Source organism: Thalassotalea montiporae, from assembly GCF_053485855.1.
The window spans coordinates 1-115343 of record NZ_JBQRUO010000006.1 but is presented as its reverse complement, the minus strand read 5'-3'; the positions used below and the strand labels follow the sequence as shown (position 1 = coordinate 115343).

Here is a 115343-nt window from a genome sequence, read left to right as displayed (position 1 = left end):
TGAGTTTTCTTGTTTCTAGATTAGGTGTTCAATCGCGCCTAACGTGTGCAACAAGAATACCGGCAAAGAACAAATAACTGGAACTACCATGAGTTTTATCAAAAAGCTATTTGGCAACGAAGAAAAGCAACGTGCCGTTACCCATGTTAAAGACTTACAATTAAATGACATGATTGCCATGTCAGACAGCTTTGGTTTGCCAAGCTTATTGCGTGACCAACAATTTCAAGTGACCGCCATTAACTGTTACGAGTTTGAGCATCGCACACAAACAGAGTGGGTACTCACTGGCCAAAGCGATGTCGAACTATACCTGTCTCTCGAGGCAGATGATAAAACCTACCTAAAATTCTCACTTAAAATTGCCGACAACGACGTTGAAACCTTGTTTGATTTAGACCAGTTTTCAACAGTATTTGATGAACCTGGCCAAGCGCGACTTGAACGACAACAAGACTCAACACTCAGCCTAGATTGGAGTGATAGCCAATACCAACAACAAGCGTTCGCGCAAGTGGGCTATTTCCACCGTAAAGACAATCGCGTGGGCAATCTAAGCCAATATGAAGGTAGTGATAGCGGCGAGCAATTTGAACTTTATACCTTGTACAATCAAGATGAAGATAAAGGTATTGATATTGAAGTATGGCAAGATGGTGATACCGATGTTTTCCTGACGCTATTTCGTCCTGTCACGGATATTGTCGATATGTACCCTGGGAGTTAACCATGTCACGTAAAATACCAGATAAATGGCAATCATCCGTTAAAGCCATGAAGGCCGTTCAGGTGGCCTTTGATATGGATGAACAATTTCAACTAGCCATACGCCGTGAAGCACTTGATGCTGGCCTTAGCCCGTCAGATCAAATTCGTACTATTCTTGGCCTACCAACAAGCAAGCGCCCTAAACGCCCAAGATTAACTGTAAGCTTATCGCCCGCTGACTACGAATTACTCGCTGAAAAATACGACTTAAATGCTGATCAGCAGCTAGAAATCAAACGCAAATTGATGGATGATTTAGTGATGTACGTTAAAAACCAACAAGATTAACCCACTAACATCATGATTGTGTTCAAATCTATTATCGAAAAATCTGGCTTTTACAATATCGACGAATATGGCGTTAAAAATTATAACCTGGGTGTTATCAGCCTATTTGCCATAGCACTATTTATCTCCTTAACCTTAAGCTTTGGCTACATCACCTATCAGGCGGAATTCGGCCAAGATGGTGCAACTATCGCTGATTATGCCGATGCTGTCTGGTTAATGTTAATGGCCTCTTCAACGATTGGTTTTGGCGGTGAATTACCAGTTACTGTGCTCGGCAGAGCCATGGTCTTTTCCATGTTTGTCTTAGGCGTCGGTATTCTGGGTTTGCTTGGTGGTGTTTTTGTCCAAAAAGCCTTTGGGTTTTCAGACACGAACATTAAAAATCGCGAGCTGAGAAAACAAAACCAAGAAATTCTCGCTAAGGTTAATGACCTTGAACAAAAAATTGATCAATTGTTGACAGCTCAGCGCCAGCAATAAGCTTTTACTTAATCGCGTTGTCTCCCAAAGCAGCGCGCTCTGCATCCTATTCACCACCTTAAAACATAGCTTTAATGAATAGCTTCGAAGTACAAGCAAAGTCTAAGCTTACCTGACTAAGCTACTCACTTGGCGAGTATTTCAAGCTATGCCATACTCACTAAAGTTGCTAGTAAAATACCTAGCAACACAATAAGAAAGTGTAATAAGAATAAAAGGGAAGCTTATGAATAAATTCACATTAATTGCTGGCGTAACCGCTGTCTTAGGCTTATCAGGCTGCGCTAACAATAGTCAGCTCGATCAAATGTCTAACCAAATCGACCGATTGTCTAATCAAGTTAGCAAGCTATCGCGTGAAGTCGACAACTTAAAGACGCGCCAGCAACAACAAAACCGTAAAATTACTGAAGCTAACGAACTCGCTAGCCAAGCGAATGAGCGCGTTAACAATATGGTTGCCACGTTCAAGAAGTAACTGTTCGAAAAATAAATTTTCGCCGCTCTAGCAATTAGTCGGCAGCTTGCTGTACTGCCGATTTAGCTTTTTCAACGCGAATGACTAATCCTGATGGCTTCTCGAAATCTGCCCGATAACGTTCTATTTCGCTTTCCCCAATAAACTTTACTAACCTTTGCCAACCATCTGCATTTTGCTGTGCAGTTTGCTCCGAGGTAAGCGCTTGGTGTACTTCAAAAAGTTTCAGTCCAGGCTTTTCGTAAGACATTTTTATCGGCTGATCGATTATCTTAACTTGTGTGTTAAGCGGTACATTTTCAAATAGCCATTTAATATCATCGTCATACATGCGAATACAGCCTGAGCTTGCACGAGTACCTATGCCAAAGCGTTGGTTTGTGCCGTGAATTAAAAATTCACTTGTAGCTAGGCGTAACGCATATTTACCAAAAGGGTTGTTTGGTCCTGGTGGTATTTCGTCCGCTAAAATAACACCTTTTTCGGCAAGGTAACGGGCCTTCATTTCTTGTGTTGGACGCCAAATTGGATCTTTTCGCTTCTCACCGATATAACTCGTTAAATTTGGTGTAGCCAAGCCTTTACGGCCAATTCCGACAGGAAACACATGAACACGATTTAATTCCGGTTGGAAATAATACAACCTTAATTCCGGCAAGTTGATAACAATCCCCTTGCGCTCAACAAATGGGAGCAATAACTGTGTCGGAATATGGATACTGGCTTGGCTTTGTGCTTTTTTTTCTGATTGGCTTACGGCCTGTTCTGCTGATTGCTGAGCGCTAACCAATGTATCGGAAGGTTTTTGATAAGTAAGAAATGGGTCAACACCTGGATTTGCTGCAATCAAGGCAAGAAAGCCAACATTATATTGCTCTGCTAATCGCTGAAAATAGTCACCGCGTTCAACGGTATGTTTAGTTGGCTCGCCGATAAGGCGCTGATGGGGTGGTGGTAAAGGGTAAGCTTTAGCGAAAGCTAACTTAGCTGTTATCAGGAAACAAAGTAAAGCGGTAAGAGGGCTATATATCCATGGTTTAATCATAGTGTTTTGAATACCCTCTCCTTGCTGATTCAGTTCAATAACCGCTTTTTCACTAGTTCGCCATTTGCCGCTGTGTTAGTCGTTATGTTTGTTGTTATCAAGTCACGGTTATTAAAACTATTAGGCCAGTTGATCCGAATATAACAACCTATAGCTTCAATAACTTGTGCTGATTTTACAGCCAGTATGGCTCAACTTTAACGGCCGCTTGGTATGACTGATTAATCACTTGCAGCAGGTTATCAACTTTTGTGTTGAGCCAACGATTGAGCTTTTGCGAGCTTTGCTCGATACCGTTAAGCTGCTGTTGCAACAGATTCAATGTCGCCAACTCTTCAATGCCATTAAACACATCCAGCCAAGTGCGGCGGTATTCGGTTCGGCTTGCTTGTTCATACAGTGCACCGAACCAACTACCTGTGTGCAAACTAGAAAATAGGTGTTTTTGAATCACTAAATATTCTTGTGCCGTTAACTGTAATTTATTGCCACACACATCTTTAATGGCCGTTAAATTAGTACTCAGTTTGGTTTTAGCATGCTCTGATAAAGAGCGTGTTTTATCTACTGGCTTAACCACGGGCTCCAAAACGTATTTCAACAAATGCAACTGAAGCAAATTAAATGTCGCCGACATTAGTTCTTGTTGAATCGCTTCTTCACTTGGGAACTGGCTGCGCTCTATTTTTAAGGTAGACACCAACTGATTGCTGTACTCGAGTTTTTTGCGGTAATTGCCTGACTTCAGTGTTAAATCGTTGATATGAATAGCCGTTTCAAGCCAACTTAAACTGTCTATTGCGTGTTTCAACAGCGTATCGAATTGTTCAAATTTAGCGGATTCAATTAAGTTCTGATGTAAATGCAATCCTTGCTGAATAAAACTCAATGCTTCAAATACTTGTTTCACATGAGCCAATTCTGTTACCGCCAACGATTGCGCAATCGCCTTTTGCAAGCAATTTAAGCCATGCTCTAAGCCAATAACCATGGCTTTTTCAACAGATAGCTCCGGATTTAGCGGCACTTGAAAACTTATCGTTTCCTCACTTTTTAGCGCAGCCTTTTCTTGCCACAACATATAACCACGCGCCGCTTTACTTAGACGGCCAGAGGTCAGTTGAAATGACTGACAAAGCAGTTCGGCAAGCACAAAAATCGCATCTCGCTCGCCACTAACCAGCTCTAATTCCATTTCATTAATCGGAAGCATTTGCTCTTTTGCACTAATTTCGCCGCGGTCATAAGCCACTTCAATGACTGAACCACTAACTTCAACCTGCCAACTCGTGCGATGAAAATTCGTGGTAAATATTGCCACTAGTTGATTTTGAAGCTCCGTAACATTGGCAGTTGCAGGCCAAATATCACTTGGAAATAAGGCTAACTCAGGAATATTTTGCTCAATGGCGACGTTATATTCGGGGCGCTGATGTAATCCACCAACCACGATTCCGGCAGTTTTTATTGTCTGCTCAGTATAATCATCGGCTTTGCGCACGCGCAGGCCAAAGTCAAACTCGCGTAATGTTCGTTCATTAGTATCAAAGTAAGTATTACTTAACTGGCGTGACGCTTGGGTGAAAGTAAGTTGGTGTTGATTAAGTAGTTGAGTAAATTGGCTAACGACATTGTCGTCGCTAACTAAATATTTAAGCTCGATTTCTGTGGACATGTATTTGTTGTTGGGACACCTAGCTATTCGCAAGCTGATATGGATGTCCTTGTGAAAAACCAGAAAATTAGATTACAAAAGCGCCATTTAACAAGCAAGTTATTTCTCAGCTACGCATGGCTAATTGGTGTCGAAATAAACGAAAAATCCACGGAAGTTGTGCAATTGGTGCTTATTCCTCAAATTACAGCACTCTGGCTTGCGCTCTTGTTCACAAAGCCCTAATATCGTGAGCATCTTTGGGAAAGTCTTTCAATCGGTATCGCATGGGGAAATTCATTAAGCTGGCTAGTGCAGCTTTAATTGCAGTGTCTTTAACTAGTTTTGCTCAACAAGCTACTCCTGAGCTTGAAGACGGCTTTATTTCTGACGAACTTTTCATTTACATGCACTCAGGTGCTGGTAACAACTATCGCATAGTTGGCAGTATCAATGCGGGTTCACAAGTTAAACTAACGGGTGAAAAACTTAATGGTTATACCCAGATTGTTGACGATAAAGACCGCACCGCTTGGGTTGAAGACAGATATGTTTCAAATAAGCCCGGCCTGCGCCATGTCGTAGCAGAGCTTAATGGCCAACTCGCTTCAACCGGTGAGCAAGAAGCCCAATTTCGAACACAAATTGCTGAAAGCAAAAAATTGCTCACTGCCGCCCAATCACAGAACACTGAGCTCACCAACAAGATCACGTCGTTAGAAAGCGAGCTAGCAAGCGCTCAAGCTAAACTAGAAACGCAAGATATGGACGTAATGAAGGAATGGTTTTTCAATGGTGGCATTGTGGCAGGGCTTGGCCTACTAGCAGGGTTATTTCTCCCTCAATTATTTGGTCGTCGCAAATCATCAATGGACAGCTGGAAGTAATATCAAGACTAGTTAAGTGTTGACTGCACCATATTAAAGCCTCAAGAAAGAGGCTTGTTGGTTTACGAAAATGCTGACGTTTCCTAGTTCGAAGAGCCAAATAAATTTGGTGCTAAATTAATTTAAGGCTTAGTTAATTTCAGACTTAGTTAATGTCAGGCTTAGCTGATTTCAGACTTGGTTAACTTCAAGCACAGTTAACTAAAGGTTTAGATAATAAGCATAAAATTACATTTAAGTTCAATAACTTAACCACCACAATCTGCTAGCAAAATACATTTATCTGAAACCGAAGCGAACTTACACGTTAATGGCTGGTCTATTGCAAGTGAATTTAACAATGATAGCAGTAACACTAGCAGCTAGAAGCAATTGAGTTATCCAAACTTTAGGTTGCTAGCTAAAGCCTAGTTGTAGCATTGACCGGAAACTGTAGTAATGCACATAATTTTTGATGTACTTCATCTCTATTACCTTCCTCAGTATTTACCTGTAGCCAAAGAACTTACTCAACGGGGTTGTTCCATTGAGTTTGTCTTCTACCACAGTACTCACGATACTGTGATCAAAGAAGTCATTGCCACCGAAGCGCTAAACGCACATTGGGTGAATGGGCAGCAAGAAGCAACCAATTTATATCTCGAAAAACAGGCTGACTGGGTCGTATTTGCGAACTCTTACCCGCATCTAGATCAAGTCCATCAGGTCAGTAAAACGGTTCAATTAGGTCACGGCATAGGTCCTAAGTCGAGCTACTACAAAAAATCTGATACCCCAACTACGGTAAGGTTTGTTGAGGGAGCTTATCGCACCCAACGATTCCAAGAGATGTATCCTGACGATACTTTTATTGATGTCGGTTTTGCCAAGCTAGATCCAATAATCAATGGCGAAAACGTAGGGTTTGACTTAGGTTCTCTTGGTTTAGACCCCAATAAACCGACCATAGCTTATGCACCAACATTCTACCCAAGCAGCCTTGAACTCTTTCCTAAACATTGGCCTACGTCATTTACTGATTACAACATCTTGATCAAGCCGCATTATTTTTCAGTTAGCAAGCCCAAATATAGCAAACATAAAAAGTTACTCGAGCACTGGGCGACATACGACAATGTATATCTCGCTAAGGTGTCTGATTATTGTTTGACTAGATTCCTAAGTACAGCCGACATTCTGATCAGCGATGCATCTTCCGCCTTGTTTGAATTTGCGGCACTCAATAAGCCGGTAATTTGGTGTGATTTCTTAAAGTTGCGTTGGGGCTACCGCGGCGTATTTAGCTACCGCTTCAAACGACGAATGGATGAAGATTACGGTGAATATGCAAGTATTGCTGCACACGCCGCAAAATACCGAGATGTAAAAAGCTTGGTAGACAGCCATGTTGCCAACCCAGAGCAACTCGCCCACGTTAGACTCTCATTGAGTGAAAAACTAGCCGGTAAGCTCGACGGCAAAGCTAGTTTGCGAATAGCCGACTACCTACTAAGCCACTAATTGCTGTGATAAACTGCCACACAATTTCGTAACGCCAACCAACAAAGAGGTCTCATGAAGAAGATTGGTTACACTACTGGTGTGTTTGATATGTTCCATATCGGTCATTTAAATGTACTAAAGCGCGCTCGATTGGAATGTGATTATCTTATCGTCGGTGTAACTAGCGATGAGCTCTCTTTGAAAGCTAAAAACAAACAGCCGATTATTCCGTTTAGCGAACGTATGGAAATTGTTGAGGCGATAAAATTCGTAGACGAAGTTGTTCCACAAACAAGCTATGACAAAATGGCAGCATGGAACAATCTAAAATTTGACATGATGTTTGTTGGCGATGATTGGCAAGGCACTGATAAGTGGCTCAAAATTGAAAAAGAGTTCAACGAAGTTGGCGTGGAAATCATGTATTTCCCCTATACAACGCATACCTCAAGCACGATCCTACGCGAAGCATTAGGCGACTTAGTAAAGTAAAATAAAGTAAACATATCTTATGCAATTATTCTCATCTCTAAAACATCAGGCTTTTTTGCTGTTTGCAGCAACCAGTTTTCAAGCGTTCGCCGGCCCTTGGGTAGATACCAATGATGCTTTTTTAAGAGAGAGTATTGAGCACCTAGCAGACGTCAACATTGTCACGACACCAACAACAACGTTTCCGTTGATGTGGCGCGACATTGCCAAAGATCTTGAACAAGCACCTCTTAATTTGATGGATGAACAAACACTTACAGCGTATAGCTACGTCAATCACCAGTTAAGGCTTGCCAAGAAAAATACGAAACGCATAGAGCTAAACCTTGCAACCAAAGACGCTCGTTTCACCAGTTTTGGTGATAAATACCGCGACAAGAATACCATTCAGATCCACAACTCCTTCATGACGGATCGATTTGCATTTAACTTTTCGCCGAAATACACATCATCACCGAGCGATGATGACAAAGTAACTTATGACGGTAGTTATGCGGCCGCCTTTATTGGCAATTGGGTAGTGGCCGCAGGCATGCAAGACAGATGGTGGGGGCCTGGCTGGGACACTAGTTTAAGCCTTTCCAACAATGCTCGCCCAATGCCAGCGCTATCACTTTCAAGGTTATCTGCCGAGCCAGTAACCGTGCCATTTACTGAGCATAACATTCCATGGACAGTAACCACATTTATGGGATTAATGAATGATGACCGTATCGTTGACGACACCTTGTTGTGGGGCTTTAGACTTAATTTTCGCCCAGCTCAAAACTGGGAAGTGGGTATTTCACGCCTCGCGCAATGGGCAGGCGACGGTCGACCTAGTGGTTTAGATACTTTTGTTGACGTTCTCGCAGGGCGCGATAACTGTGGTGGTGTAGGCCCTTCTGTTGAAGAGTGTGCTGCCGGTGAAGAACCCGGCAACCAGCTAGCGGGTTATGATATTCGATACTCAACTAAACTCTTGGATCACCCTGTGGCGCTTTACTTTACCGCCTTTGCAGAAGATGGTGATAGCAAAGGTGGCTTGAGTATCTTAGGTGAAGAGCGCTATCAAGCGGGCATAGATACGCGCACGACGGTATTCGGTAGAAACTGGCGTTTATTTGCAGAATGGACTGACACTTATGCAAAGTGTCGAGATGGTGTTAACGGTGATGGTACTTCGGCAATTGGCGATTGTTATTATGAACACCATATTTACCAAACAGGTGTTCGCTACAAAGGTCGAGTACTAGGTAACTTATATGAGAATGATGCAACTAGCATTGTTTTTGGCGCAATTTCGCAAGTCAATAACGACCTTGGCTACCAGTTCAAACTTCGCTGGCTAGAGCTCAACCAAGATAATAACGATAAAGCACCAAACAATCCGTTAATCGGTAACACCCTGACGCCGATAGCTGAAGATGTCGTGATGCTATCAGGCAAGGTGCAATATAGTTATCAAAACTGGCGCTTTACGCTAGACGCAGACGTCAGCCAATCAAGCTTTGAAAACGACATTGATGATGACACTAACGCTAACCTGTCAGTCAATATCGAGTTTATGCTATAGCGCATGCGCTAGCGACTATCTAAATATTTCCTAGCTATGACAACCTAGCGATTTAAAACTGCCGGTTAAAAAACCGGCAACACCTCTCTTTAGCAATGAATACCCATTGCGCTATAGCTTCCAATAGTTAAATTGCTTACGTATTTTGAACCGACGCAATAAATTTAACGGCTTTCGCTTAGCTGGCTTATGCAAACCAGCCAAACGCTCATCAACTGCTGCTAATACGCGTTCTGCCGACTTCCCATCCTCGTAGGGGTGAGTTTGTTGCTTATATTCGGCTATTTTGGTCACTAAGGGCTCAGGGTGAGTTAACGCCGTTTCAATATGCTGTTCAAGTTCAGTTGGGTTATCAAAATCAAGTAAATAATCTTTTGGACGAGCCGTTTTAAAAGTGACGACAGGCTTACCTAATAACAAAAACATAATCAGCACCGATGAGGTGTCACAGACCATAACATCTGCTTTTTGCAGTAATGGCAGCACATTATCGGTTTCAACAAATGTTAGGTGCTCGTTTTGAATGCCCTTGTATTGGTCAACGATCGCCTTGTCCATTTTCGGGTGAAATTGTACCAGCCAGTTCCAACGCCCTGTTTCGCTAAGTCTCTTTACTTGCTCAAATAAATGCGGCGCACAGGTGAAGTTTCGAGAAAACGTCGAGCACAATAAAACCGTTGGTTTAGCATTGACAACTGGCGTGTAATTATAGAGCGGATCAATCGCTGGCCAGCCTGTTTCAGCCACACTAAAGTGTTGATGTTTCTGTGCTAATTGAAGAAACGGTAAGGTAGTGTTTTCACCTTGCGTACAATACAAGTCAAAAAAACCTCTGATGTTAAAATGGCCTCGTTTATCCGACACTTTACCAGCGTTAAAACCATGAAAAACTTGCACTTTCAACCCAGGAATAAAGTCAGGAACAATATTCCCAGGCACGAATACCGCATCGGGCTGATACGCAATCACCTCCTCAACAGAACCTAAACGTTGCTCACCTTCTTCAAAGTAACTTTGGTTGACTTCATCGCCATGAACAAACCATTTTACGTCATCACCGCGTGCAAGAATTGCCGCTTGCAATGGTCTCAAAATCGCATACGAATAATTTTGAGCAATGTACAACAAATATTTTTTACGACGATTTGGGTTAGCACTCGAAGACTGAGTAGGCATATTTTCTTCAGAAGGTTTTGTTGGCATAAAAAGGCAGTAAGCGCTCCAGTTAACGCAAAACAGCGGATTTATCGCATTGTAATATATTTGTCATTAAAATCACTGTTCAAAAAACTTAAATTTAAAGCAAATTAGCTATTGACCTAGAGCACCATTGTACGTTACTAATAGCTGCACTGAATTTTGATGCAAGTTTTCAAGCTGAAATACGCATCAATATGCAAAAAAAGTAAATATTTAACAATTTGAGTTTACATTAGAAAACACCATGTTTAGCAACAACACAAACATCACCATTATTAAACTCCTCCTCGCCTTCACTGCGCGCGGATAGATTGTTATTACTTAACAGATAAAGCATAAAGTAAAGAACACATAAAACCCGCGCTACAATCCGCGGGTTTTTTTATGCCCGCCTGTTTAGCTTGATGGGGTTGCACAGCAACTAGAAACACAAACAAGGCAAAGGCCGATTAAGGATATAGAGGAAAGAATGATGGATAACAGAGTAATCATTTTTGACACCACATTACGCGATGGCGAACAAGCATTAACCGCCAGTTTATCCGTGCATGAAAAACTTCAAATAGCTCAAGCGATTGAGCGTTTGGGAGTAGATATTATCGAAGCTGGCTTCCCTGTTTCCTCACCCGGTGATTTCAACTCAGTGCAGCAAATTGCCAAAACGGTAAAAAATTCCATTGTTTGTGGCTTATCTCGTGCGGTCGAAGCCGACATTCAAGCTTGTGCCGATGCGCTAAGCGTTGCTGATCAATTTCGCATTCATACCTTTATTTCCACATCAGACGTGCATGTTCAACAAAAGTTACGTAAAGACTTTTCTGACGTCGAAGCCATGGCCATCCATGCGGTGAAATTTGCCCGTCGTTTTACTGATGACGTTGAATTTTCTTGTGAAGATGCTGGCCGCACGCCAATCGATAATTTATGTCGTATGGTTGAGCAAGCAATTAAAGCAGGCGCCAACACCATCAATATTCCTGATACCGTTGGCTACACCCTGCCCCATGAATTTGGCGGCATCATCGAAACGCTATTCAACCGCGTGCCCAATATCGACCAAGCGCGCATTTCTGTGCATTGTCACAATGATTTAGGTTTAGCCGTTGCCAACTCGATGGCGGCGGTGCAAGCGGGTGCACGTCAAATCGAATGTACTATTAACGGTATTGGTGAGCGTGCTGGTAACTGTTCGTTAGAAGAAGTGGCGATGATCATGAAAACCCGCGCCGATTTACTAGGCGTGCACTCAAACATCAACCACCAAGAGATCGCAAAAACTTCAAAGTTAGTTAGCCACTTGTGCAATATGCCAGTACAGCCGAACAAAGCGATTGTCGGTAGTAATGCCTTTAGCCATTCTTCAGGTATTCACCAAGATGGCATGTTAAAAGCATCTAACACTTACGAGATCATGACACCTGAAAGTGTCGGTATCGCGAAAACGAAATTAAACTTAACCTCACGCAGTGGTCGCCATGTAATTAAACACCGCATGGAGAGTTTAGGCTATCAAGCCGATGACTTTGATTTAGATACCTTGTACCAAGACTTCTTAAAATTAGCCGACAAAAAAGGCCAAGTCTTTGATGATGATTTAGAAGCCTTGTTATTCAATATTCAACAGCAAGATGAAAAAGAGCACTACCGCATCGAAAGCTTAAATGTGCAAGCGGGCAGCGGTCAATTTGCCACTGCTGGCGTGCAGTTAGCGATTGGTGATGAAGTATTTACCGAATCAGCAACCGGTAACGGCCCGGTTGACGCGTTGTACCAAGCAATCAAAAAGTGTATCGATGTTGATATTGAAGTGGCCGATTACAAAATCTCTAACAAAGGTGCTGGTGAAGACGGCTTAGGTGTCGCCAATCTAGTAGTCAATTGGCAAGCCCGTAATTTCCACGGCTATGGTATCGATACTGACGTCATTGAAGCGTCAGGCCAAGCACTGGTTTCAGCATTAAATGCGATTTATCGCGCTCAACAAATTCAAACGATTCGCGCGCAAAAAGCCAATCAAGAAGCTGCCGCAAGCGAAAGTAAATAAATTTATAAAGTTAATAGAATTAATATAGTTAGGAAGAAAGATGTCAAGCATTGCAATTTTAGCCGGCGACGGTATCGGCCCAGAAGTAATGCAGGAAGCCAAAAAAGTGCTTGCTGCTGTTGCGGATAAATTTAATTTCCCATTATCAACACAAGACTATGATGTTGGCGGCTGTGCTATCGACAATCACGGCGAAGCCCTACCAGCAGCAACGGTTAAAGGTTGTGAACAAGCAGACGCTATTTTGTTTGGCTCAGTAGGTGGCCCTAAGTGGGAAAACTTACCACCAACAGAGCAACCAGAGCGCTGTGCATTATTGGGCTTACGTGGTCATTTTGAATTGTTTTGTAATATGCGCCCAGCAACACTGCAACCGGCACTAGCAAGCCTTTCGACATTGCGTAGCGATATTGCTTCATCAGGTTTTGATGTTTTAGTGATGCGCGAGCTGACCGGTGATATTTACTTTGGTCAACCGAAAGGCCGTAAAGGTGAAGGCGAAGAAGAATCTGGCTTTGATACCATGATTTATTCCCGTAAAGAAATTCGCCGCATTGCTCATCTAGCTTTCCAAGCTGCACAGAAACGTAACAACAAAGTTACCTCAGTTGATAAAGCCAACGTGTTAGCGACCAGTATTTTATGGCGTGAAGTGGTCAACGAAGTGGCACAAGATTACCCAGACGTGGCGTTAGAGCATTTGTATGTTGATAACGCTGCAATGCAGTTAGTACGCGATCCAAACCAATTCGATGTCATGCTGTGCCCTAACCTGTTTGGCGATATTTTGTCTGATATTTGTGCCATGATCACAGGTTCAATGGGCATGTTACCTTCGGCAAGCCTAAACTCTTCTGGTTTTGGTATGTATGAGCCAGCTGGCGGCAGTGCGCCTGATATTGCTGGCCAGGGTATCGCTAACCCGATTGCCCAAATTTTATCAGCAGCGCTAATGCTGCGTTACAGCTTAAACCAAGGGGCAGCAGCAGATGCAATTGAAGCTGCGGTAGCAAAAGCCCTAGATGAAGGGGTGTTAACAGCAGATCTGTTACCAGCCGAGCAAAAACATTTAGCGAAACGCACCGCAGAAGTTGGCGACTTTATTTGCCAAGCAATTCAAGCAGCACCAGCACAATAGGACACTCACCATGGCTACTACTTTATACGAGAAATTATGGCAACGTCACGTGGTTGACGATACTCCCGGTGAAACACCTTTGTTGTATGTCGACCGTCACCTAATTCACGAAGTGACCTCACCACAGGCATTTGCTAACTTAAAATTCCATGATCGCCCAGTGCGTCGCCCTGACAAAACGATTGCGACCATGGACCACAATATTTCGACGCGTTCAGTAGCGATTGACGCAGCCGGTGAAGGCGCAGCCAATCAGCTGCGTACGTTAGAAAAGAATTGTGAAGACTTTGGCATTAAACTTTTCGGCATGGGCCATAAAAACCAAGGTATCGTTCATGTTATGGGGCCTGAATTAGGCATTACCCAACCTGGCCAAGTAATTGTTTGTGGCGACTCACACACAGCCACCCATGGCGCATTTGGTGCATTAGCTTTTGGTATTGGTACGTCCGAAGTAGAACACGTGTTAGCGACACAAACGCTACGCCAAACCAAAGCGAAAACCATGAAGATTGAAGTACGCGGCCAAGTAGCACCGGGGATTAGCGCGAAAGATATTATCCTTGCCATTATTGGTAAAACTGGCAGCGCGGGCGCAACGGGTTATGTGGTTGAGTACTGTGGTGATGCGATTAGCGCATTATCGATGGAAGAACGCATGACCATTTGTAATATGAGCATCGAGTTTGGCGCTAAAGCTGGCTTAATTGCCCCGGATCAAACTACCTTCGACTACTTACAGCACAAAGAATATGCGCCAAAGCTAGACGAATGGGACGCAGCGGTAGCCAGCTGGCAAACGCTAAAAACGGATAACGATGCGACCTTTGACGCCGAACTGGTACTAGAAGGCAGCGAAATTAAAGCGCAAGTGACTTGGGGCACGACACCGGGCCATGTAACCTCGGTTGATAGTACAGTGCCTGCGCCACAAGACTTTAGCGATCCAGTGGAGCAAGACTCTTGTGCCAAAGCATTAGCCTACATGGGCTTAGAGGCTGGCACTAAAATTACTGACATTGAAGTTAACAAGGTCTTTATTGGCTCTTGTACCAATTCACGTATTGAAGATTTACGCGCTGCTGCCAGCATTGTTCGCGAATATAGCGCGAAAGGGCAAAAAGTCGCGAAAACGGTTGATGCCATTGTCGTACCTGGCTCATACCGTGTACGTGAACAAGCAGAGCAAGAAGGTTTGGCAAAAGTCTTTACCGAAGCAGGTTTTGAATGGCGCTTACCGGGCTGCTCTATGTGTTTAGGCATGAATGATGACAAGCTAGCTGAAGGTGACCGCTGTGCCTCTACCTCGAACCGTAACTTTGAAGGCCGCCAAGGCCGTGGTAGCCGCACTCATTTAGTGAGTCCAGAAATGGCAGCAGCGGCGGCAATTGAAGGTCACTTTGTCGACCTAAGTGCAAATTTAGCTACTCAGTCAGACCAGCAACACTAGGAGTCTTATCATGGAAAAATTTTCAACCCATACTGGTTTAGTCGTCCCCTTAGATGTTGCTAACGTTGACACCGACCAAATTATCCCTAAACAGTTTTTGCAAAAAACCGAGCGCGTTGGCTTTGGCCAACACGCCTTTCACGACTGGCGTTACCTAGATGCTGAGGGTACTCAACCTAACCCTGAGTTTATTTTAAACGCGCCACAATATCAGGGGGCAAGTATTTTACTTGCTCGTGAAAACTTTGGTTGTGGTTCAAGTCGTGAACATGCGCCTTGGGCATTGCAGGAATATGGTTTCAAGGTGATTATCGCACCAAGTTTTGCCGACATTTTCTACGCCAACTGTATAAATATTGGTATCGTGCCGGTAAAACTGAGCAGTGAAGAAATTAACGAATTATTTCAACAATGTAACGGCGACACAAAATCGTTGACGGTAGATTTAGTTAATAATAAAGTTTCGCTCAACGAGACCTGCTACACTTTCAGCCTAGATAAATTCCATCAATACTGTTTGGAAAACGGCGTGGACAGTGTTGGTTGGACATTAAAGAAAATCGATGCCATTGAAGCCTATGAAGGTAAGCTAGCAAGCTGGCAATAACCTTTACCACACTTGGCATCTCCTGCATTAAAGAGTGCCAGATGCCAAGTGATCCGTTAGCTAACGACAACTCAAGTAAATTCACCGAAATCGACATCGACCAGCTTCGACCTGGTATGTATGTTAAATCTATCTCCTTTCAAGATAAGGGCTTTATTCTAAAGTCTGAAGGTTACGTACTTAGCGCCAGCAAAGTAATGCAGTTAAAAGCGGCCGGCATCAAAAAGCTGATTATCGACCCCGCTAAACAAAAAGCGGCCGAGCAAATTGATAAGGTCATGCCCAACATTACCTCTAGCCCACTAACCAAGCTTAATAAAGTAGGTAAACACAAAGTGGTATCGCTGGAAGACGAGCTTAAAAATGCTAAGTCACTCTACGGTAATGCCAAAGACTTACAGAAGAAGATTCTTGGCACGGTTCAAGCCGATCGCTCGCTGGACGCAGAAGAAGTGCGTGAAACCACCGACGCCATGGTCGATTCAATATTTCGCAATCAAGATGCGCTGGCTTGCCTTTCACGCCTGCATTCTAAAAGTGACTACCTTTCTGAGCATGCGTTAAATTGCTCTATTTTAATGGCGATTTTTGCCAAGCACTTAAAGTTTGATCGCGAGATAATTGAGCAACTTACCTTGGGCGCTTTCCTGCATGATGTTGGCAAGGTGTTTATTCCAAACGATATTTTAGATAAGCCTGGTGCGCTTAACGATAAAGAGCAAAAGTTAGTGCAAACTCACGTTGCTTTGGGCGCTAAAATACTCGAAGACACACCGCATATTTCTCACATTGCAATGACCTGTATTCGCGAACACCATGAACGCCTTGACGGTAGTGGCTACCCTCGACAGCTAAAAGACGAAGACATTAGCAAGTACGGCAAAATGATGGCGATTGTCGACAGCTACGGTGCAATGATTTCAGATCGTTGTTATCAAAAGGCGATACACCCAACAGCAGCGTTTAAAACCTTAACCCAAGAATCATCAACCGCCTATGATGAAGAGTTGGTTGAGAAGTTTATCCAGTGCTTAGGGGTTTACCCAGTTGGTACGCTCGTTCAGCTTAACAGTGGTAAAATTGGCTTAATTTCAGAAATTAACCAAGACAAGCCAACCCACCCTATTGTTAAAGTGTTTTATAACGCTCGCTTAAATCAAACTATCCCAATTGAAGATATTGACTTAAGCAAGTCGAAATATCGCGACCAAATCGACAAATGCATTCGCCCAGAAGAATTTAATCTAAATCTAATGAGCTTCTTCAAAACGGCGTTTGAAGCATAGTAATGTAAGACGCTTACCAAGAGCTTAAGGCTGGCAGTGAAAACTGTTGGCCATCAAGCTCTAGCACAACGTCTTCTTGATTGATTTGCGCCAATACCACACGGCCAGCGACTACATCACCTTCATATCTTTCTCGACCATTGACCCTGACCCAACCATTGCCATCAGTGGCAAAAATATGAACCTCAAAGGTCATAGCTGGTACTTTATTTTGAATATGCGTTGGCATATCTAATAGCGAAGGCACCGGCGATTCAGTTACGGCTTGCGCTAACAGCTGTTGTTGCTGTTCGGTATCATCTACCGCCTGCTGAACTTTGGCGAGTAACTCTGGCGACACTCCTTCTAGCTGGCTTAAATCAAAATCCAAATTTTGCTTAGCCACTTGCATTGGCTCAGGTGCGGATTGAGGTTGTAAATTATGTTCAGCCGTTTGCTCGCGATTACTCGTACTATTCAACGATCCGTTTTGTGCATTAACTGTCAATACTTGAGCTGGTGCTACTTGAGCCGGTAATACTTCCGGTTGTGTTGACTGAGGCGAACTCAGTTGCGATACATCTTGCACTTTTACAGACACGGTATCGATCTGATTTTGTTGCGCTAGCTCGCTCGATTCAACCAGTGTAGCTTGCTCGCTACTATTTTCATCGGCTGTTTTATCTCTGGATAACTTAGCGTTGCTGCTACTTAGATCCTTATTAGCCACTTCATTAGCTGCTTCATTTACAGTACTTGTTTCCGTTTGAGTTTGTGTCTGATAGTAGCCACCAAACCAGTAGGCACCAGCAACCACAATCGCTAGGTTTGCCGCAATGCTCGCTGCGATTAATGATTTTTTCTGCCACCATGGCGTTAAGTGAAATTCGCTACCTAACGCTTGCTCAGAGGCAGTGAGTACAGTTTTGCGGTTAACCACTGAGTCATTATTACCATACGCCGTGGCCAAGGCGCGATCACAGAGTAAGTTAATTAGCCGTGGAATACCTTTTGAGATTTTATGAATTAAGGCAATCGCGCTTGGTTTAAACAATTGACGATGGCAATCTGCAACCGTCAAACGGTGTTTAATATAAAGCGCGACTTCTTTGCGCGTTAATGGCAGCAAATGATAACGGGCGGTAATGCGCTGCGCTAATTGGCGTAAATCACGACGTTGCAACAATTGCTGTAGCTCTGGCTGGCCAATTAACACCACCTGTAGCAACTTTTTGGTATTCGTTTCTAAGTTAGTTAACAGCCTTAACTGTTCTAGCACTTCCGGTTGCAAATGCTGCGCTTCATCAATAATCAGTAAAGTATTAATGCCTTCTGCTTGATTACTCAGCAGCTTTTGCTGAATTTTGTCGGTTAAGTACTTAAGCGTGGTACCTGTTTTTTTATAGCGAACTTTAAGCTCATCACAAATGGTGGCCAATAGCTCTAAACAAGACAGCGTCGGGTTTAAAATAAAGGCAACTTGGGTGTTTTCTGGTAACTGCTCCAGTAAACGGCGACTAATGGTGGTTTTCCCTGTTCCTACTTCACCGGTTAGTAAAACAAAACCGCCCGTATCACCCAAGCCATAGCTCAAGTGCGACAAGGCTTCCTTATGGCGATCACCTAAGAATAGATAATCAGGATTAGGTGCTATCGAAAACGGGATATCATTAAGACCAAAAAAACTTGTGTACATGAAGCCAATACGTTGGTTAATTACACGCTCAAACTACCTGCTCAATCAGCATAAGTCAAAGGCCATACAAGCATCCGCCTGATTCATGGTAAGATGCCACCGTAATTTAGGTAAAATCATTGAAATTCAATTAGCTTATGGTAACTAAACTAGCTGACTTAGAAGTCTACTTGGTCGGCGGCGCAGTGCGCGATCAATTACTCGGCCGTAAAGTGGTCGAACACGACTATATGGTAGTGGGCGCCAGCCAACAGCAAATGCTTGATTTAGGCTTTCAACAAGTCGGTAAAGACTTTCCTGTATTTTTGCATCCTGAAACAAAAGATGAATATGCCCTAGCGCGCACTGAGCGTAAGCAAGGGCAAGGTTATACTGGCTTTATCTGCTACGCCGAGCCTGATGTTACCTTAGAGCAAGATCTAATCCGTCGTGATTTAACCGTCAATGCCATGGCACAAGCACCAAATGGTGACATAATCGATCCTTATCACGGCCAGCAAGACCTCAACAATCGCATTCTTCGCCATGTCTCACCTGCGTTTAGTGAAGATCCTCTGCGAGTATTGCGCGTTGCTCGCTTCGCGGCTCGATATCACCAGTACGGTTTTACCATTGCCGATGACACTCTAGCGCTAATGACTAACATAGCAACTAGTGGTGAACTGAAGGCATTATCAGCAGAGCGTGTTTGGAAGGAAATGGAGCGGGCACTAACTGAGCCTGACCCGGAAGTATTTATTGAGGTGCTTAGAGCCTGTGGTGCTTTAAAAGAACTTTGGCCCGAGTTAGATAAACTGTGGGGCATTCCTAATCCCGCCGAGCATCACCCAGAAATCTGTTCAGGCGAGCATACTATGTTGGTGCTAAAACAAGCGGTAAAGATGTCAGCTGATCCGAAAGTGAGGTTTGCAGCCCTTTGTCATGACCTAGGCAAAGGCTTAACCCCCGAAGCAAAATGGCCAAAACATTATGGTCATGAACTGGCAGGCGTCAAAGTCATAGAGCAAGTCGCGGCCCGCTTAAAAGTACCTAATGACTACAAACTGTTAGCAGCTAAAGTCTCACAGTTTCATCTTAATGTGCATCGGGCATTTGAGCTTAAGCCAAGCACAGTATTAAAACTGCTAGAGCAATGTGAGTATCAACGTAAACCTGAGCTATTAGCGAATATTTTGCTCGTTTGCCAAGCCGATAGCCTAGGCCGAATGGGCGCAGAGCATAATGATTACCCACAAGCAGATTATATCGCCGAGTTAGCTAATGTGAGTAAACAAGTGATTGCTAAACCTTTCGTTGAACAAGGCCTGCAAGGTAAAGCAATTAAAGAGGCGATGACTGCCGCTAGAATCAACGCAATCGCAGAGAAAAAGGCCGAATTATTGGCAAAGCTAAACTAACGTCCCCGGTTTCAGCAGAATTGCCTAAAAGCTATTCTTATGTGGCTATCATCGTTTCTCTACTCTTTTTTGCAGTAGGCATAAAAAAACCCTGCCAAGGCAGGGTTTAAAAGGGAGTGGTGACAGAATTAGAAGTTGTACGTTAACTTCGCGTAGTAGAAACCACCGTTGTAGTCGAATGGACCACTTTCGTAGTACTGCGCACCTAAGATCTCAGGAACACCGTTTTGCAGCTCTTCTGCTTCTTGGTCAAAGATGTTACTTGCACCAACTGATACAGTGAACATGTCATTAATAAAGTAGCTAGCTTCTAAATCTACCGTTACTGCCGCATCAGCAGTCTCTGAGAACAAGTCTGATGTATCATCAGCATGCACAGCGTAGTATTCACCGAAGTAGTTCAAGCGAACAAAAGCAGCAACCTCATCCCAGCTTTGACTAACCGTGAAGGTTGCACGGTGATCTGGCATACCTTCTTCTAAGCGACGAACTTTACCTTCACTAACCGTTTCAGGGTTGAACTCATCTACTTCCGTTTCGTTGAAGTTATAAGCAAGCGCGAATTGCGTATCGCCGCCCATTAACGACATTGAGTAGTTAGCAACAATATCAACACCGCGAGTCGTAGTATCGAAATCGTTCGCGAAGAACGTTACTGCAGAAATTAACTCAGGGTTTTGTACACCACGTGCACGTAACTCGTCGTAATCTTCTGGCAATACGTCAATTTGGCTAGACTGCGCTAAACGGTCAGTTACTTCAATGCTGTAGGCATCAATCGTTAAGAAGAAATCACCTGATGAGTAAACAAGACCCGCTGCATATGATTCTGACTCTTCTGGGTCTAGTTCACGACCACCGTAGAAAGAAGATAGAGGATCTGTTGGTGGCGCTAAGAAGCTTTGAATTAGCTCACCGTTCACAAGTGATGTCGCCGTGTTAACCACGTTTGCTTGACCAACCGTTGGTGCACGGAAACCAGTACTTGTTGAAGCACGTAATGACACCTCTTCCGTTAACGAGTATTGCGCCGTTAATTTGTAGTTAGTTGTGCTACCAAAGGTGTTGAAGTCTTCCCAACGTAGTGCACCACCAACCATAAAGTCGTCAGTTAAGTATGCTTCTAAATCAACATAAGCTGCCCAGTTACGGCGATCGTTGCGTCCAGCCGCTGCTGGAGAGAAACCAGCAAAACCGTGTGAACCGATGTTAAAGCCTTGCTCTGCATATGGACCAGCGACCCAAGACGCTTCTTCACCTGCAATAATTTCAAAGCTTTCTTCACGGAATTCAATACCGGTTGCTACGTTTAATGGTTCTTCTAAACCGATATCTACACCTTTAACTAAATCAAAGTTGAAGGTTTTTTCTAACTGAATATATTTACCAGTATCAAAATCAACTGGAGTCGCTAGACCAAGTGACGGGTTTAAGGTGTTTTTCAAGAAGAAATCAGATTCGTTACGACCAACTGAGCCGCTTAAATCAAAGTACCAGCCTTCTAAGAAGCCAGATTGAATATCACCTTTGACACCTGCAGTTAGTGAGGTATCCGTGATGTTACCGCCAAATTGAGGAGTGTAACCGCCTTCGAAAATTTGGTTCATTGAGAAACAGTTTGGATCAGCTACTAAATCTTGATACGCCTGCGTATTCAATACGTTACCAACGTTTGCTGAAACACTTGATGAGCTGCCATCACCACCTAGGAAGGCTTCCGCATAAGCGTTAGACAATGCACAAGTTGGCACACCGTCAGTTGCAAAACCAACATCGCCCACTAATAGCGTTTGACCACCATCAATTGAATATACGTTACCGCGGTTATGAGGGTTACGATAGTAGAAGCCACCAGTAACGTCACGCTCTGCGTAGTTACCAAATAGGTAGAATTCTTTGTCGTCACCTAAATCTAACTTAACGTTACCAAACAAAGTGATATCGTCGTCAATTTCTGGGTTACCCCAGATTTGTGCAGGGTTTTGAATTGCCGTGTTACCAGCGTCAAAAATGCCTTGAGCATCGGCACGTTGCACAGAGCGGCTGGTTGCATCAGCTTGCTTGTATTGGAAGCTTAAGTTAACTGAGCCATCATCAGTAAATGGCATACCGATGTTACCGTCGATAGTCGTTGTTGCACCGTCACCTTCGTAGAATTCACCACGCTTAATTGATAGTGAACCACCATCGGCATCGTCTTTTAAAACGAAGTTCATTACACCAGCAATTGCATCAGAGCCGTATTGAGCCGCAGCACCATCACGTAACACTTCCACTTGCTTTAATGCAACTGAAGGGATAACTGAAATATCTGGACCTTGGGCACCATCGTTAACACCACCACCTTGGAAGGCGATAACTGATGCACGGTGACGACGCTTACCATTGACAAGAACTAGGGTTGAATCTGACGATAAGCCACGTAAATTCACTGGACGAATTAGCGTAGCAGCATCTGAAATAGGTTGAGCACGTACGTTAAACGACGGTACTGAACTTACTAGTTGATCAAGCATATCGCTCGAAGCGGACTTACCTAGCTCATCACCACCAACAATATCAACGGGAACAGCAGAGTCGGCGATTGAACGTGGCGCAGCACGAGAGCCAACAACAACGATTTTTTCAACTTCTTCAACGGCGGCATCATCATCGAACGCGTAGGCTGGAGCTGTACCCAGCGCAGCGCCCACGGCTAAGGCTAATGCGCCAGCACGGAATGTAGTAGACATGTTATTTCCTTCCAAAAATTTATAGTTATTTTTAACTAATTATTTTTATGTGTTTTGTTTTTTGAGTGCGTCTTTGCGCACTTAATTATTTTGCTTAGCTAGTGATTAGCGGCTAAACGCAGCAACACAAAACGACTAAGTTCAATTATTTATAAAACAGCTAATATGGCTTTACAAGAGAGGGTATGGGGAAAATGGATGAATTCTGTTCAGCTAGCAAGAGTATCTACGAAAAATACGGAACATGATTCGTTGCACATAAATCATTCAAAGCTAGCGCTATCAGTGTCTAGAGGCTAAACAGGGTTAGCGTACTATGCGAACAATTTCGTATAAGAGATTACAAAAAAATTTTTCAAATTTTGTTTAAAACCTGTGTTTGAGCAGGCCAAAAAACAGCCTGAATTAGTGAGCAGCAGCCAAATTAACATCTAAATTACAATGTGAATTTTAACTTACATTTCTGCCACTTAGGAGATATTTCCATGATAAAAGTAAGGTTAATGGCGAATATACTTGTTCACTAATCACTCACTACTAATCGAATTCAATCGGGAAATTAGCGTACAAATATGCCTGTTTACTTAATGCATATATTAAGGCTCTACTGATCAATCAAATTGACATAAAGCCACTTCAACAAGATAAAAGCTCCAATAATGGAATTGATATTTGGGAGAGGTGCTGTTTTTGCCAGTGACCAGTAAGCGACCTATAAATGTTAATCGTGAACTTACAGAAATGAAAAAGCCCTTTATAGCACGCTATAAAGGGCTTATACGAAACCGTTTAATCAACAATTTGTTCGGACAAATTACCGCTAAATTCGCTATTTTAGGCGGAAATATGCGGCGCCATAAGCTGGTAATTCAACTTGCTTTTCATCTGCTTGCACGGTATCGAAACCATGTCCTGATAGTTGCACAAGCAATTGTACTTGACCCAACTGATAACACTGAGCAGCATCTGAAAAATTGAATACCGCAAGTATTTTCTGTCCTTCAAATTCACGAGTAAAGGCTAGCACGTTATCGCTCGCTTCAAGGAATTCAATATCACCGTATAGTAATTCGCCCTGCTGTTTGCGCCACGCCATAAAGCCTTGATAACGGCTCAACATTGAACCCGCAACACCTTGCTGAGCATCAACGGCACTGGCAAGCTGGCTATCAACAACTGGCAACCAAGGCTGCTCAGCATTGGTAAAGCCACCATGCTGTTCATTAGTGTGCCATGGCATAGGCGTACGACAACCGTCACGACCTTTAAACGTTGGCCAGAAGGTAATGCCGTAAGGGTCTTGCAACTGGTCAAAGGTTAGTTCAGCTTCAACCAAACCGAGTTCTTCACCTTGATAACTACACACACTGCCGCGTAGCGAAGCTAACATCGCATTGAACATATTTACCTGAGCGGGATTTGCTTTGGTTTTGTCATGCTTATTCCAACGCGTTGCGACACGTTGTACATCGTGGTTACCGATTGCCCAGCACGGCCAACCGTCCGCCATATTGGTTTCTAATTCTTCAATGGTGTCGCGGATGTATTTCGGCGAACAATCTTCCGTTAACAACTCAAAGCTATACGCCATGTGCAAACGCTTATTGCCTTCGGTGTACTCAGCCATGGTTTGCAGTGAATCTTCAGAGGAAATTTCACCTAGTGTCACCACACCTGGGTACTTATCCATTAAGGCGCGGATTTCTTCCATAAACTCAACATTTTCTGGTTGAGTATTGTTGTAGTAGTGATATTGGAAGGCATAAGGGTTGTCTTCACTAAAGCCGCGACCTTTGCGATCTTCAATCGCTTTGGCTGGGTTATCGCGCAATAACTTATCGTGGAAACAGAAGTTAATCGCATCTAAACGGAAGCCATCAACGCCTTTTTTCAACCAAAATTCGACGTTATCTAACACATGCTTGCGTACTTCAGGGTTGTGGAAGTTAAGATCGGGTTGTTCCGTTAAAAAGTTATGCAAGTAGTACTGTTGACGTCTTGGCTCCCACTGCCAAGCTACGCCACCGAAAATCGACAACCAATTGTTCGGCGGTGAACCGTCTTGATTGGCATCAGCCCACACATACCAATCAGCTTTGGCATTGTCTCGGCTCTCGCGACTTTCCAAAAACCAAGGGTGCTGATCTGATGTATGGCTAAGTACTTGGTCGATAATCACTTTAATATCTTTTGCTTTCGCATCAGCCATTAACTCATCAAAGTCAGCCATAGTGCCAAACATAGGATCAATATCACGGTAATCACTTATGTCGTAACCAAAGTCCTTCATTGGTGATTTAAAAAACGGTGAAATCCAAATGGCATCGACACCTAAGTTTTTGATGTAAGGAAGTTTGGCAATAATACCTTGCAGGTCACCAATGCCATCGTTATTGGCATCCATAAAACTACGAGGATAAATTTGATAGATAACGGCGCCGCGCCACCAAGGTTGTTGCTGCATGAGAATCCCATGATGTTTACATTACGCGCTCAGAAGTACAGCTTCCCCCTACATTCTAGGCTCGCTATAAACAATTGTTAGTTATAGATGGTGCTCAGTATCTGGTATCTAGCAAGTGATGTGAACGGCCTGCATACGTATGCAAGCCAGTGTATGCAACAATATAGTTTGCATACGTATGTAGTTTGTTTCCAAACAGGTAATGACGCGATAATTTGGTGCTATACCCATGCCACTTCAAGATGCTTGACTTCAGCGCTGCCACAGGGACTCAATATCAAGGCGCAGTTTGCAGGAATGGTCACTCCCTTTCAATAAGCTGCAACGCAGAGAGTGAGTTCCAGTGAAGCGCCTTCTCTACCTTAAAAAGTGGGTTGGATTAAAAGCGATTTATGCTGTGTTATTGATTTTGACAAGGGGAGGACCATTCTCTGTAATCAATGCCTTGCCTAAACCGCTTTTAATTCCAACTGAAACAAGCACTTTGAAGTAGCATGGGTATAAAATACAAAATAAATAACAACTAATCGACGCCATTATGATGAAACTTAACAAGCCTCTCGTCCTCTCAAGCTTGGCCTTGAGCGTAACGCTAGCACTATCCGCCTGTAACGATTCAAATAACTCGAACAAAAGCGATAATAACACTGCGATTGTGGAGCAAGAAAACACTTCAACGCTAACGCACTACTTAACCCGAGACATCCAAGATGATGTGTTTTACTTTGTCATGCCGGATCGCTTTCACAACGGTGATACTGCCAATGACCTAGGCTCCGAGACCATTGCAATTTCACGTGGCGGCTTTGATAAAACCAGCAAAAGTTATTATCACGGCGGTGACATAAAAGGCTTAACCGACAAAATTCCCTACCTAAAAGAAATGGGCATTACCGCCATTTGGTTAACCCCTATTTTGCGCAATCAAGCAGTGCAAGGTGATGTATCTGGCTACCACGGCTATTGGGTGCTCGATTTCACGGAAATAGACCCACACCTAGGCACAAACACTGATTTAAAGCGCTTTATCGATACCGCACACGATGAGAACATTAAAGTATTCTTCGATATTATTACCAACCACACAGCTGATGTAATTCGCTATAAAGAATGCCATGGTGAAGGCGAAATTGCCTTTTCTGATGGCGAACAGCAGTGTGAATACAAGTCGTTGACACAAGTTGCCGCAGGCGATAAGTACACACCGTTTGTGCCAGATGGTATGGAAAATCTAAAGGTACCTAGCTGGCTAAATGACACTAAGTACTATCACAACCAAGGTGATTCTACGTTCCAAGGTGAAAATTCTATTTATGGCGACTTCTTTGGTTTAGACGATATTAATACTGATGATCCAGAGGTAGTGGCGGGTTTAACAGAGGTATTCAAAGACATTATCACCGAATTCAAGCCCGACGGTTTTAGAATTGACACCGTTAAGCACGTAAACATTGAATTTTGGCAAGCATTCTCGCCAGCCCTAGTTGAGCATGCAAAATCGCTAGGTTTGCCCAAGTTCTTTATGTTTGGTGAAGTCTTCGATGGTAACCCTGATGTATTAAGTCGATTTACCACCGAAGGCAAAGTGCCATCGGTACTCGATTTTGGCTTTGCCTTTGCGGTTCGAAACGTTTTAGTTGACCAAAAAGGTACAAGTGAATTAGCGAATTTATTTGCACAAGATGTTAAATATCGCGATCACGATAGCGACGAAAACCAACTACTTAATTTTGTCGGTAATCATGACTTTGGCCGATTCGCTTGGTATTTGCAGCAAAGCGAGCACAACTACGTTGAGTCAGAAAAGCTTGCGCGTTTAACGTTAGCCCATCAAATGATGTACTTCCTGCGTGGTATCCCTGTGACCTACTACGGCACAGAACAAGGCTTTGTTGGTGACGGCGGCAACCATGATTCACGCCAAGATATGATGCCATCGCAAGTGGCGAGTTATAACGATGATGACTTGTTAGGTACAGATAAAACCACCGCTGATGATAACTTTGACCCATCACACCCTTTGTATTTAGCGCTTAAGCAAATGGCAGAAATCTATCAAGCTCATCCGGTATTGCGCTACGGTCAGCAACAAGTTGTTTATAGCAATGATAAGGCTGAGATATTTGCCGTTACGCGCACGCTGCCATCGGGCGAGCAATATTTGGTAGCGTTCAACACTGCTAATACCAATGGCGAAGCAAGTATGTCACTTGGTAGTTCAGTGACCCATTTAGTTTACGAGTCAGCTAAAGCAGAACTAGGTATGCTAGGCAATCAGCTAAACATTAATATGGCACCATTAAGTGTAGCGATATATAAGTTAAATAACTAACCGTTAACCCTTTGCGATAGTCGGCGCAATTCGTCGACTATCAAGAATATTTTCCCTGCTCTCAATCTCCTTCCTAACTTGCCACTAAAAATTCAAGCTATAAAACCAGTTGCGTTCCACTTACACTCTTGATATCAATAAGTTAGCTATAACAATAGCGATGACAGTCTAAAAGGAATTTAAATAATGAAAAAAATGATTATGCTTATTTCGGTAGTAACCATACTCTCGGGTTGTGTTAGCACTAAAAATGTCAGAATAAGCCAGCAGGACTTGAAGCAGCTTAACCCAAACAACTTGGCGCTAACCAAAAGAGAAAAGCCTGATTTTGCTGCCATGACGGCAGGTAAAGCCATGTTCGCTTTGGTGGGAGCCGCAGCTATGATAGCTGCCGGTAACGATATCGTTGAGGAGAACAGTATCGAAGACCCCGCCAGTTATATTCAAGGAGAGTTAGCCAAGGAACTTACAAAAAACTACGGCTTTAAGCTTGGAAAAAGCAAGAACGTAACTACGAGTAAAAGTAAAAAAATATCAGAGGAGTTTCAAGGGTCTGATTTAGTTCTTGACGTTGAAACTGTTAACTGGAGCTTCGTTTATTATCCAAGTGACTGGGATAACTACCGAGTCATTTATAGTGCTAAGCTAAGATTATTCGACACAAAAACAGAAAGTGTGATCGCCGAAGGCTTTTGCTCAAGAGTGCCAGAAAACATTGATACAGCACCATCACATGATGAGTTGTTAGATAATAATGCGGCATTAATTAAGCAAGAATTGAAAATCGCAGCCAATACCTGCATCGACGAGTTTAAAACAAACGTTTTTAGTTTTCCCGCGTAGTTAGCTATATGACAAGGACGCCAAATCGTCCTTGTCTTTTCTTACAACTAATTAGCTATTTGAGCGAAAATTTCAAATTTTCCTGATGCGAACCAAAATTCAACGCACATCCAGCCAAAAAGGCTTGGATATCTTTTTCTTGGTATAAGTCTCCCTTACCAGGTTGATTTGGGTGTAACGGCGGAAATGCGCCATAGCCTGCCAATAAGCAATGCCATGAGATTTCATCAAAATGGCTACTAATATTTTGTCGTGCAATCTCTTTAGCAATATCGCCTCGGCTATACCAAACGTGAAGAATTTCTTTTAGCGACTCAGAAAGCTTCATATTGTCTCGGTTAGCTCGCCAATACTCGCTGTCGTTTCTAGTATTCAGTTTATAGTGTGCAACTATATAATCGCGCACTCGTTCAAATCGCTCTGCAACGAGTTCGTTATATTCTGCTTGATATTGAGCACTAAACTGCCCTGCTTCAAGTTTTTGCATAAACAGCTCAATACTCACTTGCACAAGGTGTAGCGCTGTTGCTTCAAGTGGCTCAATAAAGCCTTGTGATAAGCCAAGCGCCAAACAATTATGTGACCAGTGTTGATTCAGTTGCCCGACTTTCATTGTTAAATGCCGAACTTCAACATTGTCATCTAACACACCAAGGTGTTGTCGAAATTCTTGCTCTGCTTGCTCCGCGCTAATAAAGTCTTGGCTATAGACATAACCATTGCCAAAGCGCTCTGTTAAAGGAATTTTCCAACACCAACCCGCCGACAATGCCGTCGACTCTGTTTCAACGGGAATCTGAGCAGCCTGCTCTAACGAATAAGGTGTTTGCAGTACGACTGCGGCATCATTGAATAAGTTTTCTTTGTAGGAGTTAAAACCTACCCCTAATGTTTTTTCCATTAACAAGCCAGCAAAGCCGGTACAATCAACAAAAAAATCAGCGGAAATAGCTTCACCTTGGCCGGTAACAAGTGAATGGATATTGCCATTTTCTGAACGGGTAATGTCAGCGATATGCGCTTGCTGGTAATCAACACCAAGTCCCTGTGCATACTCGGCTAAAAACTCCCCCAGTAATGCTGAATTAAAGTGATAACCGTATTCCATTTTAAAGGGGAAGTGCGCCCCTACCTTTGGCCCTTTCCCTTGACGCGCTAGGACACCATTAAGTAAAAAGTCTTCCGGTTGAATATGCGTGTCTAAGCCCATTCGGCGAGTTTGCGCATTCACCATAAAGGCGCGCTTAGTGAATGTGTCTACTTGTGCAGGAAATGGGTGGCTATAACTGGTAATACCGGATGCTGGAGACCAATCATTAAAACGAATATTGAGTTTATAAGTTGCCTGACAACGCGCCATCCACTGGTGCTCTTCAATGCTCAAGATTTCAAAAAAGCGTTTCAAGCTTGGCGTAGAGCCCTCGCCTACGCCAATAATACCAACGTCAGGAGATTCCACTAAGGTCACTTTCACCTTATTGCCCCAGCGCTTGGCAAATAGATTAGCCGCCATCCAGCCTGCGGTACCGCCCCCTAGAATAACGATATTGAATGGCTTATTCATTGAGTGCACAACTCCTCGCTATTTTGTTAACTACCACTGATTTTCTAACTGACGCTATTTTCCTAATTTGCAATAGTGAGCTAAAAACTCATCATGCGATGGTAGCTTACTGACCGGGTCGGCTTTAATCGCTTTGATTTTTTTCAACGTCTCTTCAATGTATTCAAGCGACATACTGTTAGCCGTGGGATGGTAATCTTTGGGAATAATGCCCTGCCCCACCATGACCTGAAGCCAAGAGTTTTCCAAGAATAAGTCGTTTTGATCGCGAAACAAACGCCCATTCTCTTGGAACAAAGCAATTTTGTGGCGCAAGCTATCCGGAATTTCCATTGCTCGCATATCGCGCCAAAACTGGCTATCAGTGCGCTCTGTAACGTGATAATGCAGAATCAAAAAGTCGCGAATTTGCTCAAACTCAACTTTCGATTGTTTATTGTATTCATCAACAATGTCCGCCGTAATGCCTTGGTGTGGGAACAAGTGCACTAGACGCACAACGGCCGACTGAATCAAATGAATACTGGTGGACTCCAGCGGCTCTAAAAAGCCACTAGCAAGGCCAACGGCAATCACATTTTTATGCCATTGTTGATAACGGCGACCGGTTTGAAAGCGAATGAGTTTTGGATCGGCAAGCGGTTTAGTGTCTAAGTTGCTCATCAAAATATCAGCGGCTTCTTGCGCAGAATAATGGCTACTTGAGTAAACTAGGCCATTACCGTTTCGATGCTGCAGTGGAATACGCCATTGCCAGCCAGCACTATGCGCGATTGAACGGGTATAAGGTGCCGTTTTTTCATGTCGCTCTGATGGCACAGCAAGCGCACTATCGCACTGTAGCCAATGACTCCAGTCTTCGTAGCCAGTGCGCAAGGTGTCTTGAATCAGCAAGCCTTTAAAACCTGAGCAGTCGATAAACAAGTCACCGGTCACCTTTTGCCCACTTTTTAATACAAGCGCTTGAATATTGCCGCTTTGCTGACATTGAACAACCTGTTCAACTAAACCTTCCGTGCGAACAACGCCCAGCTTTTCACTAAACTTTCGCAAGTACTGAGCATACAATCCCGCGTCAAAATGATAGGCGTATGGCATATCAATAATCGGGTCTTTAGTTTTAATCTTGGCGAACTTGCCTGCTTCTGCACACAGGTAATTTAAGTCGTATTGCCACAGCTGAGATTCGTCATCTAAACCGCCAGCGCGTTTAAGCAAATGATGAAAATGGCAAAACGCCATGCTTTTGCCAATCGCCCCAAATGAGTGGTAATACTGGTGACCTTGTTGTTTCCAATTTTCGAAACGAATAGCCAGCTTAATGGTTGCTTTGGTTTCCCTTAAAAACTCCGCCTCGTTAATGCCAAGTACAGAATTAAGCACTTGAATCGGGGGAATCGTGGCTTCACCAACCCCTACTGTGCCTATAGTTTCAGACTCAACGAGTTCAATGGCAACTGCCTCCCCAAGTAACTTTTTAAGTAAGGCTGCTGAAATCCAGCCCGCGGTGCCACCACCTAAAATGACGACTTTTTGGATGGGTTGAGAATGTAACATTGAAGATTCCGCTTTCGTTGAGTTGTTCATCATATATTGACGTTATTGTATTAGACTGCTTATCGTAATTTATTGTTAATATTTTATTTTTTATCGTTTTCTAGCTTCTTAGTGTACCCAATTTTACAGCGAAAAAAGTGAGCTTTATCAAACTAGAGGAGCCAAAGTAAAAGAGCCAAAAACAAAAAACCTGCTAAATAGGAATTTAGCAGGTTTTATTCGCTAGGTTTACCGCATCAAATTAGAAACGGTAGTTTAAGCCTAAGATAAAGTTACGGCCGAATGACTGATGACGTACCACTAAACGCGGATCGTCTAAGTTCACTTCAACATCGTCTTCATCTGTTAAGTTTTGACCTTGTAACGTAATACGTAAGCCTTTTAACGACTCAATACCTGACGCATCAAAGTCGTAACCAATTTGCGCATCCCAAAGTTCAGCCCCTTGGCGTGCAACTTCGGTTAACGCTAAGCTGGTGCCACGAGTTTCAGTGACGAACTCATCACGCTTAGTACCCGAGATACGCACTTCCCAACCGTTATTTTCATAGTAAGCAGTGAATGAGTATGACTCTTCAGACAAACCAGGAACACGGCCAGCAGGAACACCTGCCTCTTCGTTTTCGTCTAGCTCGCCATCAAGGTATGTTGCGCTCGCCACAATACCAAAGCCATCAAGTGCATCAGCAACTAAACGAAGTGGTAAACTTGCTTGGAATTCGTAACCGCGCACAAAACCTTCGAAACCATCAATATTGGCATCAACAAAGCCGTTTAGGGTGGCTGGTGCATTGCCGTTTGAGTCTTGATGTAGCGATGGAATATACACTGGCGTGAAGTCAGTTAAGATTGACGTACTACGGTGCCAGTTTGTTAGTTCTTTGTAGAAGAAAGTCGCTGCAAAGTAGCCATCATCAGCGTAGTAGTTCTCGTAAGATAAGTCGAACTGGTTTGCTTCATATGGTTTTAACAACGGGTTACCTGAGTTACCGCTCCATGGGCCATTTGAAGGATCTGCGCTGTTAATTTGGTTGTCGTTGTAGGCAAAAGTAGCACGCGCATTAGGACGCATATCATCGATACGTGGGCGTGTTAATACTTTCGCCATAGCGGTACGAACAAACTGATTTTCAGCAACTTCGAAACTTAAGTTTAACGTTGGTAGTAAGTCACCGTATGAGTCACCACCGCTAACAGGTGTTGCTTCAACAAAACCTTGCGCATTCTCAACCGTTGAGAAACCGAAAGATTCTTGGTCAACATCAACGTACTGCAAGCCGAAGTTACCGGTCATGTATACGCCGCCAAAGTCAGCATCTAGATCTACTTTTACGTAAACCGTGGTTTGCTCTTCGTTAACTGTGTAGGTATCACCTAAGCGGTCTGTTTGTACTAATGACGCTGGCGTTTCTGTGTAATAACCGCTGCGGTACAAACCAACGCTGTCGTAAGCTAAGACACCACCTAAACCTAGGAAGCTTAAGTCAGCAACACCCAACACATCCGGAATAGGACCGTCACCTGGGTATGTTGGTGCAGTTAAGTAATCACCTTCGTTGATCTTCTCTTTCTTGCGGTCTGCATAAGCCACACCTGCAGTTAGACCAGACACAATACCGTACTCAAGTACACCGTTAACTTCTAGACGAATGGCATCAAGCTCTTCTTCGAACGTTGGACGGTTAATAAAGCCATCTTGTGCATCTGCACCAATCACTGGCGCACCCCATGCTTGTGGGCCAGCTAAACGAATTAAGTTTTCATCGGTATAGTCGACATCAGATAATGTCGGGTGCGGACTAAAGAAGATGCCTGATGACGTTTGTTGCCATGAACGCGCTGGCGTTGGGCGACCGTCAGTACCTGCACGGCCAACACCTGAGTAGCTTTCTACGTCAATAATGTCTTTATCAACTTCACCTGTAGAGAAGTCAGCAACTAACGTCCAATCATCGTTAATAGCGTATTCAATGTTTAAGCCGAATGTCGTTAATTCTGCTTCTTGGCTTAAGCCATCGTTACGCACAACAGAATGGAAGCCATCGTAGAAGCCAGAGGTTACAAAACCATCTTCAACGTTAGTTGAGGTGTAATTTACACCACCCCAAATTAAACCTTCTTCAAGACCTCGCTTCACGTCGTTTTCTTCGAAGTCGATGTATAAGGCATCAAATTGAATTTTTAAATCATCAGTTGGTGCATATTCAACAACTGCGGCAATTGAGTCACGCTCAAGCATCGCAGAACGAACAAACGAATCGTGGCCACCAATGATAAAATTACCATCAGGATCAGTCGCATAGTTACCGTCACCCCATGCGCGGAATTGCTCTTCCTGACGCGGCGTTTCTTGTGACGCGATAACAAGCGCTAAACCTAAAGTGTCGTCCATAAACTTATCAACATAGTTGAAAGATAAGCGATGGCCATTGTTGTCAAAGTCAGGGTTTGCGGCTTCGTCACCGTTTTCTTCGTAAGACGCATTAAACGCTAGTGTGCGCTCAGTAGTGTTAAGTGGGCTAACCGTTTGTAGGTCAATGGTGCCACCAATACCTTGGTTTAATAGGCCAGCTTCTGGCGACTTGTAAACCACGATATTTGAAACAATTTCAGTTGGGTATAAGTCAAATTCAACACCACGGTTGTCACCCATACCTAAAAGTTCACGACCGTTAAGTGAAGTAGCAACGAAGTTTTCATTGAAACCACGTACCGATAAACCACTAGTACGACCGTTACGACGCTCACCCGTTACACCCGGTAAACGCGACAAAGATTCTGCAATTGAAGTATCTGGTAATTTACCAATATCTTCTGCTGAAAGTACTTCAACAATCGACTTCTCACTCATTTTGATCGCTTGTGCGCGTTGTAATGAGCCGCGGATACCACGTACTTCAATAATTTCAACTTCTTGCTCTGCCGCTTGTTCGTCAGCGTTTTGGGCAAGTACTGGTAAGCTGGTCGCCATTAGACCACCAGAAACCATGGCAAGCGTTACTTTGCTTGGTTTGAACTTTAACATGTAGGTTTCTCCCCCGTTTCATCCTTGTTGTTTTAATTGTATTCAGCATCCCGCTGATGTGATGACTTCTTATTAATAATTGATAGTTCCAACGCCCCTTTCACATACAGCTCGTGACACTAAGCTCATGACATGGGTACAGATGGATATGCTAATAGTAATTTGCAGCCTAAGCTAAAAACACATTTTGCATACGTATTCATCCTTGTCAGCAATTACCAACAAGGCCAACAAAATCAACATGTAAGCGCTTTCAAAAAGTAAAAATACAACATCATTTGTCATATAAAAGATGGGAACCCCTCGAAGAATAAATCGCCTAAACTATGACGTTAAACACCTTAATTACTTGATTTATATATGCTAGCGATTAACTCAATAGGAAGAAAAAAAGGCTGTGTTGCCCTGTTTATTGGCTATTATTGAATGAAAATCGTTATTTTATTAGCTAGGGGCGCGATAACTGCATTCCTTGAATGATGGGATATTGAATACGTATGCAAACCCGTACGTTTGTCATATTACTTGGATGTTATTCGAGAGCAATTAGTAAGTAAGTTGAGTGTAATCGGCTAGAGCACTGGTTAGAATACGCCCAAATACATAAAAGCTTTGAAACCAAAGAAACTTTTAGGGGCTTACTTAGGTGTAAATAGTTTGGTGAAAGTTAACTAAAACGTCCATGTTTTAGTGTCGATTAATATCTTACTGCTTTTTAATCACAAGCTGTTGCTGCGACTTATTCAACGCCAGTTTTACCTGTAATTTTTGTGTGTCAGCGTCCCAAAATGCGCCAGCACTTGCTAGCGAATATGCGCGTTTAGAATGCAACAATGGCAGCTTCTTGTTCGCCCATAACACTTCCTTAGGGTTATGTGGCAAATGATGCACCATCAATTCAACCGCTTGGCTCGTTGCTAAACCAGTAAAACCCTTGCCTGATTGGCCAAAATCTATCGCTAGCTGGTTTGAGTTATTCGTCGCCTCAAATTGCCAAAGCTGGTAAGCCTTATTAGCCAAGCTATTCTGGCTGATACCATCATCTTGGTATAGCTGACCTGTGCTGCTAGCAATGCTACCGTGGTAATAATAATTCAAGTTAAACTGATTTGGATTGTAGGCTTTGGTGTTTTCAATGTCTGTGGTTGTTGGCACAAAGCTACCCGCACGAACAAATACAGGTAAGCTTGATAGCGAAACAGGGTAAGATTTCACTTCTCCTCCCGTCACCGCTTGCCCCGTAAAGTAATCAAACCACACGCCATCAGGGAAGTTAACATCAACTTGCGTTGCTCCAGCTTGTGTAACAGGAGTCACTAAAAAAGCATCTCCCCACAAGTAAGTATTTTGCTCGTCAATCAGCGATAAGTCTTGTTCATTCTCGAACATGAGTGGGCGCATTAATGGCATGCCGGTCGTTGTGTTTTCAAACGCTAGCGTGTAGTTGTATGGCAATAAACGATATCTAAGCTTGATAAACTCTCGCACGATGCGCTTGGTCTCTTCGTCGTGAAACACTGGCTCAGGCGCAATATGCTCTTGCGCATGTGGGCGATACACTGGCTGAAATACCCCATATTGCAACCAGCGGGTATACATTTCTGCGTCAAACGTTTCGCCACCAGCAAAGCCACCAAGGTCTGAGTGGGTGTAGGCAAGGCCAAACAAACTCATTTGCAAGCTAAGCTCTACCTGCGGCTTTAAACCATCCCATGAACGGCTCACATCGCCAGTCCAAGGGATCATGCCGTAGCGCTGACTACCAAGAAACCCCGAGCGCATCATCACCATGGGTCGCTGATTTGGCGCCAGTTCCAAACTTTTTTGATACACCATTTCCGCCCACTTATGCCCATACACATTGTGAACATTATCGCCGCGCACCTGTGAACCATCAGCTAAGGTATGCAAAATATCATCAGGGTGCACTTCAGGCTCGCCTAAATCGCCCCACCAACCGGTAACGCCTTGCTCAGCTAAACGCTCGTATGCTTGGTTAAACCACTGGGTGCCTTGCTCGTTAAATACATCCACCAGGCCGGTATTACCAAAATAGAAATCAAAGCGATATGGCTCTCCTGCACTGTTGAGCGCTAACGCTTGGTTTTCAACGGCTTCTAACCACCGATTTGACGTTGAAAGAATAAAAGGCTCGGTAATCACAACCGTATTCACACCGTCAGCGCTTAAGTCAGCGATCATCTTCTCAGGCGTTGGAAAGGCTGTGCGATCCCATGCTAGGTTACCCATATGCCCCTTGATGTCTTTGCCAAACCAGTACAAATCAAGCACCAGTGCGTCTAGCGGCATATCTTCTTGCTTAAAACGCTCAACAACATCGTAAACTTCCAGCTGATTGTGATAACCAAAGCGAGAAGCGAAGTTACCAAGTGACCAACGCGGTGGCAGCGGTTGCTTACCGGTTAGTTCCACGTAGTTTTTCACTAACGCTAGGTATGAGTTATCAGCCACAACAATATAACTGGCACGGCCACCAACAGCAGAAAACTTAACGGTATTCGTCGCACTGCTGTCTAAGTCCAATTCCCCAGTCGCTGAATTGTCAAATAACAGCATGTATTTTTTCGATGAGAGCATGGCTGGCAGGCTGTAATACATTTGGCTTGATTCAGTGGTGTAGCCATAGTGAGCCTTATTGTAAAGCGGCAGTTTATGTCCCCTGCGATCCATCCCAAGCACACGCTGGCCACCACCAATAAGCTTTTCTTGCTCATCAATGGCAAAACTAAACGAAATGCCTGCTGGCTGACTGGTAAAGTCCGTTTGAGTTAATAACGGCTGTCCATCACGCTGATAACGAATGGTAAGCGACGTTTTATCAACAATCGCCGTAATAGCACCATTGGTGACTTGTAAATTGCTAGGGGTTTCTGTTACTTGAAAGGCACTGCCTTTAGCATTGGGGGCAATGGCATACGACGGCAACTCCCGGTGATGCTCACTGGCAAACACAGCCTCAATAGCGTTGTGCTGGTATGCGGTCAACGTGAATGAAGCCTCGTCACCAAGAATGTGAACGCTATGCTCCTTGACAGCATGCTCAATATAACTGGCTGATGCCATAAATGAACTGCTCGAAAGTACTAGCAAGCCTGTTATCAGGTAACGCATTGCTATTTCCCCCTGTTTTGATGTTGTACGTAATGCTTATTTTGTCGTTATCGATTGCACAATTAGAGCCTAGCGTATTCCTCAAAGAACTATGTAAATGTCTTATTTAAAGCAAGCTACGCTAGGCATTCGCTATGCTTAAGAGATCAATAACCAACTGCATAAAATATTTATTTTTGTAGGTTCATTGTAATTATTTTGCTGGCTTGAGTGTTGATGCTAGCCCAGTTAAACGACTGAATACGTATGCAAATGATATCTTTGCTACCCAGACCTTTTACCATGGCAACCATAAAAACAACATGCTTTAACATAAGCAATTAGTCGGGGAATTTTGGATCATCATATGATTAGCAAACAAGCCACACTACCAACACTTAGGTTGCCAAGAGCCAAACTGGCAAAGACTTTACAACCGTCATTGCTGTTACCAACACTAGTACTGCCAACAATGCTGCTGACAACTGGCTGCCAGCCAATGAGTGACGAGTCGACAAGCAAAAGCCAAGGCGAGCAAGTGGTCACCGATGATATGGCCACTGGCGATACTATCACGAGCGATCTAGCCACAAGTGGTTTAACTACAAGCGATTTAATTAATATCGACAAACAAGCATCATCTTTTAGCGCGCATTGGCTCAGTCAAAACGTGATAGTGCTGGCAAATGCAAACGCGAATAAAAGTTATCGTTTAGCCACTCAGTCAATCACGCCTGGTACTAACCAGCTTTCAGGCGAACAATTAAGCACAAAGCTAGTGCCAATTGATTTTCCACCTTCATTAGCTACCAAGTTTCCACACCTATCAGAATTTCAAGCTTTTACCGTGAGTATTGCTGCAGCAACAGCAAAAACTTGGTTAAAACAACCGCTGTATGTATTTGAACAGACAGCTAATGGAGAAGAAGCTCAACATATTGTTGCCTATGTGCAAACCGGTGCTGTTATTGACGATTTATACACGCGCGAAGCTAATGACGCCGATGAGGTCAATGATCTAGGAGCGAGTGTTTTAAGCGACGCAGTTAACGTTAAACTTTGGGCACCAACGGCACTTTCGGTCGACTTATTGTTATTCAACCAAGATAAATCGCCAGCAGCTCCAGCACAAATGGCAATGGGGTTCGATGAGCAGACAGGTGTTTGGCAAACCAAGTTGCCAACCAGTGCCGAAACACTGTTTTATCAATACCGAATAAATGTCTACCATCCAGCAACGGGCAAGGTTGAAGAAATTGTTACCACGGATCCCTATTCGCTGAGCTTGTCGACTGATAGTGAATACAGCCAGATTGTCAATTTAAATGCCAATTACACTCAGCCGAAAAATTGGAAAAGCCAAGCACAACCTGCGCTTGCTGCACCAGAAGATGCAATTTTATATGAAGTACATATTCGCGACTTTAGCGCCAATGAAGCAAAGCTCTCTAACACTGCATATCGCGGAAAATATAAAGCCTTTACTGAGCAAAATTCAGATGGCATGAGCCACCTCAATACGCTCAAAGGCGCTGGCCTTAACCATATTCACTTACTCCCTGCTTTTGATATTGGTACGGTGAATGAAGCGCAAGGCGAGGCGTTTGATTTACACTCAACCGTTGGTGATATTTGTCAAAAACAACCAAGCATTAGCCTGTGTAGCCAAAACCTAGACGCCAAGCTATCGCTCGAGCAAGTGCTATCGCAATTTGACCCTATGGGCAGCGAAGCACAGGCACTTGTTACCGAGCTTAAAACTTTTGACAAGTACAACTGGGGCTACGATCCATTTCACTACACCGTGCCAGAAGGCAGCTATGCCGTAAATCCAGACGGTACGAGTCGTATTGTTGAATTTCGTGAAATGGTCCAGCACCTGCACAATTTGGGTTTTAGAGTCGTGATGGATGTGGTTTATAACCATACACATAAAGCTCGCCTAGAGCGCACGGCAGTACTTGATAAGATAGTGCCAAACTATTATCAGCGTTTGCATCCACTAACAGGTGACATTGAGCAATCAACCTGTTGCGACAACACGGCCACCGAGCGCACTATGATGGCCAAGCTGATGACTGACTCGTTGGTTGTGTGGGCACGCGATTATAAAATTGACGGTTTTCGTTTTGATCTAATGGGCCACCACCCCAAAGACTTGATGTTAGCAGCGCGAGATGCCGTGCGAGCTGTTGACCCAGACACCTACTTTTACGGCGAAGGTTGGAACTTTGGCGAAGTGGCGAACAATCGTCAATTTGTTCAAGCTTCTCAACTTGAACTGGGTGGTACCGAAATAGGTACATTTAGTGATCGTTTACGCGATGCTGTGCGCGGCGCAGGCTTTAATATTCAAGGGGACGATATTCGCCGCCATCAAGGCATTGGTAATGGCCTTAACGTTAAGCCAAACGAGTTAACTTCAGCGCATGCTACAGATAATCATACCAACAAACCTGACTATGGCTTACTGCGTGATCAGTTGCGTGTTGGCCTAGCGGGCAACCTAGCTGATTACCCACTTATTGATCACGATGGCACAGCCGTTTCTGGTAAAGACATTCCCTATGGTGGTCAACCAACCGGATACGCGCACGATCCTGCCGACACCATCAACTATGTCTCGAAGCACGACAATCAAACCTTGTGGGACAATAACCAATATCGCAACGCCACTGACTTAACCACTGCAGAGCGCGTTCGTTTACATAATCAAAGTTTATCTTACCCACTGCTAGCGCAAGGCATTCCATTTTTGCATATGGGTTCAGAATTTTTACGTTCAAAGTCTTATCTGCGTGACAGCTATGACTACAGTGATTGGTTTAACCGCGTCGACTTTAGCAAACAGAAAAACTTTTATTCCGTAGGTTTGCCGCCAGCAGAAAAAGATCAAGCTAACTGGCCGCTTATTTCGCGTTTACTCGCCGCAAATGAAGGGCGTGACAAGCCAAGTGCTAACGACATTGGGTTTGCCAGCGATGTATTTGCCGATTTCTTGGCAATTCGCACTAGCACACGTTTGCTGCGCTTAACGAATAAGCAAGACATTATCGATAAGCTAAGCTTTTTAAATACGGGTAAAAACCAACAAAGCGGTCTCATTGTCATGCATATTGATAACAGCAAAGGGCGTGCATTAGCAGATGATTTCCAACAGCTGTTGGTGGTATTTAATTCAGCGCCATCTGAACAGTCGTTTGAACTTAATAGCGCTTCTAAAATGAGAGTAGGCCTTAAAAATATCAGCGAATTAACCTTGCACCCTCGCCAGCAAGATGGCGCTGACAAGATAGTGAAAGCCAGTAAAATTGTCGCCGGTGTTGTTACTGTGCCAGCTTTTACCACCGCCGTATTTGTGCAACAAGCCACGCCAGCCGCAAATTAAGAGTAATTTAATTTATGCAAAAAACATTTTTCAGTAAGTTAGCAAGCAAAACAGTTGGCAAGTCGTTAACCGCGATAACAGCTGTGCTGCTAACACATTCATCATTAGCAAGTGCCGCAGCTGTTTCCGAAGTAGCTAGCACGGCGCTAGCAGCGAGCAAGACAGGTAATGCAAACGCAAGTTATCAAATCAAACATTTAGAGCCCAGCTCTTGGTGGGTTGATATGAAAAGCCCTGCGCTTCAGTTGCTAGTGCATGGCGACAATATCAGCGAATTAACACCACAAATAAAATCCGATAAGGTAGTTATCAAGCAAATTAACAAGGTTGCTAACCCTAACTACCTGTTTGTCGATGTGATCATTCGCGAAGGCACAAAACCACATCGTTTTAATATCGACTTTTTACAAGACAACGAAGTGGTTATCAGCCACCCCTACCAACTGAAAGCACGTAATAAAACCTCTGCAGCCGATATAAGTTTTAGTGCCAAAGATGTTATTTACTTAGTGACGCCTGACCGATTCGCTAACGGCAACCCTAATAATGATCAAGTGCCCCAGCTGCTGGAAAGAAAGAACCGCAAAGCACCTGGTGGCCGCCACGGTGGTGACTTACAAGGTATTATTAATCACCTCAATTACATTGAAGACATGGGTTACACTCAGATTTGGCTCAACCCAGTGGTCGAAAATAATCAGCAAGAATATTCCTATCACGGCTATTCAGCCACTGACTTTTATCAAATTGACGCTCGCTTTGGCGACAATGCGCTTTATAAAAAATTAGCGACAGAAGCCCAGAAGCGTGGCATTGGGCTGATTATTGATGTGGTATTAAATCACAGTGGCTCAGGTCACTGGTGGCACAACGACCTACCAACTGAAGATTGGTATAACAACCAAGGCAAGGCATACGTAGGTACCAATCATAAACGCGAGGCACTGCATGACCCCTATGCCGTTAGCGCCGATAAGCAACTATTTAGCGATGGTTGGTTTGTGCCAACTATGCCAGATCTTAATCAACGTAATTCATACCTAGCTAACTACTTAATTCAAAATACCTTGTGGTGGATTGAGTACGCCAACCTGTCGGGAATTCGCGTTGATACATACTCTTACCCTGATAAAGCGTTTTTAACGCAATGGACAAAACGCGTGACCGACGAATATCCCAATATCAATATTGTCGGCGAGGAATGGTCAACCAACCCAGCTATTGTCGCCTATTGGCAAAAAGGGGCTAACACACACGATGGTTATCAATCTTATTTACCCAGTGTGATGGACTTCCCAATGCAAGACTTGCTCGTTAAAGCGTTAACAAATAAAGAAAGCTGGAATACGGGCCTCAATCAGCTATATCAAGTGCTTGCTAATGACTTTTTATACGCAGCGCCAGAAGATTTAGTGATTTTCCCAGACAACCACGATATGAGCCGTATCTTCACTCAATTAAATGAAGATTACGAGTTGTTCAAAATCGCGATGACCTACCTAATGACAACCCGCGGCATCCCACAGGTTTTCTATGGTACCGAGATCTTAATGGCTAATCCAGGCACTACAGATCACGGTGTGATACGTACCGACTTCCCAGGCGGCTGGCAAGGTGATGACGTGAGTGGGTTTACTGGCAAAGGATTAACGTCAACCCAGAAAAAAGCGCAAGAATTTATGCGTAAATTGATGAACTGGCGTAAAAACACGCCGACCATTCACCACGGAGAACTTCGCCACTACGCACCAGAGAGCGGCGTTTACGTATATTTCCGATATGACGAGCTGAACAAGTACATGGTGGTGATAAACAAAAACGCCAGTGAGGTTACGCTTGCAATGGAGAAATATTCAGAACTCTTAGGTAAAGCCAAAAGCCTTATTCCAGTGCTAAGTAATAAGCCTATTGCGATTCAAGAAAATATGTTGATGCCAGCAAAGACTGCGACAATATTTCAAGTACGATAGTGGGTAAATGTTTAACCTCAGCTCTGGATAACTACCTGAAGAAATTTGTTTTTCACTATTTCTTATCCAAACCTGAGGTTATTTAGCCAAAACTTAATAACCGTTGCTTCAAAACAAGGCTTAAAAACCGTTACTTAAATAAAAAACTTAAAAATTAAAAAGCCTGCTGAGTGCAGGCTTTTTCTTGGTAATTTTTCTTGGTAAAAAATGGCGCTATTTACGCAGTAGAAAGTAAATCAACCGTTTATATTCATCGATATTAGTGATTTGGCTGGCTAATGGCTTGTATCGTCCATTAATAATAAGGTTAGGTAAATTAGACTCGCCTTGTGCCTTTAACGCTTTAGCGGTTTGTTGCATTTCTGCAAGCTGCATGTCGATACTGTAGCTGCCAAGGCTACTATCAAACATAAACTCGTTACCACCAACTGAAATAAACAGTTTTCGAACATCGTCCACCGTTTTAAAGTCTAGTTTTTTCTGATGTATATGGTTGAAAATTGCTTCAACAACTTGGTCTCGCATCCGCATTTTATCGGCGATTAACACCGCACTGGTCAATAAATTCTCGACCTCAGCTGAACGATTGGGTTGACCTGCGACATGGTTTTTAACATAGCTAGCACGGCGTGGGATACGCTTAACCAACTGCTGCATAAACTCTTGTTGGCTATAACACTGCTTGCAGTAAAAAGAAAAAAACTCTCGAATTTCTTGTTGTTGGCTCTTAGGTAAATCAAGCACACGATAGTGTCTGCCTTCAACAAACTCATCAGCAGCGACAGAAAAGTTAAGTAAAGGCAAGATTACGCCAATAAGCACTAATAGCTTCCACGGCATGTTTACATCCTTTTCTTTTAATTATTCTTAAAACATTGGAAAACAGCTAGATAAGGGCTGATTTAGATATAAATACCAATTTCAATAAATATTCGATCATTCTGGCTGGTTAAAATGCTCATTAACTGCGTTGTTATTTTTGAAATTAGAATAACTAGTTAACAAAAAATAACGTCTTGTTTATGAACCTTTTTCCTACGCCATAATTGCTCAATTAATTAATTCAATTGGTATAAATGAATAAACGAAGCTAATGTTTCGATTGTTCACTTTTTATTGTCTTCTTATCGTTAATAATAAGAGAAAATAGCGATAGATCAACAAGATCGTGTATTTTACGATCAAATAGGTGACATTTACGTGACTAATTGCCTAAGTTCAGCTGGTAATCATAACTGAGAGTGCGCAAGTTTTGGTTAGCGTTGAACGAGATCCCCTGAGCAACAAACAAGGAAGTATTCAGCGAAGATTATGGAGCTAATCAAACTGATAATCTAGCTTAACGCCAACAGTGCGCCCTTGCAGTAACGAAGCATCTTCATCAGCACTGGCAAACGCCAATTCATCCGTTAAATTTTTACCATAAAAATGTAGTGTAAGCTTTGATGTGAGCGATTTACTCAATGATGCTTGCCACAAAAATCGATGTGCTCTTGTCACTTCACCACTGCCGACTTCGGACTGATTCTTTAGCCAAGTTAACTGATTGCTAAATTCAATACCTCGCCATTGCCATTGGGTATGCCAACTCAATTTGGCTGGCGTTAAATCGGCTAACGTATCGCCTTGCGTATCTTCACCTTGTTGATAATGGCCAAGCCACTGCATACTCATTCCGCTAGCGCCTTGCCAACTCACGCTTGCTTCGATACCTTGAATATCCGCTCGACCTAAATTTCTGAAGCTGCGAAAACTCTCACCTTGATCATTTTGGCTGGTAAATCGTTCAATGTAATCATCAAGTCCGTAGTAGTAACCCGCAACATCAATAGACCAAGCTGAGTTGATTTGGTATTGCCAGTTTAGCTGAGCGCCTCGGCTTTGCTCAGGTGCCAATTCAGGATTACCTAAGGTGATGCCACGTGGCGTTTCACCAGCAAAGTAAAGTTCTGACAAGGTAGGAAAGCGAAAACCCGTTGCCATTTCTGCGCTTAACATATGCTGTGTGTTAAGTTGATAACCAATGCGAAAGCTAGCACTAAACTGCTGATCATCACGTGACTGCTTACTAATAAACTGCGTTTGATTGATGTGGTCAAAACGTCCACCGAGATCTAGTTGCCAATTCTGCCATTGCCAATGCCAGTCACTAAACAAAGCAATACTATCTTGCTTGCCATCCACTAATGGTTGCGCAAAATTCTGCTGGCCGCCTAATGAAAATTCAGATTCAGCTATCTTCACGCCGCGCCTTGCCAGCCACTCAAAACCTAACCGCCCCTGCCCGCCAACAGCGTCAAGACTTGCTAAGGCGAGCGCACCTAAGGTATGACTTTGGTACTGGGTTAGATTTCGTCGATTGCCAACACGTAAGGTATCAGTGTCCCAGTTTTGATAATGCTGATATAGCTGTACAAACCAGTCTTGCTCTTTTTGCAATGAGAGCTGCGAAAGCCAATGCTCATCAGTTGGGTACTGCACTACGCGCTCATTAGGAAACTGACTCGACGATTTACCAATATCGTTACCTTGTGAAACAATGGAACTGCCGTTTACAGTCAAGCCTTGCCAAGACTGGCTAAATTTGAGCAATGCTGAGCGCTGCTCAAAATCACTGTCGAGTGGCGTATTGTCAGCGGCACTCGCCTGATTTGCATGGCGATAAGCAAAACCGGTTTGCCATGTTTCACTGCCCCAAAGTAAAGCTGCATTAGTCGCTTGATCGTCACTTTGCGCACTCGCCGTTAGCTTTTTAGTGCCTAGCTCGGCAGAGATCAAATTTATCACGCCACCCATGGCCTCAGAGCCATATAGAGTAGCACTTGGGCCTTGCTGAATATCAATTCGAGCCAATAACTCACTATTGATAAACGACGCTGAATTGCCAGCACGTCTATCGGTAATAATGGGAATACCATCAACCTCAGTGCGAATGCGAGAGCGACTAAAACCGCGAATACTATAACTTTGAAACAAGCCACCTTGCCCATTCAAGCTAATGCTCGGCGCATTGATTAGCCAATCGGCAATCGTAGGGTTAACAGTAGCGCTATCAATTATCTCAATGCTCGACATGGAATTATCGACCAACTGGCTAGACAGTAAATGGCTTCGTGAGCCACTTACCTGCATCACCTCAATTGCACTAAACGCCTGTATCCCTGGTAAGTTTGGAAGCTCCTCTGCACGCAAGTTGCCATGACCCAAAGCTGCGCCGATTAAAGCGCAATAGATAGGAGATAATTTGGCAAAATGAGAAAACGTCATAACAACCTATGTGATTCGCTGATAGCGCACTAAAAGAGCATCAGCTACGTGAGTTAGCTGAGCTAGGCTATGTAAAAGAAAGCTACGCCAAACAAAACTAAGCAAAACAATTAGGGTCGTGAGTGTAGCTATATTTAGCCCAATGTCGATACCTAACAGCCGACGATCGATGTCAGGTATGTAATTTGCGACGAACTGTTACGAAAACTTGCCAACGGCAGTTTCAGCAATTACCCAAAGTTTGGCTACTAATAACTACAACTGCCATGCATAGCTAAATTTGGTGAAAATACTGCGCTGATCTCGCTCTAAATTTTCCAACGAATCATCTTGAAAACCGCCATCGGAATAGCCAATGAAAAACAAGGTTTGCGGATTGATTTTGTAGGAATAAATTAACTGAGTGGCAAAAAATCGCTCAGTCGCTTGAGGTCGGTCATCAATGGTGTCGTATTGGTATAAATCGACATTGCGATCAATATCTGTGTACTGCACGACAAGTTTAATAATGCTGCGTAAATCAAACTGATAATTAATGCGAAAATCCATTTGGTTGGCGGTAAATAAGCGCCCTTCATCAACATCAAGCTCAAAGAAATTATAGGCAATATCTAACTTTAAATGTTGATTCACATCCCAAAGTATTCTTGGCTCTAACACAATAGCGTCGCCAAGTTGAGTATTGGCAAAGTCTACTTGATCGCCAACTCGAATAAAGTTGGCCAACTCAAGCCCAGCAATTGGGGTAAATTCTGCATAAACCATGTACTGGGTTTCATCAAAATATAGCTCGTCAAACAAGCGCTCACGCGTCACAACACCAAAATTGGTATAGAACTGAGATTGCCCTTGCAAGTTGCCGTGAATCTCATACTCACGTTCAAGTAAGTTACCCGCTTGATCGTAGGTGGCATCCCAGTCGCCAAAAACGCCCCAACGGTGGAACCAGTTATCTTTTTCACCATACCAAGTGTAGCGTCCACCTAATACGGCTCGTTCAAAATCAACCTTAGAAACAAAGCCTAAGTCAGAGCGAAAATCCTCCCCCACATTTCGGTAAGAAGCACGCAAATTATAATCACGAGTTTCACGCCCGTAACGAATGCTGTAGGCATGATCTTGCTGCTCTTCGTCTAACTCAAAATCGTTTTGTACAGTGTCTGGGTTTTGCGTATCAGCAAAGGCAAAATTGACTCGTAAACTGTCCGTATCAGAAAACCAGTAGTTACCATCAATTGACGCAAGTGTATTGCGATAACCATCACCACTGCGATTAGTCATTAACACGCCGACATTGTGACGCTCTCCAAAGTCCACTTTATAACGGGCTAGTGCCACGTCTGACTCTTGCGACAGTTCAGCAATGTCAGAGCCGAGTGCGCCAGGGATCAAAAAATTCGTATGTTTATCGTTAGCAACAAGCACACCATAGCTGTGATTTTCAGTTTTTCCGGCCAGCTTTACGCCGTAATCTGGCTCAACAATATTGCGCGTATGGACAAAGTTAAACTCTGCGACATCAAAATAAGACGCCCCATCCAAGAAAAACGGTCGCTTTTCTGGAAAGAACAACGAAAACGTATTGTTCACATCTAACTGACTAGAATCTGCTTCTACTTGTGAAAAGTCAGGGTTAATCGTGGCATTAAGTACCATATCTTGGGTAATGCCCCAACGCACATCTAACCCAGGTTCAACTTCGATATCACCTTGTTGCCAGTCGCCGGGAACTTCTGGCTTTTCATCAAAGCGAGAAATGGTCAGCGTTGGCGTTAGCTGAAAGTTATTACCGGCTTTGGCAGATTCAAACCCAACAAGTTGGTCAAATTGGCATAAATTACACTTTAAGTTGCGATCGTTTTTATAGCTTGCCAATTCATAGCGCACTTCGCGCGGGTAAATACGACGACCAGCAATATTCCACGTTAAGCTCCCCTCTCGCTCTGGGAACCTAAGTGCATTAAACGGAATGACCATTTCAACCACATAACCAAAGTCGGTGATTTGACCCGCACTATCCCAAATTGCGTCCCATGAATCATCATCGTCCCAACCATTACTGTCATCCATACGCAAATCGGCTTGAATGCCTAATGGGTTAACATAAAACTCATAGCCACTGCGCTCATCATTGAACGTATCAATGACAATACCAACATGATCATCACGCCATAAGCTGTCGCGATCACGCAATACGGCGCGGATATCACTTGGATTAGGGTCATATGCCTTAAAGGCAACATGCAATGCTTGCCCGTTTTCAAACACCAGCATTTGTGTTTTTACTGGCGCAGCTTGACCTTCTGCTGGACGATTTTCATAAGCAAGGTCAATCACTAGCGCACTTTGCCAAATCGCTTCGTCAAGTTTTCCATCCGTTTCAATGGATGCTGAAAAATGAGGTAATTGGTAATTTTTTGCTGGCTCGGCATAAGCAGCAATTGAGCTTTGCGAAAGAACTAACGCAGCTCCTATCGATAAGAGTTTTTTCAGAGACATGTAATAAAATTTATTATTGGAACGAATTCCATTCGTTGCTTTATGCTTGGTATTTTAGTGGTTTAGTCGGGAAATGGGGGATTTTGGTTGGACGCTAAATGTAACAAATTGTGTTAAAAATAAGAGACTACTTTTGTAGTGATACAAAACGCTATGATAAGTAACGCTCTAATACGCCAACCGCTTCACCGAAGTTTTCCTGCCCTAAACCCAAGCGAATGTATGGTTCATTTAGTCCAAATAATTCGCTCGGTAGCAGCAATATCCCCGTTTGTTCGGCAATATGTTGACACCACTGTGCTATCGGCTGATTAGTATTAACTTTAACAAGGGTTAACAAGCCTGCATTTGGTGGATGCCATTCAAATAAACTCGGAAACTTATCAACGCACAGGGCAAAGCGATTAATATTTCGTTTAGCGATAGCTTTTGTATTTTCGATGATTAATTCGTTATTTTCTATAGCTACTATCGCGAGCTGCTCATCAAAACGAGATGTACAAATACTATGGCTGGCTTTGAAAGCAACTAATCGTTCTATTAATTGACCATTGTGCGTTACTGCCCAACCAATCCGAACCCCACCTAGACCAAAGCTTTTTGACATCACAGATACTGATATCGCTTTATCGTAGTCCAAATACTGATGTGCAAGTGAGGATTCATAAGCCAATGGCTGCGTAACATCATCGCTCAGCAGGTAACAACCGTAGGCTTTGACAATTGCTAATACTTCGCTGCGCTGTGTTTGAGATAACGTTGCTCCCGTTGGGTTGTGTGGAGCATTGATAACAACAAGGCGAGTACGCTTATTAACACTTGCTCTAAGCTGCTCAATATCAAACTGCCAACCACCATTTTCCTTGTCTAGCGTGACAGGTATTTCAATTAGCTTGCCACCAAGTGGCGTTACCATCGCCGTTAATGAAGGGTAGTTTGGGGTAAAAACAACGACTTCATCACCACTGCGGATCAAGCTTTGATAAATCCCCATCAATGCTTCTTGTGCCCCCGAAAAGGTAACAACACATTCTTTGGACAATGCACTAAGCGGATTTGCAGAAGGTAGCTGCTCACACTCATTGATGGATTGATGAAAACTTGCAATTTCTTCTCGTAACTCCGCCTGCCCTTGCACGCTGGCATAATCTAACGGCTGATCTGCAAATGATTTTAGCCGCCCATGTTTATCCATCGCAGTTAATTCGGCGAATGAATACGCTTGACCACAGGAGTGGCTGAGGTTATAGCGAATGTCTGCGTTTAGTGCTCGCGTATAAGCAATATGAGGAGGTAAGCTGTCGTAATTCATGTGTGCATTTAAATTAGAAGAAACGAAAAGGAACTTCTCATGAAGTTCCTTTTACCTGGCCTTTTACCTAGCCTTTTACCTAGCCTTTTACCCAGTAATGGTTAGTAGCCATTAATTAACTTGACCCTTATCGATTAGTTATCAACTGGCTAACGCGATTTGCTAGCGGCTGATTAACAAGTGCAAAGCAAACCACTATGCATTAAAGCGCCATAAGGTTACGTGCTTTTCACTGAGCTGGCTGGTGCGTTTGGTGACTTTAATCACTTGGTGAAGTTGAGTTTGTGCCAGCAATTCAAAGTTATTCCCCAAAGTTTGTTGAACTCCTTCAAATCCCACTAGGTTTTCACCATTAACCTTAATACCACCAAGCCACTTTTCTTTCGGAGCAACCTGAGCATCAAACTGATAATCGGAAGCAATAACTAACAAAGCACCGTCGTTCAAAAGAGTAGAGACTTGCTTTAGAAACTGCTTTGGATCGTAACATTGTTCTAGTACTTGCTGGGCGAGTATTACGTCATAGCCGGTGAAAATGTCTTTTAGATTTGTTGCATCGCCTTGGCTAAACAACACATTTTGGGCAGCTGACAAGCCAACATCTGTTAATGAAAGCTCATGAAAATCTACAATATCTCCCTCTTGCACTGTTTCAAAACGCACCGCTTCACCAAGTTGAAGTTTAACGCCGTGCTGAATATAGCGCGCTGAAAAGTCGACCCCATCAACATGCTCAAACAAGTCCGCAAGAGCAAAACTTGTGCGGCCAACACTACAGCCTAAATCCAATAATTTTTCTGTATTGGCATTGTGCTCGACAAGCCAAGTACGAACCTGCTCGGCTAGTTGCTGCTGATAATTACCACCGCTAAGACCGACATTCTGATAGTGACTTTGCAGCTGTTGGCAAACATCTTGGTCTTGTTCAAAATGGTTGGCAGGCACTAGTGGCATAGCTTGCTGCTCGCTTTCCACATAACGGAATCCTGCATGTTGGAAGAAGTGACGGCGAAACGCGTAGCGCGAACTCGCAATCGCTTCGTTACCGGTGGAAATCCATGAACCGCCCTTAATCAAGTTATGTTTACCGTCAAAGGTAGGCGTGGAAAAGTCATCGTATAACGGATGCACTTTAAAGCCTTCAAAAGCATCAATGCTCGACTCAGTCCATTGCCAAACATTACCCACTACATCAAAAATGCCTTGGTTATCGAACTTATCGACAGGGCAGCTAGAGGCAAAATATTCTAGGTTTGTATTGCCTAGAGCTTCTTGCCAATCGGGTAAGTCGCCAGCGACTTTTTCACGCAGTACATACCATTCAGGCTCAGTAGGCAACCTGACATTGCGCCCCGTAACACTCGACTGCCAATTACAAAAGGCTTTCGCTTCTAAGTAGTTAACTTCAACTGGCCAATTTAAAGGTAATGGCATTTCCGACAATAGATTGCGCTGATAATAACCATCGTCTTTTTTCAACCAAAAACGTGGCATAGTCGCCTGTTTATAACTCAACCATTGCTGACCTTCAGGCGACCAATACGAAGGTGTTTGATAACCCCCAGCCTCGACAAAAGCCATAAACTCTTGGTTAGAAACTAAATACTTACTGGCGCGAAAATCAGGCACCTCTAGCGATGCAGCGCCGTATTCGTTGTCCCAACCATAGGTGTTATCGTCGGCTTTTTTTCCTAGCTCAATCGCTTGCGCAGCAACTGGCAGCAGCTCGTTAATTGGTGCTTGGCCTTGATAAGGACATGACTGCCATGCTTCAGTCGGTGTTAAATCTTGCAATGGCAACATACGCATAATCACTGACGAGGTTTCCAAGTGAATTCGCTCATGCTCGCTGCCCATCAAAATGATCCAAGCAAGTGAGTCTTGCGTGATGGGCAAGCTCAGCTCCATGGTGTCAATTAATTCGCAGACCAAATCAAACACTTGATTGCGATATGTTCTCACTTCGTCAACACTTGGCCAGTCGTAATGTGCGCTGTTGAGATCGTCCCAACTCATTTCATCAACACCCACCGCGCAAATCGCTTCAAGCTTTTCATTTATTCGCTGCTTTATAAACTTACCCAGCATCAGCTTGTTAATGTAAAAAGTTGCCGTATGGCCGTAATAGAAAATCAATGGGTGGCGCAGCGGCTCTGGTCGTGAGTAAAACGCTTCGTCGTTATTGATCAAAGCAAACAGTGACTCATAAGTTTGCCAGCTGTTGATATAGTAAGCTTTTAGTTCCGCGCGTTTTGCTGCAATTTGCTCGATGTTGCCTGATTGCGAGTCTGCTGCGGTTAAATATGGGGTTTTTAGTTGTTGTTTCGTAATATTCATCATAAGAACGCATTATCCTGTCGTCAGTAATGCAATATTGTTATTGGGCTGATACTTAGTGAGTACACTACGAGTTAACTGCTCGCCTAGCTCACGGTGAAGTAAATTGCTTTTATTCATGGCTTGGCCAGAGCGAATAATGCGTTTGGCCAACCAATCACTGTCTGCAAATAACTCGTACGCACTGGGTTCCTGCATCTGCTTAGTTGCACATTTACTATCTAGACCGTTGTTAACGTGATGTTCTTTTTCCCGAGAATACATTTGAACAGGTAGGGCTTGTTCAATAAACGGCGTGGCTAACAAAGTTCTTCCTTTATCGTTGTGATATGCCTCAAGTGCATCGACAAGGTTAGCAAGGGCAAATACCACATTGACATAAGGATCATATGCCATGCTAGCTGAGCCTAATCTATGCTCCACTCGCGCAGTTTTTTGCCAGTTTTGTTCGCTTAGCAACGCTTGGCTGTGTTGATCATACAATATGACTTCAACGCCCATGGGTTGGTTGTGTTTGCCTCGCTCTTTATAAAGCGCAATACTGCCTTGATGGCCACCTGAAATGTCGGTTGGCGAGCAAAGTTCTTGTGCTAGGCCATATTTATTTTTCAGTGCAAGTCGTTCAAATGCATCTGGTTCTGGCATAAATAACAAACAGTTCGCTAGGCTAGTATTGAGAAAACAACGTTGAAGTATCTCGCCGAAATTATCATGTGCAACTAAGTTTTTGCCGTCGCTATCAAGCACACTGACATTGACTTGAATGGCATTGGGAATATGAACAGCACGGGCTTTTTCAGTAAATATGTTTTTACTGCCGAGTGCTAATTGCCCCTGATCGCCAGACCATACCACTGGCTTAATTAGGGTTTGATCAAAGCCGTGCTGAGCAAAAAGTTTCGGCAACAGTTGCATAGCCTGCGCAAGGTTCTGTGCCTCTTTTAATGGCGATTGACCTGCGAATAATGACACGTACTCCCACTGGTTATGCCAATATTCAGCAACTAACTGCCCCTCAATACCTGCATGTTGTAGTGCTTTGTTAATTTGAACAAAGTGTTCAGAGGATAACTTTCGCTCGCGAGTATGTTCGCGAGCTTTGTGAGAAGCTGATTTTCGATGGGAAAGTTCAGCGGCAGTAGCTGATTTGTTGCCGACTTTAGTACCTGATAATGTGCGATTAATCGAAACTTGATTAGCTAAGTTTTGGCTTGAATGACAACAGCCCTCTAGCTCAAAATGAACTAGCGGCTTATAACCGAGCGCTTCAATATGACCTTGGAAAATAGTAATTGCTCGCCTTGCGAGCGCGCTAGTTGTCATACCTTTTTCTCTATTGTTTTGGTACGGCTTTTTACTTAGCTTTTGATTCAAATGCTTGCCCGTCTATTTAACCTATGTCTATTACTAATCACCAACTTCAATTAATTAGTTGGCATTAATTGCAAACAGACCCGCTTAGCATCGATTAACTCTACCCTAACAATATTGCACAACAAATAAAACAGCCAAGATTTCACTATTATTCTTGATAGATCACTACTTGGTTTTTACCGTTCATTTTTGCTTGGTAAAGCGCTTTATCAGACTGTACATAGAGCGTTGCTCTATCTTGCATGCTACTGTCAATAGCACTAATACCGACACTGCAAGTAATGGTAATTTGTTGGCCAGATTCATTGGTAAATAAGGCTTGTTGAATATTTGCCGCCAACCTTTTGGCAATAGTTTCAGCTTGCTCGGCATCAGTTCTGGGTAAAATACACAAAAATTCTTCGCCGCCAATGCGCCCCAGCACATCACCAACACGTAATGTGTCTTGCGCTATCTGGCTAACCCGATAAATCACTTCATCGCCAAATGGATGGCCATAGTTATCGTTAACTTGCTTAAAGTTATCAATATCGAACAATAAAATTGCTAAATCACCGTTTCTGCCATGACTTGTCGCGATGAGTTTATCCAAGTATTCGAAAACATAACGACGATTAAAAACCCCTGATAATGGGTCGGTAATTGACAGCTCATAAATTCGCTTATTCTTGAGATATAAAACGACTGCAATGGTCAACGCGAGTACCAGTGCGGTGGCTATACCAGCCGTTATGGTAATTTGCTGCCAAGTGCTTTGCTCTTTGCTTGCCTGCTGCAACGATTGCACCCTACTACGTTGCTCTAATAAGGAAAGTTCAACACTTTGTCGTTCGAGTTCCATGGCCGCGCGAACACGAATAAGCTGTCTAGTGGAGTTACTAATGAGCAATGCTGAATAAGCTTCATAATAGTCTTTCAATAACTGATAACTTTGTTGATATTGCCCTCTAGCATAAAGCAAAGCGGCGCGAATTTTTTTGTTTTCCAGCGTCCAAGTAGTCCCCGCAAGCTCTGGCATTTTCGCAAAAATTTGCTCTGCACGAACAATGTTTTCTTCGGCTTCCTCCAGTTTCCCTTGCTTAATAAAGCAGCCCGCTTTTTGTTTATAGAGCTCAGCATCATAATCTATCTGGCCGTTGAGCATTAACGCATTGTCTATGGTGGCTATCGCCTTTGCACAATTGCCTTGTTCGGCATAAGTCATTCCCAATCCATAAGCGCCAAAGTAACTAATGTCTCGATTTGGGGTGTAATTTATGCGCTTTAAATACAAATTGAATTTCGCAATCGCCTTGTCGTATTGCTTCATATAGCGATAGGTTGACGCCAAGCCATAAATAGCCTCAGCAACGAAGGGACGGTAACCTAGACGCTCATAAGTGTCGAGCGCACGGTTATAGTATTCAATGGACTTGTCATATTCATGCATGTAGCCATAAACAGCACCATAGGTTTCATTGATCACGGCGATAAGAAAGTGGTCATCCATGGCAAATGCTTCGACATAGGCTTCTTGTAAATCTGATAAAGAAGTTTCATAAAGCTCGGTTAGACTGAGTGAGTATGCTAAATGTTGCTTTCCCCATGTGTAGGCGTAATTGAGGTTTTCATTTTTTGCTAGCGCCATTGCGGCCCTAAGACTCGCAATAGCTTGACCGTACTGCCCTTGGCGCTCGGCAACAACGCCACTATAAATGCCAATATGGGCTCGTATTTCAGGCGAGGTTTGATCAGTAATTAAGGCTTTTGCGGCAGCAACGGTTTGCTCAAATTCTTTGTGAAAATACAGTAAATCTTCAGCGTGGGCTTTGCGGTAAAGTAGCCAAAGATAAGCTTCATCACTCAGCGCTTGTTTATTGTTTTCAATGGCGAGCAGCTGTTGGTAAACCGGGTGGGGATTGCGGTTTATATCATTGCCAATGGCTTTAAAATGTTCCACTGAGTAGCTGTTAGCTAAAACCACAGCACTAAATAACCAAGCGCAAAAAAAGCAAGCAAGCATGATTGCACATCTAAATTGCAGCACTTACAACGTCCTTGTAGATGGTTAACCGATTAAATAAGGGTCATGATAACGCAATTCAAAAGCGTTTAACATTTGTACAAGAGGTTAATTTCAAACCTTATTTTGATAATTTTCTAGCTTTAGTTATTCATTAAGCGCTTAAAGTCTTTTATTGAAAAGCCATTGAGTAGTTGGTCACCTACTTTGAGTACTGGCACAGCGCGAAAGCCAAGGCGATTCAGCTCTTTTTGCCCTGCGGGTGTTTTAACATTCACCAGCCGATATGGGTAATTATTTTCGTCTAGATAGCGCTTTGCCGTATCGCAATGAGGGCAACGAGCCATAGTGTATAAAACAATGCGTTTCATGCTTACTCTGGTACTTCAACACAATTATAATTACATGCAATTCTACTGGCTGTTATTGCTCAAAAACACAAAATCAATACAAATTAATACAAAAAAATTACATGTATTAATTCAAGGTTAACATTTACGTGCCGAAATTTTACACATACAATCCACCTTATTTATTTTCACTGAGTTTATTGTTTTGTTGTCAATTTTTTGTACTCGCGCATGCATTACGTTTTCTCTTTTAACCATATTAATCACCGTAAAGGCTCAAGCTGTTGAAGACAAACTTTGGGCTAATGCCCTGAATACTTTTCAACAGACCAAGGGACAATTAGCCAAAGGACAAAAGCTCTCTGATATATCAAAGATATTGGTTTCTAATTGCAACGTTCAGTGGTCCAATAAATACGAAATTGAAGCTCTAAAATCACAAGCATCAATATTTGAAAAGTCATATGGATTAGAATTGAGGGGGGGGTACACCACAGACAATATAGAGCAAAGCACCGATAATATTGACGGCAGTACATATTTAGAGCTTTCATGGGATGCTCTGAAATCTGGCTACAAAGACTATAAATATAAAGCCAAGGCCTTAAAGCGCGAAGCTGCTATTGAAAAGCTTAGCGGCCAACTGAAACAAAAAATACTCAAAAATGAATGCCGTCGATACCTAATTGACTCTCATTTTTCAGCAATGCAAGCCTATCTAACCAGCTTGAAACTGGCGTTTATGGAAGACATCTACCAAGTTGAACGTCAAGCCTACTTCAAAGGGCAAAGCTACCTGGATGAACTGTTAATTTCTGAAGAAGATATTACATTAGCTCGCCAACGTTTAGAGCACATTAATAACGTTTCTGAGACTTCAGTTAGTATTGATGAACTTCTCAACCCACCAATCATCAACATTGATTTTCAAAAGCTATTGAATGCCATTAACGAGCTAGACTACTTCTATAAAGTTAAAAAATTAAAATCTCAGCAGTTATCGGATAAATACGCTAAAGAAGAGTCGTTCATTGATAACTCTCGTTTTCGTATGTTTATCAGAAAGGAGTTTGACTTAGCACGCTCTGGTGAAGATGAATTGGTCGCAGGCATAAGATTTCAAACCCCAATAAATTTTTATGGCGGTAAAAACCAGAAGCATGCACGCCTTAATCAACTTGAAAGTGACTTAAACCATGAAAAATGGGAAATAATTACTAGAGCTAGAAGTGCATACCAATCATTACAAGAACAACTTGAAAGGACAATAAAGCAACATTACCGATTACTTCGAACACAAGAAAAAGTTCATCGTATTGAGCGCTATGCTGCAACAGGGAAGCAATTGGAAATAGCTGCTGTCAACGTAAGAGTACGAAGTTATTTGGACGCAGCATTAGAAATGATTGATGCAAAAGAGGAGCTTTATCGAAGAGTAAATGAAGTCTTTCTCGCTGCTAGGGTTGACTACGACCCAAGTTACATAAAAGTTAGTAGTGATCACCATGTAAAATACCGCTCTAGGCTTGGTGAGCGTTCTGTTTACTTGTGGTCAGATGAGTTTAACCGTTACAGTAATTCACAGTTAGTATCATTAATTGACGCAAAAAACATTTCTAGTGTTTTACTAACAGCAAGCTCAAAAGTGGATGGCGCAAAGCGCGCTCAATTTATAAAAGATGCGAGTCAAATTGGCGTCAATGTTACTCAACTAATCGGTGAGCCCGAATGGGTCATGACTGCAAATCATGCAAAGGCACTTGCTGCGATAGAAAGCTTAAGTGCGGTTCACGACCGAGTTCATTTGGATATCGAGCCTCATACTTTGAAAAGCTATCCATCAAATAGCACAAAATTGCTCAATCAATACATATCATTGCTGAAAGAGATACGTGCTAGGCACCCCAATTTAAACATTAGCATTTCTGTTCCATATCATTGGGAAAAATCAGTCTACGAACAAGCTTCAAACTATGTAGACCAAATTTATCTGATGGCTTATGGAACTTCCTCTCTAGATTTGATTGTTAATCGTACTCAAATGCTATTGGAGTATATCCCATTGAATAAGTTAGTACTGGCTGTTCGACAGCAAGAAATTAAGGATGAGCTAACACTAGAAGCACTCATTCAAGAAGTATCTCAAGCTACAGGTATTGAGCAGTACGCTACGCATAAACTAGCCATATACACGCAGAGGTAAATTTTGAAGTTGTACAATCGCAAAAGCTATATAAGCAGCGCTCCTGAAGGGCAATCAAAGGAGAGTACACCGTCTAAGGTCACTCAATGGGTTTATTTTGTGATACTTGCATTTATGGCCTGCTACCTTCTCTATTTACTCATTAAGCCGTATTTTATTATTTCCGCTAACGGCATAGTTAATATAGAGCGCAGTTCATTAATGTCCAGTTATACAGGTAGGATTTCAAAGCTACATATCAAAGAAACGGACGAAATTACTTCTGGCCAACTGATAGCAACGTTAGCCCCAGAAAAAGCGTGCTTAGCTGAAAACAACAAAGATCTAACAAAACTTCAAGATGACATACTTGTTTTAACTACCAAACGAGAAGCGCTTATCAAAGAGCGTACTTATATCAAGTCGATAATTTCACCAAGTACTGCGTTCTATCGAGCGCTCGAGATCAATGCCGAGTTATTTCGAGAGCCAAACCAAAACAACATCTTGCGAGAAAAGCAGTGGCATTCGTTAGGGTATGAAATTGAACAATTAGGGCAAGAGCTTAACATTATGAAGCAGCGCTTAGCAGATCTAAAGCAACTAGATTCTCAAAAGCCACAAGATACAAATTGCATGGAAAAGTTTATCTACGCGCATGAAGCCGCTCTCATTGCTGAAATAGCATTCAAGGAAAGTGATTACATAAAAAAAGGGGATATACTGCTCAACTATAAACACACTTATCCTTCTGTATTTATAACGCTATTTACAAGTATTGAACTCTATCAAGATATTTATAACCAACCTAAGTTGACGGTCACCTTTCCCGATAAAAGTGAGAGCATAGCCAAAGTTAAGCATATTGATTCAACTTTATCATTGTCGCCCTCAGAACCAACAAGCAGTGAGGATATAAAACTAAAAGTGATTCTGATTCCAGAAAATAACCAAGATATTTCACTTTGGGTGAAGCACGAAAGAATGCCAGTCACGGTAAGAGGTGTACGATGAGCAACAATTTCCCAGTACAATTTATTTCTTCTCAAAATGATACTGAATTTCTATCGAATACGATAAGAGAAGAGGAACTAGACAATTATGATTGGAGCAGCTGTTCATTTATTGCAATAGACGCAACCGAGCAATCTAAAGCTTACTCCGCACTGCAAACAATTAGGCAACATAAACTTGCCAAACTGTATTTACGACCAGTGCTGTTTATCACAAGGGATGGTCAGCCGTTATCATGGAAGTTAAATGCGGCAGATGGCGCAATATCAAGCTCGCCTGGGCAAGTCATCAATAGTATTGACTGGGAAAATCACTTTTATGACATAAATAATTGGATAAACAATATTGTAGAAGACGAAGCATCACCTGAAAACAATTTACCAATCCGTATTCTACGTATGATGGCAAGCAGAAACATGCTAGCCGAGCCAATTAAAACGGCCGAAAACTCGAACGGCTTTGTTTACCCTCAATTGCAAGCTTTATTTAAAGCTCAAGATATGGGAACACTTCAAATGCTGGCAATTTTGGAACAACAAAATTTAATTGCTCCCAAATTGATTGATCGCGCACATTTTTGCAATCACTGTGACAGTGCATTTTTAAACTTTAAAGAAATCTGCGCAAAGTGTGATTCTCACGACATTGAAACGTTAGAGTTAGTCCATCATTTTAAATGTTCACATACCGCTGAAATTACCCAATTCAAGTCTACCCAAGAAGGGCTCCACTGTCCAAAGTGCGACACTCATTTGCGTCATATTGGGGTCGATTATGACAAACCGTCAACTGTTATAAAATGCAATGAATGTTCATACGTAGGTCAAGACTCTAAGGTGATAGCTCAATGTTACCAATGTAGTAGAACGGTTGACTCCGAGCTACTCGATGTGCGCAGGATTAACAGCTATAAAGCAACTTCTGTTGGAATCAATGCAGCCTACTATGGTTTAACTACTTATTTTACTGACATTCTTGAATCAGAAATGCAGCTTTTAACTCTTAAAGAGTTTGAACTAGTTGTTGATATTGAAGGCGCTAGAATCAAAAGATATAAGAAATCAGAAAGCACGTTAGCGATCATTCAATTAGTAGATTTAGACACAATATACCTTTCGTTGGGCAACAGAGCTAAGCAAGTCTTTACCGAATTAGCAGAAATATTCAAATCTGTATTTAGAGAGTCTGACGCAATTACAGCATATAACGAGAGTGTTTTTACTGTTTTAATGACTGAAACAAGTAAAGAAAATGCAGATATTGCAATAGAACGCCTAAAAAATTCGACAGAAATGCTGTTTGCTCAAAACTTCAACAGAGAACAACAGATTTCGTTCTCGACCAGTACGATTAATGGTGAACAAGACGTAAAGCAAATGCTGGAAAATTTTCTAGATTCAGAGGGTGAAAACCTTGATTGAACAAGCGTTAAGCTTTCTGTTTAATTTAACCCTCCCACAATTATTCAGCTACTTCTGGCCATTTTTTATGCTGGACATGGTCCGTTATGTCATTATTGAGGGTATTGTTTTGGCAATATATTTACCTAAGCGACGAAAAAGCGCAGGTCAATACGAACAAGCCAGAAAACAACTATTTTTTGATAAGCCAAGAGTATCAGTAATTGTTCCCGGTAAAAATGAAGGTAAGCATTTACCAGAACTAGTTAAATCACTAAGCCAACAAAGCTATTCAAATATAGAGCTGATTGTAGTTGACGATGGCTCTGATGATATGACACCAGTTATTTGCAGAGGACTCGAGAAACAAGGAAAAATTGATATTTTTATCAGAAATGATGTGCGAGGAGGCAAGGCCTCAGCTGCAAATACAGCGCTCCAATTTGCTAGCGGTCAATATATAGTGCACCTTGATGCTGATACGCACATGGCAGATAATGCAATTGAGCATATGCTAATCCCTTTCTTAATGGACCAAACAATAGGATGTGTAGGTGGAGATGTACGAGTTGCTAACCACGCAGACTCACTAATCACACAAACTCAAGCCCTCGAGTACACTAAAAGCCTTATGTTGGGAAGGACTGTTTCATCTCAATTAGGTATTTTAAGAATTGTATCAGGGGCATTCGGCGCATTCAGAAAGGATGTATTAATGCAAATACATGGCTGGGATGTTGGGCCAGGCCTAGATGGAGACATAACACTAAAAATTAGAAAGCTGGGCTACAGAGTAGCTCATGAACCAGCAAGCGTCTGCTACACTAATGTTCCTTCAACTATGACAAAATTAGCTAAACAGCGCTACCGTTGGGATAAATCCATTATTAGGTTTAGGCTACGCAAGCATTTAGACATTCTTAAGCCATCCAAAGAGTTTAGTTGGAGTAACTTCATTTCAGTCGCAGATAACCTAGTCTTCAACCTGCTACTCGACTTGAAATGGTTTTTTTATTTTTTCCAAGTTATTCAACTTACGCCACTTTATATTATGTTCATATTAATAATTAACTATATTCTGTACGCCTTAGCTAATTTAGTGCAGTGGCTATTCTCGATAAGACTGCAGAGAAGCTTGAATCAAAAAGTTGATTATAAAGGGCTACTTTTTGTTCCACTGATGCCAATTTACACAGGCTTTTATTTAAGGTTTATTAGAACTTTCTCTTATGTCATGGAGTTTATCCATAAGCGTTCTTATGCTGATGCTTGGAATCCTTGGAAAGTCTCAAAAGTTGCTAAGCGCAACAAACTGTAGTACATTTTACAATCAATTGTCGTCTCGACAGCATGTTCATATCTAATTGATGAGTCGAAGAAAAATGATCAAATATAGTCTTTCACTGGCCCTATACCTAGTAGCAGCCTATGTATCAGCTACTCCCATTGTCGTCGACACAAGTTTCTGGACACAAGAAGCAGGTCCTTCGAATAGCCGCAACACTGGAACATGGGTAGGCCTTCACAGTGATGCCCCTGAAAAGCGCGGAAACTCATCTGGTGCCTTAATTAGTGATTTTGAGCTGATAGGCGACTTTGCCTTCACAGGCTTATTTACACCGACAACCGAAAACTACGACGACAACGACATCTTGGGCGTTGTTTTTGGGTGGCAAGATGAATCAAATCACTTCAGGCTAGGTTGGTCACAAAATTACTCAAAGCCAACCGATGATAGAGCAATAGCAGATATAACCGGGCGTTCTGGCCTATTTTTAATTGAAGAAATAAACGGAAGCTCAAATACTATATTTCACCTACCAGAATTATTTTGGGCAGATGACACTACCTATCAATTTGGCATTGAAAGATTAGGTAGCGAATTTGCGATAGCAATTGGTACCGAAAATTCAGCACCCAATATTCAATTCAGCGTTAGTAATGACTCTTTCTCAACAGGCAAAGTTGGTGTTTACACAGAAAGCCAAACAGCAAGGTTTGGTCAACTGCAAATTAATGGAATAGTACCCCAGCCTCAAATTCAAACGCTTGCGATACCTGAGCCTAGCATAGCTTTGTTATTAGCTATTGCTTTTATATTGATGATTATCACAAGTAGCTCGAAACAAAACGTCCCCCCACTAAAACGCTCAATTCAGTATAGTTACTAATCGTTTTGAAAAGGCGAGTACATCTAATACTCGCCTTTAGTTAGCTAGTAAAGCAAGGTATAAAGCTTGCGACGATATTTGCTAGCGAGTGGATCACCGTCTGGTAAGGCTTTCATCACATCTAGCAGTAGTTTTTTACTATCGGCGTCATCACGGGCAGTTTGCACACGATTAAACAGCAATGCGAGCGCGTCTTCATGGCGGTTAACTTGGCTATACTGCGCAGCTAATTGCTGAATAAGCTGCGGGTCATCAGGTGACTCTGCAAGCTTAGCTTCTAGAGCTTGTAATTCAGGTGAGTTTGACGCCTCGTTGGCCAGTTCAAGCTTAGCAACAACAGCTTGATAATAGCTGTCTTGGTCGACCATCATGACCGTATCAAGCAATGTTTGCGCATCTTCAGTTTTACCACAACTTACGCATGCATCAGCCAGTACTAATTTAATGTCTGCACGGCTACTATCTAAGTCGAAGGCTTGCTTCGCTGCCGAATACGCTTGGTTAGCATCGCCATTGGCTAACGCAGCTTGTGCTTGAGCTAAAAATTCATCCTGCGGCTGCGGAAGGTGTTTAGCCAAAAACTGCTCAATAGCTTCATCAGGTTGTGGGCCTGACAACGCATCTATTGGCTGCCCAGCTTTTACCAGCACCGCTGTTGGTAAACCTTGAATACCAAACTGCATAGCAATTTGCTGTTGTGCCTGACAGTCAACGTCTGCAAAAATAACGTGTTCACTAGCAGTTGCGGTTTTGCTTGCAAGCTTATCTCTTAGCTCAAGACTTTCTGGTACCTGGTCAGCCCAAAAGGCCACCAATACAAGCTTTTCTTTACTGTCTTCTAGTACAACTTGCTGAAAATTTTCTAACGTTAGCGATACTGCGTTCGGGTTCACGTTTTATCCTCAATGATTTTGTCTAATAACGTTAATTGGGGCAATAACATTAATTTCAATAATTGCGAACAGAATGATCTAGCAATAATCATAGCTCTTTACTCTTTTTCCCCGAATTTAGAAGAAATAAGCTGACTAAGCTAATTGACCGAATTGAATGTGGGAGTGCTAGCGCTAAACCATTGGTGCGTCATAAGTTGATTGAGCGGCAATATATTGAACAGCAAGCCACACTTGTTTGCGCCACTTATCAAGGTGAGACGTTCTATCTTTTGCGCGTGCTAGTTGTTTAAATAAGAAAGGTTCTACGCGATCGTGATTCAATACATCGCGGCTGATTAACTTCATTCGCCAGTTAGGAAACTGACGACACTCAATATTATCAAATACCAAACAGTTTAAAATTTTATGGCGAGGATCCGCTTTAATTGTTGCAAAGAGTGCATCTACTTCTTTCGTTTCACCTTCAAAGTACTGAATAAACACCTCTTTAAAGCACAAAAAACCCGTAATGCCATACGCTGCGTTTTTTACTTCAGCGCTGGCAACTAAACTCTCTAACGAAGCACTATCGACAGGAACTAACGGCTGGCTAATATAAAAATAGGCTTTCATAACTGATTCTAGAGCACTTTCTCAAACTAACGTATAGATAGGTCAAGATATGCCTAACCTTGGGTAAATCAAGTACTGATAATAGAAGTTACAGCTTAGTTTGCAACAATACCTTGAGTGAGATCTTGAGCTAGCACAAAAACTCCAAAAACATTTTGAATGTTCATGCTATTGACCTACCTAACACCTTGCAAACGTTTAACTAAACGCAAACGCTAGCAAACCAGCACCAAGCAACAAGCGATAAATCACAAACGGCATCATGCCGAGCTTATTAATTAAAATTAAGAAAAAATGGATGCAAGCATAGGCACTAATAAATGATAACAAAGCACCAATACCGATATCGCCCCAGACTAAGGGTTCAGAGTCGCTAATGGCTTTGTACGTTAAATAGCTCCCTGCCATGGCAATTGCAGGAATCGATAATAAGAAAGAAAATCGCGCAGCATTGTCGCGGCTCAAGCCCAGCATCAAGCCCATGGTCATGGTAATTCCTGAGCGGGATGTACCCGGAATAATCGCAATGGCTTGTGCAACACCAATTAACATCGCTCCTTTAAAGCCAAGCTTTTCTATCGACACATTTTGTTTGGCTTTGATGTCAGCAAAGCCGAGCAGCACGCCAAACAGTATCGTTGTCGCCGCGATGACTAAAATTGAGCGCGAATATTCTTCAATATAATCTTTGCCGAATAGGCCAAATAAGCCAGCAGGAATGGTTGCAAATAATATCCACCACGCCAGCTTGCCGTCAAAGTTGTTACTCGCCCTACCACTACTTGAAAATGACCCAATCCACGCCATAAACATGCGACCAACTTCTTCGCGAAAGTAGATCATCACCGCAAGTAGTGAACCCACATGTACGGCGACATCAAACGACAAACCTTGATCTGTCCAGCCAAATAGCTGAGATGGCAAAATTAAATGTGCTGAGCTAGAAATTGGCAGGAACTCGGTTAGTCCTTGTATGAGCGCCAAAAGAATAATTTCAATAATATCCATAATTAATAATTGGTACTGGCTATTGGTTTGTTAAAACAGGTTGTTGCCACGGTAATGGCAATTGTTGAATGTGCTGGCTGGTTTGGTCGTAGGCTTGCCATAGGCTTGCATAGCTTTGCTGAGCAATTGGGTGGTGCAGCCTTGGTGCTATTTCCGCTAGTGGGCAAAGTACAAAAGCATTTTTTAAAATTTCATCACGCGGAATTTGTGCCGGTGAATCGGCGATACAATCGTCGTAAAGTAAGAGATCCAAATCTAACGTACGCGGACTAAACTTTACCGCATTTGGGCTGCGACCATTAGCATACTCAATATCGCGCAGCACTTTAGCAACCTTATCAAGCGACATTGACGTACGAGCTCCCACCACTAAGTTATAAAACTCAGGGCCATCAAAGCCAACGGCTTCGCATGCATACAAAGACGAAACCTCAAGCTGGCCAAAAGCTTGAGCTAAATCATCGAGCCCTTTAACCACATACTTTTCACGTTCAACATTGCTGCCAAGCGATATAAAAACTTGTGCCATTAGCTTAAATGACCACGTTCAATTTCAACGCCAACCGTTTGCGCGTTATGCACAGCACCTGGTTTACCTATCGCTAATTTCAGCCAAGGAATTTGATATTCAGTGATCAAAAAATTCGCCATGCGTTCGGCCAATGTTTCGAGTAAATCGACCGGATTTTCATTGGCAAATTGCTCAAGTGCAACAGAGATTTCAGCATAATCTAACGTTTTAGCGAGTTCGTCATTCTCTGCTGCTAATCGCGTGTTCCATCCCATGGTTAAATCAATCACTAAGGTTTGCTTGATTTGCTTTTCCCACTCATAAAAACCAATCGTGGTTTGTATCTTAAGTCCTTGAATAAAAACTTTATCCACGCTTATTCCCAGCCATATTAGGATTTGCTAAATTTAACCGCGAGTTTACCTCTCAGGGTATAGAAAAACCAGTGCTATAAGCGCTAGAATGGCCAACCAATAACCAATAACAAGCGTATTGATGGATTAAAGACGAGATGATTGTTACCGCAGCTATGATAGTGATTGCCTATTTGCTTGGCTCTATCTCAAGCGCGATATTGATCTGTCGACTTCTTGGCCTACCAGATCCCCGCTCTACAGGCTCAAAAAACCCCGGTGCTACCAACGTACTTCGCATAAGCAACAAAGCAACAGCCGCAACGGTATTACTACTTGATGTGTTAAAAGGTACCTTACCAGTTTGGGGTGCTTACTTTATGGGAGTTGAACCAATATGGTTAGGGGTGGTTGGGATGGCAGCGTGTTTGGGCCATATGTTCCCCATCTTTTTTGAACTTAAAGGGGGAAAAGCTGTTGCTACTGCGTTCGGCGTACTAGTACCAATCGGTATTGACCTTGGAGTGTTACTGCTACTTACTTGGATTATTGTTGCCAAGTCGACCCGTTATTCGAGTCTCGCCGCCATCGTTACAGTATTGCTGGCACCGCTGTATGTTTGGCTATTAAAACCGCTTTATGTCTACCCTGTACTTATGCTGTCTGCACTGATAGTAATCCGCCACAAAGACAATATTTCTCGGCTGATTAAAGGTACGGAACCTCAAATCAGCTAGAAACAATAGTTTAATCAATAGTTCGAGCCTTACTTACCAGCAAATTCCCGTTAACAAATTACCCGTTAAATCGCGGGTAACGTATCAAGCGGCCAGCGCGGTGTTGCTTTAAAAGTTAAATCAGCTGACACACCCGCTTTCAAGCGCTGCATACCTGCATAGGCAATCATTGCACCGTTGTCGGTACAAAACTCAGGACGCGGATAATACACGTTACCACCAAGCTTACCCGTCACTGCTTCAAGTTTTTCGCGCAATGAAGTATTCGCACTTACACCACCGGCTATAACTAAGCGTTTCAAGCCGCATTGCTCTAGTGCGCGGCGACATTTAATTGCAAGAGTATCAACCACAGCTTCTTGGAATGCATAAGCAATATCAGCATAGGTTTGTGCACTATTGTCTTCTTTGGCAATCGTGTTAGCGGCAAAAGTCTTTAGACCACTAAAGCTAAAATCTAAGCCAGGTCTGTCTGTCATCGGCCTTGGAAACTTAAAACGACCTTTTGTGCCGTTTTCTGCCATTTTTGCCAATACAGGGCCACCTGGGTAGTCTAACCCCAGCAGCTTAGCGGTTTTATCAAATGCCTCGCCTGCCGCATCATCGACAGATTCGCCGAGTAACTCATAGTGACCAATGCCATCAACACGCACTAACATGGTATGGCCGCCAGAAACTAGTAAGGCAACAAAAGGGAATTCAGGGACATCGTCTTCTAACATTGGCGCAAGCAAATGTCCTTCCATATGATGCACCGGTACAGCAGGTAAATCCCAACCATACGCCAAGCTTCTGCCAATTGAACAGCCAACCAATAAGGCACCAACTAAACCAGGGCCCGCGGTGTAAGCCACGCCATCAAGATCTTGAGGAGTCAGGTTTGCTTCGGCCAGCACTTCTTTAATCAGTGGAATGGTTTTGCGTACGTGATCACGCGATGCGAGTTCAGGTACTACTCCGCCATAATCAGCATGTACAGCAATTTGGCTATAAAGGCGATGCGACATAATGCCTTGCTCTTCATCATAAATTGCAATACCTGTTTCATCACAAGAAGTCTCAATACCTAAAATTCGCATACTAATAACCTATTAATCTGGTTCAGCGGCAACCATAGTAAAAATACTGGGGCGCGATTTTAGCAGTAACTGTATATCTATAGCTATACAAACCGTAAAGATAAAAAGCCAAGTTGCTGCCCGATTTATCAAAGTAGCTTTTACCTATAAGACTTTTATAACTTTTCATTATCAGAATGCGTTTTGTCTTTACAAACCTCGCTATTCGGCATAGAATGCGCGCCCCAATTAACACAATATGAGCGTATAAATGTTAGGTATGTTCGCTGTTAACAAATAACAGTAATAACCGAAAGCGTTTATAGATTTATATAGAAATATTAAGGTAAGAGGCATATGCCAGTAATTAAAGTAAGAGAAAACGAACCATTTGACGTAGCACTACGTCGTTTCAAACGTTCTTGTGAGAAAGCAGGTATCCTTTCTGAAGTACGTCGTCGCGAGTCATACGAAAAGCCGACTTGGGAGCGTAAGCGTAAGAAAGCTGCTGCTGTTAAGCGCGCTGCTAAGAAATTATCTCGTGAGAACGCACGTCGCGTTCGTATGTACTAATCACCGTTTTACACTGTTAAAACAATAATTAGTCAACTTGCTTGAGACTGAAAACATGAGTTTGCTTGTTCAATTAAAAGATGAAATGAAAGTCGCAATGCGCGCCAAGGAAAAAATTAAACTTGGTGCAATTCGTATGGCGCTTTCGTCAATCAAACAAGCGGAAATCGACAATAAAACCGAGCTCGATGATTCTGGTATTATTGCGGTGTTAACCAAAATGGTTAAACAACGCAAAGAGTCGATTACTATGTACACCGAAGGTGGTCGTGAAGAGTTAGCCGCTAATGAAGCAGCCGAAGTTGCCGCATTAGAAGCCTTTTTACCTACGCCTCTTACCGACGAAGAAATCGCAAAAATGATTTCTGATGCTATTGCCGATACCGGAGCCACTTCAATGGCCGATATGGGCAAAGTCATGGCAGTATTAAAGCCTGCAATGCAGGGTAAAGCCGATTTAGGCGCTGTCAGTGGTAAAGTTAGAGCAACTTTAAACGCATAATCTTCTTGTTGCTTTGAAAGCAACAAGCGATATGCAAAGAAAACCGTGATGTTTTGCATCGCGGTTTTTTTATGTCAAAATGCTCTGTTATGCGGGTATTTCTCTTTGGATAGTTTCCATAAAATCTCAACTCGCATTGCCGCTATAATGATAATAACTTAGGTAGTTTTGTTCCCAGCCATGGCCGGATTAATCCCACGACAATTTATAGATGACTTGCTTGCTCGCACTGATATCGTAGAGCTTATCAATGGCCGCGTTACTTTAAAAAAAGCGGGTAAAAATTATCAGGCTTGCTGCCCATTTCACACCGAAAAAACACCGTCATTTAGTGTTAGCCCCGACAAACAGTTTTACCACTGTTTTGGCTGTGGTGAACATGGCAACGCCATCTCATTTTTGATGGAGTACGATCGGCTTGATTTTGTTGATGCGATTGAAGAACTCGCGTCAATGCAAGGCATGGAAGTGCCGCGCGAAGAGCGCAGTCACACACCTGAACAGCAGCGCAAATATCAACAAGCCCAACAGCAAAAACAAAGTGACTACCAATTACTAGAGCAAATTTCGCGCTTTTATCAGCAACAATTGCGCGTTGCCAGTGACAAAGATTTCGCAATTAACTACCTAAAAAGCCGAGGGCTGTCGGGAGAAATCGCCAAACGATTTGGCATTGGCTATATCTCAGATAACTGGGATGGCATGATGAATACCTTTGCTCACAATCATCAATTAGCCAAACAACTGGTTGATCTGGGGATGGCGATTGAAAGTGAAAATGGTCGCCGTCCATACGACAGATTTCGCGGTCGCATTATGTTTCCCATTCGCGAGAAGCGAGGCAAAGTAATTGGTTTTGGTGGCCGAGTGCTTGGCGATGGCACGCCTAAGTACTTAAACTCGCCGGAAACTCGTATTTATCATAAAGGCCAAGAACTCTATGGCCTTTATGAAGCCAAACAGGCAAATAAAAACCTACAGCGACTGGTCGTAGTAGAAGGCTATATGGATGTCGTCGCGCTTGCTCAGCACGGTATTGATTACGCGGTAGCATCGCTTGGCACCTCGACCACAGCAGAGCAACTACAAACCCTATTTCGCACCGTGAATGAAGTGATTTGTTGCTATGATGGTGACAGAGCAGGCCGTGAAGCAGCTTGGCGCGCCATGGATAATGCCCTACCGCTAGTGCGAGATGGCGTGTCATTGAAGTTTGTGTTTTTGCCTGACGGTGAAGATCCTGACAGCTTAGTGCGCCAGCAAGGACAACAAGCCTTTGAGCAAGTGCTAGAACAAGCACAACCTTTGTCAAAATTCTTGTTGGAAAACCTAATTGCCAAAGTGGACATGACCAGTTTAGAAGGTCGCGCCTCACTCGCTGAATCTTTCCAACCGTTCTTAAATAAAATGCCCGCCAGCATTTTAAAAGAAAGCCTGATCAACGAAATTGCCAATAACTTTGGTACGGGTAGTGAGCATTTAGCCAAACAGCTTAGCCAAGCCTCACCATCACCAGCGAAAGCTCAAGCCAAGGCTAACACGCCAACAAGAACAACACCGGCAAGGCTTGCCATTGCACTTTTACTCGAATCACCAGCATTGGCCCAAACGCTGCCAAATCCACAAGTACTCGGCCAGCTAGATCAGCCTGGTGTAAGTTTATTAACAGAGCTGCTTGAAATTTGCACGCGCAGCCCCAATATCAACAGCGGTCAAATTATTGAGATGTTTCGTGACCGTGTTGAAGGTAAACAACTTGCCAAACTATTGTGTTGGGAACATCAAATAAACGCTGACAATGCCGAGGATGTATTCCTTGATAGCATTGAAAAGTTGTTGAATACCTTAGTTGAACAACGCACCGAATTACTGCTGCAAAAAGGTCGACTAAATCAATTAACAGCACAAGAAAAAAGAGAATTACAGGCCTTGTTAAACGAGCAATCGCTGTAACAAGATCTGACAATATGTAACGCAGTAAACAATGAAAGCACTGGCAATTTTATCGTCAACTTGCTAGAATTTATCGCTTACTGTTCTTATTTTGATAGCCATAAATAGGTGGACATTCGTCAATGGATCAAGCCCCACAATCTAGACTTAAAGAGTTAATAACCAAAGGTAAAGAACAAGGTTATTTAACTTTTGCAGAAGTTAACGATCACCTCCCTCAAGACATTATCGATTCCGATCAAGTTGAAGATATTATTCGCATGATCAACGACATGGGTATTCAGGTATTTGAAAATGCTCCTGACGCCGATGAACTGATGATGAGCGAGGCCAATACTGATGAAGATGCTGCCGAAGCTGCTGCTCAAGCACTTGCCACGGTAGAGAGTGAAATAGGCCGCACAACCGATCCGGTACGTATGTATATGCGTGAAATGGGTACGGTTGAACTACTAACGCGCAAAGGCGAAATTGTTATCGCCAAGCGTATCGAAGAAGGTATCAAAGAAGTACAACGCTCGGTAGCGGAATACCCACCAGCGATCAATTTCCTATTAGATCAATGGGACAACTTTGTTGCTGAAGAAATTCGCTTAAGCGACATTATTGTTGGTTTCTTAGACCCAGACGCTGAAGACGATGACGTAGCCGCAGCTGCAACGCACGTTGGCTCTGAATTATCGGAAGAAGAGCTTGCTGACGAAGATTCAGATTTAGAAGAATCAAACAACGGCGACGATAGCGAAGACAGCGAAGAAGAAGCCGACACAGGCCCAGATCCAGAAGTTGCAAAAGAAAAATTTGCAGCACTTCGCGAAGCTTATGAAGCGGCGAATAAAGTGATTGACGCTAAAGGTCGTGGCCACGCTGATTCAGAAAAAGCAATCGACGCTCTAGCAGATGTCTTCAAAGAATTCCGCTTAGTACCAAAAGTATTTGATCGCCTAGTGAAAAACATGCGTGACGTAATGGATCGTCTGCGTGTACAAGAGCGTTTAATCATGAAGCACTGCGTTGTTGGTGCGGGTATGCCAAAAGCTACCTTTATCAAAATCTTCCCAGGTAATGAAACAAGCTTAGACTGGTTCGATGCACAACGCAGTGCTGGCGAAACATGGTCAAACAAACTGGCTGATATTGAGCCAGAAGTAGAACGTAGCGTGCTTAAACTAAAGCAGCTTGAAGAAGAAACTTTCTTAAACGTTCACGGCATTAAAGACATTAACCGTCGTATGTCGATTGGTGAAGCGAAAGCTCGCCGCGCGAAAAAAGAAATGGTTGAAGCGAACTTACGTCTTGTTATTTCAATCGCGAAAAAATACACCAACCGTGGTTTACAATTCTTAGACCTTATCCAAGAAGGTAATATTGGTCTAATGAAAGCGGTTGATAAATTCGAATACCGTCGTGGTTACAAGTTCTCAACTTATGCAACATGGTGGATTCGCCAAGCAATCACTCGCTCGATTGCCGACCAAGCGCGTACCATCCGTATTCCTGTGCACATGATTGAAACGATTAACAAGCTTAACCGTATCTCACGTCAAATGTTGCAAGAAATGGGTCGCGAACCAACACCAGAAGAGTTGGCAGAGCGCATGGTAATGCCGGAAGACAAAATCCGCAAAGTATTGAAAATTGCTAAAGAGCCTATTTCAATGGAAACGCCAATCGGTGATGATGAAGATTCGCACTTAGGTGACTTTATTGAAGATGGCAGCGGTGAACTTCCAGTAGACTCTGCAACATCAGAGAACCTTAAGCACGCAACTCACGAAGTACTTGCAGGCTTAACTGCCCGTGAAGCAAAAGTACTGCGTATGCGTTTCGGTATCGACATGAATACTGACCACACGTTAGAAGAAGTTGGTAAGCAGTTTGATGTTACGCGTGAGCGTATTCGTCAAATCGAAGCAAAAGCACTTCGTAAGCTTCGCCACCCTTCTCGCTCTGAGCAGCTTAAAAGCTTCTTAGACGGCGAGTAATTGGTTAGCAATGAGTTACACTCATTGAATTCCTAATATAAAAAATCCAGCCTAGTGCTGGATTTTTTAAAACTCTTTCTTTTTTCAACTTTCTCTTAAACCTTTCACTTTTAACCTTTCAGTAAAACGCAGTGGCAAGTAAAACAAGGCTTTCACTTAACCTGCTGCTAATTTATCTACTTCTGATGTCGTATCATCAGCACTTTTTGGCACTTTCGGCGCTGTTGAATATACAAAAACTAACATTGGCTGCTCGCACTCTTCTTGCAGCAGCTTTAACGTTTCTAGATTCGCTTCTGTCAGCACTGAATGTTGTGTTAACAAACACTGCTCCAGGCGATCAAAAACATCTTGAGCTAGCACTTGCCCAGCCTTTAACTGACCAATAGTTCGCGGAAGTTCGTACTGACAGTCAGGTAATGGCTGGCAAAGTAGCTTCTCGGCTTTGAGAATAAGTTTGCCGTTAAAGTATTTTTTCATCACAGGTTTAAGGCTTTTAAAAGCCGCAACGGGTTGATGCAACTCGCCATCAATTTGACCGCAAATATATAAGTCCAGAAATACCACTAACGAGAGTACTTTCGCGGCCAATGCATATAACGAATTGTCTTGCTGAAATGGCTCCGCATCGTCAAGCTGGCAATGAGTGCTACCCCAAACAAAATAAGCACTGCTTACGATTTTCGCACTTGCACTCAGCATGGGTGTATCTAGCAAAATATCACTGCTTAACTGAGGTAGTTTTTGCCAGATATGCAATGCTTGTGGTTTTAGCTCTTCCAATGGCGTGCCTGCTAAATTGGCATCTTGTTCAGTCAACGCAATACGATAGAACAAGCCCGCCAAATAAATTGCATTCCCCAATTCCATCGGCAACCCAGCTTGTTCTGCCAATATTTTTGCCTGCTGTGCAATACGGTTAGCGTGACCAGAGCTGTCCTGAGTGTGACTAGCGACTAGGTTAGCCGACAAGTTGATTAGATCATTATGTGAACTGACTAGACGCTCTGTTTGCTGTTGAGAATGCTCATTGCTTGACAACATCATGGTGCTGATTAGCTCACTCGCCTCACTTTTATCTTTAAGATATTGGTTTTTTTGCTTCAGCTTTTTAACCGCAAACGCTCGTTTATTTTCTCGCTTTAAGTCATTAATCAAGCGCTCTAGGGTTGCCAGCAACACTTCGTTGTCCCATGGCTTGTCTAAGTAGGCTTGAACATGCCCCTGATTAATTGCCGCTTGCGCCATTTCGGCATCAGCGTATCCCGTTAAAATCACACGACGCGTTTTCGGACTTAGTTTGTAGATGCTCGCCATCAAGTCAACGCCATTTACCTCTGGCATCTTCATATCACTCAGCACAATATGTGTTGGCGACGACTCAAAAAAAGCCAGCGCTTGCTGAGGATCGGTAAATCCATGCACTTGGTAACGCTTAACCAATAAACGTGTTAAGGCTTTTACGATTTCTTGCTCGTCGTCGACAATTAAAATTGACGGCTTCATGATACTTCTCCACAAATAACAACTCGATATTTAACTTTTACAATTTGCAACTGTTTGCAAACATCTAAGACTTACAACACCTTTACTTTTACCTCTATTTATTGCTTATTGCACTTGAGGCAAATACAGCGCTGCATCAGTAGCACGTTGCTGCCATGATGCTTGTCGAACACTAGACACTCGCGCTTCTTTCTCTTGCACGCTAGCGCGTCGACTGGCAGCAACAATAGTTTTGGCGAAGCTGTGTTGCTCACTCGCTACCTCAACTAAATGCTGGTATTCAGCCAGCGCATTAAAGTAGGTGCTGGCAATGGGTGTACCGCTAGCCAAATATTCACGCAGCTTTAACGGGTTGCACATACGTATTTGCTGACTGTTTTTAAACGGTAACATCGCCACTTGCCAATGCTGCAAATAGGCTGGCAAAGCGTCATGAGGTTTAGCGTCCAGAAAGTAAATATTCTGTTGATTTTCAAGCAAACTGACGTCGCACTCGATATTACCAATTAGCACAAAATTCCAATTAGGCAATGCTAAGGCACTTTCCAGCAATAACTCTTGGTCAAGCCATTGCGATATACTGCCATAAAACCCAGCGATAGGTTTTCCTAGCGGTAAATCTCGCGGCCAAGAAGTGCCCTGACAACCATTATTGACACTGGCTGATTGAAACAACTGGCAATCAACGCCATGCGGAATAACCACAGTTTTATATTCAGGCAGTTTACTCAGTAAGGGCTGACTGGCAGCAAATACCGTGCTTGCTCGTTCACACAACTCTTGCTCTTTGCCAACCACAAATTCATGATCAACACCAGCCAACGCACTAAAGTCATCGCCACAATAATAAACGCAGTCACATTTATGCTCACTGCTTTCAAAAATCGATAGGTAATCGACCGCTGTTGGCAGTGACGTCCAGACGATCGGACGGCCTGACAGTGCATCTATGGCACGAGCTAACTGCCGTTTCAGTAAGAATTTATTAAGCCAGAGCAATATTGGCTGATCGGTACATGGAAGCACTAGCGGATTTATCACTATAAATTGATACCGACTCGTCGGCATTTTTTGTGCTGTACTTTCATCTTGTACATCTTGTTCATGTGGCCCGTACTGCTCATATTGCTCATTAATGCGCTTACCTGCTTTATCACTTGCATCAAAAAGTCGCGCCTTAAGCTTGCTAAAAACACGGCTAATATCACGCCAGCTAAATTTCGGTTTACGCAACCCAATCGAGTTAATCCAGATAATATCTCTTTGCGTGCTCAGTACTTTTACTAAGTGTTGGGTCGAGCTTGGATGTTTCCCCCAGTCTTCGCCAAAAACGACCATAGGGCGACTCGTTTCGCTGTTGCCCTTAGTCGCAGTCGCTTGCTGAGCTTGCGGGTCATGAGTAACTTGTTTTCTTTGCTTCGGAGCATATGACTTATTCATTACTTACTCCACTATCTATTTTAACGACTTAACAACTTTTGCCGGAGAACCCGCAGCCAAGACATACTCAGGTAAATCTTTAGTCACCACACTGCCAGCTGCAACTATAGTTCCTTTACCTATGGTGACTCCCGGCATCACTTTTACACCAGTGGCGAGCCAAACATCGTCATATAACACTATATCACCCACTTGCTCTTCAGTATCCGGTAGGCCTTTCGCTCTCGCTTGGGCGTCAACAGGGTGACCTGGATAGCCAGCTAAATAACAGTCGCCCGCAATACGTACATTGTTGCCAATCACCACATTGTGCCCCACTGAAATTGAAGTACGCCAGCCAATGCCCACATTATCGCCAATCACTAACTTAGGTACGCGATTGCCGACGGCTCGGCCACTGATCGTGGTCATTGCTGCCAATCGTATTCGGTCACCCATATAAATATCTAAACTGCCAATCACCACAGGCAAACCGCCGTACAAATAAAGCTTTTTAGGCTGGTTGCATACTCGCGCTTTAAATATAGGGGTGTAGTAAAGTATGCGTAGCACATCACTAAAACATTGTTTAAGCAACACATGCAGGTGATACAGCACATTAAACACTACTGGCAGATTGGGCATTTCAGCCGATTTAACGACTAACCAAGCTTTCTTAATTAACTTGGCTAACCAATAGTCATTTGTTTTCGCCCATTGCTTGGCATAATGAATACTAAAGCTTTGCATACTGCCTCCTGCTCATGTGAGCTCAATTACCACTTTTGTGTCTGCTAGCAACCTGTGACGCAGATCTCTCGCTAATTGCTAGTTACTAGTTCTGATTTGCAGAAATCGAACCAAAAATTAAAGCCATAAATAACAGCAACTTAATTAAAAAAAGAAAAGCTAATTGCAGATTGCAAGCTGGAAACTTATTAAATTGAAAGTGCTTTTGTGATTTGCGAATAACAGCTTGCTGCTCGATACTGCTTACTTATCGCTTTGCCTTTTGCCGCGATACGACGACAGCGTTTCGGGTTGTGAATAAGCCTTGCCAAGCATTGCGCCAATTCAAGTGGTGATAATGCTTGATATTTGGCACAGTCTTTACCGTCTTCAAGCACTCTATCCCAATAAGCACCGTCACTTGGCACGACCACTGCCAGTTTTGCTGCTAGCGCCTCTAAAATTGCTAAGCCAAAAGGCTCCTGCTCAGAAGTAGAAACAAAAATACTGGAACGGGCACGCAACTGAGCTAAATTTTCTGGTTGTTCAAACAGCCTGACATTTGATGGTAACTCCCTGCTCAAGCTATCAATATCAACACAGCTCGATTCACTTATAGGTGGTTTGATGTAACAAACATTGACGGTAAATTCGGTTAGCCCATAGGTTTTACGCAGTATCTTCAGTGCCTCTAGCAGCACATCTAATCGCTTCCATTTGATCAACGAGGCGCTCCATAAAATTTCGACACCTTGTTGCTTACCATTGTTTTTAGCCTGTTTGTCTTTTCCGTTGCTTCTACATTCGCGATGAACTTTAATTTCACCTTGGTCAATCGCGTTAGTAAATTGCTCGACCATTGTTGCTGGCTCTCGACTGCTCGCAAACGAAAAACTAGTGAGAAATCGCCTAAGCGCTCGTTTTACTGACGGTACCGCCGTTGTAAGCGAGAAAATTCGCGCGGCTCTTGAAAGCCCAAAGCCCGCCGATCTTGAATCAGGAATAGGTCCTTGAACGAGCTGAATTAAGGTGGAACGTTTACAAAACTGTAAAATAGCCAGCGCGAAATCAACCGTTGGACCAGAAAGCCCAACAATACGAGCAAAGCCACCCGCTTCTTTGTTTAATCGCAATAATTGCAAGGCGTAACAGAGATGTTTGAGATAAAACGCCAGGCCATATTTTTTGTCGCGTAAGCCTGCCGGTGTCGATAGCGGATAACAATACACAGCTTCATCTTGCCACGTAGCAACATCATTAGTGGCAACCCAAACTTCAATATCGCGAGGTAATTGGGCTACGAGCCTTTTCGCCACTTGCTTCGAACCACCAAAATAGGCGACTGGATCAAATACTAAAATTCGTTTTGCCATGACAACCTCCAACACGCCCTGATGCGCCCTAAGGCGTATCAATGACGACTATGCTTATCTACTAAATTGCTTATTTACTGAGTTACTTATCGACTGAGGTCAATACTCTCTAGCTATCCGCTTACTTTCTGCCTGAGCGATTACTTGGCTGCCACTTGACGCACACCAAGCTGCTTGAGCCCTTGAGAAATTTTGCAACTCATTTTCGCCAACAATGCATTACTTACTTGTGACAATTGATAACCCACAAACCACGTGAAGCTTTTTTGGCTGCCCCTAGCAACAGTTGCTTGATAACAAGCGTCGAATTGTTGGAATTGGTGCTGGCAGCTAAATGATTGAGCAATATGGCGCTGCGCCGCATTCGCAAAACCCTTAAACCTTGATGGATGGCGGGTATATTCGCTAATCGCTTCAGCTAAGGCTTTGATATTGCCAGCAGGCACTAAGCGAGCATTAACACTGTCTTGGTAGATTTCGTTGACACCTGGCACATCTGTGGTGATGACAGGTAAATTAGCAAGACTCGCTTCTGCCAGTGTTAAACCAAATACTTCCTCACTAGGCACAGAAACAAAACAGTCGACATTGCTTGAATAAAGCGCTGCAACATCTTGCTGCTCCCCTAAAAAGAAGACTTGCTCACTGAGTCCTAGCGACTCAACTTGCATCATCAAGCGATGCTTTTCTTCGCCTTCACCGACGATGGCAATTTTAACTTGTGGCTGGCTTGGCGCTCCCGACATCACTTGACGCGATGCTTGTGCCTTAACTTGAAAAGAGCTTTGAGAAGAAACTTGAGCAATAGCCGAAATTAGCGTTGCTAGCCCTTTACGTGCGATTAACGAGCCAACATAGAGCATCACAGTGTCTTTGTCCGTTGCGCCTAATAATGAGCGTAAGTCGGTAGGTTGTTCAGAAACCGCACGTTGTTGCTCAATACCGTTATAAATAACAGAGCAGGATTTTTGATTGGGCTCAGCCTGACGAAAAACCTCGGTCACTGAATGGCTAACCCCAACCGTAAAATCGGCGCCAGCAAAACCAAGTGCCAGGCGATCAAAATACTGATAACGGGCATGTAAATGCAGTAGCAAAGGCACCTTTAGGTATTTACAAGCTAACGAGAGCCATTGACAGGGTGCGCCGTTGTTACAATGCACTAGCTGAATACCATAGCGTTTAATCAATTTTCTAGCCGTTATTAGTTGGCGAATAAACGATCCAAACTGCCACCTTGGTTTGAACCAATAACCAATACAAACCATTGGCTGGCAAATCACTTCAATGCCTAGCTGTTTAGCTTCATCAGCCAGTAATTGGCTATTACACCAAAGCACAGGTTGATAACCCTGTTGTTGAGCGCTGCTGATCATATCAAGTAATACAATTTCACTGCCTCGTAGCCAGTTGTCACCAAAATGCACGTAAAGTACTCTCGTCACCTGACGATCACATTCAACATTTGCTTTGTTACTGTATTCGCTAATCACTTGAACCATAACTACCTCAACAACTGATATACGTTATGCGCCCGTAAGGGCGTTTGCTTATTAACATTGAGCAAATGGCAGACCAAGTGTTTAAATCATCGACTAAGCACCTGTAATAATTAAATAATTATTAATTTTGGAAAGATTATTTGAATACCAACACAACCGCTTATTTGCGATTTGCAACTTGCATGTAGGGGTGAGTGGGCTTGTCACTGCAGTTTGCAAAAAACTGCTCAGTAAATTTATTGAGGGCAATAACCAAAGCCACTTGCAGGTATATCGGCCAGATAAAGCCTTGCGTTAGGAAGGTACCTGAGATAACAAACCCTGCGATACCGGCAGGTGCAGCACAAACAACCACACGGATCATAGGTGCCAACAGCGCTCTACGTGGATCATTAACTAAGCGCCAACTCACCCGAAAAGTAGACACAATTAAGCAGATGAACAAAATCAAGCCGCCAAAGCCAGTTTCTGCCAACACGCCGAACCAAGTAGAATGTACCGCATGGTTTAGACCATCCCAATGAGCACTATAGAAAAAGTAATTAAAATAAAAATTACTTATACCAACCCCGGCAATGGGATTGTCCAACGCCATATTCCACGCCGCTTGCCAAGCGTAAAGGCGCCCCATCGCAGACTCATCTATACCCTCTTCTGCCGCACCACCAGACGAACGTTCGCTAATACCAGCGACAGCAAATAAAACAATTAGCGCCAGCCCTCCACCACTAAACAGTAAGACTTTTGACTTCACTCTTTGGTAGGCAAACAAGCCAACAACGGAGACCATGCCCAATAGGCCGCCACGACTTTGTGTGGCCAGTAATGCGAACACCAGTACGATAAAGATTACTGCCCCGAATAAGCGTTCAAATCGAGATAAACCTTTTTCAAGCGCTGCACCAATCGCAAACGCCATGGGATAAAGCAATACCAACGCAAGATCGTTAGGGTCACCCAATAAAGAGCCGATATCGCGCCCAATGGTAACGCGTGTTCCTTCAACCAAACCAACGCCATTAGCTTTGTTCATCAATGCAACGACAGCAACACAGGTCCCTGCTAACAAGTAGATTCGACAAGCATTAACAAAATGAGACTCAGCTCGCATCATCCAGGCGATGACAAAGGTCATAAGAATAATTTTGCTGTAAGTGCCTGACCATGAATTCATTGCGACCCCAACGTTGGCCGAGAATGGCAACGCAACCGTGACCAAACCAAAAAACGCCATCAGGTAAGTAAATTGGCGGCACCAATACGGCGCTAAGTTTTGAATAATGGCCAAGCGCAGAAAAATCACCATCAAAGCACCGAGCGCGAATAACTGCGGCAATTTAAGTGGCGACAGCATCGGAAAAACTTCGTGAATTCGAAAAAACGAACACACCACAAAGCCAAGCACCACGTAGAATGAAAAGCGCACAACACCCCAGATAACAAACGGCACTAAGCCTATAGCTACCAACAAAACAGGGTGCGGAAAAAAGTACAGCGCAGCGCCAGCTAAGACAAAGAAAAAGCCGTAAAGCGAGGTACTTAAAACAGGCCAAACCATGGCGATACCTCAATAAATTGACCAACAAAGTTTGCTAAAAACGCACCAGCGACAGCCAGATTTAAATAGGCAAATTGATACGGTAACGCCAAGCGACGTTGGCTCCAGCAATAAAACAGTAGTACGCGCACTGTGTAGGCAATTACTAAGGCCGCCAGCGCACCATTAATGAAAAAGTCAGGAACAAGCAGCACTAACAGCACTGCTCCCACAGCAGAAGCAATCAAGTTTATATACATTTGTCGCTGGCTGTCTGCGTCGATGTAACACCCAAGGTTAAGTAGTTCAGCAACAAGCTTAAGTGCCGTACAAAGCAATAACCAAGGTAATATCAACGCTGCCCCATGATAGTCGCTAGGGGTTAACCAGCGAATAAGGTTTGGTCCTACTAGCCCTAAGAGGCCGCACGTTAATACCGCTAGTACAGCGCCTAACATGGCAAAGCGCGCATTCACCGCTTTGCCATCGTCTGCTTTTAGCACGCTAAAACGTTTTGGGTACCACCACAAGGTAAATGGCTGAATCAGTAAAGTCGGCACCAGCGCGAATTTTATGGCGATAGCATAGGTTGCAATATCAGCAGCACTGAAATGCGCTGCTAACAACCAACGATCCATACCTGAAAGCGCAAAGGTAGCTACGCCACCAATGAAAATCGGCCAACCGTAGTTACAAATAGCGAGTAAGTGCTTAGTACTTACCGACAACCCAGTTTCTTTTATTTGAATCACACTTAGCCAAATGGCAACCACGACTGAAGATACCGCGCCAGAAGCTAAAATACTCTTTACCCCCCAGCCCTCAGCCAACCAATAGAAGGAAAGTCCAACTTGAATCACGACTTTTACCATAGTGACTGAAAAAAACAGGCGAGCACGATGAGTAATTCGCAGCCATGCCAGTGGCACATTAATAATGCCACCAAGCGCCAGCGCAACACCGAGTAAGTAAACTTCTTCACCCTGAATTTGATCAGGTAATAAGGTTGCCAATTGCGGGCTGAAAAAATGGAAAACTAAATAGGCTCCGCCACCGACAAACATCGCCAACAACAAACATTCACCGGCGTGCAGTCGCCTTGTAGCTTCACTTTTAGCCAAGCCGACAAAACGATATAACGCCTCAACTAAACCAAAGCCCAGAAAAATCGAAAAAACGTTGGCGAATACCACCAAGACTTCTAAGCGCCCATAATCTGCCGTTGATAAATAATGGGTATAAACAGGCAGCATTAATAATGAAATCCCCTTCATTAAAAAAATAGCTAAGCCATAAAGGGCTGAATCGCTGAGTAAACTTTTCATTTGTCGAGATAACATAGCAACAACTCCTACCAACCAAATTGGTGATCCAAATTAGTGATACAGCTCAGTGCTGCTGATTACTTCACTGGCTGAGCCAAAACTTCATGGCTCAGTGCTTGGCGATAAACCGTTTCAATTTGCGGCACCACAGCTGTCGTTGAAAACCTATCGAGAATCGTTTTGCGCGCATTTTGACCTATCAACTTGAAACGACTTGAGCTTAGTGTCACGACTTGCTGTAGCGTTTCGATAAACCTTGCAGGCTGGTGTTCATCAACCAACCAGCCATTAACTCCGTGGTCAATCAAGCTGGGTAAGCCGCCCACGGCATAGCTGACGACAGGAATACCGTGTGCCATCGCTTCTAGCGCAACCAAAGGTAAACCCTCTGCTCGGCTTGTAATGCAAAGCACTTTAATCTCTTGCCAATGCGGCAGCATCGACGGTACCTGCCCCAACAAGCACATATTCAGCGGTTTACTTTTATCAAGAGATGAAAACAGTGGTCCTGCGCCGTACATTGAAAAAATATGTTCCGGCATGGCTTCAGCCACTCGTAAGAAATGATCTGGGCCTTTCTCATGGCTAAAGCGCCCGACAAAGGCCAGTTGATTGCAGCGAAATGACACGGTTTTGAGAGGTGCAGGTTCAACGAAGTTTTGAATTACATCGCTACTCACTCCCAACTCATCAGCAATGGGTTGAGACACACTGATGCATTGAGTACCTTTGGCACTAATGCGATCTAACCAACGATAAAAGCGGATTTTTAACGTGCCACGCTCGCCCGCATGAAACGTCGATACCACCGCCTTATCCAACATACGACAAATAAAGCGACCAATAATACCCGCCTTGTAACCGTGGGTATGAACAACGTCAATGGAGAGTCTACTTAATGCTTGGTAAAGCTCTACCGCACCGCCACTCAACTTAATGGTTTTCGTGCGCAATTTGGGGTCAACATCAAACACGGGATGTTCCCCATAATTCGCCATCAAAATAATTAAGACTTTATGACTCGCTTGCTCTAACCCCAAGGCTAAGTTAGCGATATGACTTTCGATACCACCAAAACTGCGGCTATCGACTAACAGAACAATATTTAGCGAAGAACGACTCATTGATAATCACCTTATGTTGCATCCGAGCTGTTTAAGGTGAATATCAGCACAATATGCGCCAATCTATTTTTATATTATTTTACAATCAGTTAAGCTTTTAATGTAGGAAGGTATTCGCAAACTGCAATGCTATATTTGTTGAGAAATAAGAGGATATTTGCAGCTTGCTAATAAGCTTAAATATCCTCAGGTAGCGGTGAAACGAGCTAGTGGAGTGTTGATCACTTGATAGGAAGTAACTACTCATCCCAAGACTGTTTTTTTCGGTAAATTGTTGATGGGCTGACATCAAGCAAGGCCGCCGCTTTTGGTATATTCCCGTCACATGCAGCAATGGCTTGCTCTATTGCCTGCTTTTCCACTAACCATAGCGGCATAATGCTTGAACTGCCGTCTGCGCTATCAAGTAAGCTAGTCTCTGAGCTATTGCCTGACTTATCTTCTAAATTACCTGCTAGCATATTAACTGCAGTTTGTTCTGAATTATCAGACATAGCTGCTTCAGCAACAGGTGTGACCGACTGAGTAAAGCTAGTTGCAGGCTGGTTAGTGCTTGATGAAAATTGGTTGAGTGGGGCGGGCAGCATGTCAGCAGTCACCGCTTCAGCATTATTTAGTACCACCAGGTTGCGGATCACATTTTCCAATTCGCGGACATTGCCCGGCCAGCCATAAGATAAAAAGACATGCTCAGCATCTGCGGCAAAGCGGTTAAACGCTTTGCCTTCTTCATTGCTAATCGATTGCAGTAACTTTTTCGCGATTTGCAAAATATCATTGCCGCGCTCACGAAGTGCAGGTAAAACGACAGGAATAACGTGTAAGCGGTAATACAAGTCTTCACGAAAACGCCCTTCTTGCACTTCTTTTAACGGTTCTCGATTAGTCGCACAAACAAAGCGTACATCCACTTTTTCTTGCTTACTTGAGCCAACTTTTTGAAAAGTGCCAGACTGAATAAATCGCAAAATTTTGCTTTGTAAATCCAAGTCCATTTCACACAACTCATCAAGAAACAAAGTACCGCCATCAGCTAGAGCAGCTGCGCCCTTGCGTTCACTAGAAGCGCCGGTAAACGCGCCTTTAACGTGGCCGAAAATTTCACTTTCCATCAAGTCTTTGGGAATAGCCGCGCAGTTTAAGGCAACAAAAGGTTTGTCTTTACGGGCACTGAGTTGGTGAACCGCTTCAGCGCACAGTTCTTTACCTGTGCCGCTTTCACCCGTAATAAAGACAGTTGCATTGCTAGGCGCTGCACTTTCAAGAATACGATACACCCCTTGCATAGCCATTGATGAGCCAATAAAACCACAGAAGTCTTGTCGGTCTAATTCACGATATTCATCAATAATCTGGCTCATTTGCTGATTTTTGATGGCGTTGCGCAAGGTGATCAATAAACGCTTGGGTTCAACTGGCTTGCTAATAAAGTCGAAGGCCCCGTACCTCATCGCATCTACAGCAATGTCTACCGAGCCATGAGCGGTTAAGATCACCACCACAATCGGCAATTTTTGCTTGTGAATATACTTTAAAATATCCATGCCAGACATGTCAGGCAGGTTTAAGTCTAAGAGCAAGATACGTGGGCACTGGGTATTAATAATGTCTAGCGCAGCCTGACCATTGCCAGCCATGAGCAAGTCATAAGGCTCTTTTGAAAGAAAACCAGCGTAAATCGCGGATAATGTAGGACTGTCTTCAAGCAGTAGGATTTGTGTTTTTTCCGTCACAGACTTCATTCCTTGGCAAGGTGCTCTGTATAACTCTATGACAGCTAACGAATAAACACCATAAATATTTAAGTCTAAGGCTTATGTTAACAGCTCAACTAGGACTTAGTTAACAGCAATAAAGTTACGTCATCATTAGGTTTTGGACAAAGTGTTAAAAAATGCTCAAAGCTCAACTCAATAAAAGCCTGTGCACTACAGTGCTTACTCGCTATTTCAGGCTCTGGTAAAAATGCCCCTTCTGAATGACACTGGTAAGCACTCTTCAAACTCAGCAACTGGTCAAAATAAGCGTTTGGTTTCATGTCGTTTGGTAAGCAATCGGTTAGCCCATCGGTAAACAACAAAAGCTGTTGGCCTGGCTGCATTGATAAGTAGGTTGATTGATATTCAAGACCTAGGCACACACCAGCAAGTGCCCCTTGCACATTAAGCACTTCGTAAATTGGCATATCGGCGTTTGATGAAGCAGTCAGCAAAAGTGGCTGTGGGTGACCGGCACTGGCAATTTCCACTCCTTGCTCATCAATTAGCAGCGCCAGATAAGTAAACATACTGCAACTGAGTAACTCATCTTCAAACAACTTATTGGATAAGGCAGTCATCATCGCCGTTAAGTCAAGACACTTTGCTTGAGGAAATTGCTGCGTATTCAGTGATAACCCCGAAAGAAAGCCAGAGAAAAAACCACTAAAGCTATGGGCAAACAGCTTTGCCTGCGCATCGTGCCCCATAACATCAGCCAGTATTAGCAGAGTTTTATCACCTATCGCTTGCTGATAAATAAAATCTCCACCGCCTGTCTTTGGCGAAAATGAACGAGCATGTATTTGATAGCCGCATATACTGTCACTAACCTCAGGCTTTAATGCTTGATTAAGCGTGTTATCAAGCGAGCGGTTAAGCCGCGCAGTTTTTTCTGCTTCCAATTGCTGATGACGTATCAACGCCCGCTCTACCGATAGGCGCAGTTTTTCTTTCTGCACAGGCTTTATCAAGTAATTATCGATACCTAAGTGGTTAGCTTGCATTTCCACGTCGAAGTCATCTTGTGCTGTCAAAAAAATAAAGGGAATATGCGAAAGTTTAGGGTCGGCTGCTAGGCGTTTTTTTAGGTTTAAACCATCAAGATTTGGCATCGAAATATCAGAGATAACTAAGTCATAAACCCCACTCTGTGGCCTAGAATGCGGCCTAGAATGCTGCGCAGGCTGCTCTGACGACAGCTGATTGACATCCGTAATGTTAATTTGTTCAACGTGCTCTAAAAACGCTAAGCCATCGTTAAAAACAGTGACTTCATAATGGCTAGGTAAATAACCTTTGATCAATTCTCGCATCATCGGCTCATCTTCCACCACGGCAATACGCACATTTGCTTGCGAACGTGTTTGATACTGAAGTGAGAAACTAAAGCGATTTACTTCTGGTGCGTTATCACCATAATCTTGAGTAGGCAGCTTCGAGAAAGTTTGTGCGCCCGCCCTGAGCCTTCGCTGATATTTGCAATCAGCAAACAAGTTAAAAATGATACCAAGCCCCATACCGGATTCGCCAAAGCTAAGCGAAGCCTGTTGAGTGTTAGCGCTAGCCTCGCCATCTTCTGATAGGATGGTTGGATTACTTTTATCTAAGTCATTAACCCACATTTGACGCTGATTAAACTCGTCAAAATAACTACTATTATCTTGAAGGCTAATAGTGATGCGCTGGCTACTCGCTTCGTCGTCGCCATCGCTACAGCCACGACCAAGGGGTAGTAATTTGGCTTGAGAAACCATTAAGTGAATAAATGTTGCGGGCTCAATGGCGTGTTTTACAATGTTGGTTGCCCACTCCGAGATCACCAACTTTGCTTTATTGACTTCAGCACTGTCAACGCCACATTTTGTTAGTACATTCGTTGCCGCATCTCGAATGGTTTTAATTTCATTCAACGATGCTGGTCGAGTTAACGTTAGTAATAAGGTATCCATCATATTTTGCTACCAACTCCATGTATGTCATACTTTTTAGCCTATGGTTATACCGAGTTGAATAATTGTTTGATCACTCAACGAGAAAATAAGCTATCTGTATTTAAAGTCCTTTTAAACACTCTATAGGCTATTTGTATTCGCAGTTTATGACAAGCATATGTTTTGGCCGCTTATTAACTGTCAGAGCTACCGGTCAGAGCTAGCGGTCAGAAATAGCTGCCCGAATTAGCCGTTAGAATCAGCAATCAAGTAATCTCGCTCAAGTACCGCTAATACCTGCGCTGATAGCTTAGCAAGCTGCGCTATCAGCTCGATAGTGGCATCAGACAAGCTGCCATCACTCGGTTGCCGTTGACAGACATGCTCTAATTGCTTCGCCAATTGCCCTAGGCCAATAGCGCCAACACTCGCCGCACTGCTTTTTATCGCATGGGCCTCTTTTTCAATTTGACTGGCATCCGTTTCTGTTTTTGCTTGCTGAATTACATCAACACGACGACGAGTTTCATCAACAAAAAGATGCAGCACTTTATTGAATATTTCCGCTCCGGTATCACATAGCAACTGGTCAATTACCGCTTTTTCGATTAACGGCTGTGATGGTGTTTTTTCAGAGACTTGTGGTTCGCGACTCAATGTTGAGCTCGCTTGGCTTGCTTGGCTGGCTTGATTAGCGGGTGCTGATACTATCGGCTGTTTTTGTGCTTTGTTGGAAGAAACATTGCTTGCTAGCGCTTCTTGTTGGCGTACTTGTTCAAAATAGCTGTAGATTTTTAGCAGCAAGTGCTCGCGATCTATCGGCTTTTCAATAAACTCATTCATCCCAGCAGCAAAACAATGCTGCATATCATCTTTGGTGACATTAGCGGTCATTGCCCAAATGGGTAAGTGTCTGAATTGCCGAGACTTACTGCGAATGATTCGACATGCTTGCGCGCCATCCATAACCGGCATCGACAAATCCATCAAGACTAGTTGATAACTTTCACACTCAACCTGCTTAACCGCTTCAGCGCCATTATTAGCAATATCAATGTGATAGCCAGCACGCTCAAGCATGGTGGTGATCACCAGCTGGTTTGGTAGGCTATCTTCTACCACTAAAATTCGTTCGCCATTACCCGTTAACTGATGCTGCTGGGCGTTAACTTCTGACGCTTCTTGCGCTGCTTTAATTTTCGAAGCTGCTTGCACTGCTTTTTCACCTAGTACTAACGCCATTAATTCACTGGGTGGCGCTAACCAGCGATTTTCCCCTTCGTTGACGAGCAAAACATCATCAGAGCCGGTTTCATCATGCAAATTAATGACTTGGCAGCTATCACTGGAGTCGCGAATAAAGTCTACTTGGCATTGCCATAAGTGCAGTTGTTTTTTTATGGATACTTCATAGAAAGGGGCAAAATTAACAAACGCCATTTTTTTCGGGGTAATCGATTCGCCTTCAACATTGCTCGTAACATTGCTCGTAACAATGGGCGCAGTAAAGTGGCAATGTGGTATCGCCACTAAAAACGTACTTCCCTCACCTTCTTTCGAGCCAACTCTAACTTCACCGCCCATTAATTCAGCAAGCTGTTTGGTAATAGCTAAACCTAGCCCCGTCCCTTCAAATTGACGTTTGTAGGAAGAGTCTGCCTGAACAAACTTGTTAAAGAGCTTAGCAATGTCTTCATTTTTGATCCCAACACCAGTGTCTTTGACTTCAAAATGCAGCACGGTATCGTTGCCATAAACGCTCACTTCAACACCGCCATGCTGGGTAAATTTAATGGCATTGGCAATCAAATTGATCAGTATCTGTTTCACCCTTTGCTCATCTAGCAACAACTCGCTGGAAAGCTGCGGTGATAAACAAAACATTAAGCCAATATCTTTGGCTTTTGCACGTTCAATAAACAAACTGTGCAAGTCATCCATCAAATCCAGCGTGTTAAATGTGTGAGGCGATAGTTGTAGCTTACCTGCTTCAATTTTAGAGAAATCGAGGATGTCGTTAACCAAGGTTGATAATGACTCACCTGCCGTTAACGCATTGTGAAGTAATTGACGCTGCTGGTCGTCAAGTTGCGTACTGGTTAATAGCTCCATCGAACCCAACATGGCATTCATTGGTGTGCGAATTTCATGGCTCATCACTGCGAGGAAGTTGCTTTTCTCTTGCGAGCCAGAGTCTGCCGCCAGTTTCGCCTGCTCTAATTCATGATATAAATGGTTTACACGACTGCGCATTAAATTACGGGTTTGAATAGCTTGTTGCAGCGTCAGAATCAGCTGTTCGCTGTCCCACGGTTTTTCAATAAAACTCCAAATCCGCCCCTTATTAATCGCCGACATAACCAAGTCAGAGTCGGCATTACCGGTTAACATAATACGAATAGTTTCAGGGTAATTGGTTGCCACTTCCGATAAAAAAGTGACACCATCCATTTCCGGCATGCGCATATCAGATACAATAATATCAATGTTCTTTTGCGCAATAATTGCTAAGGCTTGCAGTGGGCTGGTGACAAATTCAAAATGGGCAGGAATTTTTCGAGTTAAACGTTTTATTGCCGCTAGAATGGCTTGTTCATCATCAACAAATAAAATACTTACTGGCGCGGCGCTGTCATTTTCGCTCTGGCCCTGACTTTGGCTATCAGTTGCTAGCGAGTCAGCAACACCTGGGCTAATTTGCGCACTGTTTCGATCTGCCATAGCGCTTTGGCTATCTGCTTCGTTTTGATTAGCCAAATAAGAATTGCGATCAATTAACGTCATATGATCTCCCTTTACTTACCACTGTTAAATTGATGGTTTTTGCACCTTGCTTTCCGGCATATGGCTGTACCCAACTCAGTCAATATTTTTACATTACACCGCGACATTGAGCATCACAACATTTGCCAGTTTTGCTCTTAACTTGCTCATCATTTTAGGCAGCCAAGCATCAAGTTTGTGACTCTCGCGGATCATTTCATCAAGCAATGACGGATTTGATTTGTCATTGACCACAGTGCCAACAATATTAACTTGTTTTGCCACCAGTTTTTCAATCCCTTCTTCTATTAGATTAGCAGGAGTTTTACCAGCCTCTACTACCATAATGGCACCATCACATACTTGGCAAACCGTACAGGCGGGAATATTGTGTTGATTAAGCATCGCCAATGATGCCGTATCAAAAACAATGCAATCGAATTCACTTAACCATTGATTGATAGCCTCAATCAGCAAACTCGCTTCGCGATATTTTTTGATGGTCATCGCATCATTGCTGACCGGCAGAACGCTATACCCTTGCTCGTTTAAGTTGATAATGCCTGCACCAATTTGGCTTTGAGCGACTTGGTTTTGTGCAACTTGTGATGTTGACTTTTGTGTTGGCATTGGCGCGTTAACCGCCTCTTGAAGTCGCGCTTTTAACACGGGGTTAAACGTATTGAGCTCGACCAAAAGCACCTTTTTATCTGAAGCCTGAGCTCGTTTCACCAAAGCTTCTGCGAGCGTCGATTTGCCTTCACCCGGCGCTGCCGAGGTGATAGCAATGGTGCGATAGTTAGCACCCAAGGTTTGGCTATAAACCGCCTCTACTTCGGCATAATGACTTGGTAAAGTAATCATCTAAAACCCTCCTGTGATGGCAACAAGTGAGACAACACTAACCATATCCTTCACGTTTGACACAAACACATTCCAGTCACTGTTATTGATATCTGGTACATAAACAGTGTCACCACTGCGTACCAATGGCAATTTGGTAAAATCAGGGCGTTTAACAAAGGTCTTTAAATCAAAACGCTGGCTCTGATTTTCACTTGCCTTAGCGGTTGAAATATTAACCACCATAATGTCTGTCAAATGCGCTTTATCGGTTGGCCCGCCAGCTTCCGCCAACAAATCTAAAATGGTCATGGCTTCGTTAAAGGTGTATCGACCAGGCTTAGCAACCGCGCCAATAATGCGCACCGTTTGTTCCTTTTTCTGATCTAACCAAGCTTTGTCGCGCTGCGGCACATAAATAGTATCGCCTGCACGAACCAGTGGCAGCAAGGTTTCGTCACCTGTTTCAAAGTACAGACCTAAATCTACCGTTGTCACTTTACTGGTGTAACCATTGCGGTGTGTTACTTTAATCGCATGAATATCCGCAAATTGATTCGGGCCATCGGCAGCCGACAAAATATCTAGAAAGTGCAGTTTGTTGTCGAAGGCATAACGGCCTGGTTGACCCACTTGACCAAATACGTAAATCGAACTTTCTTGAGACTGGCGCAACCAACGCGCTTTGTTATCAATCACGTCTCTTGGTTTTTCCGGCACGATAATCGTGTCGCCCGCAGACACTTGTGGCAGTAATGAAAAGTCACCACCATCAGTAATAAAAGCTGCTAAATCAAAAGGTTTTTCTCGACTTGCTTGGCCGTTTTTTAGTACCTTGATTTGCGAAATATCTGCATCTTGCGTTGGGCCACCGGCGTGCGCCAAAATATCAAGAAATGACATTTCATCACCCCATTCGTATCGACCCGGTTTAATTACTGCACCAATCACGCGAATAGCACGATCTGGCGAAATCTTTAACCATGACTTCTCATTCATATCGGTTTTTTCTGGAACAAATATCGCGTCACCCGGTGAAATTTCAGGAATTTGGCGTGCGGCTAAGCCCTCGGTGTAAGCTTGCAAGTCAAAGGCATCAACTTGTCCAGATGAGCGGATAATGCGTACTTGGCGCGTTTCAGCAAAACGTGTTGGACCACCAGCATTGGCTAAAATATCAAAAAAGGCAGTACCATCAGGTGCTTCATATGCGCCGGGCTTAAACACTTCGCCCATCACATAAATAGTACGCAAGCCCGTTTTAATCTCTTCTTCTTGGATAGGTACAAATAGAGTAGAGCCTGCTGTAATGGTCGGCATGCTAGTGGCATCACCAGTATCAAGGTAGTGTTTTAAATCAAATAGCTGAGGAATACCTTGGTTAATCACGCGAATATGTTCAACACCCGCATAACGAGTAACACCGCCAGCTCGCATCAGCATATCAACAACCGTGTTACCTACTTTGTAGGAAAACACGCCCGGCTTTAACACTTCGCCAAATACTTTAATTGCAGTCCCCGCTTCAGCACCGTCACCACTGGCTGATAAGGTTGCAGCATCAAAGTCCATTTGCACATTGCCAATTAGCGGAGAGGCTGGCACAAAGATCACATCTAGCGGTTGTAGCTCAGGCAAAATCGCGAAATCACCCGTATCTAAATATTTTTTATAATCAAAAGCAGTGACTTCACCGGCGCGATTTAACTGAATTTTATCGAGTTGAGCACCGGCACTTGGCCCCCCTGCTTGTTGCAGTGCAAGTTGCACATTACCGTCTGCAGGTAAGTCAATCATCCCCGGCTCTTTCACAAACCCCAGTACCCGCACAGGTAAGCGGCGCTCAATTAGCACAAGGTCAAAATCATCAATCGCACGATATTGCTCAGCGAGCAATGCCTTAACATGCAAGCTTGCTGCTGCTAGCGGCATGCCGCCCAAGGTGACTTGTCCAATCTCAGGCAGCATCAGCAAACCTTCTTGGTTAATTTGAAAGTGCTTTTCAAAATCAGCCTCACCCGGCAGGTTTAACTGAACAATATCACCAGCACGCAATATCACTTGCTTCTGTACTACTTGTTCCTGTACCTGTTGCTCCTGCGCTGAGGTAGATGATGACGCAATGAACGAGGTTGCTAGCGCTAACCAAGTGAGTGCTAGCAAAGCAAATGCTAACCAGTTTCTAGCGATGCTATTCACATTCAAAATTAAACAAGATAGAAAAAACTGCTTATTCATCATGACTCTCCTTGCCGTTAACTGCTATCAGCTGATTGCTCTTAAACTGTTGAGTAGCTGCCTGACTTGGCAGTGCCAAGCGTAATGATATTTTTGTATAGCGATTGAAGACTTGTTGCGTTTGGTTAACTTCGCCTACCCTAGGCGCCATTTCACCAACCGCTTCAATGGTGACTTTTTCAGCCGCAATGCCAGCATCAATAAAGTAGCTAGCCACTTGCTCGGCTCGAGCTAAACTCAACGCTTGGTTATATTCAGTGCTGCCGTGGCTATCGGCATGACCAGTAATCACAAGCGTAGACTCAGGAAAGCTTTCCATTAGTACCACGAGTTTTTCCAACGCTGGATAGTAAATCGTTTTTAACTTGGCCTGATCAAAGTCGTGTAAGGTTTCTGTGATCACCGTATATCCTTGAACGCTGATCTTGCTATCGACTTTTTCAGCCTGTCCTTGTTTTTGGCTTTGTTTTTGGATTTGCTTTTGGCTATATGCGTCTGCCGACAAATTTGCGACTTGGCATTGATCGAAAGAGCCCTCTTTATACCAGTCTCTAAGAACCGTCACTTTATTAGTCTCGCTACAGCCGAAACGCCCATCAATGTAGTGACTAATGCATTCCAATTTGCGTACTTGTCTGTCTAACTGAGTAAGCGAAATAAAGGCATCTGCATACATTTGCCCAGCGAACTCTTGTTCAGTTTTGTCCAGCAATCGGTAGCCAACTTCAAGCTGACCAGCAACGCATTGATGGCTTAGTCGTGTTGTAAGCGACATCATTTTTAAGCGCGATGCTTGCAAATACTCTTTCAGCACTAACTGATCTGGGCTTAACGTAGCGCCATTGTCATCAGCCGTGCGCTCGTTTGATGAGCTACACCCAGTCAAGACAAGCGCAGAACTAGCAAGGACGATGGCCGACAATAAAGTGTGTTTCATGTTACACCGCCTTCAACATACTAGCGGTCGTTACGTAGTGCTCCAAACTGTCAAAGCAGTGAATAGTTTTATCTAGCATCAGCATTTTAAACAGCTCTTTGGGTTGCTCGTTCAAACCAACTACTGCCACTAACTTCCCTTTAGCAACCATACGCTTGTATAAAAATACGATGGCACCAATACCTGACGAGTCAATAAAATCGACATCTTTCAAGTCAATAACAATATCGGAAGATAATTCGGCGTAACTGGCTAGATCAGCTTTCATTGCTTTAACTGCATCAGCGTCTAAATCTTCGAATAACTTAATGACGACATCATTATTTAAGTTGTAAATTTCGTTCAGCATAAACACCTCGACTTATCGCGTTATACGACTTTGTTTGATTTAAATTTATTGTTCATATTTCCTTGTTTGTATGAGAGCAAACTTCGAACCAAAACAAATAAACTTTATTTTACAAACAGTTAGTAACAGAAGCCTTCTTTGGGCAATGTAGGTTTTTGCAAATACCTGCAACTTGAATTGCAGAATGCAAATCGCGAAAGTTCAAAGTTAGTAACTAGAAATTAGGAACTTGAGACTAGACAAGAAGTTCAAGAACAGTGGGCATTGAAAGCAGTATAAGAAAAAGGCCCAAGATTTTAGCGGCCTGTAGAATTCTATAATTGGGGAGTTAGGGGTGAAGTAAAATCAACTAAAGAGCTTGTAGTAACGGCGCCAGCAATTGTTTTAATTCACTGGCATTGTGCCTACCTAAGCTATCGCTTGAAACGGAAACGGGTTGAACCTTACCATGCATTTTTTGAGTTGTTGTTGAGACTTCTGCCATTCTTTGCTCAGGAATAAGAAAAATTACTTTGTGCCCAATACCTAGCGCTTCAAAGAACTGCATTTGGTTATCCAACTCGCCCTGCGCTATTTCAAATTCAGGCGCTACATTGGCAATAAAATAAAGGCGAATATTTGAGTTCGCATTGATGGCTTCAACGACACCTGCGACAAGCAAGCTTGGAACAACGCTTGTATAAAAGCTGCCAGGGCCAAGCAATAGCACATCAGTTTTCGCAATTGCAGCAAGTACTTCTTCACTGGCATTTACAGCAGGGCGCAGTGCCAAGTGTTCAATCCCTAATTGAGCTTTGTTATCAACTGCCAGCTCGCCGACAAGCTCTTCGCCACAATTCAAGTAGCCAACTAAATGGGTGGCCTGATCTGACATCGGCAGAATGTCGGCTTGAATCCCCAAGAATTCTCGCATCACCTTCACACTATCAGTCGGCCTCAAGCAGAGTGAGTCCACCGCGCTGCACATTAGGTTGCCCAAGCTGTGACCTGATAAGTCACCCGCATTGTCAAATCGGTACTCAAAAAGTAGTGATTTTATTGAGCTTGATTCACTGAGTTTAGACAAGCAGTATCGGATATCGCCCCATGCAATGCCTTCACTATGCTCACGTAAACGCCCCGTTGAGCCACCATTGTCTGTGGTACAGACTATGCCAGTGAGGTGACAATGTTCAAATGTGTTGACAACGCTGAGCAGGTGACCAAGGCCATGGCCACCGCCGATACAGGTAAGGTTAACTAAATCCATGTCATTAAATATAGATAATGTCCCAAAAGCTAAAGCCCGCTAATGCTAACTAACGTCAACTTAAAAAGGCATAGTGTTCAGAAACTGTCGTTAACTTTAATTTATGCGCTTGCAGGGATTGTTGTCAATTTAACTTACTGTTCTCCTTACTACCCGTATTACTGCCCTCTCCCTAACACCATAATCATCAGGGTTTTCACCATAATTTTAATATCCATGTATAGCCAGCGAGCCACTGACGTTAACGACATTGCATAGGCAAAGTCATACGCTATTTTTGAACGCACATCGGCAAGCGAAGTGTCATAGCCTTGATTTACTTGCGCTAACCCTGTTATGCCAGGAATAACACCATAAGTACGTTCTAGGTAAAATGGAATGTTCTCTTCCAGCTCTTTAGCAATTTCTGGACGCTCTGGACGCGGGCCAATAATTGACATATCACCGCGTAGCACGTTGATAAACTGCGGCAACTCATCCAAACGCACCTTGCGTAAAAATCGGCCAACAGGCGTCAAGCGGTTATCGTTAGCACTCGCCCAAACCGCACCTGTGCTTGCTTCGGCATCAACGCGCATGGTGCGAAACTTGATCATTTCAAAATGGTGGGTGCCCGATGTTGAAATCGCGCCAATACGTTCTTGGCGATAAAACACAGGCCCCTTGCTGGTTAACTTAATGGCTATGGCAATAACCACAAAAAATGGAGCACTTAACACTAAGCCAACGGCTGCGACGAATACATCAAATACGCGTTTTGCTTGACTAACTTCTGGGGTGATAAAAACTTGCTTGTTCATATACTACTCCTGAGTTTTTCGACTCTTACGAATTTTTACGAGCCTATTTTTACTAATCTATTGTTACTAACGAAAGTGACGACTGTTTACTCAACTTTTGACCATACTTTGGCTTGTAAACCTAGCATGTACTTAGTTGAACCGATTAATGCGACCCAATAACCGTTCACTAAATAACAAATCATTTTTATGATGCCGCTTGCTGGTACTTTCCGGCTGATATTAAGCAGGCCTACACCTAAATAAAGCATCAGTTGTCCCACAAGTGTTAACTGAAATAGCCATTGCCAATTTGTATTTAGCTCGGTGCTAGAGTCTGCAAACAAGCCTAAAACCCCCACCAGTAGCAAATTGCTTAGCAATATAAAAAGCAAGATAAAAGGCATCAGCGCTCTTAGCACTTTACCGGAAATAAAGTTCACGGCATTCCACCCGTATTTCGGGTTCATTAGCGACGCTAGCATCAACATTTGTTGAAAGTTACCCGCCGCAATACGTAAACGTCTTTGCATATCTTGCGCCAACTCAACTTGCTCAAGCTCAATCGCCGAAACGCGTGAATCATAAAGTACACGGTAACCTTGTTTAATTACCTGCATAGGGATTAAGAAATCATCGTTAATGGTATCGGCCGGAATATCTTCAAAACAGTCAGAGCGAATTGCATAAAACGCACCGTGCGCGCCAATAACACTCGCTACCGAGCTTTCACGCTCGCGCACTTGGCGCTGGTATTGCCAATACTTTTGCTCACCAATAGAGCCTTTATTGGCAAAACAATAACCGCCTGAAACTGCGCCTACGCTGGCATCTTGAAAATTGGCATCGAGCATTAATAAAGCGTTTACTGGCAGTAATGCTGAAACATCAGAAAACACGATATATTCATATTTAGCGCGTTTTACGCCGTCTTTAAGCACTGCCACCTTACCGCGGTTCACATCAAAGTTAATCACTTGGTAATCAAGCTCTTCTAAGCCTAATTCAGCTAACGCTTCCGTGGCTAAGCGATAGGTTTCATCGCGGCAACCATCACACAATAAAATCAGCTCAAAGCGATCGCTGGGGTAATCCAAACAGCCTAAATTCCTGACTTTATCTGCGATAAAGGCCGCTTCGTTATACGCTGGGATCACGATAGAAAAACGGCGCATACTTTTATCATCGCCACTTTGCACATAATGGCGAGTAGTAATTTCACGCAAAGGAGAGCGTTTATGCTTTGCCAATAGGCTAAGCAATACTGGGTAAAACACATGATGATAAATCACCAGAAATATCGCCAACACGAACAATGCTGCTAGCATCATGGTAAAAGTGAAATAGCTCATACTTTTCCCCTTAGGCTTGGTTGCGTTAACGCTACATATTGTTTGATCATGGATTTAATCGAGCGTTTTTGCTCGACAAACAAACGCGGTGATTTTTGTAACGGTTGGGTCAGTCGCTGTTTTAAAGCGTTTGCCAACTTTTGCACATTGTTTGGCTCAACAACTTTCCCCGTGCGTTCGCAAATAGCTTCTTTACAGCCGCCAACATTGGTGAGTACCACTGGCACATTGCACGCCTGGGCTTCAAGTGGCGCTAATGGCAAACCCTCATTACTCGACGACAGGCAAAACACATCTAACAATTGGTAAAAGCTGCGCATGTCATCTAAGTGACCGAGGAAAAACACACGATTGTCTAGTTTTAAACGCTTAACCTGCTGCTTTAGGGTTTGTTCTAAACTGCCAGAACCCGCAATTAACAAACCAACATCTTGTGGCAGTTGCGTCAGCGCATCGATTAATAAGTGATGCGACTTCACTGGCTCTAAGCGCGCCGCACAGCCAATAAATCTTAACTCACTAGGTAAATCTGCTTGCTCTTTCAGTAAAGATTTCGCCTTTGGACTTGGCTTAAAGTAATCGGTGTCAACGCCGTTAGTGATCACATAAGGTTTAGCCGCCGGCAATAAGGCTTTAACTTGCTGAGCGACAAACTCGGCATCCGCTACTAGTACTGGGCGCACTAGTTTCAAACATAGCTCTTGTAGGAACCTGCGCTTTTGTTGGTTTAAATGCCAGGCGTCGTGCTCGGTGTGAATTACGCAATCAATACCAAGCATGCGAGCGGCTAAACCACCGTAAATTAATGGTCCGATATGATGGGTGTGCACATACATGGGCTTGATCTCAGCAAACAGCTCTTTAATTTTGCCAACTAAGCTAGGACGCCAGCCCGGCTGTTTATTTAAAACATGAATAAACTTTCTTGAACCGTGGTATTTGCCTTTAATGCTTTGGCTATTACTGCGCTCTAACGCGATGATATGAACATCGTAAAATGGCGCAGCTGCACGTTGGAACTCCAAGGCAAAATTTTCAATGCCGCCAGGTTTGAGATGTTGCACCACATGCACGATCGTAGGCTTCATAATGACTCTCCTGCTTGTTGTTGCGAAACTTGTTTTCGAATATTTAAATTAGGAATTCGTGTGAGCACTGGCACGCGAGTTAATGCCTCGAGCTGTCTTTTAGCGCGAATAGAGGTATCTGCGAGTTCTGCAAAAAGTGCCATACCTGTGCCAAGTGCCAAACCACCAACTACGCCGGCCAGCAAAAATATGACGAGCGGGAAATTATTTGGAATCGACGGTTGATAAGGTTCATCAATGATTTTGATGCGCTCAGGTTGCTCAAAACGCCCTAGCGCGCCAGTAATTTTCGCTTTTTCAAAGCGCGACAATAAATCATCGTACAATGAGCGTTTAACCGCTAAATCTCGCTCTAGCTCTTGCAGTTGACGCTCCATATCACCAGTGCCAGCAATCGCCGATTGCAATTGTTGCGCTTGCTGTTCGATAGAAACCAGCTCTTCGCGAATTTGCTCAACTTTGCCGTCGGCTGACTGCAATTCTTTTAATTGAGACACCAATAACGGGTGCTGCTGATTGTCTAAATCACCTGCCTGCATCTGGCTAGCGACTTCCCACAAACGACTTAGCGCTTGCTCGTCTAGCTGGTATGACGCTTTACTTTGAATGGCACGCTCATCTTGCAGCTGTGCTAATTTGCGCAGTGCACGTTGCACCTTGCTGTGCTTATCAGTGTAACGCGAGCGCAGAATGGCCAACTCACCTTTGGTATCAACTATGCTCTGCTCTATTTCACTCATGACAGGGTCAACTTGTGCCAACCGTGTGCGAATAGTTTTCTTAGCGGCAATCGCCCCTGACAGGTCGATTTTGCGCTTTGCAATTAGCTCAATTAATTCCGCTAAGCGATTGCTATTACTGCCATATAAACGCGGTAAACTGTCAGCATGTTGTTGTTTAAACTCAGCTAGTCTCAACTCCGCGCTTTGCAGGTCGACTTTGGTAATTGCCAATTGTTCGTTTAAAAACGTTTCCGAAGCCGCGATTGCCGAGATTTCTGGCGCCAATAACTTCTCAAGAAAACGATGACGAATAGCCAGCAAGGTTGTGTCAATATTTTCTGGCTGCTGACTACGGTAAATTAACTTCACCAAGTCTTTACCTACTAGCTGAACACTTAACGAACTCGATACTCGCTTCACAAATTCCTCTTGTGCTAGCGGCGATGATTCATTCGTTAATTCGCCCAAGTCTTCACCAACTTTCAGCAACATATGACGACTGTGTAATAAGGTGTCGAGGGCCGTAATGCGATTTTCTAAATCGGTAGAAACCGATAAATCTTCCAAGAATGGGTTCATCTTGGCACTTTCCTGAACCAATATCGTCGTATGTGTTTGCCAATTGCGTGGCGTAATTAAACTGATGACAACAGCAAGTATCGGCATCACAATTAACGGCACGACAATTAGATAACGTCTACGCCATAATGCCGCCAAGATTAGGTGAATATTAACGATGACAGATGTGTTCATGTTACACCTCCACCTTTATCTGTAAGGTGTCATCAGCTAGCGATGGCTGAAAAGCGATGACAAGCTTTGTATTGCGCTGTGCTGCGATGGCTTGTAATGCTGCAACGCGTTTGTGAGTAAGCGATAGCTGCTGCCATAAAGAATTGGCTTTAGCTGGCGCAATACTGACAGTTAGCTGTTGCTTGCCATTTAAAAGCTGCATCAGTTTTAAGCGGTCAACCACATTCAACTCTGCGTCACGTAAGCCATAATCAAAGGTAATAAGCTCGCTCTTGCGCGCCGCTTGATCTGATGATTGCTCTGATGGTTGATTCGATTGCAATGCGCGCAGTGATTGAATGGCATGTAACATTTGATGATTCACTGCAGGCGCTTGGTTAGCTGTCGTTTTTTCTTCCTTTAGCGCATTGATTAATAAAGTAGATGCACAGCCCGATAGCCCCAATTGGGCACTCATTGCGATAGCGATTAAAGTCATTCTTTTTACTGCTTGCATCTTGCTAACCTTTAACTCCAATTTAACGAGGAAAAGCTATTTCCCCTGTGGTTAGCATTAGTATTTCAAGTTGCGTACCAAACAGACATAAAACCAACAAGCATTTGTTTTTATTAGTTTTAATAAGTTTTCAATAAGAATTCACGATTATTGTAAGAATTAAAAATCAAGTGCATTTTGCATTTTGCAATGCGTCTTCAATAAAAGCAGAATAGGAATAAAGCCTAAGCTGCTTACTTGTAGCCGAGTGAAATTTATCCAGCGTCAGCTAAAGGCTGTGGAAATGGATGTAGGTAAGAAGATTAGGTCTAAGCGCCAACAGTAGACCTAATCTTATGCTTAACAAAATAGCCGCGACGAGGCTGTGGTTTAGCGTATCAGTTAAAGAGTAATTAACCACTCATTGTTTTGTGATTGTTTTTGCCAGAACAAATCCGTCGGTATCGCGCCATTTTCCATCGGCCATACTTGGGCGATTAATTCACTTTGCGACTCACTTAACGATAAGGTGAACACTTGCGCTTGCCCGGTAATAAAGGTGCGCAATAAGCAGCTGTCATAGTTGACTTGCCAACTCGCTGGAGCACCTTCTTTTGCCTCTATCTGCTCAAAGTCGCTGCAAATGTTAACGTAATACTGCGTACTGCCAGCAGGGGCAGCAGCAATGGTAACATCAAGCTCAAAACTACCTGAAAAATCAAAATCAGGCGTACTCACTAGCTCCGCAGTTGTGTCCGCCGCTTCATTAGCAGCTTCTGCCTCAGTTTGCTCGTTACTAGCATCGCTACTGGTATTATTGTCGCTCGGTGTCGCTGGCGCAGGCGGCGTAGTTGCCGGAACTGGCGAGTTACTACTCTCGCCGCCTTCACCACCACCACCGCATGCCGTTAGCGCTGCTGAAAACAGAGCAGCTAACACCAGCTTGCCCAATTGATTTGGGACAAAGACTTGGTTTGTCATAAAAGCTTGATTAGGCTTAATCGATTGATTTGGCTTAGCTAAATAATTTTGTGTATTCATAATCTACCCCAATTTTTCTTTAATACGGTTCACCTGTATTGGTATTGATAAGTACAGGTCTTAGTAAGTGCAGGTATTTGTAAGCACTGCTATTGATACGCACCGTTATTTGTAGACATTTGCAGACTTGGCTTTGCTTTCTAGATACCAGTCACTCGATGATGCGCCACTGCTCGTTACGTAGTCTCTAAACATTGGATACGCCTCTAACAAGTCGACTTTTTCCAGCGGATGGCGCCAATTTTGTGAAGAGCCAGGGTTAATCGCCAATGCCCAAGGCAGGCCGGTTTCTGTTTGAAAAGTATGGCCCGTGGCAAGATCACTACGATCTGAGGCTAAGCCAAAGTAACCGGTATCCATTTTTGACGTTGGCATTTTGTTTTTCAGGTGAATTTCCATGCTGCGGCCTGGGTGATAAAACGAATCACCGTGATAGGTAGCAGGTTTAGCAAACACAAAGGGATTAAATGGCGCTTGCGGAAAGGTCGCATAGGCAATTGGCGTAATAAAAGGAACTTGCAAGCTGAACTTCATTTGCTCGCTATTGTTACAACCTGACTGCGTTTTGTAGAAACTACAGCCCGAGCGAGCGCTGAAATAATCACTCAGATTGTCAGATATCATTAGTACTAACGAATCCGTACCTGTTTCAACCAGTGATGTGGTTTGCGCAACACCGTTGATTTCAAAGCGCACTAGAGCTTGGTTTACGGTGCTTGGCGCGACATTATCAATTTGAATTGCAAAGCCATTCGCGTACGCCGCACCGTACGCCATCATTTCACCAGTTATCTCAAGTTGGTGCACTTCATTGGTGCCACTGACTAGCAACGACGAGTCTTGTTTAACCACAACATCGTTCATGTCGTAGTCACCCATTTCCGGCCAGTTGTCTTCAAAAGCAATGAAGTAAGTGTTGTGCTTAATTTGACTTAAGTTCGGATTCGTTACGTACACGCGGTAGTCTTCTACCTCTCCGTCGGTAACACCGCCGTAAGCGACAATTCCCGGCTCAACGCTCAAGCGAGCACGTGCCCATGTGTACCCTGGCACAGCCTCAAAAGGAGCCTCGACTATAAAGGTTTCGCTGCTGTCGTATAGATAGTGATCGGTAAGTAGCTTTTCGTTTTCGGCAAAGGTACCGTCTTGATCAAAATCGACCCAGATATTAACGTAGCCACCACCCGTGGCAGTCACTTGCAACAAGCCACTCATACCGCCAATTAGCGGTGTAATAAACACCACACCATCGTCGTCATTACTACCAGTGGCATCATCACTTGCTGGGTACAAGTGGGCATTGTGTTCGCCATCAACACGAGTGCCTAAAAAGTTGCCGCCAATGCTGTGACGAGCACCATTGCTAGCAAGCAAGGTGCGATAGCTATCTGGCGCATCACCGTAATCGACAGTCGGAGCAACTGAATCATCAACAATTGGTGCTGTTGCACAGCGCGCACCATCGTTGTTTGACGAGCTTGGACCATAAGCAAATAATTCTGCTTGAGGGGCAGCTGCATCAACATCAATAATAAAAACGTGACCATCACTGTTGCGGCTAATGTAAAAGTTTCCATCAACATCAAAGTAAACAGCGCCAAACGTGCCTGACTGCCCAACATTACCCAGTTGTTCACTGGTGCCAGAAACAACATCAATTTTGTGTAGTCTACCTTTGTTATCTACCGAATAAGCAAAAGAGTTGTCTGGATGAAAGGCTAAATCGAAAATGGTTAGCGACAGCGCGCTGGCACTCGCTACTTTCTCTGCGACTAAGTAATTAGCATCTTGTTCATCTAGTGGTACCTTGTACAAGCCACTACCTTTTTTATAGAAAAAGTAACTGTTTTCACTTAGTGCGACATCGCCAACATAAAAATTCCCGCCAGGGTTATTTGTTATATTGATTGGCGTTGCTTGGTATTCATCACCGATGCGCACTAAAGTGCCCCACTCATAGCCCCAGCCATAGATATAATTGTCGTGAAAGCTAAAACCGACTCCATTGATTTTGTTATTGGTGCCTAAATCATCAGACAACAACGAATACTGGCCAGTCACTAAGTTAACCCCATAAAGCTTGGCAACACTTTGCTGCACAAGAAACGCCTTTGACGGACAAGTTGCAAAGGCATCAGCCTTTGCAGGAGCACTCAATAAACCGGTACTCATGATTAATGTTCCCAGTATCAAACCATACTTTGACAAACTTGTTCTGAACATAGTTAACCCCTTCTACAATGTGTTACCACTACAGGAGCAAATTACATTCCAGATAACTTTATACTTATTATTCAGTAACTTAACTGTTTAACGAGAAGTTTTACAAAGCGCATGTCGCAATTTGCAATGCAAGACGAATAGCGTCTACAGTGCGATAAATACTTAAGGAATGGTTAGGCACACAAGGCTTTGCGATCGGAATGACATTTAGTAACTAAGCTAGGTTTAGCATTTGTCTTACTTAAGAGGAAAATCAAAGGTAACTTGACAAAGAACATCGCAAAAAACTTAGCGAAAAAAGTTAACAGATTGAAAAACAAAGACTAAACTCAGAGCTAATGTGAAAGCGAAATGGAGTCGTTTGATGAAAGGAGCTATTTTCTGTGGTTACAGCGAGTATATTGAACAAGCACACGGTCTGCTTACTTGGTTAGATATCGTTGATAGAAGTGAATTAGCACAATCCAGCAGCTTTATCGCGACAGATATTTATGAAGATAAAATATTTGTTGAACTGCTCACCATCAGTGCTGAGTTACTCAATGTTTCGCTTAGCGACATTCTTACCGAGTTTGGCGAGTTTTTGTTTCCTACCTTGCTAGGCAGCGCTAAACATCATATTGGTGAATGCACTAACGTATTTGAATTTCTTGATCACGTTGAAAACGTTATTCATATCGAAGTAAAAAAAGCCGATCCGCTCGCTTATACCCCCTCACTAATTCTCGATACGGTTTCCAACAGTGAACTGTTGATTAAGTACACCTCTCATCGCCAGGTTTGCTTTCTGGCTGAGGGCTTAATTTATGGCGCCGCCAAACATTTCAATCAAAAAGTAACCATCGAGCACTTAAGCTGCACGCATCAAGGAGACAAGCATTGCCTAATGAAAGTGACCACAGTGCAGCCAAGCTAGCCCAACTAACCAAACAAGTTTCACTGTTAGAAAAAGCCTTAAAAGACGAAAGAAGCGCCAAAAAAGCACTAGAGGCGAAACTTGATAACGTGGACCAGCACAGGTATGACTCATACCGAGAACTGATCAGTGCGCTTGAGCAAGCTAATAACCGTCAAGTACAGCTAAAGGTACTGTCAAATCTTGCCAACCATCATGCCAGTTCAGGCTCAACCGCAGAAATGTTAGTGAATTTCTTAAAGGAAATATCATTGCTACTCGAAGGGGCAACGGTACTCTTGTTCGACTATAAAAATCCAAAGCGTGCCATTGCCTATTTATTAGAGAAAGACAGCAATAAACTCGTCAAACCATATAGCAATAGAATAGATATCACTGCTTTACTTAATCAAGCTGCAAATTCTTCACAAACTAATGAAGAGCTAGAATCTACAGAAGCGGGTAGTAGCCATTGGCAAAGAATTGCTGAAAACTCTTCTTTAGAGCCAAGCTTGCACGACTTATTTCACCATGAAAACCAATTGGTTTTCAGTTACCAACGACTAAAACAACGTAAAAACGTGGTAGTTATCGACCTACCGCACTATTGCTACAGCAAAGAGGTAAAGCAAACGTTAGATACTGCCGGTCAGCAATTTGTTTCCGCAATACAAAAACGTGCAACAGAAGAGAAGCTCGCCAAGAACTATCAACGCTTACAACGTGCCGTTCATAAACTGAGTTCAGTGCAGCACCAACTGATCCACAGTGAAAAAATGGCTTCTATTGGCCAACTTGCAGCAGGTATCGCGCACGAGATAAATAACCCAATAGGTTACGTGAAAAGCAACCTATCGGTGCTGAGCGACTACATTACATTATTTAAAAAAGCGATTAACGAAGCGAGACCACATATTGCGGTAGACGATGAGTTAGACTTCGCAGAGCAAGACGTAGCAGAGCTCATTAGTTCATGTTTGGATGGTGTTGACCGCGTTGCCGAAATTGTCAGTAGCCTAAACTCATTTGCTCGCAAAGAAGACAGCACTAAAATCGCTAAGGTCTCTCTCAATCAAGTGCTACAAGAAAGCATTAAAATCACTTGGAACAATATCAAACACACGTGTGAAATGGTGGTTGAACTCGACCAGAATTTACCAGAGATCATGGGGCATAAAGGTGAGCTTCAACAGGTGTTTATTAACTTAATCGTCAATGCACTGCACGCTATAGAAGATAGCGGCAAAATTACCGTTCGCTCTTGGTTTCAAGATACGGTGAACGTCAGCGTCACTGACAATGGTTGCGGTATGGATAAAACGACCCAAAAGAAACTGTTTGAACCTTTTTACACAACAAAACCCGAAGGAAAAGGGACTGGGCTAGGCTTATCTGTATCCTATGCAATTATTGAACATCACAGAGGAAAAATAACAGTGCACTCGGAAATAGGCAAAGGGACGCGCTTTGAACTGAAATTCCCAATCGCTGAGCAGCAATCAGCACAAATGAATGCGCATGAGAACAAGGATCTAATGGCAAGTAGCTAGCACTTTATTCAAAGGCAATTGCAAAAGTTAAACCTTCAATAAAGAAAGACCGCCAATAAAATGAACAAGAATTAAGCTATTGAATGCTATCCACTAATTTTTTGTTATCACGCGGGTGACAATAAAAGTAAAAATGCTTATACTGCCCCCGCTTATTTCGGAGACTTTACTCTAAGTCACCAAGCAGAATAAAAAAATGGCCCTTTAGCTCAGTTGGTTAGAGCACCCGACTCATAATCGGTAGGTCCCCAGTTCAAGTCTGGGAGGGGCCACCATTTCCGTATATCAAACTGCACCATACAGTATCAAATTTTCATAAAATCAATAAATTAGTAATCTCATAGTCTACTTGCTGTATCATTCGATACCGTGACATCTCATAATTTTAGTAGTAGTTTAAGTAGTACTGAATCATGCAGGGCTGCAGGGTACTACTAAAATGGCTAGAAAAACTAACCCATTAACAAATACGGAAATAAAACAAGCAAAGCCTAAAGAGACTGCCTATAAACTGTCTGATGGTGAAGGGTTACAATTAAGAGTTCGCCCTAATGGCACAAAGACTTGGTTATTAGATTACTTCAGGCCTTACACCAAAAAACGCACATCAATTTGTTTAGGTAGTTACCCTGAAATTAGCTTAGCTAATGCTAGAAAACGTAAAGCAGCAGCTAGACAATTGCTCGCTCAAGATATCGACCCTAAGCACCATAGAGAAAAGACCCACAAACAAAAGCTTGAGCAACTAGAAAACACGTTTGGTCGTTATGCTGATAAATGGTTAGAGCTGAAGCTACATAATGTTAAAACAGAAACAGCCCAAAAAGGCTGGCAAACATTAGATAAACATATCCTCCCCCACCTTAAGCAAACACCAATAGATGAAATAAAGCCTAAGATAGTTATCGACATTCTTCGCCCTATTGAAGCTAAAGGGGCTTTAGAAACGGTTAAGAGGCTATGTAGGTATATTAATGAAATAATGCGTTTAGCAGTCGCTTCTGGCACGATTGAGTTAAATCCGCTTACTGACCTAACAAAATTATTTGCTACCCCGAACAAGGAAAACATGGCAACAATTAAACCGGAAAGATTGCCTGAGTTTATGACAGCCCTATATAACGCCAGTATAAAACGAGTAACACGATGTTTGGTTGAATGGCAATTACACACCATGACTCGCCCTATCGAAGCAGCTACAGCCAAGTGGGAAGATATAGACCTAGAAAACAAAGTCTGGGTTATCCCCGCAGAACGCATGAAGATGAAAAAGCCCCATACAATCCCTCTAACAGAGCAAACTTTAGAGTTACTAAATTTCTTAATTACTATTCGTGGAGCTAGTGATTATTTGTTTCCTGGTCATCGAAATCCAAGAGACCATATCAATAGTCAAAGCGCCAATATGGCAATTAAGCGTATGGGCTTTGCTGGTGAGCTTGTTTCTCATGGTTTAAGAGCTTTGGCAAGCACTACTTTAAACGAACAGAGCTTTGATCCTGATGTGATAGAGGCGGCCTTGGCTCATATAGATAAGAACGAAGTCAGAAGAGCGTATAACCGAGCAGAGTATATAGAGCGTAGGCGAGCAATGATGATTTGGTGGTCTAATCATATAGAGAATGCGAAGAGAGGCTCATATACGCCAGCAATGAACCAAAAAGGTTTAGCAATAGTAAACAGTTAGTCAAAGGAATGAAAAATGCTGGAGCGTAGTGATATGGGAAAAATAAAGGACATTGATGATTTACCTAAGTGGTTTAAATTAGAAAACTACAAATACATTAATCAACTTTCAGCTAACGAAATAAAAGATCAGTTAGTTTATAGGGAAGACATACATTACCAGTTACGGTTTATCGATTTAGATAAATTTTATGGTTCTAAAGTTTTAATTGAAGAAAGGGGAGAAATACTATTTTCTGATTACATTCTTAATCAACGTTGGAAGCAGATAAAAACAGGCCAAGTAATAATAGACAAATTTTGTTATCCAATAACCCTACCAGAAAGTGAATCTATGGCAGGCTATGCAAAGAAGTTAACTTTACCCTCGTCACTATTTATTAGAGGGGTATCAAATAGCTATGTTCAACACTATATATCTCGATTGCTCGAAGCTGGCCTTGTTAAAACAAGTGATGACGGATTATCCTTTCCTGTAACAAGCTATTGTGGCGATATTGATCTTAGTAATAAGGATTTACTCTTCACACAGTCAGGCTCTATTAACATAAACATAGACTTATACAACGCTACAGATAAAGTAATAATACAAGAAATTAAAAAAATGCTCCCTTTATGGAGAAAGTCTTTAGATATTGAAGAGCCGAAAAATAACTACTTTTCGAGAAGGCTAGACTATGACAAAGTCCCCTCTTACAAAATAATTCCGTTACTAGACCTATTAATGTGGGCCCAAATAGAACAGAAAAAAATCCCACTGAGAGTATTAACAAGTGTCCTTTTTCCAAAAGGAGAGAAAGGAGAAACAGAATTGAAACAGACTATACTCCCTATGGCTCGCAGATTTATTAGTTCAAATTACTTTCATATTAGTTAGTAGAATTTTATGAATGCAAAACATCTACGTTTAATTTACTAAAGTTTATATATATTTTTTCTAACGTTTTTATACGTAGTTTATGTCATGTCAAACAACAGCAAGAGGTTTCACATGACAACAAGCAATAACGAAAATTTAAGAATTATACGCATTAGCGAAGTAGCTACTAAAAGAGGTGTATCAAGAACTACTTTATATCGCCAAATTAAAGATGGTTTATTGACTAAACCAGTTAATTTAGGAGCTCATAGCATTGGTTGGCCTGAGCATGAAGTAGATAAGTTAAACGGTGCTTTAATAGCTGGCGCAACAAGTGAGCAATTAAAAGAGCTAGTGCAAAGTTTAACAGAACAACGTCAACAGTTGATGTGTGCTTAAGGGGGCGTTCATGAGAAATGACAAGGCCGCCAACGACAACGGCACTCACCATATCAAGGTCATTAACGATGTTAGTTCAGCTAGCCAACGAGCGCAAATACTAGATTATTTGCAGCGCAACGGCTCGGCAACAACATTAGACATACGTAACGAATTACATATTTTGTCACCAGCGCCAAGAGTATTAGAGCTACGGGAGCGAGGACACAATATTAATACGGTTTGGGTTAACTGTGCGACTCCTGATGGCAAAAAACACCGAATAGCCAAGTACGTGCTTAGTTCGAGCAAGCCATTTGACGATGCGGCCTAATAGGAGGCCGCCAGATGGCAAAGAGAAGCAAAAGCAGGCGCTTTGCTGCCATACCTCATAGTGTGCTGGTAAGCGCAGATTACAGAGCGCTAAGCAATATTGCTAAGTCCTTGCTAATAGAATTGGTGTTTCAGTACAACGGTAAAAATAACGGTGACTTAACCCTTGCTTGGACGGTACTAAAGCAACGAGGGTTTAACTCCGAATCAACAATTAACCGAGGCAAAGTTAGCTTAATTGAAAGGCGTATTGTTACCGAGGTTCGTAAAGGCATTGCTAAAAAAGGCGTAAGGTTATGTTCGCTTTATGCTCTTAACTGGTTGTCGCTCGATGAAGTTTTTTATGATGATGGTACACCAAAACACCAGCTTAAAGGCACAAATGCGCCGCTAAGATCCTATTGGGATAAACACAACATAAGCGGAGATTGAATTTTCTCGGCTTTCAAAATGGGAGCCGAAACGCGCTGACGGCTTTCAAAACGAGAGCCGAAAATATTTAGCCCTATCCTGACGGCTTTCAAAACGAGAGCCGTCAGAGCTGTTTTGACTAGTCTACGGCTTTCAAAATGAAAGTCCTTATATATATATGCCATATAGTACCTGCTATAAAAAAATGGCTATTTGATAAATCGACGCTCAAAAAGGAGAAACAAAAGTGTCAGTTGAATCAGTACTTGATAATAATGAAACTAAAATTTACGAATCAATAGAGCGAATCGAATTTGCTTCCAAGCAGTTCAATAAGCTAATCGGTGAATTAACAGCATATTCAGCTGCTGAACTAGAGCCCATAGTACAGCAAATGTTGACAGTCGAAAGTGCAGGCAAAGAGTTAGATCAAATACTATCAAAAGTTTTTGAAGTGAAAACTGAAAGCGGAAGAAACGAGCCAATCAATCATGAAAAAGGGAGCGCGTAATATGGAAGTTAATAACAGTGATTTTATAGATGCGATAGATAACTTAGACCTGCACAAGAACCGAATCAAAGCACTGGTAAACTCTTTATCATTTGATGACAACCACGGAGGTATGCTGGTTGAGGATATGTCAGCTATTCTTGGCATCATTTACGAAAGCACATTGCAAATAGAGAGCTCCAGTGAGCGGCTGAGTAAAGCTCTCAAAGTTAAATAACCCAAGGTCACATTAGTGACCTTTTTATCCCCTCTAAGCTAACTCGCTTTCCCTAGCTATTTCAAAAAGTCAGAACTGACTACTGTATTAGTCAGCACCGACTAAACCTCACAAAACTAGACATTCAAAAAGCTGTGACACAAGTCAAACGCCATCGAAACTCGATATTAGCTTAGCGAAATATTGGTCGTTCTCCACAACGGAGTTTATGCACCCGTGGTAAAAAATTACAGGGTGTAAAATTTTTACAGGCTTTAGAAAAACCACAGGTTTTTTTAAGTACGATACGCTGAGCAATACCGTAAATCTGTTATCACAATGGGGAGTTTTCGGAGCCCATAAAAAAGGGCTGACTGTAAGCTATAAATTAGTTTTGCGAGTCCATAAAAAAGACTAATTGAGCTAGCATATTGCTAAGCACTTATGAATTAAATCACTAATTTATCAAAAGGTAGTGCCATGGCTTATTGGGGAGGGGGCAGTAAATGTCTACAGACAATCTTATCAGTACCGCCGCCCTAGCCTATTACACACGGCCGCAACTCTAGAACTTTTTTTAGCGTAGGTAACGCTGGCCACATGAAATTGATGTGCTTATAGGGAGGGGGTAGCTAAATCTCTAGGATGATTTATTGCAGTACCGCCGCCCTAGGGAAATTTCTCCACCCGCGAAATTAGAAAATTCATGGTAGCGAATTAAATCATCTTTGATGTAATGGCACTTAGTTATGATTACGATGTAATCAAGCTATAACCATATTTGGTTATTAATACTGGATTATTGTCCGTACAGAAAAGAGCATATGACTTTTTACTTTAGAAGTACAAGAAGTAGTACTATGGCGCACCTAGAAATTATTAACGCTATACATTCAAAGACTTAACTATCCGTTTCAAGTCTGGGAGGGCCACCATTTAAATAGCCTCCCCTGAAAATTGTGCATCAATGAATAAATTGTTCGTTTTAGCCATTTTACACTGACCACTAAAGCAAAAATTGCTCACCCAATGGGACTAATCTTAGAAATACAGCTTATTCTTTCGTTGATATTAAATACTGAAATTTTCCTACCTTCACGCTTTACCTCTTGCTATTCATCGAAATAATTTTTGTTAACTTTATAACAATCAGGGTTATGAGAGCTAATCTCTCGATGTATTTTTAATACCAATTGAAATAAAGGATTCGTAATTCAGCGAAAGTTAAAAGGATTAGCGGCAAGGCATTGATTGCAGAAAATGGTTGCCCCCTAGTCAAAGTCAATAACGCCGCACATAGGACTTTAAAACTCGCCCTTGGGAGTGAGTCATTCATATTTCCTTATATTATCAAAAGTTTACAACTGGGCTAATGGTAGATAGTATTGATTCCAATATGCTATCAGCAACATTGATAGTACATAAAACTTATTTTAGTAAACTAACTACAAGGATGTCTTCAATGAAAAAAGTTCATTACTTTTTACTAAACTTTATTTTATTTTTTATGTTAACTGGCTGTGGCGGAGGGGGGACAGACAATTCGAATCCAAATGCTTTTTTGTCACTATCTAAAAATGAAGTTAACTTTGACGCTACGTTTATGGTATCCCCAAGCCTTATTAGTGAACGAGTTAGCGGTAATGTCAGCAATTTTAAAGAAGGCACATTATATTTAAGTGCTGTGCTCAGTGATAAGGGAGTAGTCAATGCACAAGCCACAAAGTTGAGTGTTGGTAATAACTCAGGTTCGCTAGAAATTGTTCCAGGAAGCCACTCTGAACTTGGACCTGGCCTACATACTGATACAATTGAAATTCGCGCCTGCAACGACCAGCAATGCAATTCTCACATTGCCGGGAGCCCAGCCTTTATCAATGTAAAATATAATATAGCGACTCCACCATCTCGCTTTATTAAATTATCTCAAGACTCATTAATCATTGATGAAATGCTAAATTCAGAAACGTCTCCTGCGTTACTTACTCTGTTTACAAGTTTGGAGCCTACAAATATTCGTATTAAGTCAGACTTCACAGATGGAACGTTAAAGCATGCTAAACTAGCTAATAGAGTTCATAGTGAAAGCCATACAGCCATAGACTTCGGATTAATGTTAAGCGAGAATTCAAACCTCCCACCAGGTGAGCACTCAGGTACAATAGATGTAATCGCCGAGTTAAATGGACATGATTTAACACTAAGTGTTCCTACTAAAATTCTAATATCCCCTAAACTTCTACAAGTGTCCCAGCAAAGTGTAGCACTGACTAAATTTAAATCATCAGGGAAATTGACACAAGAGCTCAGCATATACGAAATAACAGGTAGTGAATCATTTAGCTGGAAAGCAAAAACAAATGTAGATTGGTTACAAATAACAAAATCAGATAATTCAGAAAATTCTCTTAAAATCGAAGCTCAGCCTGATAACCTGAAAACAGGCACGATGCATTATGCAAAGGTAAGTATTTCATCAGATGACGATAGAATAAATAACGTTCAAATAGTAAATGTAGGTTTATGGGTTAGTGATAGTGAGCAACCTGAAATTTCCATGCATGGTGATTATACATATACAACTTCATTAAACAGTGATCCATTGAGGCCATTCTTATATTTTACAAAAGAAAAGAGTGGAGAACTCCAAATTGAAGCGATCAATTATTACACAGGCTCTATTGCCGCAACAATTGAGGTTGATGGTATTAGAAGAGGTATTGATGATATTGCAATATCTCCATCTGGTGAATATTTGTACATCCTTCATGTATCAGAGACTTCAGATGGCTCTATCGGTGAGCACATTAGTGTAGTAAACCTATTCACTAATCAAGTTATCAGTAAGTGGTATAATATAAGTTTAAACTGGGACATTGCTAAAATCATTAGCCCGCTAGGAAAAGACACATTGTTTAGTGAGAACTATAGCAGTTCTACAGATGAATTATTGGCATATGACTCCTTTGACGGTACAAACTTAGGGTATTTTGAAAACTTAACAAAGTTCAACGTTAAGTTTGATAGAAAAGATAGTAACTATTGCTATAGTTCGAATGACTTTTCAGGGGAAATTACTGAAAATAATAATTTAACATGCGGTATTGTTAGGTATAGTAAATTACAAAATACTTTGGGATTTGATGACACCAAAAGTACACGAAGCAGTGAGCTTGTTGGAAATGATGTTCAACATTTTAGTGTTCATCCTAACGGGAAATTAGTAGCTGTTAAAAATGGAAATAGCATTTCACTTGTTGATACTGTGTCAGGTGAAATACTAAGTCAATTCGAACCACCAATCATATCAAACATATCTAACACAAACCTATATTGGTCAGAGGATAGCCACCTACTATCATTGAAATACGATAATGAAGATAAAAAATTATTTAAATTTTCCATTGACGGTATGACTACCCAACTTAACTTAAACCAATATGATGACTTAATTGGCGAGGACCTTAGAGAAGCCGTTTATTCTGCTGACGGGCTTTCAATGGTACTTTTATTCAATAGTAATAAGTTTGCAACAATACAGATTAGATTATGAGAGTGCTAACCTATAATGCACTATGCGTAATTTTTGCCCATTTTATTTGGCTGAATAAGTTTTAAACCTACTTTCATGCAGAGTTATATTGAAGCATCGAGTTAGAGCAAACTGCGTTTGCTCTTTCTCTTATCGAACTGAAAAAGCGCAGGACTATCTTTTGGCATTGGTAAAGTATGCCTTTCACCGTTTTAATACAACCATCACTATATTTATTCTGTTTTCACTCACCTGTTTCGATATTGACTGAAACATCATAAGTAATTTTGATTGATTGTTCCTTGTGTAGTGCAAACACGCCGCTCATAGCTTATATAGTCATTCCAACGATTACCATCAGCGACTAGCCGAGCTTTTTCTAACAAGGAGTCTTTAGTGAAGCTTTGTTTAAGTCGCGGGAGTTCACGCCACACAGTTACGCTAGCTCAACCAATTTACTGAAATTGACGAATACACCGACATGTCCCTATGCATCTGCTCGTTGCGCTGCAAGCTTGGGATTCTCACCGTAACCACCTTGTTCTAGGTGCTCCCTCTCAATATTTGTGAAAAAGTATTTAGTAATGAAACCTTAAGCAGTAGCTTAATTAGGTTCACTTTCATCAAAGTAACAGTTCTTGTGATTAGCTATGCTAGTGGCTTTGTTTTAAAGTCTCTAGACGTAAAAAAAACACTGTCGTCAGACAAGGGCTTTCTTAATAAATGCCTAGTAATGACCTACTTTATTCTAGGCATCCTGCTTACCACCTTTCGGATCGCGCAAGGTAGTTCTACAACGCTATTGTCACTTAGGTTTTTTAAGTATCCTATACGAAAAAGCCCCTGTCATAAGACAGGGGCTTTTCTTAATTAAGTGCCTAGCGATGACCTACTCTCACATGGGACCTCCCACACTACCATCGGCGCAGTTGCATTTCACTTCTGAGTTCGGCATGGGGTCAG

At 42.9% G+C, this 115343-nt stretch carries 85 protein-coding genes, 1 tRNA gene and 1 rRNA gene; 39 read left to right on the top strand and 48 right to left on the bottom strand.

Translation table 11 applies throughout. From position 1 onward, the window contains the following. The first annotated feature begins 88 nt into the window (after positions 1 to 88). The 4 genes from ACSLUR_RS15810 (at position 89) to ACSLUR_RS15795 (ending at position 2017) form a co-directional block, all read left to right on the top strand. Positions 89 to 727, top strand: a complete 639-nt coding sequence (locus ACSLUR_RS15810; RefSeq protein WP_448556157.1) for a hypothetical protein — start codon at positions 89 to 91, stop codon at positions 725 to 727. Positions 728 to 729: 2 nt separating this feature from the next. Then, positions 730 to 1056 carry a hypothetical protein gene (locus ACSLUR_RS15805; RefSeq protein WP_116017336.1) on the top strand — a complete coding sequence of 109 codons (327 nt, stop codon included), beginning with the start codon at positions 730 to 732 and terminating at the stop codon, positions 1054 to 1056. Positions 1057 to 1068: 12 nt separating this feature from the next. Next, complete coding sequence (locus ACSLUR_RS15800) at positions 1069 to 1539, top strand: ion channel (protein WP_448556155.1); 471 nt, start codon at positions 1069 to 1071, stop codon at positions 1537 to 1539. Between the two features lie 226 nt (positions 1540 to 1765). Further along, entirely contained in the window at positions 1766 to 2017 is a 252-nt protein-coding gene (locus tag ACSLUR_RS15795) for an Lpp/OprI family alanine-zipper lipoprotein (RefSeq protein WP_116001149.1), read from the top strand. Between the two features lie 34 nt (positions 2018 to 2051). On the opposite strand, the gene ACSLUR_RS15790 is transcribed toward ACSLUR_RS15795, so the two are convergent. Then, entirely contained in the window at positions 2052 to 3062 is a 1011-nt protein-coding gene (locus ACSLUR_RS15790) for a L,D-transpeptidase family protein (RefSeq protein ID WP_448556152.1), read from the bottom strand. Between the two features lie 175 nt (positions 3063 to 3237). Further along, the gene (locus ACSLUR_RS15785) at positions 3238 to 4737 is read right to left on the bottom strand and encodes a CYTH domain-containing protein (protein WP_448556150.1); all 1500 of its coding nucleotides are present in this window, start codon (positions 4735 to 4737) and stop codon (positions 3238 to 3240) included. 266 nt (positions 4738 to 5003) lie between these two features. On the opposite strand from ACSLUR_RS15785, the gene ACSLUR_RS15780 reads away from it, so the two are divergent. The 4 genes from ACSLUR_RS15780 to ACSLUR_RS15765 all read left to right on the top strand — a co-directional run bounded on the left by ACSLUR_RS15780 (position 5004) and on the right by ACSLUR_RS15765 (position 9132). Continuing rightward, the gene (locus ACSLUR_RS15780) at positions 5004 to 5603 is read left to right on the top strand and encodes a TIGR04211 family SH3 domain-containing protein (RefSeq protein WP_448556148.1); all 600 of its coding nucleotides are present in this window, start codon (positions 5004 to 5006) and stop codon (positions 5601 to 5603) included. Between the two features lie 438 nt (positions 5604 to 6041). Beyond that, positions 6042 to 7103, top strand: coding sequence for a CDP-glycerol glycerophosphotransferase family protein (locus ACSLUR_RS15775; protein WP_448556146.1), 1062 nt, complete (start codon positions 6042 to 6044; stop codon positions 7101 to 7103). 54 nt (positions 7104 to 7157) lie between these two features. Beyond that, entirely contained in the window at positions 7158 to 7577 is a 420-nt protein-coding gene (locus ACSLUR_RS15770) for an FAD synthase family protein (protein WP_116017324.1), read from the top strand. Positions 7578 to 7596: 19 nt separating this feature from the next. Next, the gene (locus ACSLUR_RS15765) at positions 7597 to 9132 is read left to right on the top strand and encodes a capsule assembly Wzi family protein (RefSeq protein WP_448556144.1); all 1536 of its coding nucleotides are present in this window, start codon (positions 7597 to 7599) and stop codon (positions 9130 to 9132) included. A gap of 111 nt (positions 9133 to 9243) precedes the next feature. Here ACSLUR_RS15765 and ACSLUR_RS15760 read toward each other — a convergent pair whose 3' ends face one another. Continuing rightward, positions 9244 to 10308 carry a CDP-glycerol glycerophosphotransferase family protein gene (locus tag ACSLUR_RS15760; protein ID WP_448556316.1) on the bottom strand — a complete coding sequence of 355 codons (1065 nt, stop codon included), beginning with the start codon at positions 10306 to 10308 and terminating at the stop codon, positions 9244 to 9246. Between the two features lie 496 nt (positions 10309 to 10804). Between ACSLUR_RS15760 and leuA the strand changes: the two genes are divergently transcribed. Genes leuA through ACSLUR_RS15735 form a run of 5 tightly spaced genes read left to right on the top strand, consistent with a single transcriptional unit; the run spans position 10805 to position 16857 of the window. Further along, entirely contained in the window at positions 10805 to 12376 is a 1572-nt protein-coding gene (leuA, locus tag ACSLUR_RS15755) for a 2-isopropylmalate synthase (RefSeq protein ID WP_448556314.1), read from the top strand. A 40-nt stretch (positions 12377 to 12416) separates the two neighbouring features. Next, a complete protein-coding gene (gene leuB, locus ACSLUR_RS15750; RefSeq protein WP_116001157.1) occupies positions 12417 to 13514 on the top strand; it encodes a 3-isopropylmalate dehydrogenase in 1098 nt (365 codons plus the stop codon). Between the two features lie 10 nt (positions 13515 to 13524). Further along, entirely contained in the window at positions 13525 to 14964 is a 1440-nt protein-coding gene (gene leuC, locus ACSLUR_RS15745) for a 3-isopropylmalate dehydratase large subunit (protein ID WP_448556142.1), read from the top strand. Between the two features lie 10 nt (positions 14965 to 14974). After that, positions 14975 to 15571, top strand: a complete 597-nt coding sequence (gene leuD / locus ACSLUR_RS15740) for a 3-isopropylmalate dehydratase small subunit (RefSeq protein ID WP_116001159.1) — start codon at positions 14975 to 14977, stop codon at positions 15569 to 15571. A 41-nt stretch (positions 15572 to 15612) separates the two neighbouring features. Then, on the top strand, positions 15613 to 16857 hold the full coding sequence (locus tag ACSLUR_RS15735) for an HD-GYP domain-containing protein (protein ID WP_448556139.1): 1245 nt from the start codon (positions 15613 to 15615) through the stop codon (positions 16855 to 16857). Positions 16858 to 16870: 13 nt separating this feature from the next. On the opposite strand, the gene ACSLUR_RS15730 is transcribed toward ACSLUR_RS15735, so the two are convergent. After that, positions 16871 to 18532, bottom strand: coding sequence for an AAA family ATPase (locus ACSLUR_RS15730; RefSeq protein ID WP_448556137.1), 1662 nt, complete (start codon positions 18530 to 18532; stop codon positions 16871 to 16873). A 137-nt stretch (positions 18533 to 18669) separates the two neighbouring features. Here ACSLUR_RS15730 and ACSLUR_RS15725 point away from each other — a divergent pair, with 137 nt between their 5' ends. After that, the gene (locus tag ACSLUR_RS15725) at positions 18670 to 19929 is read left to right on the top strand and encodes a multifunctional CCA addition/repair protein (protein WP_448556135.1); all 1260 of its coding nucleotides are present in this window, start codon (positions 18670 to 18672) and stop codon (positions 19927 to 19929) included. 128 nt (positions 19930 to 20057) lie between these two features. On the opposite strand, the gene ACSLUR_RS15720 is transcribed toward ACSLUR_RS15725, so the two are convergent. Both ACSLUR_RS15720 and ACSLUR_RS15715 read right to left on the bottom strand, forming a co-directional pair. Beyond that, positions 20058 to 22661, bottom strand: a complete 2604-nt coding sequence (locus ACSLUR_RS15720) for a TonB-dependent receptor plug domain-containing protein (RefSeq protein WP_448556133.1) — start codon at positions 22659 to 22661, stop codon at positions 20058 to 20060. Between the two features lie 829 nt (positions 22662 to 23490). Then, complete coding sequence (locus tag ACSLUR_RS15715; protein ID WP_448556131.1) at positions 23491 to 25125, bottom strand: alpha-glucosidase family protein; 1635 nt, start codon at positions 25123 to 25125, stop codon at positions 23491 to 23493. 538 nt (positions 25126 to 25663) lie between these two features. On the opposite strand from ACSLUR_RS15715, the gene ACSLUR_RS15710 reads away from it, so the two are divergent. After that, positions 25664 to 27457: an alpha-amylase family glycosyl hydrolase gene (locus tag ACSLUR_RS15710; RefSeq protein ID WP_448556129.1), complete on the top strand. Its 1794-nt coding sequence runs from the start codon at positions 25664 to 25666 to the stop codon at positions 27455 to 27457. A gap of 186 nt (positions 27458 to 27643) precedes the next feature. Next, entirely contained in the window at positions 27644 to 28300 is a 657-nt protein-coding gene (locus ACSLUR_RS15705) for a hypothetical protein (RefSeq protein ID WP_448556127.1), read from the top strand. Between the two features lie 55 nt (positions 28301 to 28355). On the opposite strand, the gene ACSLUR_RS15700 is transcribed toward ACSLUR_RS15705, so the two are convergent. From ACSLUR_RS15700 to ACSLUR_RS15685, 4 genes are all read right to left on the bottom strand, one after another. Then, on the bottom strand, positions 28356 to 29864 hold the full coding sequence (locus tag ACSLUR_RS15700; protein ID WP_448556125.1) for a tryptophan halogenase family protein: 1509 nt from the start codon (positions 29862 to 29864) through the stop codon (positions 28356 to 28358). Between the two features lie 54 nt (positions 29865 to 29918). Next, the gene (locus ACSLUR_RS15695; protein WP_448556123.1) at positions 29919 to 31421 is read right to left on the bottom strand and encodes a tryptophan halogenase family protein; all 1503 of its coding nucleotides are present in this window, start codon (positions 31419 to 31421) and stop codon (positions 29919 to 29921) included. Between the two features lie 241 nt (positions 31422 to 31662). Then, positions 31663 to 34446 carry a TonB-dependent receptor gene (locus tag ACSLUR_RS15690; protein WP_116017300.1) on the bottom strand — a complete coding sequence of 928 codons (2784 nt, stop codon included), beginning with the start codon at positions 34444 to 34446 and terminating at the stop codon, positions 31663 to 31665. A gap of 705 nt (positions 34447 to 35151) precedes the next feature. Beyond that, on the bottom strand, positions 35152 to 37578 hold the full coding sequence (locus tag ACSLUR_RS15685) for a glycoside hydrolase family 31 protein (protein ID WP_448556120.1): 2427 nt from the start codon (positions 37576 to 37578) through the stop codon (positions 35152 to 35154). Between the two features lie 346 nt (positions 37579 to 37924). Between ACSLUR_RS15685 and pulA the strand changes: the two genes are divergently transcribed. Next, positions 37925 to 40945, top strand: a complete 3021-nt coding sequence (gene pulA, locus ACSLUR_RS15680; RefSeq protein WP_448556118.1) for a pullulanase-type alpha-1,6-glucosidase — start codon at positions 37925 to 37927, stop codon at positions 40943 to 40945. Between the two features lie 14 nt (positions 40946 to 40959). Next, a complete protein-coding gene (locus ACSLUR_RS15675) occupies positions 40960 to 42915 on the top strand; it encodes a glycoside hydrolase family 13 protein (protein ID WP_448556116.1) in 1956 nt (651 codons plus the stop codon). Between the two features lie 213 nt (positions 42916 to 43128). On the opposite strand, the gene ACSLUR_RS15670 is transcribed toward ACSLUR_RS15675, so the two are convergent. The 8 genes from ACSLUR_RS15670 to ACSLUR_RS15635 form a co-directional block, all read right to left on the bottom strand. Beyond that, positions 43129 to 43755 carry a DsbA family protein gene (locus tag ACSLUR_RS15670; protein ID WP_116001173.1) on the bottom strand — a complete coding sequence of 209 codons (627 nt, stop codon included), beginning with the start codon at positions 43753 to 43755 and terminating at the stop codon, positions 43129 to 43131. Positions 43756 to 44232: 477 nt separating this feature from the next. Beyond that, positions 44233 to 46182 (bottom strand): TonB-dependent receptor, encoded by a 1950-nt coding sequence (locus ACSLUR_RS15665; RefSeq protein WP_448556114.1) that lies wholly within the window; start codon positions 46180 to 46182, stop codon positions 44233 to 44235. Positions 46183 to 46437: 255 nt separating this feature from the next. Beyond that, positions 46438 to 48681: a carbohydrate binding family 9 domain-containing protein gene (locus ACSLUR_RS15660; RefSeq protein WP_448556112.1), complete on the bottom strand. Its 2244-nt coding sequence runs from the start codon at positions 48679 to 48681 to the stop codon at positions 46438 to 46440. A 151-nt stretch (positions 48682 to 48832) separates the two neighbouring features. Continuing rightward, positions 48833 to 49993, bottom strand: coding sequence for a pyridoxal phosphate-dependent aminotransferase (locus ACSLUR_RS15655; protein ID WP_448556110.1), 1161 nt, complete (start codon positions 49991 to 49993; stop codon positions 48833 to 48835). A 195-nt stretch (positions 49994 to 50188) separates the two neighbouring features. Further along, complete coding sequence (ovoA, locus tag ACSLUR_RS15650) at positions 50189 to 52330, bottom strand: 5-histidylcysteine sulfoxide synthase (protein ID WP_448556312.1); 2142 nt, start codon at positions 52328 to 52330, stop codon at positions 50189 to 50191. Between the two features lie 12 nt (positions 52331 to 52342). Continuing rightward, on the bottom strand, positions 52343 to 53653 hold the full coding sequence (locus ACSLUR_RS15645) for a hypothetical protein (RefSeq protein ID WP_448556108.1): 1311 nt from the start codon (positions 53651 to 53653) through the stop codon (positions 52343 to 52345). Positions 53654 to 53852: 199 nt separating this feature from the next. Then, positions 53853 to 55643, bottom strand: a complete 1791-nt coding sequence (locus ACSLUR_RS15640) for a tetratricopeptide repeat-containing diguanylate cyclase (protein ID WP_448556106.1) — start codon at positions 55641 to 55643, stop codon at positions 53853 to 53855. Positions 55644 to 55849: 206 nt separating this feature from the next. Beyond that, positions 55850 to 56077, bottom strand: a complete 228-nt coding sequence (locus ACSLUR_RS15635) for a glutaredoxin family protein (protein WP_116017268.1) — start codon at positions 56075 to 56077, stop codon at positions 55850 to 55852. A gap of 184 nt (positions 56078 to 56261) precedes the next feature. Between ACSLUR_RS15635 and ACSLUR_RS15630 the strand changes: the two genes are divergently transcribed. The 5 genes from ACSLUR_RS15630 to ACSLUR_RS15610 all read left to right on the top strand — a co-directional run bounded on the left by ACSLUR_RS15630 (position 56262) and on the right by ACSLUR_RS15610 (position 62823). Beyond that, positions 56262 to 58259, top strand: coding sequence for a glycoside hydrolase family 18 protein (locus tag ACSLUR_RS15630; RefSeq protein WP_448556103.1), 1998 nt, complete (start codon positions 56262 to 56264; stop codon positions 58257 to 58259). Positions 58260 to 58262: 3 nt separating this feature from the next. After that, on the top strand, positions 58263 to 59252 hold the full coding sequence (locus ACSLUR_RS15625; protein ID WP_448556101.1) for an HlyD family secretion protein: 990 nt from the start codon (positions 58263 to 58265) through the stop codon (positions 59250 to 59252). Beyond that, a complete protein-coding gene (locus tag ACSLUR_RS15620) occupies positions 59249 to 60673 on the top strand; it encodes a TackOD1 domain-containing metal-binding protein (protein WP_448556099.1) in 1425 nt (474 codons plus the stop codon). Before ACSLUR_RS15625 ends, ACSLUR_RS15620 begins: the two co-directional genes overlap by 4 nt. Further along, entirely contained in the window at positions 60666 to 61970 is a 1305-nt protein-coding gene (locus ACSLUR_RS15615) for a glycosyltransferase family 2 protein (protein ID WP_448556097.1), read from the top strand. The genes ACSLUR_RS15620 and ACSLUR_RS15615 overlap by 8 nt, the downstream gene beginning before the upstream one ends. A 64-nt stretch (positions 61971 to 62034) precedes the next feature. Next, the gene (locus tag ACSLUR_RS15610; protein WP_448556095.1) at positions 62035 to 62823 is read left to right on the top strand and encodes a hypothetical protein; all 789 of its coding nucleotides are present in this window, start codon (positions 62035 to 62037) and stop codon (positions 62821 to 62823) included. Positions 62824 to 62867: 44 nt separating this feature from the next. Here the strand turns inward: ACSLUR_RS15610 and ACSLUR_RS15605 are convergent, their stop codons facing one another. From ACSLUR_RS15605 to folB, 5 genes are all read right to left on the bottom strand, one after another. Then, entirely contained in the window at positions 62868 to 63716 is an 849-nt protein-coding gene (locus ACSLUR_RS15605) for a co-chaperone YbbN (RefSeq protein WP_448556093.1), read from the bottom strand. A 174-nt stretch (positions 63717 to 63890) separates the two neighbouring features. Further along, the gene (locus ACSLUR_RS15600) at positions 63891 to 64331 is read right to left on the bottom strand and encodes a BLUF domain-containing protein (RefSeq protein ID WP_448556091.1); all 441 of its coding nucleotides are present in this window, start codon (positions 64329 to 64331) and stop codon (positions 63891 to 63893) included. 198 nt (positions 64332 to 64529) lie between these two features. After that, on the bottom strand, positions 64530 to 65339 hold the full coding sequence (locus ACSLUR_RS15595) for an undecaprenyl-diphosphate phosphatase (RefSeq protein ID WP_448556089.1): 810 nt from the start codon (positions 65337 to 65339) through the stop codon (positions 64530 to 64532). 19 nt (positions 65340 to 65358) lie between these two features. After that, on the bottom strand, positions 65359 to 65868 hold the full coding sequence (gene folK / locus ACSLUR_RS15590; protein WP_448556087.1) for a 2-amino-4-hydroxy-6-hydroxymethyldihydropteridine diphosphokinase: 510 nt from the start codon (positions 65866 to 65868) through the stop codon (positions 65359 to 65361). Next, positions 65868 to 66224, bottom strand: coding sequence for a dihydroneopterin aldolase (gene folB, locus ACSLUR_RS15585; protein WP_116001184.1), 357 nt, complete (start codon positions 66222 to 66224; stop codon positions 65868 to 65870). The genes folK and folB overlap by 1 nt, the downstream gene beginning before the upstream one ends. 137 nt (positions 66225 to 66361) lie before the next feature. Between folB and plsY the strand changes: the two genes are divergently transcribed. Then, positions 66362 to 66940 (top strand): glycerol-3-phosphate 1-O-acyltransferase PlsY, encoded by a 579-nt coding sequence (gene plsY, locus ACSLUR_RS15580; protein ID WP_374188839.1) that lies wholly within the window; start codon positions 66362 to 66364, stop codon positions 66938 to 66940. Between the two features lie 65 nt (positions 66941 to 67005). Here plsY and tsaD read toward each other — a convergent pair whose 3' ends face one another. Further along, positions 67006 to 68019, bottom strand: a complete 1014-nt coding sequence (tsaD, locus tag ACSLUR_RS15575; RefSeq protein ID WP_448556084.1) for a tRNA (adenosine(37)-N6)-threonylcarbamoyltransferase complex transferase subunit TsaD — start codon at positions 68017 to 68019, stop codon at positions 67006 to 67008. Between the two features lie 336 nt (positions 68020 to 68355). Between tsaD and rpsU the strand changes: the two genes are divergently transcribed. The 4 genes from rpsU to rpoD all read left to right on the top strand — a co-directional run bounded on the left by rpsU (position 68356) and on the right by rpoD (position 73011). Beyond that, positions 68356 to 68571 carry a 30S ribosomal protein S21 gene (gene rpsU / locus ACSLUR_RS15570; RefSeq protein WP_074500846.1) on the top strand — a complete coding sequence of 72 codons (216 nt, stop codon included), beginning with the start codon at positions 68356 to 68358 and terminating at the stop codon, positions 68569 to 68571. A gap of 55 nt (positions 68572 to 68626) precedes the next feature. Next, positions 68627 to 69073 (top strand): GatB/YqeY domain-containing protein, encoded by a 447-nt coding sequence (locus tag ACSLUR_RS15565; protein WP_448556082.1) that lies wholly within the window; start codon positions 68627 to 68629, stop codon positions 69071 to 69073. 180 nt (positions 69074 to 69253) lie between these two features. Further along, positions 69254 to 71026, top strand: a complete 1773-nt coding sequence (gene dnaG / locus ACSLUR_RS15560; protein ID WP_448556080.1) for a DNA primase — start codon at positions 69254 to 69256, stop codon at positions 71024 to 71026. Positions 71027 to 71148: 122 nt separating this feature from the next. After that, the gene (rpoD, locus tag ACSLUR_RS15555) at positions 71149 to 73011 is read left to right on the top strand and encodes an RNA polymerase sigma factor RpoD (protein WP_448556079.1); all 1863 of its coding nucleotides are present in this window, start codon (positions 71149 to 71151) and stop codon (positions 73009 to 73011) included. Positions 73012 to 73167: 156 nt separating this feature from the next. Here the strand turns inward: rpoD and ACSLUR_RS15550 are convergent, their stop codons facing one another. From ACSLUR_RS15550 to ACSLUR_RS15440, 23 genes are all read right to left on the bottom strand, one after another. Next, complete coding sequence (locus tag ACSLUR_RS15550; protein WP_448556078.1) at positions 73168 to 74517, bottom strand: response regulator; 1350 nt, start codon at positions 74515 to 74517, stop codon at positions 73168 to 73170. A 105-nt stretch (positions 74518 to 74622) separates the two neighbouring features. Continuing rightward, the gene (locus ACSLUR_RS15545) at positions 74623 to 75957 is read right to left on the bottom strand and encodes a glycosyltransferase family protein (RefSeq protein ID WP_448556076.1); all 1335 of its coding nucleotides are present in this window, start codon (positions 75955 to 75957) and stop codon (positions 74623 to 74625) included. A 15-nt stretch (positions 75958 to 75972) separates the two neighbouring features. Next, positions 75973 to 76686: an acyltransferase gene (locus tag ACSLUR_RS15540; protein ID WP_448556074.1), complete on the bottom strand. Its 714-nt coding sequence runs from the start codon at positions 76684 to 76686 to the stop codon at positions 75973 to 75975. A 188-nt stretch (positions 76687 to 76874) separates the two neighbouring features. Then, complete coding sequence (locus ACSLUR_RS15535) at positions 76875 to 78038, bottom strand: glycosyltransferase family 4 protein (protein WP_448556072.1); 1164 nt, start codon at positions 78036 to 78038, stop codon at positions 76875 to 76877. Positions 78039 to 78178: 140 nt separating this feature from the next. Then, positions 78179 to 79540: a glycosyltransferase gene (locus tag ACSLUR_RS15530; RefSeq protein WP_448556070.1), complete on the bottom strand. Its 1362-nt coding sequence runs from the start codon at positions 79538 to 79540 to the stop codon at positions 78179 to 78181. A gap of 160 nt (positions 79541 to 79700) precedes the next feature. Next, positions 79701 to 81098: an O-antigen ligase family protein gene (locus tag ACSLUR_RS15525; protein ID WP_448556068.1), complete on the bottom strand. Its 1398-nt coding sequence runs from the start codon at positions 81096 to 81098 to the stop codon at positions 79701 to 79703. After that, a complete protein-coding gene (locus ACSLUR_RS15520; RefSeq protein WP_448556066.1) occupies positions 81080 to 82417 on the bottom strand; it encodes a lipopolysaccharide biosynthesis protein in 1338 nt (445 codons plus the stop codon). The genes ACSLUR_RS15525 and ACSLUR_RS15520 overlap by 19 nt, the downstream gene beginning before the upstream one ends. Before the next feature lie 62 nt (positions 82418 to 82479). Continuing rightward, a complete protein-coding gene (locus tag ACSLUR_RS15515; RefSeq protein ID WP_448556064.1) occupies positions 82480 to 83526 on the bottom strand; it encodes a glycosyltransferase family 4 protein in 1047 nt (348 codons plus the stop codon). 239 nt (positions 83527 to 83765) lie between these two features. Beyond that, entirely contained in the window at positions 83766 to 85268 is a 1503-nt protein-coding gene (locus ACSLUR_RS15510) for a sigma-54-dependent transcriptional regulator (protein ID WP_448556062.1), read from the bottom strand. 89 nt (positions 85269 to 85357) lie between these two features. Next, positions 85358 to 87238 carry a SpoIIE family protein phosphatase gene (locus ACSLUR_RS15505; protein WP_448556060.1) on the bottom strand — a complete coding sequence of 627 codons (1881 nt, stop codon included), beginning with the start codon at positions 87236 to 87238 and terminating at the stop codon, positions 85358 to 85360. A gap of 225 nt (positions 87239 to 87463) precedes the next feature. Further along, positions 87464 to 90001 (bottom strand): response regulator, encoded by a 2538-nt coding sequence (locus ACSLUR_RS15500; protein WP_448556057.1) that lies wholly within the window; start codon positions 89999 to 90001, stop codon positions 87464 to 87466. Positions 90002 to 90094: 93 nt separating this feature from the next. Beyond that, positions 90095 to 90844, bottom strand: coding sequence for a P-loop NTPase family protein (locus tag ACSLUR_RS15495; protein ID WP_448556055.1), 750 nt, complete (start codon positions 90842 to 90844; stop codon positions 90095 to 90097). Beyond that, positions 90845 to 93064 (bottom strand): SLBB domain-containing protein, encoded by a 2220-nt coding sequence (locus ACSLUR_RS15490; RefSeq protein ID WP_448556053.1) that lies wholly within the window; start codon positions 93062 to 93064, stop codon positions 90845 to 90847. It lies immediately after the preceding gene. Then, a complete protein-coding gene (locus ACSLUR_RS15485) occupies positions 93054 to 93998 on the bottom strand; it encodes an OmpA family protein (protein ID WP_448556051.1) in 945 nt (314 codons plus the stop codon). Before ACSLUR_RS15485 ends, ACSLUR_RS15490 begins: the two co-directional genes overlap by 11 nt. Before the next feature lies 1 nt (position 93999). Then, positions 94000 to 94347 (bottom strand): STAS domain-containing protein, encoded by a 348-nt coding sequence (locus ACSLUR_RS15480; RefSeq protein WP_116017224.1) that lies wholly within the window; start codon positions 94345 to 94347, stop codon positions 94000 to 94002. A 349-nt stretch (positions 94348 to 94696) separates the two neighbouring features. Next, the gene (locus ACSLUR_RS15475) at positions 94697 to 95596 is read right to left on the bottom strand and encodes a gluconeogenesis factor YvcK family protein (protein ID WP_448556048.1); all 900 of its coding nucleotides are present in this window, start codon (positions 95594 to 95596) and stop codon (positions 94697 to 94699) included. A gap of 158 nt (positions 95597 to 95754) precedes the next feature. Then, complete coding sequence (locus ACSLUR_RS15470; protein WP_448556046.1) at positions 95755 to 96396, bottom strand: sugar transferase; 642 nt, start codon at positions 96394 to 96396, stop codon at positions 95755 to 95757. A gap of 86 nt (positions 96397 to 96482) precedes the next feature. After that, entirely contained in the window at positions 96483 to 97727 is a 1245-nt protein-coding gene (locus ACSLUR_RS15465; RefSeq protein ID WP_448556044.1) for a glycosyltransferase family 2 protein, read from the bottom strand. Then, positions 97724 to 98815: a glycosyltransferase gene (locus tag ACSLUR_RS15460; RefSeq protein WP_448556042.1), complete on the bottom strand. Its 1092-nt coding sequence runs from the start codon at positions 98813 to 98815 to the stop codon at positions 97724 to 97726. Before ACSLUR_RS15460 ends, ACSLUR_RS15465 begins: the two co-directional genes overlap by 4 nt. Then, on the bottom strand, positions 98812 to 100290 hold the full coding sequence (locus ACSLUR_RS15455) for a GumC family protein (RefSeq protein WP_448556040.1): 1479 nt from the start codon (positions 100288 to 100290) through the stop codon (positions 98812 to 98814). The genes ACSLUR_RS15460 and ACSLUR_RS15455 overlap by 4 nt, the downstream gene beginning before the upstream one ends. Before the next feature lies 1 nt (position 100291). Then, positions 100292 to 100768, bottom strand: coding sequence for a hypothetical protein (locus ACSLUR_RS15450; RefSeq protein ID WP_448556038.1), 477 nt, complete (start codon positions 100766 to 100768; stop codon positions 100292 to 100294). Positions 100769 to 101167: 399 nt separating this feature from the next. Next, positions 101168 to 101806 carry a hypothetical protein gene (locus ACSLUR_RS15445; protein ID WP_448556036.1) on the bottom strand — a complete coding sequence of 213 codons (639 nt, stop codon included), beginning with the start codon at positions 101804 to 101806 and terminating at the stop codon, positions 101168 to 101170. Positions 101807 to 101911: 105 nt separating this feature from the next. Then, the gene (locus tag ACSLUR_RS15440; RefSeq protein WP_448556034.1) at positions 101912 to 103978 is read right to left on the bottom strand and encodes an LruC domain-containing protein; all 2067 of its coding nucleotides are present in this window, start codon (positions 103976 to 103978) and stop codon (positions 101912 to 101914) included. Positions 103979 to 104393: 415 nt separating this feature from the next. Between ACSLUR_RS15440 and ACSLUR_RS15435 the strand changes: the two genes are divergently transcribed. From ACSLUR_RS15435 to ACSLUR_RS15385, 11 genes are all read left to right on the top strand, one after another. Next, positions 104394 to 104945, top strand: coding sequence for a heme NO-binding domain-containing protein (locus ACSLUR_RS15435; protein ID WP_448556032.1), 552 nt, complete (start codon positions 104394 to 104396; stop codon positions 104943 to 104945). Further along, positions 104909 to 106474 carry a sensor histidine kinase gene (locus tag ACSLUR_RS15430; RefSeq protein WP_448556030.1) on the top strand — a complete coding sequence of 522 codons (1566 nt, stop codon included), beginning with the start codon at positions 104909 to 104911 and terminating at the stop codon, positions 106472 to 106474. The genes ACSLUR_RS15435 and ACSLUR_RS15430 overlap by 37 nt, the downstream gene beginning before the upstream one ends. A 198-nt stretch (positions 106475 to 106672) precedes the next feature. Continuing rightward, positions 106673 to 106749: transfer RNA gene (locus tag ACSLUR_RS15425), tRNA-Ile, on the top strand. Between the two features lie 164 nt (positions 106750 to 106913). Next, positions 106914 to 108161 carry an integrase domain-containing protein gene (locus ACSLUR_RS15420; RefSeq protein ID WP_448556028.1) on the top strand — a complete coding sequence of 416 codons (1248 nt, stop codon included), beginning with the start codon at positions 106914 to 106916 and terminating at the stop codon, positions 108159 to 108161. Between the two features lie 15 nt (positions 108162 to 108176). Beyond that, on the top strand, positions 108177 to 109037 hold the full coding sequence (locus ACSLUR_RS15415) for a DUF6387 family protein (RefSeq protein ID WP_448556026.1): 861 nt from the start codon (positions 108177 to 108179) through the stop codon (positions 109035 to 109037). Between the two features lie 114 nt (positions 109038 to 109151). Next, positions 109152 to 109418 (top strand): helix-turn-helix transcriptional regulator, encoded by a 267-nt coding sequence (locus ACSLUR_RS15410; RefSeq protein ID WP_448556024.1) that lies wholly within the window; start codon positions 109152 to 109154, stop codon positions 109416 to 109418. A gap of 10 nt (positions 109419 to 109428) precedes the next feature. Continuing rightward, positions 109429 to 109731, top strand: coding sequence for a helix-turn-helix domain-containing protein (locus ACSLUR_RS15405; protein WP_448556022.1), 303 nt, complete (start codon positions 109429 to 109431; stop codon positions 109729 to 109731). Between the two features lie 14 nt (positions 109732 to 109745). Then, entirely contained in the window at positions 109746 to 110162 is a 417-nt protein-coding gene (locus ACSLUR_RS15400; RefSeq protein ID WP_448556020.1) for a hypothetical protein, read from the top strand. 226 nt (positions 110163 to 110388) lie between these two features. After that, a complete protein-coding gene (locus ACSLUR_RS15395) occupies positions 110389 to 110652 on the top strand; it encodes a hypothetical protein (RefSeq protein WP_448556018.1) in 264 nt (87 codons plus the stop codon). Position 110653: 1 nt separating this feature from the next. Beyond that, the gene (locus tag ACSLUR_RS15390; RefSeq protein ID WP_448556016.1) at positions 110654 to 110869 is read left to right on the top strand and encodes a hypothetical protein; all 216 of its coding nucleotides are present in this window, start codon (positions 110654 to 110656) and stop codon (positions 110867 to 110869) included. A 1441-nt stretch (positions 110870 to 112310) separates the two neighbouring features. Beyond that, complete coding sequence (locus ACSLUR_RS15385; RefSeq protein ID WP_448556014.1) at positions 112311 to 114401, top strand: YncE family protein; 2091 nt, start codon at positions 112311 to 112313, stop codon at positions 114399 to 114401. 855 nt (positions 114402 to 115256) lie between these two features. On the opposite strand, the gene rrf is transcribed toward ACSLUR_RS15385, so the two are convergent. After that, a 5S ribosomal RNA gene (gene rrf / locus ACSLUR_RS15380) occupies positions 115257 to 115343 on the bottom strand; the annotation flags it as partial.

Bases quoted from the DNA above. Each gene is read 5' to 3' on its own strand.
- ACSLUR_RS15410 (WP_448556024.1), top strand. From the start codon at position 109,152: ATGACAACAAGCAATAACGAAAATTTAAGAATTATACGCATTAGCGAA.
- ACSLUR_RS15715 (WP_448556131.1), bottom strand. From the start codon at position 25,125: ATGCAGCAACAACCTTGGTGGCGCGGCGCCGTTATCTATCAAATTTAT.
- ACSLUR_RS15610 (WP_448556095.1), top strand. From the start codon at position 62,035: ATGATCAAATATAGTCTTTCACTGGCCCTATACCTAGTAGCAGCCTAT.
- ACSLUR_RS15515 (WP_448556064.1), bottom strand. From the start codon at position 83,526: ATGAGTCGTTCTTCGCTAAATATTGTTCTGTTAGTCGATAGCCGCAGT.
- ACSLUR_RS15545 (WP_448556076.1), bottom strand. From the start codon at position 75,957: ATGAATAAGTCATATGCTCCGAAGCAAAGAAAACAAGTTACTCATGAC.
- folK (WP_448556087.1), bottom strand. From the start codon at position 65,868: ATGGCACAAGTTTTTATATCGCTTGGCAGCAATGTTGAACGTGAAAAG.
- ACSLUR_RS15735 (WP_448556139.1), top strand. From the start codon at position 15,613: ATGCCAAGTGATCCGTTAGCTAACGACAACTCAAGTAAATTCACCGAA.
- leuA (WP_448556314.1), top strand. From the start codon at position 10,805: ATGGATAACAGAGTAATCATTTTTGACACCACATTACGCGATGGCGAA.
- ACSLUR_RS15595 (WP_448556089.1), bottom strand. From the start codon at position 65,339: ATGGATATTATTGAAATTATTCTTTTGGCGCTCATACAAGGACTAACC.
- ACSLUR_RS15405 (WP_448556022.1), top strand. From the start codon at position 109,429: ATGAGAAATGACAAGGCCGCCAACGACAACGGCACTCACCATATCAAG.
- ACSLUR_RS15490 (WP_448556053.1), bottom strand. From the start codon at position 93,064: ATGATGAATAAGCAGTTTTTTCTATCTTGTTTAATTTTGAATGTGAAT.
- ACSLUR_RS15600 (WP_448556091.1), bottom strand. From the start codon at position 64,331: ATGAAAGCCTATTTTTATATTAGCCAGCCGTTAGTTCCTGTCGATAGT.
- plsY (WP_374188839.1), top strand. From the start codon at position 66,362: ATGATTGTTACCGCAGCTATGATAGTGATTGCCTATTTGCTTGGCTCT.
- ACSLUR_RS15655 (WP_448556110.1), bottom strand. From the start codon at position 49,993: ATGAATTACGACAGCTTACCTCCTCATATTGCTTATACGCGAGCACTA.
- ACSLUR_RS15415 (WP_448556026.1), top strand. From the start codon at position 108,177: ATGCTGGAGCGTAGTGATATGGGAAAAATAAAGGACATTGATGATTTA.
- ACSLUR_RS15460 (WP_448556042.1), bottom strand. From the start codon at position 98,815: ATGAAGCCTACGATCGTGCATGTGGTGCAACATCTCAAACCTGGCGGC.
- ovoA (WP_448556312.1), bottom strand. From the start codon at position 52,330: ATGAATATTACGAAACAACAACTAAAAACCCCATATTTAACCGCAGCA.
- ACSLUR_RS15675 (WP_448556116.1), top strand. From the start codon at position 40,960: ATGCAAAAAACATTTTTCAGTAAGTTAGCAAGCAAAACAGTTGGCAAG.
- ACSLUR_RS15770 (WP_116017324.1), top strand. From the start codon at position 7,158: ATGAAGAAGATTGGTTACACTACTGGTGTGTTTGATATGTTCCATATC.
- ACSLUR_RS15785 (WP_448556150.1), bottom strand. From the start codon at position 4,737: ATGTCCACAGAAATCGAGCTTAAATATTTAGTTAGCGACGACAATGTC.
- ACSLUR_RS15470 (WP_448556046.1), bottom strand. From the start codon at position 96,396: ATGAACAAGCAAGTTTTTATCACCCCAGAAGTTAGTCAAGCAAAACGC.
- ACSLUR_RS15695 (WP_448556123.1), bottom strand. From the start codon at position 31,421: ATGTTACATTCTCAACCCATCCAAAAAGTCGTCATTTTAGGTGGTGGC.
- ACSLUR_RS15530 (WP_448556070.1), bottom strand. From the start codon at position 79,540: ATGGTTCAAGTGATTAGCGAATACAGTAACAAAGCAAATGTTGAATGT.
- ACSLUR_RS15385 (WP_448556014.1), top strand. From the start codon at position 112,311: ATGAAAAAAGTTCATTACTTTTTACTAAACTTTATTTTATTTTTTATG.
- ACSLUR_RS15520 (WP_448556066.1), bottom strand. From the start codon at position 82,417: ATGTTATCTCGACAAATGAAAAGTTTACTCAGCGATTCAGCCCTTTAT.
- ACSLUR_RS15665 (WP_448556114.1), bottom strand. From the start codon at position 46,182: ATGACGTTTTCTCATTTTGCCAAATTATCTCCTATCTATTGCGCTTTA.
- rpoD (WP_448556079.1), top strand. From the start codon at position 71,149: ATGGATCAAGCCCCACAATCTAGACTTAAAGAGTTAATAACCAAAGGT.
- ACSLUR_RS15765 (WP_448556144.1), top strand. From the start codon at position 7,597: ATGCAATTATTCTCATCTCTAAAACATCAGGCTTTTTTGCTGTTTGCA.
- ACSLUR_RS15495 (WP_448556055.1), bottom strand. From the start codon at position 90,844: ATGATTACTTTACCAAGTCATTATGCCGAAGTAGAGGCGGTTTATAGC.
- ACSLUR_RS15775 (WP_448556146.1), top strand. From the start codon at position 6,042: ATGCACATAATTTTTGATGTACTTCATCTCTATTACCTTCCTCAGTAT.
- ACSLUR_RS15670 (WP_116001173.1), bottom strand. From the start codon at position 43,755: ATGCCGTGGAAGCTATTAGTGCTTATTGGCGTAATCTTGCCTTTACTT.
- ACSLUR_RS15810 (WP_448556157.1), top strand. From the start codon at position 89: ATGAGTTTTATCAAAAAGCTATTTGGCAACGAAGAAAAGCAACGTGCC.
- dnaG (WP_448556080.1), top strand. From the start codon at position 69,254: ATGGCCGGATTAATCCCACGACAATTTATAGATGACTTGCTTGCTCGC.
- ACSLUR_RS15440 (WP_448556034.1), bottom strand. From the start codon at position 103,978: ATGAGTACCGGTTTATTGAGTGCTCCTGCAAAGGCTGATGCCTTTGCA.
- ACSLUR_RS15445 (WP_448556036.1), bottom strand. From the start codon at position 101,806: ATGAATACACAAAATTATTTAGCTAAGCCAAATCAATCGATTAAGCCT.
- ACSLUR_RS15635 (WP_116017268.1), bottom strand. From the start codon at position 56,077: ATGAAACGCATTGTTTTATACACTATGGCTCGTTGCCCTCATTGCGAT.
- ACSLUR_RS15780 (WP_448556148.1), top strand. From the start codon at position 5,004: ATGGGGAAATTCATTAAGCTGGCTAGTGCAGCTTTAATTGCAGTGTCT.
- ACSLUR_RS15710 (WP_448556129.1), top strand. From the start codon at position 25,664: ATGATGAAACTTAACAAGCCTCTCGTCCTCTCAAGCTTGGCCTTGAGC.
- ACSLUR_RS15535 (WP_448556072.1), bottom strand. From the start codon at position 78,038: ATGGCAAAACGAATTTTAGTATTTGATCCAGTCGCCTATTTTGGTGGT.
- ACSLUR_RS15465 (WP_448556044.1), bottom strand. From the start codon at position 97,727: ATGAGCTATTTCACTTTTACCATGATGCTAGCAGCATTGTTCGTGTTG.
- ACSLUR_RS15805 (WP_116017336.1), top strand. From the start codon at position 730: ATGTCACGTAAAATACCAGATAAATGGCAATCATCCGTTAAAGCCATG.
- pulA (WP_448556118.1), top strand. From the start codon at position 37,925: ATGATTAGCAAACAAGCCACACTACCAACACTTAGGTTGCCAAGAGCC.
- ACSLUR_RS15455 (WP_448556040.1), bottom strand. From the start codon at position 100,290: ATGAACACATCTGTCATCGTTAATATTCACCTAATCTTGGCGGCATTA.
- ACSLUR_RS15705 (WP_448556127.1), top strand. From the start codon at position 27,644: ATGAAAAAAATGATTATGCTTATTTCGGTAGTAACCATACTCTCGGGT.
- ACSLUR_RS15480 (WP_116017224.1), bottom strand. From the start codon at position 94,347: ATGCTGAACGAAATTTACAACTTAAATAATGATGTCGTCATTAAGTTA.
- ACSLUR_RS15620 (WP_448556099.1), top strand. From the start codon at position 59,249: ATGAGCAACAATTTCCCAGTACAATTTATTTCTTCTCAAAATGATACT.
- ACSLUR_RS15450 (WP_448556038.1), bottom strand. From the start codon at position 100,768: ATGACTTTAATCGCTATCGCAATGAGTGCCCAATTGGGGCTATCGGGC.
- ACSLUR_RS15420 (WP_448556028.1), top strand. From the start codon at position 106,914: ATGGCTAGAAAAACTAACCCATTAACAAATACGGAAATAAAACAAGCA.
- ACSLUR_RS15550 (WP_448556078.1), bottom strand. From the start codon at position 74,517: ATGAAGCCGTCAATTTTAATTGTCGACGACGAGCAAGAAATCGTAAAA.
- ACSLUR_RS15525 (WP_448556068.1), bottom strand. From the start codon at position 81,098: ATGGTTTGGCCTGTTTTAAGTACCTCGCTTTACGGCTTTTTCTTTGTC.
- ACSLUR_RS15500 (WP_448556057.1), bottom strand. From the start codon at position 90,001: ATGACGTTAATTGATCGCAATTCTTATTTGGCTAATCAAAACGAAGCA.
- ACSLUR_RS15475 (WP_448556048.1), bottom strand. From the start codon at position 95,596: ATGGATTTAGTTAACCTTACCTGTATCGGCGGTGGCCATGGCCTTGGT.
- ACSLUR_RS15390 (WP_448556016.1), top strand. From the start codon at position 110,654: ATGGAAGTTAATAACAGTGATTTTATAGATGCGATAGATAACTTAGAC.
- ACSLUR_RS15540 (WP_448556074.1), bottom strand. From the start codon at position 76,686: ATGCAAAGCTTTAGTATTCATTATGCCAAGCAATGGGCGAAAACAAAT.
- leuD (WP_116001159.1), top strand. From the start codon at position 14,975: ATGGAAAAATTTTCAACCCATACTGGTTTAGTCGTCCCCTTAGATGTT.
- ACSLUR_RS15795 (WP_116001149.1), top strand. From the start codon at position 1,766: ATGAATAAATTCACATTAATTGCTGGCGTAACCGCTGTCTTAGGCTTA.
- ACSLUR_RS15485 (WP_448556051.1), bottom strand. From the start codon at position 93,998: ATGAAACACACTTTATTGTCGGCCATCGTCCTTGCTAGTTCTGCGCTT.
- tsaD (WP_448556084.1), bottom strand. From the start codon at position 68,019: ATGCGAATTTTAGGTATTGAGACTTCTTGTGATGAAACAGGTATTGCA.
- ACSLUR_RS15505 (WP_448556060.1), bottom strand. From the start codon at position 87,238: ATGATGGATACCTTATTACTAACGTTAACTCGACCAGCATCGTTGAAT.
- leuB (WP_116001157.1), top strand. From the start codon at position 12,417: ATGTCAAGCATTGCAATTTTAGCCGGCGACGGTATCGGCCCAGAAGTA.
- ACSLUR_RS15565 (WP_448556082.1), top strand. From the start codon at position 68,627: ATGAGTTTGCTTGTTCAATTAAAAGATGAAATGAAAGTCGCAATGCGC.
- ACSLUR_RS15700 (WP_448556125.1), bottom strand. From the start codon at position 29,864: ATGAATAAGCCATTCAATATCGTTATTCTAGGGGGCGGTACCGCAGGC.
- ACSLUR_RS15400 (WP_448556020.1), top strand. From the start codon at position 109,746: ATGGCAAAGAGAAGCAAAAGCAGGCGCTTTGCTGCCATACCTCATAGT.
- ACSLUR_RS15435 (WP_448556032.1), top strand. From the start codon at position 104,394: ATGAAAGGAGCTATTTTCTGTGGTTACAGCGAGTATATTGAACAAGCA.
- ACSLUR_RS15720 (WP_448556133.1), bottom strand. From the start codon at position 22,661: ATGTCTACTACATTCCGTGCTGGCGCATTAGCCTTAGCCGTGGGCGCT.
- ACSLUR_RS15685 (WP_448556120.1), bottom strand. From the start codon at position 37,578: ATGCGTTACCTGATAACAGGCTTGCTAGTACTTTCGAGCAGTTCATTT.
- ACSLUR_RS15760 (WP_448556316.1), bottom strand. From the start codon at position 10,308: ATGCCTACTCAGTCTTCGAGTGCTAACCCAAATCGTCGTAAAAAATAT.
- rpsU (WP_074500846.1), top strand. From the start codon at position 68,356: ATGCCAGTAATTAAAGTAAGAGAAAACGAACCATTTGACGTAGCACTA.
- ACSLUR_RS15790 (WP_448556152.1), bottom strand. From the start codon at position 3,062: ATGATTAAACCATGGATATATAGCCCTCTTACCGCTTTACTTTGTTTC.
- ACSLUR_RS15730 (WP_448556137.1), bottom strand. From the start codon at position 18,532: ATGTACACAAGTTTTTTTGGTCTTAATGATATCCCGTTTTCGATAGCA.
- ACSLUR_RS15725 (WP_448556135.1), top strand. From the start codon at position 18,670: ATGGTAACTAAACTAGCTGACTTAGAAGTCTACTTGGTCGGCGGCGCA.
- ACSLUR_RS15660 (WP_448556112.1), bottom strand. From the start codon at position 48,681: ATGTCTCTGAAAAAACTCTTATCGATAGGAGCTGCGTTAGTTCTTTCG.
- ACSLUR_RS15800 (WP_448556155.1), top strand. From the start codon at position 1,069: ATGATTGTGTTCAAATCTATTATCGAAAAATCTGGCTTTTACAATATC.
- ACSLUR_RS15510 (WP_448556062.1), bottom strand. From the start codon at position 85,268: ATGAAGTCTGTGACGGAAAAAACACAAATCCTACTGCTTGAAGACAGT.
- leuC (WP_448556142.1), top strand. From the start codon at position 13,525: ATGGCTACTACTTTATACGAGAAATTATGGCAACGTCACGTGGTTGAC.
- ACSLUR_RS15645 (WP_448556108.1), bottom strand. From the start codon at position 53,653: ATGACAACTAGCGCGCTCGCAAGGCGAGCAATTACTATTTTCCAAGGT.
- ACSLUR_RS15690 (WP_116017300.1), bottom strand. From the start codon at position 34,446: ATGTTAAAGTTCAAACCAAGCAAAGTAACGCTTGCCATGGTTTCTGGT.